The following is a 113105-nucleotide window of genomic DNA, read 5'->3' on the forward strand; positions in this document are numbered from 1 at the left end:
GGTCTGGCAGCGTCAGGCAAGGCCCCATTCCGCGGCCAGAAGTTCTGGGCGGCGGCGGTGCGCCCGGCTGTGGGTGATGCTGGTGATGCGGTTCCTCGGCTTATGGAGCCTTTCGCATGCCCCCTGGATTCCGTCGCAGGCCATGAGGCAGAATGCGAAGGACCGGCTTGTGCTGCTCTTTCGCTGAAGGCGACTACCTCCATTGGCGCGAAAGTGCCCGTCCCAGACGGACCGCTGCTTGTTCCAGTTTTGGTTCATCGACGTCTCCGTAGGCCAGGCGCAAGTGGCGGTCTGCATCGGTGCCGGGGCCGGACGGAAAGAATGAGCCGCGCTGGTATTCGACACCCTCGGTGCTCGCATCCGCAGCCAGTTGGTCTGCATCAATGGCCGCATCGGCAAGCTTGGGCCAGAGGAACAGTCCGCCTTCGGGAAGCACTATCTCGAATGCTCCGGGTGCTTCGCGGTGCAGGGCAGTAACCAATGTTTCTGCACGGTTGCGGTACAGGGCACGTGCCTTGTTCAGCGTGGCGTCGAAGATTCCGGGGTCGGACGTGACGAGCTCGCCGATGATTGCCTGGACCAGGGTGGAGCTGTGCGAGTCCTGGCGGCTGCGAAGCGCCACGAGGTCGCGGGCCAAGTGCTCGGGAGTCACGGTCCATCCAAGCCGCAGTCCTGGACCGAGTGTCTTGGTGAAGGTGTTGATGTGCAGGACGTGGTCCGAGTTATTGAACTCCGCCACGCTTTCCTGCTCTCCGGCAAAACGCAGCTCGCGGTAGGGATTGTCCGCCAGGATCACGAAGCCGTAGTGCTCCGCGAGCCGCACGAGTTCCGCGCGGGATTCACCTGGCAGGGTGCCCTGCGAGGGGTTGTGGAAATCCGGCACTGTGTAGAGGGCGGATGGACGGGCGCCGCCCCGCAACAGGTCACTGAGCTGGTCGACGTCCAGCCCGCGTGGACCGACGGACACTGGGAGGGTCTTGGCGTCCGAGAGCTGCAAGCCGCGCAGGAACAGCGGGAAGATCGGGTTATCCACGGCCACCAGGTCGCCTCGTTCCACCACGGCCTGGATGGCCAGGGAAAGGCCGTGGAAGCCGCCGTTGGTGATCAGGATGCGGTCAACGGACACCCCTTCACGTTCCGCGATCCATTCGCGTAGTGGTGAGATGCCCTCTGTCCGCGAATACTGCAGGGCCGGAACTCCGGGTGTGGCGAGCACGCGGGCCGTTGCTTCCGCGATCTCCGCGGTGGGGAGGACGCCCGGGTCCGGGATCCCGCCCAGGAGTTCGATTGCGTCCGGACGCTTATCGCGCAGGGTCGCATCACCGAAACCCTTGGGCGCTGTGAAGGCCTCGATCAGGGCAGGCCTGCGGGTAGTTGTCAGATTCACGGTCATGCTGATGCCCTCGCTAGTTGTTTGGTTCCGGATACAGGCGCGGCCAACGGGATCGCGTCCAAGAGTGACTGTGTATAGGGATGCTGCGGTCGCAGGAAGATGTCCTCTACAGCGCCGTGCTCCACGACCTGGCCGCGCCGCAGCACGGAGACTGTGTCGGCCACCTGCCGTACCAATGCGAGGTCGTGGGAAACAAAGAGATACGTCAGGCCAAGCTCGCGCTGCAGCTTGGACAGCAGTTCCAGGATTCCCGCTTGGACGCTCACGTCGAGTGCGGATGTCGGTTCGTCCAAAACCACGACGTCGGGACGCACCACGAGCGCGCGTGCGATGGCGACCCGCTGCCGCTGGCCGCCGGAGAGATTCGCAGGCCGGCGTGACGCCACGGATTCGGGAAGGCCCACGGCTTCCAAAGCGTCCCGGACACGTTCTGCGCGTTCCACGTTCGTCCCCACGCCAAATTGGTCCAGCGGTTCCCGGATAATCCTGCTGACCTTCCAGGTGGGATCCAGGGACGTGAACGGGTTTTGGTACACGAGCTGGAGGTGGCGGCGGATCTCGCGGACTTCGGCCCGCGACCGGCCCGACGTCGATTCGCCGGCTACTGCAATCTCCCCGCCGTCCGCCTGTTCAAGACCGAGCAGCAGCCGCACAGCCGTTGTCTTTCCCGATCCTGATTCCCCAACCAGGGCGTGGGTGCGTCCGCGTTGCACGGAGAAAGAGACACCGTCAACGGCAAGAACTTCCTTGCCTCCGGCGGTGAAGCGCTTGGTGACCTCGCGCACGTCAATTTGTGCAGGCGGAACGGAAGGTGAGCCGGCAACGCCAGGCCGGGAGCCGCCGTCGGGCGCTGCATCAGCGGTGACCCGCTGGTTGCGGTACCTGTCCGGGTGCAAGGCTGGGACGTCTGCTTGGAGATTCCTTGCGTACTCGGTCTTGGGTGTCGCGAAGATTTCGCGGGACGTGCCGCTTTCCTGCACCGCTCCATCCTTCAGGACCACCAGGGAATCAGCGCGCTCGGCGGCGATCGCGAGGTCGTGCGTGATGAGGAGCAGGCTGATGTCCAGCTCGCTGCGCAGTTCCGTCAGCATGTCCAGGATCAGCTTCTGCACTGTGACATCCAGGGCTGAGGTGGGTTCGTCAGCCACGATGAGAGACGGCCGCGGCAGCACCGTCAGGGCAATGAGAACGCGCTGCAGCATCCCGCCGGAAAGCTGGTGAGGATAGGAGTCGTATACCCGGGCAGGATCCGGCAGGCCCACCTGCTTCAGCACCCGAAGGATTTTTTGGCGCCGTACCGCGGGCTCGGTTTCGCCGAGCAACGCGGCTGCTTCGTGCGCTTGTGCGCCAATGGTACGGACCGGATTGAGCGCCGAAGCCGGGTCCTGCGGGATAAACCCGAGTTCCCGGCCCCTGTACTGCCGGAACTGCTTCTCCGGCAGGGACAGGAGATCTTTGCCGTTCAGCTCCACCGTGCCGGTGGCAGACGAACCGTGGGGAAGCAACCGGAGGATGGCTTTCGCGATGGTCGACTTGCCCGAACCGGACTCGCCGATCAGCGCGAGGCTCTCGCCCTTGGCGAGTGAAAACGACACATCATGGACGACGGCGGCACGGTCATACGCGATCGACACATTTTGCACTGTTAGTAGGGAGCTCATGTCACTTCGCCTTTCGCAGCCAGCGGCTGATGCGGTTGACGGATAAGACAGTAATGACGATGACCAACGCCGGCGCGTACACGAGCCACGGCGCGGTGACGTAAGTCTTGCCGGAGGCCACCAGCAAACCCCAGTCCGAGGCGGGGGGTGGATCGCCGTAGCCGAGGAAAGCCAGTGACGCGATGATCAGGATGGACGTGCCGAACTGGAGCACTGCCAGGACCAGCACGGAGCGGTAGGCGTTGGGCAGGATGTGTCCCAGCAGGGCGTGGAGGCGGTTGCCGCCTTCCAGATAGGAGGCTTCGACGTACGTGGCCCCGCGGACGCGCATCACCTCCGCACGCATCAGCCTGGCGAAAACCGCGACGGCGGATACACCGGTTGCGATGGCCGCGTTGATGGTCTGGAAACCCAGGGAACTGACGATGACCACGGCCAGGAGGAAGCCCGGAATGGCAAGAAGCACGTCGACGAAGCGGCCAAGGACGGAGTCGGTCCAGCCGCCGCGGAACCCGGTGGCGAGGCCGATGATGCCGCCCACCACCAGGCCGATCAGGACCGCGACCAAGGCGCTCGTTACCGAGGAGGCGGTCCCGGAGACCACGCGGGCGTACTGGTCCCGGCCAAGGTAGTCTGTCCCGAACCAGTGTTCTGTGCTGGGTGCGGCCAGTTTGCTCGCGGTGTCGCCGGCAATCGGACTGTAGTGCGTGAAGATACCCGGTAAGAGGGACCACAGGATGACGAGGAGAACCACGGCAAAGGACAGGATCACTGTGACCGGCGGAAGGCCGTCCGTCAGTTTGCGCTTCGTGGGTTCTGCCTGGTTCAACTGGGGGTTGCTGAGGAGGGCGGTCATGCGCTTACCTTCTCCCGGAGTTTGACGCGCGGATCCAGCAGCGGCGAGGCGAGGTCTGCCAGGAGGTTGAAGACCACGAACACCACGGCCGAAAGGGATACGACTGCTTGAAGAACGGGCTGGTCCTCACCCGTCACGGCCTTTTGCACCACGGTTCCGATCCCGTCGCGGCCAAAGATGGTTTCCGTGATGACCGAGCCGCCAAGGAGTTCGCCCACGATCAGTGCCACCATCGCCACAGACGGAAGGGCCGACGGCTTCACCAGGTGCTTGGCGAAAAGCTTGGCTTCCGTCAGTCCACGGGAACGGGCCACGACGGCATACTCCTGCCGGGATTCGTGGTCCAGACTGGCAATCGACACTTCGGCCAGCGGAGCCGAGACGGGGATTGCCAAGGTGATGGCGGCGAAGAGTGTGGCCACGGGACTGTTCGGATCCGTGGTGGTAAACGAATGGAGCCGGAAAGCGAAGAGCTCGATCAGGACCAGGCCGATCACGAAGTTCGGCACGGACAGGAAGAACGACGGGATGGAGCGGACAATCGCAGCCCATTTTGCGGGAAGGTACTGGGCGCCGTACGCGATGGCTAGGGCGAAGACGATCGCGATGACCAGTGCACTCGACGCCAGTGTGAGGGTGGAGGGCAGGGCATCCGCGACGATCTGGCTCACCGGGAGGTTGGACTGCAGCGAAAACCCTAGTTCACCCGTCAGGAACCGGCTGAGTGACAGGAGGAGCTGGACGATCACCGGTTGATCGAGTCCATAGAAGGCCACGATCCGCTGGATGTCCTCCTCGCTGAGGCCGTGCTGCGGGTCCCGGAGTGTGTTGGTGATCGCGTCACCGGGAAGCACGCTGATGATCAGGAACGTCAGGACGTAGGCGAGGAGGACAACGAGGACCGCCTGACCCACACGTGTGAGGGCAAAGCGCTTGTAATCGCCGGTCACTGTGAAATCCAAGCGGTGTAAAAGTTCGCGTAGGCCAGGCCGTTGTACTGGACATCCTTGAGCTTCGGGCTGATCAGGTACAGGCGCTGGACCAGCTGATTAAGGGGAACAAAATAGGCCTGGTCCAAGACGTACTTCTGCAGTTCGTCGGCAACCTTCTCACGGGAAGCCCTGTCCGAGGCGGTGGCGATCGCCGTCGAAAGGTCGTTCAGCTTCTGGTCGCTGGTGCCAACGCTGAACCAGTCCTCGCCCTTGTTCTGGCTCGTCAGGACACCAGCGACCGTTCCAACATCGACGAAGCTGCGCGAGGTCTGGAACAGCGGCGGCTTGCTGGCCTGGATTGCTGCATAGCCGGCTACGTCCACCACTTTGAGGTTGACCTTGATGCCTACCTTCTTCAGCTGCTGGGCGATGAGTTCATCCTCGGCCTTGGTGGAGGGGACGTAAGGGTTGGGCGTGAGCGTGAACTCGAGGGTCTTGCCGTCCTTGGCGCGGTACCCATCGGAACCCTTGGTCCAGCCGGCCTCGTCCAGCACCTTGTTGGCCTTCCCGGGGTCGAACTTGAAAGAGTCGCTGAAGTCGCCGGCTTCGGGGACGTTGCCCTGGATGAATGTGGTGGCGGCGTTCCAGTCGTCCGTGTAGACCGTCTTTCGGATCTCTTCGCGGTCGATGCCGTGCTGGATGGCTTGGCGGACGGCGAGTTCGTTGGTGGGGAAGGCCGTGGTGTTCACCTGGAATCCGTCGACGAAACCAAGATAGCGGGGCGTGCCGACGGTGAAGCCCTGGGCCTTGAGGGATTCAATTTCCTGCGGCTCTACGTTGAAGGCGACATCCGCCTGGCCGGAAACCACAGTGGAAGTGCGGACCGAGGTGTCCTTGATGACCTTGTAGGTAAGGGTGTCCAGACGTGCCGGGCCGGTGTGGCCGAGTGCCGCCGGGCCCCAGTTGTAGTCTTTGCGCTTCTCGAGCACGTAGCTGTCGCCCTGCTTCCACGACTTGACCACGAACGGACCGCTGCCGATTTCCTGGCTGAGGTCCGCCTGGGCTTCGACCGGCAAAGCCAGGGTCTTGGGGGAGAGGAGAATGCAGCCGTGGTAGGCCAGTGTGGCAATGAAGCCGAGGGCCGGGGAGGAGAAGCTGACCTTGACTGTTTTCGGATCGGTGGCTTCGGCGGATACGAAGTTGGTGGAGGGGAACAGGCCGACCTTGCTGATGCCGCGGGCAGAGTCACCCTTTGCCCAGGCGTTCAGGTTGGCAACCACGGCTGCCGCGTCCAGCGGGGTCCCATCGGAGAAGGTCACACCTTCCTTCAGGTGCAGGACAAAGTCCTTGGCACCGTTAAGTTCCTCCCACTTCTCGGCAACCCATGGGCTGAGCTCACCCCTCTCATTGACGTAGACCAGCTTGTCCGTGATCTGGCCCCAAAGGTTGCCCTCGTAGCTGGAGATTGCGGTCTTGCTGGGGACCCAGCCGGTGTCGTAGCCCTGGATCAGGAAGGTGATGTTGCCGCCCTCCACCGGTGTTCCGCCGTTCGCGGCGGTGCTGGCCGCAGGGCCGCCGCAGGCAGTGATCAGGGCAGAGGTGGACAGGGCGCCCAGACCCGCGAGGAAGGCGCGCCTGCGGAATTCAGGGGTGTTGAACGAGTTCATGGAGTGCTCCTGGATGCGTTTGGGGGACTGCGTGGGGTTGTTTTGGGGTTTCCTGGCCGGTCCTAGATGGCCTTGCCCGGATTAAGCAGCTGTTGGGGGTCGATCGCTGCTTTGATGGCGTGTTGGAGTTCGCGGCTTCGCGGGGACAGTTCAAGCGCGGCCCATTCCTTCTTGATGGTGCCCACGCCGTGTTCACCGGTGACGGTTCCGCCAAGCGAAAGCGCCACCTTGACGAGTTCAGTGGATGCTTCCAGCAGGGCGGCTGGTGGGTTGAGGCCGTCGTCGGGCGTTTTGTCCAAGGTGATGAGTGGGTGAAGGTTCCCGTCGCCGGCGTGGGACACCGCAGAAATGTCGACTCCGAACCGGGCTTCGAGCGCTGGAAAAGCGGCGTAGACCTTGCCTAGTTGGGACTTTGGCACGGCGATGTCCTCGCCGATGTACCACTTTTCCGACGGGAGTCCTCGGCCGCTGCGCCGCAGTTCCCAAAGCCGCACAGCGTCGTCGTCCGCTTCCACAGTGACCCGTCCGGCCACGGCGGCCAGGGCGGTTGCGAGGTCTGCGGCTTGGTCGTCGATGCCGTAACCGTCCAGCTCGATCAGGATCAACGCGGCGCCGCGGTCACGAAGGGTGGTGCCGGAGTGCGCGTCGATGTTTTGAAGGCTCGGGGTATCGAAGAACTCGATCGCGGCCGGGCGTACCTGTGAAAGTGTGATTGCGGCGAGACCTGCCGTTCCCTCTTCGGTGCTGTCGAAGAAGGCGCTCACAGTCTTGCGCGCCACAGGGATGGGTCGCAGCCTCACCGTTGCGCTTACGACGACGCCCAGGATGCCCTCGGAACCGACAAACAGCGAGGTCAGGTCCAGGCCGGTGACGCCCTTGATGGAGCGGTGACCGACAGTGATGAGACTTCCGTCGGCGAGTACGACGTCGAGTGACAGGACCGATTCACGGGTCACCCCGTACTTGGCGCACCGAAGTCCGCCGGCGTTGGTGGCAATATTGCCGCCGATTGAGGAAATGTCGAAACTAGCGGGATCCGGTGCATAGAAAAGGTTGTAGGGTTCGAGGTGTTTGTTGAGTTCTGCGTTGATAACGCCCGGTTCAACTACGGCTACTTCATCCAGTGGGGAAACTTCGATAATGCGATTGAGTTTTTCCGTGGAAATGACCACTTGGTGTGGCGTAGCAGTTGCACCCCCCGAGAGACCGCTGCCGGCACCGCGGGGGACCACCGTGATGCCGAGTTCCGCGGCGAGCTTCACGGCCTGCTGCACGTCGGCTGCTGTCGCAGGAAGCACGACGGCGGGACCTTCCGTTTGCGCTGTAGAGGCGGTTTTGGCGGTGGCGGCGTCGTGGCTGTAGCGGGTTGTCTGCGGGCCAGGTTTGATGACCTCGATATTTTGCAGCTGCCCAAGGTAGGCGTGGATGGTTGATGCCTCGGTTTGCTGGATTGTCATGCCGGTTTCTTTCTGTCCGGGTGCATGACAAGACAGAGGTTCCCTGCAGCGAAGCACCCAAAGGCTTTGATGATTATCCCGGCCTGCTAAATGGCTGGGTCATTAGAAATTACCTGCCTTCGGAATTCGGATGCGAGTTCCGTGAAACTTCGATAAACAGTTCTCAACAGGGCGACGCGGTGATTCCATTTTCGTTATATCGCGACGATTTAGGACGCCATGTTTCCTTGTGGGTGCACGCAAAACGTCATGTGACGGGGCCCAAGCCGACTGGATCGCTGTGCGCTTATGAGCGTGCTTTACAAGGGGGGCTATCGCGTTAGGAAGATCGACACATGACGCTCGCAGTCATCGTTGTAGACGGACGCGGTGTGGACCTCGGGCGGTGAACAGAGGCTGGAAGGGCCATACATGAACAAGCTGCCTGTTATGGCCTTCTCCTTCTTGCGGTCCATTGCGATCTTCTAGGTAACGCCGACAATGGAGACTCTGTCAGCCTCGACAGGGCGTAACTTGCTCAAAAGTAGGAGTGTGCACATTGTCCACACTCTCCGCTTCTGATTCGGTGATTCTTCCGTCGGACTGGCTCGAATTCCGCATATTTTCGCCGGTTCCCAGTGTTTGCAATGGCTGGAATGTAGTTCGAGTCCCACCTCGGGCACGACGTATTCCCTCGTCAGGGGCGATTTTGCTTTGACGTGTTGACAAAGCTTGCGGTCGCGTCATCTGACGGGTTGGGTCGCGGGCTGTGTGGGGCGGCGGGTTCAAGTCCCTGGCTGGTGGGCCTTCCGCCTGCTGTGGTGCGGTTAGATGCTTCCTCGTTTCGGTTCTGTGTGGTGGGCGTGGTTGTCCAACACCTATTCATGGTCCGAGGTAGCGGGTACAACATGACGTAGCCGCCGTTGGTACGGCAATTTTATTGAAGGGCTCCTTGCAACCGCCGCCGGAGCCGTATGCGCTCGATTTGTCCTGCCAAATTGGGTGTGGACAGTGTCCACACTTACGTCTGCTTTATGAGAGTCCCTGCTGGCTAGGAGCACGGAAGGGCATGTCGGATCAAGGGCGCCATGTGCCGCCCTGACTGCGGCGGGGAACGGCCCAGTGAAGAGCAGAAGGATAAAGGCGAAGCAGGCTTGGCTGCAGGTCGCACAAAATTGTGGGGGAGCGGGCCACTACGACGCCCAGGAACGGGCGCGGCCTTCTGACACACCGAGTGCTTGGACCAAGCGCCGGGGATTGGGCCTACGGTCGTCCCGGCTCGAGAGACTCCGCGCTGCAGTTTGCAGTAATCGGGACCCGACGGGGTCAACGTTGCGCTAAGACAGAAGTGGCAGGGTTCGATCCAAGAGCTTTTCCAAGACAACGTGGGAAATGAACGACCACACCTCATTCAAGCCCTGCCTGACGTGCGGCCTTACGTCAACTTAGGGTCTAACTCCATCTTGGAGCCGGCCCTAGCGGGGAAGGGGAAAGCCCTCGACCGGAGTCGGTCGAGGGCCTTCCTCACGTCCAGACTTGTGGAGGAAATGGAGGTCTACGGCTTGGAATTATGCGCCTGCATCCCGCTGTGTGGAGTCTCGACGAGCAGGTGCTCACCTTTCAGCACTTCGGGGTCTGCGGGAGCGACGGTGGCACGTCCGCCCCGGCTGCCGGTCTCGGGGAGTGTGAAGTAAACGACGAGGCAGAGGGCGACGATGGCGATCATGTATACCGCGACGAACATGGGCTGTCCGGCGCCGACGAACGCGGCGGCGATCAGTGGTGCGGTGCCGCCAAAGACGGCGATGACGATCTGGTGTGCGAAGCCGATTCCGGAGACCCGGACAGAGGCCGGGAACAGCTCGGCCTGGATTGTCGGGTAACTGATCCGTCGTTGGCATTTAGTTGACGTTTCCGGCGAAGCTGATGGCAGAGGCATTCAGGCCGGCTTCCATCGTGTGGACCATCGTGCCCCTGCCTTTCCCTCCGGCGGCGTCCGGTGCCCTGGCCTAGTGCGAGGTGAATGCATTTCAAGCTGCTGCGCGCGGACGCAAAGGGCGTTAGCGGGGGAGGAGTCCCGCGAATTCATGGTTTTGGAAGACCAAGGGATCTTTGGCGCTCCCGGTGTTGAGGCCCAGGACCCTGGCCAGGACAAAGGCGTGGTCCCCGATGGGCGTGACGTTCTCGATTTGGCATTCCAAGGCCGCGACTGCGCCTGCGACCAGAGGGGCACCGTATGCTCCTTGGATCCAGAAGCTGTCATCGAAGCGGTCCGCGTCCTTTTTACCCAGCTTGCGGCAGAACTGCGCCTGTGTTGATGCAAGAGCGCTGATGCCCAGCACGGTGGCCTTGTTGAGTTGTGGCCAGCTGGAAGACTCGTGGCCGATGAAGAAGCCGACCAGGCACGGGTCCAGGGAGATAAAGACGAACGATCCGACGATCATGGCGGCACGGTCACCGGTGAGTTCAGACTGTCCGGCGACGACGGCGACGCTGGTGGGCACCATGGACATGGTGTCCCGCACGTGGGTGGGATCGAGAGTGCCGGGCCGTTCGGTAACGATAGTCATGGCTGCCTCCTTCGGTTACCGGTGTTGCTGGATGTAGTAGAGCTGCTCGGCGTCAATCCACACTTCGTATCCGTCGAGTTTGTCGATGAGGATGCGTGAGTCGACGCCTTCGGGTGCGAGCCACAGCATTCGGGAGTCGGGGGTGGCATCTTCGATGCGTGCGGTTCTGACGTATGTGCCGTTTCGGCGGATTTCCACTGTTGCTGTTGTCGGGAGATGGAACCAGTCATCGAGCCGGTAGGACTGTGGCGGGTGGGGGGTGAAGGTTCTGCGTTCGATCGGGAAGGACCCGGCCGCAGCATGGGCTGTTGGTGCGTTCATCACGGTTCCTTAGGTGGCGGCGGGCAGGGTGGGGTCAGGTGCCACCGACCGCCGGGGAGCTGGCCGGTGGCACCTGAGAGGGGTTGGCGGGTCGAGCAGGCTTGCTGTGGTTCAGGCGACGGGTTGCGTGTCCGCGACCGGGACGGATGCCTGGTCCTTTTTAGCCGTGGTGAGGAGCCCCGCGGTGTATTCGGAGAGCCACCCAAGGCAGGCGCCGACGATCAAGGCCAGACAGGTGCCGGCCGCGTCGAAGGTGGCGCCAAAGTAGGCGGCGCATCCGGCAAACGCTCCGGGGATGAAGCCCAGGAGGCTCCAGCGGGCCTGGACGCACATGGCGAACGCTGCGATGGCGACGGAGATGCCGAGCGCGCCGGGGATGGGGAGGTTCGCCGCTCCCCAGACGATGATGGCGCCCCAGAGGACTCCGGAGAGGTTGGCAGGGATCGTTTTGAGGAGTCCGGCGCGTTTTCCGCCGGCTGCGAAGAAGCATGCCCAGGAGAGGAATCCGACCCAGGTTATAAGGCCCAGGGGTGTGCTGAATTGGGTCCAGAGCCCGGCGAAGATGCCGGCGGTGATTCCGATGATGACAAGGGGCTTCATGGGTAGTTCCTTAGGGTCAAAATGGCGTCATTGTCTTTTTGAAAAGGAAAGCTGAGGGAGTGTGCATGTGCAGGCTTCGCTGAAGTGCGCAGAACGCGGAGCGGGTGTTAGCACTTTCGGGTGCGGGTGAATCTGGCGGTACGGCCCCGGCAAGGACGCCGGGGCCGTACTACGTGGGGAGTGTTTTAGAGGTGGGTCAGGGCAAGGTCGGCGGGGTCCGCGTTGTCGGGAGTCGCAGGCGTGGGTTCCACCGGTGCGCGGTGGAACTCGCCGTTTTTCATCACTGCGGTGATCTTGTTGATGTCCTGCAGGATGGTGATGTCTGCGAGCGGGTTGCCGTCGACGAGGATCATGTCGGCGTAGAAGCCGGGCAGGACCTTGCCGAGTTCGTTGGGCTTTTCGAAGAGTTCCCCGCCGAGGGCGGTGGCGGCGATGATGGCTTCCATTTCGGTGTAGCCGAAGAGCTTCACGAAGTGGTCCAGGTCCCGGGCGTAGGTGCCGCGGGGTGTCCAGGCGAAGCCGTAGTCTCCGCCGGGCAGCACGCGGATGCCGCGGCGGCGCATCTCCTGCATTGCCTTGACGGCGATGTCGAGTTCGCGGGCGTAGCCTGCCTGTTCGGCTGCCTCGTGGGAGTAGCCGAAGGCTTCGGCGTCCTGGAGGGTTGCGACCAGCCAGTTGATGGCCGGGGCGACGAAGACGCGGTCTTTGGCGGCCTCGAGGAGGTCCATGCCTTCGTCATCGATGTAGGAGGCGTGGTAGATCATGTCGACGCCGGTTTTCAGGGAGATGAGGACGGAGTCGCGGCTGCGGGCGTGGGTGCATACGCGCACGTGCCGGCGGTGTGCTTCGTCGACGGCGACCTGGAGTTCTTCTTCGGTGATGTAGGTGTCGGTGGCTGCCTTGGTGCCGGTGATTTCCTCACCGGAGATGCTGAGTTTGATCTGGTCCACGCCGAGCCCGATGGTTTCCCGGACCACTTTGCGCATTTCCTCGACGCCGTCGGCGATCTGGGTGATGCCGGGCACGAGGTCCCCTGCGGTGGTGGCGATTTCCTGGCCGTTGGCCAGGTAGCGGGGGCCGGGGATCCGGCCGGCGTTGATGGCGTCGCGCACGACGACGTCGAGGCGCTTTTTGGCGCTGGCCGCCCCGAAGCACATGGTGTACCCGTAGTCGATGTAGTACTTGGCTGACTCGACGGTGTGCAGCAGGTGTTCCTCGACGTTCATCGTTTCCAGGCTGTTGAGGTCGCCGTCGTTCCAGGTGAAGTGGGTGTGCGCGTCGCACAGTCCCGACATCAGGGTCTGGCCGCGGCCATCGATGACCCGGGAGCCCTCCCGGGGCAGGTTGCCCGCGCCGGGACGGACGTCGGTGATGCGCTCATCGACGACGAGCACTTCCCCTAGGAAGGGCTGGGCGCCGGTGCTGTCCAGGATGTTGACGTTGGTGAAGAGGGTTTTCGACATGACTTCGTTGTCCTTATCTTGAGGTGGAACGGTGGAGGTGTTCTTAGGGGGCTTTGCGGATCTGCATGGTGATGGTCTGCTGGCGGCGTGACTGACAGCCGGGACTGGCGCTGCTGCAGGCACACGTCTTCTTCGTCTCCGGTTTGAGTGTGGAGCCGGTGAGGAAGTCCAGGACGGCGGCGGTGACGAAGTCCGGCGCCTCCGGCACGGTCCAGTGGCCGGTGCCCGGGGCGACCAGGAGTTCGGCCTGGCCCAGCTCCCCTGCGATGGCCTCGTTCGATTCCGGGGTGCTGACTTTGTCTTCGCTGCCGGTCAGCAGCAGCACCTTGGACTGGATCCTGGCCAGGTCCGGGTTGGTAGCAGCCGCGAGGGCTTCGCAGGCCTGCGCGTAGGCTTCCGGGTCCTGGCCCAGGAGCAGTTCGCGGACGAAGGGGCGCACCAACGGGTTCCCGATCGCTGCATGATCGGCCGTGGCGGCGGTCGCGACGGTGTCGGCCACCGCGGCCATGCCCTTTTCGCGGACGAGGGCCGCCCGTGCCCGGGTGGCTTCCTTGGCGGCCTGGGCCTGTTCGCGGACCGGGCCGAGCAGGACGATTTCCCGGACCAGGTCAGGACGTGTTGAGGCCAGCTGCTGGACGATGAGGGTTCCCATCGAGTGGGCAACAAGGTGGGCGCGGCCTGTCGTGGTCTGGGATTCGATGACCAGGGCCAATTCGGCGGCCAGGGATTCCAGGCTAAGTTCCCCCACCCGGGGCGAGCGGCCGTGTCCGGCGAAGTCGTAGCGGGTGACGCGGAAGCGTTCGGCAAGTGAGGCGACGAGGGGTTCGTAGAAGCTGGTGGTGCCGCCCAGTCCGTGGACCAGGACAACATCCTCTCCGGTGCCTGTGGTTTCGACGAAGAGGTGTTGGGTTCCGACGGCTGTCAGTCCTGCGGGGATGGTCGCGGTGCTCATCGGCCTTCTCCGATCCGGTTCCGCAGGGTGCCGAGCTTGCTGATGGTGATCTCGACGACGTCTCCGCTGGTCAGGAAGCGCGGCGGGGTGAAGCCGATGCCGACGCCGACCGGGGTGCCGGTTGCGATGATGTCGCCGGGCTGGAGGGTGATGCCGGCGCTGATTGTTTCGATGATGGTGGGGATGTCGAAGATCAGGTCCGCTGTCGTGGCCTTCTGGCGGGTTTCGCCGTTGACGGTGCAGAGCAGGTCCAGGGGCCCGTCGCCGACTTCATTGCGGGTTACGGCCCAGGGCCCCATGGGGCAGTGGGTGTCGAGGCTCTTGCCCAGGAACCACTGCTTGTGGTCTTTCTGCAGGTCACGGGCGGTAACGTCGTTGATGATCGTGTAACCCCAGACGTGGTCCAGCGCATCCGCCTTGCTGATGCCCCGGCCGCCCGCGCCGATGATGACACCGAGCTCGGCTTCGTAGTCCAGTTCGGAGGTGACGCCGGTGTGCGGGTCAACCTCCGCGCCGGTGCCGATGACCGTGGAGGGTGCCTTGGTGAACACCACCGGGTATTCCGGCTGGGGTGTGGCGCTTGCGGTTGCGTCGTAGCCGGAGTTGGCGAATTCCTTGGCGTGTTCGACGTAGTTGCGGCCCACGCAGAAGATGTTGCGGCGGGGGAGCGGGATGGGGGCCAGCAGCTCGACGTCGGTCGCGGGGACTGCTTCCCCGGTCACGGCGGCGAGCTGGGCAGCTGCGCTGTCCCAGTTGTCGATGAGTGAGAGCAGGTCCTGCCCGCCCGGTACTGCAGTCACCGTGGTGGCGTCGGTGTTGAGGACGCCGGTCTGCTGGGTGCCGTTGTGGCGGAACGTAACGAGTTTCAAAGTGATTCCCCTTCGAATCGATTATCGATAATTGATGAGCTGACTCTACACGACCGTGACTGGCATCACAAGCGATTATCGATAATTGCTTTTGGAGGAGGTGCGGGCCCTTCCGGGGGGAGGAAGGGCCTATTCCTGGGGGAGGATGGAGTACTCGTGCTGGTGTTCGGTGACGAGCTTGGTGCAGAGGTCCGGTGTGCCGCTTTCGAAGGCTTCCAGGATCGGGACGTGGGCTTCGGCCGCTGCGTGCAGGTCGACGTGGCCGCGCACGACGGTGGCCATGGTGCGGGCCTCGACATACAGGGAATCCCAGATCTCCAGCATCAGCCGGTTCCCGGTCGCAACCACAACAGCCCGGTGGAAGTCGGTACTGTACTTGGCGATGCCGTGGGCGTCATTCGTCGCCGCGGCTTCGCGCATACCCGCCAACGCATTGCGCAGGGGCGAAGGGTCGGCGTGCAGTGCCGGATATGCGGCGGCGGCGGCGGTTCCCTCGAGCGCGAGGCGGACGAAGTAGACTTCGGCGAGGTCATCCTGGGAGGCGGACCGGACGAAGGTTCCGCGGCGGGGGATGTTTTCGACCAGCCGTGTGGAGGACAGCTCCCGCAGGGCCTCGCGGACCGGCGCTTGGCTGACGCCGAATTCTTTGGCGAGCTGGAGCTCCACGAGGCGCATACCGGGAGGGTAGGTGCCGTCAACGACCCTGTCCACGATGGTGCGCTTGACCTTTTCCGAGAGGCTCTCGTTCTCAAATGCTGCTGATACCGCCATTTCCCCAGTCTTTCATGATGCTCTCGTGGCGCCCGTCCGTTCAGGCCGTTTCGGGGCATGTTCTGGATCTCGCGGTGCGGGCTTGGGGTCCCTGAAGGCCAGGCTGGGGACAATGGCCAGCGCTGCCAGGGCCGCGGCGAGGAGAAACGCGCCGGCATATCCGGAACCGGGGCCGTTGGTGCTGTTCAAGGCATTGAGGGCAGCAGCGGCGGCGGCCACGCCGACCGCCATGCCGATCTGCCGGGCCATGTTCACGATTGTCGAACCGTCGGCCAGCTCCGGACCGTGCAGTCCGGTGACGGTAGCCGTCTGCAGCGGGACGATGGTTGTGCCGAAACCCGCACCCGCAACCAGAATCGCGGCTGCCGACAGCCACCCCGGCGTTGTCTGGCCCGCCAGTGACAGTGCCCCCGCTCCCGCTGCCATGAGACCCAATCCTGCAGCCAGCGGCGCACGCGGGCCCGTGCGCCGGGTAAGGCGCGTGGTGACCGGGGTGGCCAGCAGGATGCCGACGGCATGCAGGGCTGTCATGAATCCGCTGTCCAGCGGGGACATCCCGCTGTGGCCCTGGAGATACAGCGGGAGCAGGAACAGTAGCGCCCCATAGGACAGGGCGGTCAGGAGGAAGGCGAGGTTGCTGCTCCAGATCTCCCGCTTGACGAGCAGCCGGACATTGAGCAGGGGATCTTCGCGGCGGAGCTGCCGCACGGCGAATCCGGCCAGGAGCAGCACTGCGGTGGCGATGGCGATCAGGGGAAGAGCGGCGGGGTATCCGTTTTCGGCTTCGGTAAGACCCAGCACCAAAAGCACAAGGCCTGCCGAGACAAGTACAAGGCCAACGCCGTCGAACCGGGCACCGGGGGTGGCCGGCCGTTGCGCCGGCAAACGCAGGCCGGTCAGAATGGCGGCGAGGGCGATGGGCACGTTAAGCCAGAAGACCCACCGCCAGCCGATGTCCTGCACAAACCACCCACCGATCAGCGGGCCCAGGACCGGGGCGAGGGCCGCCGGCACCGAAATGAGCGCGGAGGCCTTCGCCCGCTGGTCGGCGGGGAACGCGGCGAAAAGCATGGCCATGCCGATCGGGAGGATCAACCCTCCGCCGAGACCCTGTAGAGCCCGGAACGCGATGAGGACCGGCAGGGACCATGCCAAGGCAGTGAGGGCCGAGGCCATCCCGAAGATTCCCAGCGCGATCAGGAATGCCCGGCCCTGGCCCAGACTGCGGCTGATCCAGCCACTCATCGGCAGTGACACCGCGATCGCCAAAAGATAGGAGGTGATCACCCACTGGACCGGCCCAGGGCCGGCGTCGAACTCCTCCTGAAGGGTAGGCACCGCGATATTGACCACGGTGGTATCCAGCAGGTCCATGACGACAGCCAGGGTCACGGCCACGGCCGTCAGCCGGGAAATGCTTCTTTCAGGCATTAGCTTGGCGTTCCTTTCGGATCGGGATCCGCATTGTCGGACGTTGATCCGCCGCAGGCGTCCGATCGATGTGTGGTCAGTTATTCGGGATCGGATTTTGTGGTCTGCACAGTGCCGTGCGGGTGTTCCGGTGGTGAATACATCGAGTAGAGCTTAGGGGGGACAGCGCCGACGGCTGTGACGTTGTGCCAGGTTCCGGCCGGAACAAAGATCGCATCGCCGTCCCGAGCGTCCCATTCATGGATCAGGTTCCCGGCTGCCGGACCCATCTGGACCTTGCCCTGTCCGCTCTCCACCCGCAGGAACTGGTCCACGTCCTGGTGCACTTCCAGTCCGATGTCGTCCCCCGGGGCAATGGCCATGACGGTGACCTGCAGCCGGCCGCCCGTCCAGATTGTCCTTCGGTAGTCATCGTTGGCCTCCGTAGCACTCTCGATGTCCAGGACATAAGGCGCGGGACCATGGTCGGTGAGCGTGGGATCGATTTCTTCTTCAGTCACAAATCAATTATCCATTATCGATAATGTAGTATCTAGGTTGGTAAGGCTCATCTAAGGGAGGTAAGCAACAAATGACAGTGACAGCGGGGGAGTCCACCGTGAAGGATCCGGACTCCTCTTCCGGCGGCCCCCTGGTTGCCACGCCCTTGCGCGTCCGCGTCCGCGACCACATCGCGGCCAGGATCGTGGATGGGACCTACGTCCCGGGCCAGCGCCTGACAGAACTGGAGATAGCCCGGAGCCTGGGCACCAGCCAGACACCTGCGCGGGAGGCGCTGCGGGACCTTGCGGGCATGGGCTTTGTAGAGTCCGAACCCAATAAGGGCTGCCGCGTTCGGGAACTGGACAGCGAGGACCTGCGACAGGCCCACCCCGTCCGGGCCGCCCTCGAGGAAATCGCCGGACATTCCGCTGCACGTCATCTGAAGGGCAAGACAACGGACTTGGCCAGCGCGCTGGACGGAATGCGGGCCGCGCAGGAAAACGGCGATCTCATCGCGCTGTGCTTCCACAGCACACGCTTCCATCGCCACATCGTTGAAAGCGCCGGCAACGATGCACTCACCCGGGCCTGGAACGCCCTGGGAATCGAAATGCTCACCCTCGTAGGCGCTGCCCACGACCAGGTGGGCTTCCCCAACTCGGTGGAAGAACACGCCGCAATCATGGCAGCCCTCGAAGCGGGTCAAGCCGCCGCGGCGGCCCGCCTCTTGAAAAGCCATGCCTGCTCATACGTCACCAGGGATCCGGGTTCCACCGGCGCCCTGTGCACCACCCCGTAACTGACCAATTTGCCTTCACGGCCCGAACCCAAAGGAACATCGGCATGAGCACCTCGCAGACAGTACTGATTATCGGCGGAACCTCCGGCATAGGTCGCGACACCGCGAAACTGCTGGCATCACGCGGTGACGCGGTCATCGTTGCCGGACGCACGCAATCCCGCGCGCAGGCCACGGCCCGGGACATTGGCGGCGGCGCCGTCGGCCTCGAGATTGACCTCACTGACATGGACAGCATCCGGGCAGCCGCTGCGGCAACAGGCCCTATCGACCACCTGGTCCTCTCCGCCGCCGCCCTGGCCTATGCCCCTTTCCGGGAACTTGCCATCGACGACGCCCGGAACGTCTTCGAAGCAAAATTCTGGGGTTACTACCGCGCCGTCCAGGTCTTCGGGCCGTTGCTGCCGCCGGACACCGGCAGCATCACTTTCTTCTCCGGCGTCGCCGCTGACCGCCCCGCGCCCGGCACGGTCGCCGTGACAGCAGTGAATGCCGCCGTCGAAGGCCTCACCCGTTCTCTCGCCGTCGAACTAGCTCCCGTCCGGGTTAACGCCGTCAGCCCGGGCATGACCGACACCGAGGGCTGGTCCCACCTCCCCGACGACCAAAAAGCAGCAGCTTTTGAACAGCAGGCCAAATCCTTGCCGACCGGCCGCATCGGACGTCCTGAGGATCTCGCCTCTACAGTCCTGCACCTGATCGATAACGGCTTCACGACCGGAACAATCCACCACGTTGACGGCGGAGCCCGCCTTGTCTGAGCAGCACCTCAGGGATCCGGACCAGCCCCGCCGGAAGGGCAGCGTGCTTGTTGCCGGGGCCGGGGGAGTGATCGGACGGCATGCCGCCGATGAGTATGCACGTCAGGGCTGGCAGGTTCGCGGCATCAGCCGGCGCCCCGTCCAGGGCGCCGGCTGGGACCACTTGTCGGTAGATCTCAGCGATCCCGCAGCCTCCGCGTCAGGTCTGGCTGAGGCCGAAGACACAACGCATCTGGTCTTCGGCGCTTACGCCGAGCGCCCGACGTCCCGGGAGCTTTCAGAGGCCAACGTCGGATTGCTGCGCAATACCCTTGACGGCCTTTACAGCGCCGGTGCCCCACTGCGTCACGTCACCCTGTATATGGGCGGAAAGGCCTACGGGGCGCATCCGGGTTACTTCAACACACCGGCCAAGGAGCGGGACCCGCGCCTCGTGCAGCCGAACTTTTACTACGACCAGGAGGACCTGCTGCGTCAAACCGCAGCGGAGCGCGGCTTTGACCTGACCATCCTGCGTCCCGAAGGGGTAGTCGGTTACGCTGTCGGCAACCCAATGAACCTGCTGATGGTGATCGCCGTCTACGCCAGCATCTGTCGTGAACTGGGCCAGCCGCTACGGTTTCCCGGCACGATTGCCGCCTTTGACGCCCTCTATCAGGTCACCGATGCAGGGCTGCTTGCCCGGGCCACAGTATGGGCGGGCTCGGATCCACAGGCCGCCGGCGAAGTCTTCAACATCACCAACGGTGACCAGTTCCGTTGGCGCCAGCTGTGGCCGGCCTTCGCCCGTCACCTCGGCATGGATTACGCCGAACCCCAGCCGGTGCCCCTGGCTGACGCGATGCCTCAGCTCAAAAACGTCTGGGAGCGGCTGGTGGCCCGGCACTCGTTGGTCCCGACTCCGTATGAAGACCTGGTCGGATGGGAATTCGGCGACTTCCTGCTGCGGTCCGGGTTCGACAACGTCTCCTCCACCATTAAGGCCCGCCAGGCCGGCTTCACCGACTGCCTCGACAGCGAAGACCGGTTCCTGGAACTCTTCCGTGAACTTGAGGCCGATCGGATCATTCCGCCCGTTGTGCTAAGCAGCCAGTCATCTGAAAGGTACGTGCCCTGATGGGCAATGCGCGGGAATGGTCCTGGGCCGCCAGACTGACCGTTCTTGCGGTCGCCGCAGCTACAGCGGTCAGCGTTATTTACCTGCCACAGGCCATGCTGACGGTGCTGGCGGCTGGTTTTGGCGTGGCCCCGGCAGCGGCCGGTGTCATCGCGACCAGCGTTCAGGCCGGTTACGCCATCGGCATCTTCCTGCTGGTTCCCCTCGCTGACCGCGTTCAGCCCCGGCGGCAGGTCACGATTCAGTCGGTTCTCCTTGCCGCGGCCCTTGCGGTAACGGCGGTGCTGCCCGAGATTGTGGGCGTCACCTTGGGATTCCTGGCAGTGGGCCTGGTGGCAAACATTGCCCAGATCCTCATCCCGGCCGCGAGCCGGTTAGCCCCCAAAGGGAAGGAGGGCGCTGCCTTGGCAACAGTGGCCGGCGCCCTGCTGATCGGCATTTTTGGCGGCCGGATCATCGCAAGCCTGCTCGTCCAGACCATCGGATGGCGGTGGGTCGTCCTGTCTTTCGCCGTCCTGGTCCTGGCCGTGCTGCCGTTCCTGCGCACTGCCCTGGCCACAGAGCTCGAGCTGCACGCCGCCGGCGGCAAGTACCGGCACCTGCTGGCCTCGACCCTTCAGCTGAGCCGGCGGAGCCCTGAACTGATCCAGTCTGCGCTGATGCAGTTCTTCGTGTTCGCCACCTTCAACTCCCTGTGGACGGTCACGGTGCTGCACCTCACCGGACCTGGCTTCGGCTGGAGCGTCCTCTCGGCCGGCCTTTTCGGGGCCGTCGGACTTGCCGCCGGAATTGCTACCCCATTCAGCGGTCGCTTCGTTGACCGTTTCGGGCCCCTTCCGGTCGGTCTCGTGTTCTTGCTGGTCCTGCTCCTGGGCGTGCTGTCGGTGATCATAGATCCCTCGTCGGCCGTCCTGTTTGGTGCGAGCATGTTCGTCATCACCTGGGCCAACCAGACAATCCTCTCCGCTAACCAGGCCCGGACCCTGGCGGCGAACCCGGTCCAATCAGCCCAGGCCAACACGGTCTTCATGTTCGCAGTGTTCCTGGGCGGCTCAGCCGGAGCCTTCACGGGCACGGTCGCCTTCAGCGCCGGAGGGATGCCCCTCGTCGGCGTGCAGGCTGGCGCCTTCGTTCTCATAGCCCTCGTTATCTGGTTCGCGTCCGCAACGCACCAGAAACGCACCACACCAAACCCTGGCAAGAAAGGGATCACAGCATGACCACCGTAGGAAACATCCAGCTGAATACCGGAGCGAGCATCCCACCGGTCGGATACGGATGCTGGCAGACCGCCCGCGCCGATATTGCCGCCGCCGCGCGCGCCGGATACCGCGCCTTTGACACCGCAACCTTCTACGCGAACGAACAGGCCGTAGGTCAGGGCATCCGCGACGCAGGGCTAACCCCCGAAGACGTCTTCCTCACCACCAAGGTATGGCGCGCCGACATGGGCTACGCTCAAACCCTGAAAGCGTTCGACACCTCACGCCGCCTGCTCGATGCCGACGTCATCGACCTCTATCTCATCCACTGGCCCCAGCCCGACTCCCGACTGGTCGCCGAAACCTGGCGGGCCATGGAAAAGCTCCTGGAACGCGGAACCGCCCGCTCCATCGGTGTTTCAAACTTCGAAGCCGCCGATCTTGACCTCCTGGCCCAGCACTCGGACGTCACCCCTGCGGTAAACCAGATCGAACTAAACCCTCTACGGCAGCGCAAGAGCCTGGTTGCGGAAAATACCGCACGCGGCATCGTCACGACAGCCTGGTCACCGCTGGGTCAGGGCGGTCCCGTCCTGCAAAACAAGACACTGCTTCATCTGGCCGAAGACCATGACGTCAGCGTCGCCCAGATCGTCCTTCGCTGGATGCTCCAAAAGCGGATCGTGACAATCCCGCGTTCAACCAATCCCGCACGCATCGTCCAGAACCTCGACCTGAACGGCTTCACCCTAAGCACGGCCGAGATGGAAGCCATCGACGCGCTCTCCGACTGACAGAACCACTACTAAAGGACCTTGAAAATGACGACTATTGGACATTCGGATCTCAGCATCTTCCCGCTCGCCCTGGGAGGAAACACTTTCGGTTGGACCTCTGACCAACAGACTTCCCACAGTGTTCTGGACGCTTTCACCACACAGGGCGGCAACTTCATCGACACAGCAGACAGCTACTCGGCCTGGGCCGAGGGCAACATCGGAGGGGAATCCGAGAGCATCATTGGAGACTGGATGGCACGGCGCTCCAACAGGTCTCAGGTCATCATCGGAACGAAAGTCAGCCAGCACCCCGATTTTCCCGGCCTGTCCCGGAAAAACATCGTGGCAGCCTCCGAAGCATCCCTGCGACGCCTCGGCACCGACTACATCGACCTCTACTATGCGCACTTCGATGACGAGACCACTCCTCTGGAGGAGACCGTCGGAGCCTTCGGTGATCTCGTCATCGCCGGAAAAGTCCGTCACGTCGGCCTCTCCAACTACAGCGCGGAGCGGATCAGGGAATGGATCAGGATCGCGGACGACAACGGCTATGCCCGTCCCATGGCCCTGCAGCCGCACTACAACCTGGTACACAGAACCGGCTTCGAGGGCGAACTCGCTTCACTGGCTGCCACCAACGGGCTCGGGGTCATCCCCTACTGGTCCCTCGCCAGCGGATTCCTCACCGGCAAATACCGGACCCGTGAAGACCTCGTAGGCACACCCCGAGAAAAGATGGCAGGCAGTTACTTCAGTACCGAAGGCTTGCGGGTCATCTCCGTCCTCGACGACATCGCACAGGAGAGAGGCACCACCATTGCGACAGCAGCTCTCGCATGGCTTCTCACCCGACCCAATATCGCCGCCCCAATCGCCAGCGCCCGCACCGCGGAACAGTTGCCCGACCTCATGGCAGCAGCCTCCCTGACCCTCACGGAACTGGAAATCCACCGCCTCGACGAGATGTCCTCCCTCATTCCGGCCTGATAAACAAAAGGGAGCGTTTCGCGGCCTGGTCGTGGCCCCGCCCGGCGGCTAGACGCAGCGGGGCAGTTTGGACTGGGAGAGCTTGAGGAGAAACCGTCACGATATCGGCCGGAAGTAGCCCTATGCCGAGCACTCCCTGTCTGATTTCAAAGGCTGATAATGGAGATTCCGTAAAGGCCGCTTAGCGCCTCGATGGTCCGTTCGCCCTGTGCCCGACGGCGCGGACTCACTCCGCGGCGGCGACCCCGAGGTCCGCGGCGTGGCCGCTGATGGTGCGGGCGAGGTCGATGTCGCGGCTGGTGATCCCGCCGACGTCGTGGCTTGAGAGCGTGACGCGGACCTCGGGGTAGGTGAGCGTGAGGTCGGGGTGGTGGTTGGCCTGCTCGGCGGAGGCGCCGATGCGGTTTACGAGCTCCAGGCCAGTGGAGAACTTCCGGGTCCTGAAGGTGGCGGCGAGGGCCTCGCCGGTCACGTGCCAGCCGGTGAGCCCGGCCTCGGCGAGTTCGGCGGCGGACAGCTTCCGTTGGGGATCAGTCATGGTGCCATCATGGCTCGGGATGGCCGCCTGGGCTACCCCTGAGGCACCACTTCGCCAAGGGTGATGGCAGGCGCCGGCGACTGAGGGTAAAACGTCGGCACTGCCCGGGGACCACCTGTCACGCGCTGGTAAGCGAGAGAAAAGCCCAGGGGCGTCCTTCTCCGAGCCATCCCCAGGTCAAATTCGAAGGCCGATATCGGCCGTTCGATAAAGCCGACAGGACCCTTCGGATTTAGGCGCCCGGCCGACTGAAAGATTCGGGCAGCGAACTTCATCCCGGTGCTCCCGCCCCTTGAGCTCGGGACTTGAATCGAAGGCGCGTGCCGCCTGCTGAGGTGTCAGTACCGTTTTGGTACCATGGTGACATGGCTATGAATCTCCGTGTCCCTGAAGACCTCGATCGGCGGCTGGAGAAGTTGGCCGCCGAGGAACACACGTCCAAGTCCGCGCTTCTGTTGCAGGGGGCAGAACTGGTTCTGCAGCGCCATGCGCGGCGGCGTGAGATCAGCGCTGGGCTTGATTTTGTTGTGAGTCATGACGCGGAGTTGCTGAAGCGCCTTGAGGACGCGTGACGGCGTACCTGGACATTGAGGATGCACTTCAGGTAGTTGATCGGTACGGGTTCCATATCTGTGATGTCGGGTTGTTGGCCTCGGCGTTGGCCAGGCCGGCTACGACTGTCATGGGTGCGGATGCTTATCCGGAACTGGCGGTGAAGGCGGCCGCGTTGTTGGAGTCGGTCGCGTGGTTCCATCCACTCATTGATGGGAACAAACGGACGGCGTGGACGCTCATGGTGTTGTTGCTCTGGGTCAACGGTTACCGGCATGCCTTCACCACGGAGGAGGGCTTCGACCTCGTCGTCGGAGTCGCCGCGGGCACCATCGACTTGCTGGACTCCGCCGCCGAAATTTCCAGGCATCTAGTGCCCCGGTAGTCCTTCACCCCCCGAAAATGGCGTGTGGACAATGTTCACACTTTTCGTCTCGTACTGCCTCTTACAGCTGCCGGACTTCTTCGAATTCCGCATGTTCTCGCGGGAGCCTAGGGTTCTCAAGGCCCGGAATACGGTTCGAGTCCCACCTCGGGCACAGTGTTTTCCCAGGTCAAGTGCCTATTGGCCCCAGTAGTGTTGACGAAGCTTAACATTTTCCCGCTTCGGGTGTCCGCCCGACATTGATAAGTAGCATCCGGCCGCCCCGTGTAGGGCTGCATGCTGCCGCCGACTCTGCAACGTGCCGTAGCTTTCTGGCTGCCGGTCCGATGTGTGGTGCATGACTAGGCCTTTTCTGGAGGCGATAGAGGTCGCTGGCACAAGCGCCGTGTTGCGACACGCTTTCAGGCACCTCAAGCCCAGGCCGTCGTCGCGTTTGAGCTGCATTCGGTTCCGGGTGCACTGGAGCGTCGCGTCGGCGACACGCAGAAGACCGGCACGGAGAATGAAGCGCCCGTTGAAGCCTGCGCCCCAAGAGTCTCGAAACCGCGGGAATTGGTACACACGGGCGCGAGGCGCGGCAAGTATCCCGCAACTTTGTTTGTTGGGCAGTTGCGCTCCCGCGGGGTGTCGGATTTCAACGTTTCCGCCAAGAGGTGACTCTGTGCGGCGGCATCGCAGCCTTTAGTGTGCCCCTCGCTCAAGATCTGATAGTTCAGATTCCAGTTGCTGGGTCAGGGTCCGAAGGCGGCGGATGTGCTCTTGGGAGACGCCTCCGGGCTGGGTTGTAACTTGTGCGTCGACATCGAAAACCGTGTTGGGGCTGTGCCAGACGTTGAACCACTCGAGGCCATGGCCGAGAGCGTCGCGGGTAACGCCTTGAAGCAGCAGCAGCGGTTCGCGCGTGTTGATGTTGAGCTTCCCGGCCACGTCGGTATCCGCTGAGACTGCCTGTACTTGGCGGGGTCCGCCGGCGGGGTGGTAGCCGTGGTCCCGCATCAGGCTCAACAGAGACGCATCTTCCAGCAGTTCGACGGTGAAGTGCGGGAAGAAGTCGCGAGGGACCCAGGTCCGCATGAATGCCACGGGAAGGTCGTCGAGGTAGCGGACCCGTTCGATTTTCCAGGTGTTGGTGGTGTTGAGGGCCTCGATGCCGGCCAGGGGAGGCTCGGCCGGTTCCACGGTGAGGACGTGGGTGCGCAGGCGCTGGCCGTGTGCTGCGGCCTGTTCGTCCAGGCCACCCGCGCGCTGGACATGCCGGCGGAGGACTGGTGTAGCGGCTACGACGCTGCCGCGGCCGCGCTGGCGGCGAATCAGGCCCAGGTCAGCGAGGCCGGACAACGCCTGGCGTACCACGCTGCGGGAGACGCCGAACTGTCTTTGCAGTTCCTCTTCGGTGGGTAGCGAAGAGCCTGGGGAAAGTCCCATGTCCACGATTTGCCGGTGCAGGATGTCCCGGATTTGGGCGTGGAGAGGGCCCCCGCCTTCCCGGTTCAGAGGGCTGCTGCGTCCCGCCTGCTCCGCCGCTGACTCTGTTGATTCCACGCTCACATTGGCTCCTCTGTCGCTGTGCACATCTTAGCCCTCACGTTGGTTGCGCGGCGGCGGTTCAGTGTGGTGGGGCGGCCTTGACGTGATCCGCACCACCTATTATTGTACGTATCAAAGGTACGTACAACTTTGTTCCCGAATCACAGAAGATGCCGTGAAGCGAAGTCCCGAGTCACCTGCTTGAGCCGGCATCGGCGCGTGAGCGAAGTGAAAGTACCTGCAGGTGACAGTCGGATACGTAAGTTTCAAAACCCCACATTGGAGAGTTCCATGCGTGACCCGCGCTCGGTGCGTTGCACCTACTATCTAGAATCTGAAATTGACCCGGAAAAGGCCGCCGCCATCATGGCCGGCGAACAGTCGAGCGGCACCTTCCTGCCCGTGCCGGGCGAATCCGCCCGGATCCGGGAACGGCACGCCGCACGGATATCGGATGTCCAGGAACTCGGCTTTTGCCGCCCCTCCCTGCCATCACGGGCGAACCCGGAAAAGGTCCGCGCAGCACTGGTCACCGTTGATTTCCCCATGGAGAACGTCGGCACCGACCTGGCAACGCTGCAGACAGCCATCGCAGGCAATCTCTTCGAACTCGGCGACCTATACGCCTGCCGCCTTCAGGACATCCAGCTGCCGGAGGACTTCATCGCCGCCCACCCCGGCCCCGCCTTCGGTATCGAGGGGACCCGCAAACTCATCAGCGACGTCCAGGGCGTCCTGGTCGGCACCATCGTCAAGCCCAACGTCGGGCTTTCCGAAGAGGAATTCCGACTGGTTGTCCGGGACCTGGCCATGGCGTCCATCGACCTGATCAAGGACGATGAACTCATGACTGACCCGGCCTATCTGCCGCTGGAACGCAGGGTCGCAGTCGCCACCGAAGAGATCCGGGCCGCCGAGCAGGTCACCGGCCACTCAACCATGTACGCCTTCAACATCACCGGTGACCTCGCAGGCCTGCAAAAACGCCACGACCTGGTCGTCGAGGCCGGCGGCCGCTGCGTAATGCTGAACATCCCTGTCATGGGGCTGCCCGCCCTGGCAATGCTGCGCAGCTTCGCCGAGGTTCCCATCCACGGCCACCGGGCCGGTCTCGCGGCCTCCATGAGGTCCAAGGCCCTCGGCATGGATTACCAGGTCTGGCAGCAAATGGCCCGCCTGGCCGGCGCCGACCACCTGCACGCCAGCGGACTGGGCAGCAAGTTCTACGAACTCGACGAAGAAGTGGCCTCTAACATCCGCAGCCTGCTCGCCCCTCTCGGACAGACCATCGCACCGCTGCCCGTGTTGTCGTCCGGGCAGAACGTCACCACCCCGGGGCCCACATTCGAAGCAGTAGGATCCACCGACCTGATGATGCTTGCCGGAGGCGGGGTCGCTGCCCACCCGGACGGACCAGGAGCCGGGGTCCAGAGCCTTCGCCAGGCCTGGGAAGCAGCCGTAGACGGAGTGCCGCTGCAGAGCGCAGCGGACACGCTCGCCCACACGGGGGACGAGGCTCTCCTGCACGCAGTCCAGACATTTGCGAAAGGTGCCTGAGATGCCCGCTTTCGGTTTCGTCGCCGACGACCTCACCGGAGCCGCCGATGTCCTCGCCCAAGCCCACCGTTATGGGCTCGAAGCCGCGCTGGTCATCGGGGACGCCCCACTGCCCACGGACACCGACGTCGTCGGGTTCGCCGGGCCGGCCCGTTCCCTGTCCGGCACAGCCTTCGACAACCTTGTCACCCGCGACCTTGCAGGCATCGCCACGCTGAACCTGGAGGTACTGCTCTACAAGGTCTGCTCCACCTTCGACAGCTCCACCACCATCGGGAGCATCGGCCGCGGTATCCAACTGCTCCACGAGCAGTTCCCGCTGCACGGACCAATCCCGGTAGTGCCAGCCCAACCCGCTTTCGGCCGATACACCGCTTTCAGCAACCACTACGCAACCTACGCCGGCCAGATCTACCGTCTGGACCGTCACCCGGTCATGTCCCGCCACCCTTCCACGCCCATGTCCGAAGCGGACCTGCGTCAGGTCCTGGCCGAACAGCTCGGCGGCGACAAGGTACCGGGGGCCATCCATCTGCCGGCTTATGACGACGGAACCTTCAAGGACGCCTGGGCGGACCGGCGGCGGGAACCCGGGGCGCAGGCCTTCGTGGTCGACGCCGTCGACGAACACCACATGGACGCCGTCGCAGAAGCGCTCACCCGCGAGGAACACGGTCACGGTCCCTCGATCGTGGTCGGATCCGGTGGCATCATGGCCGCGCTGGCCCGGTCCATCTCGGAGCAGGCCGCACGCAACCCCGGCCCGCAGAAGCCCTCGGGACCGGTACTGGCCGTCAGCGCCTCAGCCTCCAGCACCACAGCGGAGCAGATCAACGACGCCATCTCCCATGGCTGGGAGGACGTCCCGGTCCCTGCCGAGCTGCTGCAGCGCGATGACAGCACGCTGGTGGCAACCCTCGACGAACAGGTCTCCGCTGCACTCCGGGCAGGCAGGAACGTCGTCGTCCACACCACGAGGGGCGCGGCGGATCCCCGCTACGAAGCCGGTAAACCGGTGGACGCCGGCTACGTCGGCACCTTGATCGGCGGCCTTGCCGCCCGCATGGCCGATGCCGGACTCACCCGGGACATCGCCGTCTGTGGCGGCGATACCTCCAGCCACGCCCTCATCGCCATGGGCGTCCGCCAACTGCGGGTCTCCGACCAGTTCGTCACCGCCGGCCCCATCCTTCGCGCCGATGGTGCCTCCGCCGTCGGCGGATGCCGGCTGTTGCTCAAAGGCGGACAGGTCGGACCCACCGACATCCTGCGCGGCTTCGCCGGCCAGCTCCCCAGCTAACACCCCAAACTTTTCTTCCACGCATCAAGAACCAACGAAAGGCGGCCCCCATGCGGGCAGTAGTCAAAAACGCAGCCGAACGAGGCGTCACTTACGTCACCGACGCCGGCGACCCCAAGGCAACAGAAGGTTCCGTCGTCATCGAAGTCGGCGCGGCCTCCCTGTGCGGCACCGACCGCGAACTCTACGAATGGACCCCCTCAGCCCAGGCCTTTAACCTCAACCTCCCGGTCATCCTCGGCCACGAAGGCGCAGGAACCATCGTCGAGGTCGGCCCCGGCGTCACCGGCCTAAACGTCGGTGACCAGGTCGCCCTCGAAAGCCACCTGACCTGCGGGCAGTGCTTCCCCTGCCGCACCGGCGACGCCCATACCTGCGAACGCACCGGCATCCTCGGCATGCACATCGACGGTGTCTTCGCCGAATACGCCGCCGTCCCGCAGGACATCTGCGTCAAGCTCCCCACCGGCCTGTCCCTCGAATCCGGGGCCCTGCTCGAAGCCGCCGGCGTCGCCGTCCACGCCATCCAGCGCGCCAACTACTCCGTCGCAGGCCGGGCAGTGCTCGTCAGCGGCGCAGGCCCGGTCGGACTCGTCGTCGTGAACCTGGCACTGCTCATGGGCGCCTCCCACGTCATCGCCGTCGACCCCAACCCCTACCGCCGGGCCCAGGCCGAAAAGCTCGGAGCGACTGCCCTGCACCCGAACGACGGCATCGTGGACCGTTGCCGCGAACTGACCGGCCGCCGCGGCGGCTTCGACGTCGCCTTTGAATGCTCAGGAGCCCCCGGCACCCTGGCAACACTGTTCGAGGCCGTCCGCCGCGAAGCCACCGTCATCACCGTCGGACACCCCAGCCGGCCCGCAGAAGTCGACATCGCCGCCTACATCAACAAAAAAGGCATCACCCTGCGCGGCATCTTCGGACGCCGCCTCTGGGAGACCTGGGAACAAAGCCTGCTGCTCCTCGATTCCGGGAAGCTGGACCTGGACTGGCTCATCACCCACCGCAAGAAGCTCAGCGACATCGACGAAGCCGTCGAACTGCTCACCGGCGATGCCTGCAAAGTCCTGCTCATCCCGGGCCTGGGCTAAACACACCCCCCAACCGCGCACCCGCCCCGGAACGCGCGGACCCAAGCACCCCCAGCCATTCATAGGAGAAATCAATGTCGATTCCCATCAAGAAAGCTCTGGATAAGGTCCCCGGCGGGATGATGCTGGTGCCCCTCGGCATCGGTGCCGTCATTCATACCCTGGCCCCGGACGCAGGTAAGTTCTTTGGCTCCTTCACAGGGGCCTTCTTCACCGGCCTGGCTCCGCTGCTGGCCGTGTTCTTCGTTTGCCTCGGCGCCACACTCGAGGTCAAATCCACGCCCTACATCCTCAAAAAGGGCGGAGTGCTCCTCGGCTCAAAAATCCTCTTCGCGATCCTCATCGGCGTCATCGCCGGCCGTTTCCTCGGCGAGGCCCCCATCGACTCCGGAATTCTCGCCGGCCTGTCCACCCTCGCACTCGTCGCTGCCCTGAACGACACCAACGGCGGGCTCTACATCTCCCTCATGGGCCAGTTCGGCCGCAAACGCGACGCCGGCGCCTACTCCATCCTGTCCCTGGAATCCGGCCCATTCCTGACCATGGTCACCCTGGGCATCGCCGGCCTGTCCGCATTCCCCTGGCAGGCACTCGTCGGCGCCATCCTCCCGCTGGCACTGGGCATGCTCCTCGGGAACCTCGATAAAAACATGCGGCATCTCCTGGCCCCGCTGGTACCGGCCATGGTGCCGTTCCTGGGACTAGCCCTCGGCCTGACCATCAACCTCAACGCCGTCGTAGAAGCGGGTCTGCTCGGCATCGCCCTCGGCCTGTTCGTGGTCTTCGTCGGCGGAGCAGTGCTGCTCCTCGCCGACAAACTCACCGGCGGCGACGGCGTAGCCGGCCTCGCGGCAGCAACCACAGCCGGCAACGCAGCGCTTGTCCCTGCCATCATCGCCACAGCCAACCCCGTCTACGCCCCGGCCGCTGACCACGCCACCGTCCTCGTCGCAGCATCAGTCGTCGTCTCCGCTGTGCTCTGCCCGATCGTGACCTCAGCATGGGCAAAGCGGCTTCAGAAAAAGGCCCGTCTCCAGGACAGCGAAGTCAACGCCCCCGAGCAGGAGCCCCCAGCCCCGAAGCATGTAGGGAGTACCCCAGAACTGACCTAGCAGTACTAAAGGAAATGGACGGGGCGTGCACAATGCACGCCCCGTTTCCCTATATCCGTACTCGCCAAGGAACGCTGCCGGCCAATGTGGCAGCCAGGTCCTGAAGCGTCCGAACCGAAGCACCGCGACATGCTGGAAGCAACTTACGAAAGGAGCAACGATGATTGCCGAACTACAAATGGCCGATCTGCCAACGGTCACAGCCGGAGCCCACCCCCTGAGCTATCACAACTGGATACACCTCAACCCCGGCGACAGAATCATCGTCAAAAGGAGTGGATTCGCACCCGAACACGGCATTGTAGACGAAATCAGTGAGGATGCCAGCTACTTCTGGGTCTGGATCGACGGCCACAGCCGAATCCTGATCTTCCACGGCGACGGATCAGCCATACACAAACAGCTTGGCTAGCCTTCCACCTCCCGCAGTGAAGATTCCGTCAGCCCCAGCACGTCACTATCACCCCGATTTGGAGGTGTGGAGACTGTCCACACTTACGGCCGCGGATCGACTCGTACTGCCTGCGGATGGGCCCGTATTCCCTAAGTTTGCTTGACAGCAGCAGGTCTTCGGGCCTATTTGCTCGGGGCTGCTGCGATAACAGTGATCAGGATGGCAAAGGACGACGGCGGGAATCCCGCCGTCGTCCTTTGTTTGGTTTTCAGGCTCTATAAGCCCATTGTGCGAGCAGCCGCCCGTCGTCGTACTTTTGGACGGCCAGTCCTGGGCCGTGGTAGCTCATTCCGGCAAGAGGGTTGTGGTGGTCATAGGTGAAGGCGATCAACGGCCCGTGCGATGTGACTTCCTGCAGGTGAAACCGGGTTTGTCCCGCCCCCTTGCGGGCCAGGGCGCTGACTTCCTTGAGGCCTCGGTATGTCCTGTCGAGTTCGACGATGGTGTATTGAACGTCGTCGTGGAAAGTGGAAATCAGGGGTTCCGGGTTCCCGTTGTTGTAGGCCGCCATCACGGTCCGGACTGTCTCGGAAAGGGTGCTCACTACTGGACACCTGCTTTCCCTTGAGGTGCCGGTTCCAGGGCGGTGTCACGCCCTTCGTCGATGTGTTCCGGGTTCGTCCGGGTGCTGGGGATGGCAAGGGCAGCCAGTGCCCCGGCTACCGCCACGCCTGCGATGAACAGGAGGGGAACGATGACATTGCCGGTCCAGTCCTGGCCGAGCCCCATGACGTAGGGGCCAAGGAAGGACCCTATGGATCCCACGGTGTTGATCAGCGCGATGCCTGCGGCGGCCGCCGTCATGCCCTTGAGCTGGAGGTTGGTGACTGCCCAGATGATGGGGCCGGTTGCGGTGAAGAGCGCACTGGCAAGTGAGATGCCGATAAGGGTGGGGGCCAGCTGGTCGCCGGTGGCCACGCTGGCGACGAGTCCCAGTGCGGCCAGTACCATGCCCGTGACCAGTACCCGCCGGTGTGCCTGGCTGCGGTCGCAGTAGATGCCAAGGGCGATGGTCGCCACGACAGCGACTGCGAACGGGACCGAGGACAGGTACCCGATCGTCATGACATCGGTCACTCCGGTGTTTTTGATGATGGTGGGTATCCAGAACACGACGGCGTAGATGCCAATGTAGTTGGCTGCCAGGATAAAGCCGAGAAGCCAAATCCTTTTGTTGGTGACGGCCTTCTTGAACTGTTTTGAGGCCTTTTCACGTGCGCCGGCGGGGCCGAGGCTTGCCGCGATGGCAACCTTTTCCTCCGTGGTAAGCCAGGCGGCGTCCTTCGGCGTGCTGGTGACGGAAAAGAAGAAGATAATGCCAAGGAGGGCGGCCGGGATGCCCTGGATTATGAAGAGCCACTGCCAGCCTGCCATACCGGCGAGTCCCCCCAGGCTGGACATGACCCAGCCGGACAGGGGGCCGACGAACATGCTGCCGATGGGTCCTGCGATGACCAGCAGTGCCAGGGCCTGGGCGACGCGTTTTCGTGGGAACCACTGGGACAGGAAGTAGACCATGCCTGGGTAAAAGCCCGCTTCTGCGATGCCTAGGAAGATCCGGGCAGTGTAGAACTGTTCAGTGTTTTGGACGAAGCCGGTAGCGATGGTGACGACGCCCCAGGTGACCATGATGCGGGCGATCCATACTTTTGCGCCGACCCGTTCGAGGATCATGTTGCTGGGCACTTCAAAGAAGATATAGGCGAGGAAGAAGATGCCCGCGCCGAGGCCGTAGGCTGCCGCCGAGAGCCCGATGTCGGCACTCATCTCCAGTTTGGCGAAGCCGATATTGACCCGGTCGATGATGGCCACGGCGTAGCAGATGGAGGCCAGGGGCAGGATTCGCCAGGCAAGCTTTTTGTAGAGGGTCGTCGGCAGGTCCCCCGTGCCTTCAGAGGCGTTGTTGTGGGTGTACGTCATTGTACGGACTCTTTCACTCGTCGGTGGTGGTGGTGTTGGTTGGGTGCAGGGCGGGAAATTCCCACCAGGTGTCGGGCTGCCACTTTGCCGTTTCCCATGCCTGCCGTTGTTGCTGCCGGGGGTCCGGGACCACTGTTGTGGTGGTGTCCAGCAACATTGTCCACCGTTCTGTTTGCCGGTATTCCGGCCAGAAGGGCAGATCGGCGCTTTCGGGTTTTCCGTGGTGGATGAAGCTTGTCCACGCCTGCCGGATTCCTGATGCCAGAGTCTGTAATGCCGGATCTGCCCCTTCGAGTCCAATGTCCCACACGAAGGGAACATCGGCTCCATGGAACCCCCACTTCTCCTTTGGGTAGCCGGGGCTGGGGGCATCGAAGCGGTAGCGCCAGCAGGACGCATTGTCGGACTGGCTGTCGAGAAGCCGAATGGTGGGGATGCCGTACCGTTCGTCCGCCAGGACAGCGCAGTGAAGTTGGCGCTCGTCCGCCCCCGGGAATGTGCGTCGGTAGGTGTCCAGCACTTGCTCCCCTTCGTCGCCAAAGATTTCACGGAGAACGCGTGGTGACTGTTCCGATGCACTCGGGTCGGCGAGGTCGTAGCTCCCGGCCTCGTTGGCTGTCACGCCGGCCATGATGTTGATCCCCTTGGCAAGGCCCTTGGCGAAGGCGTGGACGGGGGCTTCGGGGAGGACTTTCCCATCAACGGTTGGGCGCCAGACCCAGGTTGCCCGGACCCCGGCGGCAATCTCCTGCTGCGCGGCGAGGATGACGTCAACGGGCATTGTCAGGAGCTCTGCTGCGTTCGCCGGGCTAAGGCCCAGGGTGCGAAGCAGCCCGGCGGTGACCTGTTCAGCGGTGTCCGGGGTGTTGAGATGCTCACCGCCACTTTGGATAATTCCGCGCTGGAACAGACCTTCGGCCATTGGTGAGGCCATCAGATTAGCCACACTTTTGGCCCCGGCGGAAACGCCGGCGATGGTGATGCGCGAAGGATCGCCCCCGAATGCGGCCACGTTGTCCCGGACCCATTTCAGCGCAGCGATCTGGTCCAGCAACCCTGCGTTTGCCGACGAGACGTACTGCTCTCCAAGGAGGTGGTCCAGCTTCAGGAAGCCGAGGGCCCCCAGCCGGTAGTTGACGGTGACCACGATGATGCCTTCGAGGGCTAGGGCCGTCCCGTCGCCGATGAAGTTGGCTCCTGATCCCCAGGTGTATCCGCCGCCGTGGAACCAGACCAGAACCGGGCAGGGCGAGTCCGTCGGTTGGGCCTGTGCGGTGATGTTGAGGAAGAGGCAGTCCTCACCCATGGGCGAGTCATCGTCCGACGGTGTTGCTCCGCCAGGCGGGACGAGCTCGGTGGCGAGCACTTGCGGGGCGCGCGTGGGAAACCGGTCCACATCCAGGATGCCCTCCCAATGCTCTGGTGGCTGGGGAGCCAGCCACCGCAGGGGCCCCGTCGGGGGAGAGGCGTACCGGATCCCGCGCCAGCTGATGGTGCCGTCCTTGATGACGCCGCGTACTGCCCCCTGACGCGTAGTTGCCACAGTCTCTGTCATTGCTTTTTCCTTCGGTCGGTGTTGATTTCGTCAACAATCGTGTGCTGCGTCACGTGTTTCCGGCAACGCTTTCGAGATAAGTGGAAGAATCAGCCAAAAGTGTGGCGGGAAGTCTAGAATCGGAGGTGACGACGACGTCGTGACAGGGAGCGGGACATGGATGTGCTGGACGAGCTCGACCAACGGATTGTCGGCGCCCTGCAGGTTGACGGGCGCGCTTCATGGTCGAAAGTGGCCGCGGCATTGGGCGAGGCTGAACGGACGGTGGCGCGGAGGGGCTCCGAGCTCCTACGGGACGGGCGGGTGCGGATACGCGCGTTGCCCAATCCGAGCCGCTTCAGGCATCTGGAACAGTTTGTGCTGAAGGTTGCCTGCAATCCCGGCGCGGCCGGCATCGCCGCTGCCGCCCTCGCGCGGCGGCCGGAGACCTTGTACACCTACATCCTCACCGGTTCCGCGGATTGCGCGGCGGAGCTTTCCAGCCCTGCTTCCAAGTTTGCAGAACTGTTGATCCGGGACATAGGGAGCATCCCGGGCGTTAGATCGGCCGCCACGTATCCCGTCCTCAGCTATCCCAGAACGATGCACCAGTGGAATCCCGGCGTCCTGACGCCGGAAGAAATTGAGGTGATGGGCGGAACCCGCTACTCGGAGGCACCGACCGCCCTGGAACACGTGGAGCAACTGGGCAAAGAGGACCGGCAACTTCTCAGGGCACTGGAACGCGATGGCCGCGCCAGTTACGAGGAACTGGCGCGCATCACGGGACTCTCGGTGCAGACGACCCAGCGCAGGGTGGAGCGGATGCGGCGCGAGGGGACACTGTTCATCCGTGCAGTCTTCGAGCCTGCGCTGCTCGGATTGCCGGTAGAGGTGCTGCTGTGGGTCAAAGTGCCGTTTCCGGAACTGGACCGCGTGGAAGCGGAAATGCTTCCTTCCCCGTCAGTCCGGTACGCCGCGGTCCTCGCCGGTGACTTCCAGCTTGTTGTCGATGCCGTCTTTCCCAGCCGCGCCGCACTTTCCACATACCTGAAAGGCTCAGAATGGGCCGCCCGGGCCCAGGCCATCGAGCCGGCCGTGGTGGTAGACGCCCTAAAACGCAGCGGAACAATGGCACTGTCGTTCGGCGAAGACCTCGGCGGGTACAGCTCCTGACGCGTGGGTCGCCCTCGCGGTGTCTTTGAAAAGCGCGCGCCGGATGTTCACGGCTCGCTTTTCACTGGCTTATTGCGTTGTTCCTGCCGCTACTGGGGGACCTTCGCCAGCGTTTCCTGCTCTGCGGCGATGGTGGTGTTGTCGCCGTGGCCGGTGCGGACCACCGTCTGAGCCGGGAGCGTCAGCAGGCGTTCGCGGATGGAGGTCAGGATGGTGGGGTAGTCGCTGTAGGACCGGCCGGTGGCACCCGGGCCGCCGTTGAACAGCGTGTCCCCGGTGAACACTGTCCCTTCGCTTTCGAGGTAGAAGCAGGTGGATCCCGGGGAGTGGCCGGGCGTGTGGATCGCCTTCAGCGTTGCCCCGCCCACCTCGAACACGTCCCCGTCGGAGTGGTAGCGGTCCGGCTTGGCGTCAGGGTAGACCTGCTCCCACAGCACCAGGTCCTCCTGGTTCAGGAGGACCGGAGCGCCCAGGGCGTCTGCGACCTCCCGGGCGGCACCGATGTGGTCGTTGTGCGCGTGGGTCAGCAGGATGGCCTTGACCTTGCGGCTGCGGACCTGGTTGATGATCGCGGCGGCGTCGTGGGGAGCGTCGATGATGACGCATTCCTCGTCGTTGCCCACGATCCAGACGTTGTTGTCCACATCCCAGGTGCCGCCGTCGAGCGAGAACGTGCCCGAGGTGACCAGGTTCTCAATGGTGACGGCCATCAGATCTGCACCGGGCTGACTTCAACTACGGAACGCAGGACCTTGCCTTCGTGCATTTTGCCGAAGGCTTCCTCCACCTGGTCGATGGTGATGCGTTCGGAGACGAACGCGTCCAGGTCCAGGTTGCCCTGCTTGTAGTGCGAGACGAGCATGGGGAAGTCCCGGGAGGGCAGGCAGTCGCCGTACCAGGAGGACTTCAGCGATCCGCCGCGGCCAAAGACATCCAGCAGCGGCAGTTCCAGCGTCATCTCCGGCGTCGGCACGCCCACCAGGACCACGCGGCCGGCAAGGTCGCGGGCGTAGAACGCCTGCTTGTACGTTTCGGGACGGCCGACGGCGTCAATCACCACGTCGGCGCCGTTGCCTCCGGTGAGGGCGCGGATGGCCTCCACCGCGTCCTCCTGCTTGGAGTTCACGCCATGGGTGGCGCCGAGGGACTTGGCCATCCCGATCTTGTTGTCGTCGATGTCAACGGCGATGATCGTCGTCGCACCCGCCAACTTCGCGCCGGCGATCGCGGCGATGCCCACGCCGCCGCAGCCGATCACTGCCACGGACTCGCCGCGCTTGACCTCGCCGGTGTTGATCGCGGCACCGATGCCGGCCATGATGCCGCAGCCCAGCAGGCCCACCGCCGCGGCGTCGACGTCGGGGTCCACCTTGGTGCACTGCCCCGCGGCCACCAGCGTCTTTTCAGCGAAGGCACCGATGCCCAGGGCGGGAGAGAGGACCGTGCCGTCCTCAAGGGTCATTTTCTGGGTGGCGTTGTGGGTGTTGAAGCAGTACTGCGGCTGGCCCTTGGCGCACGCCCGGCACTCGCCGCACACGGCGCGCCAGTTCAGGATGACGCGGTCGCCGGGGGCCACCGAGGTGACGTCCGGGCCGACGGCGCTGACAACGCCGGTGGCCTCGTGGCCCAGCAGGTACGGGAAATCATCGCCGATGCCGCCCTGTTTGTAGTGCAGGTCGGTGTGGCAGACGCCGCAGGTCAGGATGTCCACCAGGGCCTCGCCCGGGCCCGGGTCCGGCACCAGGATGGTCTCCAGCGACACCGGGGCGTTCTTTTCCTTAACCACTACTGCTTGGACTGTATGGGCCATGAGGCTGTGTTCCTTCGTTTGTGTTCTTGCTGTTGAACCGGCGGATCAGATGTTTCTGGTGCCGAGATGCCAGATTCTGTGGGTCCCGACGCTGAGGAGTTGGCGGTCACCACTGGAGAGTCTGCGGACCCAGATCACGCCGATGTCTGCTGCTGTTTCTTCTACTTGGAGCCCGTCCTGGTAGAAGAGGTCTTCTGAAACGGCGACCCTGTCGCCGGCCTGGAGAATGGACCAGTCCTCTACTTCAACTGCATGGGTGTGGCGGTTCATGGAATCCTCCGCAATATCGCTTGGCACTACCGGTAGCTGTATCAAGCAGGTGGCCCTCAGCCTTGGCCTTCCGCGGTGGGGGCACCGCTCGCGGCGGTGCCCCCACCGGTCAGTGGTGTTTCAGCCGTTGATGACCTGGGGCACGCCGAGGTGTTTGAGTCCTTCGACGCCGAATTCGAGCCCGTAGCCGGATTGTTTTGCGCCGCCGAAAGGGATACGTGGGTCGACGGCGCCGTGTTTGTTGATCCATACGGTGCCTGCCTGGATGCGCGTTGCGACGTCACGTGCCGTTGCCGGGTCTGAGGACCAGACGGAGGCGCCGAGGCCGACGTCGAGGGCGTTGGCTTTCTCGATTGCTTCGTCGATGGTGCTGTAGCGGATGATGGGCAGGGCGGGGCCGAATTGTTCTTCGGCGACGAGCGGGTTGTCGTTGTCGATGTCGGCCACGAGGGTGGTGGGGTAGAAGTAGCCGGGCTGGTCAGTGTCCGGGTTTCCGCCGAGGAGGACGCGGGCACCGGAGGCTTTGGCGGCCTCCACGAGGTTCGCGACGATCTCGTACTGTGCCTTGTTCTGCAGCGGTCCCAGGACGTTGTTTTCGTCCAGGCCGTTACCCATTGGCATGGCCTTGGCCACGTTGGTGAGTTCGTCGCAGACGGCGTCGTAGATGTCGTCGTGGACGTAGAGGCGTTTCAGGGCAGCGCAGGTTTGGCCGGTGTTGATGAAGGCACCCCAGAACAGACCTTCGGCGATGGCCTTCGGGTCGGCGTCGGGCAGGACGATGCCGGCGTCGTTTCCTCCCAGTTCCAGGGTGAGCCGCTTGACGGTGTCCGCGGAGGATTTGATGATCGCTTTGCCCGTTGCGGTGGAGCCGGTGAACATGATCTTCCCGATGGCGGGGTGGGAGGCGAGGGCTTCGCCGACGTCGCGGCCGCCGGAGACCACGGTGAGGAGCCCTTCAGGCAGGGCTTCGTTGATGGTTTCGACGAGGGCAAGCACGCTGAGCGGGGTGTATTCGGAGGGTTTGACCACTACGGCGTTGCCCATTCTCAGTGCGGGGGCGACCTGCCAGACGGTGATCATCATGGGCCAGTTCCATGGTCCGATGGCCCCGACGACGCCGATGGGCCGGTAGTGCAGTTCGGCACGGGTTTCACCGTCATCGACCAGGGTTTCTGCTTCGAGCGGTGTCCCGGCGGCGGCGCGGAGCCAGGCGGCGCAGGCGCCGACTTCGAAGCGGGCGTTGGGGCCGTTCAGCGGTTTGCCTTGCTCGCGGGAGAGCAGCTGGGCGAGTTCTTCCGCGCGGTCTTCGATGGCGTCGGCGGCCTTCATCAGTGCGGCGGACCGTGCCTCGTGACCGAGTGTGGCCCACGCCGGTTGGGCGTCAACGGCCACGTCGATGGCGCGCTGCAGGTCCGCGACTGTGTGGACGGGCGCTTCGCCGACGGGTTCACCGGTGGCGGGATTGAAGATGGTCCGGGCAGCAACGGAGCCCTCGGTCAGGACGGGTGTGGTGTTCATGGCATTCTCCTCATTGAGTGGTTAGTTGTTGTTCCGGGTGAATCCGGATGGTCACCGTTGGTTTTGATCAGTTGGGCTATTGAGGGTTGCCAGTGACAGGCGGAGTTGCTCGATCATGTGTTGGGCGTCCTTGAGTTCGAAGACGAGCGGTGGCCTCATTTTGAGGACGTTTTCGTGGCGACCGATCTTTCCGATGAGAACGCCGCGGGAACGCATCTCTTCCGTGAGTGCCTTGGTGGCGGCAGGGTCCGGCGTCGCATCGTCGGGATTGACGATCTCCAGGCCAAAGAAGAGGCCCCGGCCGCGTACGCTCTTGATCCTGGGGTTGCCCTTGGCGAGGGCTGCGAGTTCGTCAGCGATGAACTTGCCGAGTTGGTGCGCATTTTCAACAAGCCCGTTCTCTTCCATGACCTGCAGCACAGCAAGACCGGCTGCGGACGAGACGGGGTTTCCAGCAAATGTGTTGAAGTAGGTGTTGTTTTCCCCGAATTCCTCCATCAGTGCGTGTGTGGTGATGACGCCGCCTACGGGGTGGCCGTTGCCCATCGGCTTGCCAAGTGTCACCAGATCAGGGGTGGTGCCGAAAGCCTGGTGGCCCCACATGTGGTTGCCGGTCCGTCCGAAACCTGACTGGACCTCGTCCGCGATGATCAGTCCGCCGGCGGCCCGGACCCGGTCGGTGACTGCCTCGATGTAGCCGTCGGGGGTCTGCAGGAGTCCTTCGGTTGAGAACAGCGGGTCATACAGGATGGCTGAGACTCCGTAGCCTTCGGCCTGGAGCGAGGAGATGGCTGCGTCGACGTCGCGCAGCGCTTCCTGGAGGAGGCGCTTTCGTTTAGCCGGTGTCAGCCCTGCTGCGTCCGGAATACGAAGGGGGCGTACGTGGGCGCCGAGGGGTTCTTTGACCTGGAGGCCGGTGGTCAGTTCGGCGAGGGTGGTTGTGTTGCCGTGGTAGCTGTGGTCCGAGATAAGGATGCCGGTGTTGCCGGTGTGTTGCCGTGCGATTCGCAGGGCCAGCTCGTTTGCTTCGGATCCGCTGTTGGTGAAAAATGCCCGCTCCAAGGGGGAATCGAAGAGCGCCAGCAGCTTTTCGGCGTACTCAACGACGCGGGAGTTGAGGTACCTCGTGTGGAGGTTGACGGTCTGAAGCTGGGCTGTGATTGCTTCGCGGACGACAGGGTTGGAGTGTCCGACGTGGGGAACGTTGTTGTAGACATCAAGGTAGGTCTTGCCGGTGGCGTCGTGGACCCACACGCCTTCGCCGGCCACGATTTCCAGGGGAGTGGCATAGAACAGCGGGGAGTGGCGCCCGATGGTGCGTTCGCGGCGGTCAATGAGGCTTTCCTGAAGGCGCGCGTCGGGCGCCGGTTCTGTGGCTGTTTCGAGTGTCATTGCTGTCCTTGGCCGTTGGTGCGGATTTGAGTCCGGAACATGAGTCGGTGGGTGTTGCCGGGGTCGGACGGTCGATGGCCGGCCCTGGCAACCGGTTAGAGGGCGTTGGCGCCGGCAGTAGCGACCAGGTGGTCGTTTTCCACGGTGCTGCCGCTGACACCGATGGCGCCGATGGTGACCCCGTCTTTGGTCAGTGGGATGCCTCCGGGAAAGGAGATCAGGCCGCCATTGGATACTTCGATGTTGAACAGCGGTCCGCCGGGCTGCGAGATGGAGCCGATGTCTCCGGTGGGCATGTCGAAGTAACGGGCCGTGCGTGCCTTTTTGATGGCGATGTCGATACTGCCGAGCCACGCACCGTCCATGCGGGTGAAGGCCTTGAGGTTTCCGCCGGCGTCTACCACGGCAATGTTCATCAGGGTTTCCGAGGACAGGGCTGCCTCTCGTGCTGCTTCAACTATCTTGTGTGCTTCTTGCTGCGTGATGTCGTTCATCTGTTGCTCCGAAATCTTTTCCTGTTTAAGGGCGTAGTTGTATTGACTGGCGTAGAGCCAGCCCTGGTTAGGTGCTAACGCGCGCGGGGGTTTTGTTAGACGAGAGCTGCCGGTTTTGCGGCTGCCTTTATTAAGTCGGGGAAGTCAGGGGCTGTTATTTCAGTGATCAACCCTTCCCAACAGGTACGCAGTTCCCCTGCGTAGTCGGCGTCGTCGTTGGGTGCGGCGTTGCCCATTGCGGTGATCCACAGTCCGCTGTTGGACCAATGAGCCACCGCCATGAAGAGCCTGGCGCGGGCCATTTTTACTGGGTCAGTGTTGCCGAAGTAGGCTTCGAAGAGTGCCTGTGCCTTGTCTTTCCCGAATCCGTTTTGCGCTGCAATAAATCCGATCTCGTAGCACGGGTCCGAGTTGCCGGCGAGGTCCCAGTCGATAATGTTGTAGGTCATTAAGGAGGTGTCCTTGATGATGTTTGCATCCCAAATGTCCAGATGGCAGGGAACAAACTGGGAAGGATCCAGGGCCAGGACGGTCTCCAGACGGTCCATCAGGGCCTGGATGGCTGACGTTCCGGGCGGCAGCTCGATACCTTGTCTTCTGGCGGCCTCCATCCTTTGTCGGGCCAGGTTGAAGGGGTTGATGTCGTTGAGGAAGCGGCGGCCGGAGTGATGAAGCCGGTGAAGGGCAGGGACGAGTCGGGTGACGGAGTCATCGTCGTCGCTTAGCCTCGGGTGGCCTCCCGGAACAAAGTCGAGGGCCAGCGCCAAGGGTTCGTTTGAGACTGTTATGACGGGCGCGCCTACGCCGATCTCGGCGGCAATTCTCGTGTTTTCCAGAACCACGTGGGCAGCGGGCAGAACTCCTACCGTTTCCCAGTAGTTGTTCCAGAGCTTGACGACGCAGCGACGGGAACCGTCCTCGACGAGGTAGTTCTTATGGGCCTGGCCGCCGGAGAGGGAATGTGCGGTGACGTGACAGCCACCCCAGTCGGGGTTCGTCGAAAGCACCGCCTTAATGCTGGTGATTTCGGTATCAGGGACGATGGTCATTAGGATTGGATGTCCTTCGATGTTCGAATGCAGGTGCACTGTGTTGGGGTCGGAGGGGGTCCTGGCTGCACTGTTCGCACTGTTTAACGAGCTCCCACAAGCTCTGTAACGGTGCGGTCAGGACGTCTGCCGGTGTCACGGTTTATGCCTTTGCTGTGGCGAAGCGTGAAGGCAGGAACAGGTTTGTTTCGGGACGGGAAATGCCGTCGACATGATCAGCCAGCATTTCACCAACAACCGCTGCATAGCGGAACCCTCGGCCCATGTCTCCGGTGCCGATGACGACATTGGACGACTCCGGGTGTCCACCGATAACCCAATGGCCGTCCTCCACCTCAGACCACATGCATACGGTGGTAGATACCGGGTTGGTGTCGATGTCCGGGAGCCTGGCGCTGAGGACTTCCTGGATCCGTTCGAGGTCTCCGGGCCTGAGGTCCTGGCTGAGGTCCTCGGGATCGATCCAGTTTCCCTTCCCGGGGACAGAGAACTTCCATTCACCGTTAGGCTCGGAGCAACCGTAAGCCGGTGCCTCGTCCGATCCCGGGGGCTTGGCGAAGTAGATGGCCGGCTTCGGTGGCCCGTCCTGGCGGAAATTGGCCAGCACCTGACGGTCCACCTTGTAGGGCAGATCCAGTTGCATCAAATGGTTGGCGCGGGCACCCACGGTGACGACGACCTTGTCGGCTGAATAGTTACCCTGATCGGTGCTCACGACGATGCCCGAAGCGCTCTCATCCCAGCCTTGAACCGCTTCTCCCGTGCGCAGGGTTGCGCCGAGCCGGCGAGCCTCCGACTGCAGGGCCTTGATGGCGGGGTGAACGAGGGCAACGGTGCCGTTTGGCTCCCATACGGCGACTTCGTCGTCATCAATGGTGGCCCAAGGGAACCGCTTCCGTGCTGTCGAAGCGTCAAGGGCGTGGTACTCAAAATCGGACGCGCCTAGGGAGGCCACCGTTTTGTCGAACCACATTGATCCGGGTTCGCCGACGAACACAGTTCCCGAACGTTCCAACAGACGGGTCCCGGTTTTCGCGGCCAACTCGTCCCACAACTCAAAGGTCCGCTTTGTGAAGGTGGTGTACTGGGCTCCTGCACTGCTGGATTGCCGGGCCAGCCGTGTGGCGCCTCCGTGCGAGCCGTGCATGTGTGGCGGTGCGAACTTATCCAGGCCGAGCACGGACTTGCCGCGGGCTGCCAAGTGCCACGCCGCCGATGAGCCCCAGGGGCCCAGTCCAATTACGATGACGTCGTAGTGTTGTGTTGACACAAATTCCTCCGTTAGTGGTTTTCGAACCCTTGGCGGGTCAGACAGTGGCTCGTACTAGAAGTCCGTCCATGAGTAGCCGGATAGCCGTGACGGCCGGCTCGGCGTCCTCCGGCTTACGTGCAGCAGCAGCCCCGGCAGCGCGGATTGCCCCGGTGATGGTTGCGGCCAAGGCTTCGGTGGGCGCGTCCTCAGGCAAAGTGCCTCTGTCTTTGGCATCCTTCAGATCGCGCGCGATGAGCTCTTCGAAAGAGCGGGAAGTCGAGCCCATGACGTCCGAGAGGGCCGACACCAGGTCCGGTCCCATCACCCCGTAGAACCTGCCTTTGGGCTCCTTTGTCGCCTCCACCAGCGCGGTGGCCAACGCCGTGATTCTTGCGGCGGGGTCCGTGAGGGGATCTCGCAGGCTGATGCCGCGTACGTACACTGCGTCGGCGATCCGCATATACACCTCGCGAACAATTTCGTCCCTTCCGCCGGGGAAGTGAGCATAAATGGTCCCCCTTGAAATACCCGCCTGCTGGCTAAGAACCTCGAGCGCGGTAGAGGCGTACCCCTCCGAACTCAGCAGCTCAGCTGCGGTGTCCAGGATGTCGCCGCGGGTTCTCATACGGTTTCGTTCCCGAAGGGAGAGGGGCTTGTTGGAGGCGCTCATTTCTGGTCCTTCGTGTGGGGTGCTGGGGATCTGCTTCACATGATTGCACATCGGATCCTAAAAGTGAACAGTCTGTGCAAACTTTGAAGAGGGGGTCCGCGGCCGCTCTGGAGCGGTTGAAAAGATTGAACACTATGCCTAAGTTTTGAACTAGTCACGCAACAAATATTTAACTTGTTCTATTGCAGTACGAAACATTCAGTGTTTACCTTTTATGTATGAAACAGGTCACACCAGGCTTGGCTGGCCCTAACTCCCTTGAGGGCGTCCGGAACTTCCGAAGCCTCGGGGGACTGCCAGCGCACGGAGGATCCCGTGTGGCTGAAGGCCTGGTGTACCGGAGTGGACACTTCGGATACTCGACAGCCCCGGATCGTCAAAGGCTGGCGGCGGCACGCCTGCACTTCATGGATCTGCGAAGTCCTTGGGAATCCGAAACCGAAGACCGTTGCGTGCCTGCGCTAACGGCTGTACAAACGCCACTACAGGCTAAAGACAGCAGGGACGCGTGGCTGTGGTCTGCGGTTCGCGAAGGTCGCGTGAGCGAGCTTGGCAGGGCCCTTACGGCAGTGCGGGCTGAAGAGGCAATGCACCGGCTCTATGCCCGTGACATAGCAGGCAACCCACCGGTATTTGCCAATTTCCTTCAGTCATTGGCTCGAGTTGAGCTGCCTGTCGTCGTCCACTGCTCGGCTGGGAAGGACAGAACCGGATGGGCAATAGCCATCCTTTTGACCATCCTGGGGGTACCTGAAACCGCGATCCTCGAAGACTACGTTCAGAGTTCATTACCGGAGAACCAATACCTCATCAGAGACTCAGCGGGCAGCGTCACCAGCATCGACAAGCACCTGCGAACAGTCATCACACCCTTGCTGGAAGCGCGGCAAGGGTACCTCGAAGCCGCATGGCACAGCGTGGAGCACGCCTGGGGATCACGTCACTCCTACTTGGAAGACGGACTCGGCATCACTCCGGCGCTCACAAACAAACTCAAGGCACGGCTCCTCGTCTGAGGAAGCCCGAACACGGCTACGGCCATTATCTGCCCGAAAGAGAAAATTCATGATTGATAATGTCAGCGAGTTGCCGGCAACGACGCCGTCCAGCACACCTGTCCAACCGCAAGCAGGCCATCTCCGCTCAAATAAACTCGGTGTCTTCGCCATCGCCTTCTTCGTCATCGCAGCGGCGGCCCCCATGGCGGCTGTCGTCGGCACCGGTCCCGTGGTCTTTGCTGCGGTTGGACCTGCAGCCCCATTGATCTACGCGATCGCCGCACTGCTCATCGCACTCTTCGCCGTCGGATACCTACGCATGAGCAGGCATGTCACCAACGCCGGCGGCTTCGTCGCCTACATCGCCAAAGGCCTCGGTACACCCTGGGCCACCGCAGGAGCTGGTCTGGCGCTGCTGATGTACCTCAGCCTGCAGGTCGGGCTGTGGTCACAGTTCGGCGTCTTCGCCGGGCAGTTGCTGGAGAGCATCACGGGACTCTCCGTACCCCCGCTCGTCTGGATCGTCGCGTTGCTCGTCATCACCACGGCACTCACCATGCGGGGCGTCGACACGAGCATCCGACTCTTGGCCGTCCTCATCATCGGCGAAACCCTCGTTGTTGCTGCTCTGGTTATTGTGCTCGTTGCCAGCAAGGGGCCGGGAGTCTTCACATTCTCCGGCTTCACCGCTGAGAACCTCTTCAGCCCGGGCCTGGGCATTGCATTGCTGTTCGCCTTCCTGTGCTTCACCAGCTTCGAAGCAACCGTGGTGTTCTCGGAAGAAGCAATCAACCCCCGCAAGACCATCCCGCGGGCACTCTACGCCGTGATCGCCTTTGTCGGAATTTTTTACACGCTCTCCATCTGGGTTATCGGAGGGGCCATCGGGGTGGACAACATCCAACAGGCGGCAACGGATGACCCTGCAGGATTCATCTTCAACCTCGCCTCGGAAAGCGGAGGGAGCGTCTTGAGCATGGCCATGCAGGTCCTCGTCGTGACCAGCTACCTCGCCATGCTGCTGGGCCTGATGAACATGTTCGCCCGCTACCTTTTCGCCCTCAGCCGTGCCGGAGTACTGCCGGCCAGGCTGGCCACCGTTTCCAAGGAGGGGAGTCCCGCCACCGCAGCCCTGTCCAACGGCGTGGCCGTCGGCATCGTCGTGGTTACCTTCCTCGTCCTCGGCGCAGACCCACTGACCGTCGTGTTCGCCTGGTTCAGCGCCCTGGCAACGGCAGCCTTTATCACCATCCTCATCGTGGCGTCCGTATCCATAGTCGTGTTCTTCGTCCGGACCAAGGACAACACCAGTATCTGGGCGACGAAGATCGCACCTACCCTCTCCACCGTGATCCTCTCCTATATCGGCTACGTGACGATCGAGAACTACGACTCCCTCATCGGGCCTGACAACGCCGCAGCAAAGTGGCTGCTCGTCCTCATTCCTGCCGCGATGCTTGGCGGCCTGGTATTCGGCAGGAGCAAGCGCGACATCGACTACGCCAAAGAAGTTATCTGAAACGGTTAGCGTGCTGCCGCCTCCGCGGGCGGCAGCACGGTAATTCGTTTCCTCCAGGACCACAACGTCTTCACGAGGTGGCCCAGTGGTATGCCCGCATCGTCTTTGAAGTCTGACGATCAGTCCTCCACGAGTAAGCGAAAGCACACACCTTCGAAACAGAACCGGGAGATCAGAATGACCCCCAAATCAGTTGCAGTTATTACCGGCGGAGGAACCGGAATAGGAGCCGCCACTGCCGCAACACTCCGGGGCCAAGGGTGGGAAGTTGTCGTCTGCGGACGCCGCCCAGAAGCTGTAAGCCGAGTCGCTGACATGACCGGAGCCCGCGCTGTCGTCGCGGATGTTGCTTCCGCTTCCGACATGGAACGGCTGGTCGCCGATACCGTGGAGCAATTCGGCGCTATTAACGGCCTCGTACTGAATGCCGGAATTGTCCGCGCCGGCAGTGCCGGCGAGCTGTCCGATGAAGACTGGAACGCCATGGTCAGCACCAACCTCACCGGGCCCTTCCTACTAGTCCGTGCCGCCTTGCCGCACCTGATCAAAGCCAGCGGCTCGATCGTAGGGGTGGCCTCAGCAGCAGCGCTTCGCGCGACGGCTGGAATCGCGGGCTACGACGCCACGAAGGCCGGCCTTGCCATGTTGATGCAATCCATCGCGGTCGATTACGGACCGCTCGGGGTGCGCGCCAACGCGGTATGTCCTGGCTGGACCCGGACGGAAATGGCGGATATGGAGATGGGCGAATTTGCTGAACACAGCGGCATCGATCGCGAGGAAGCCTACAGCCTTGCCACTGCGTTCGTCCCCAGTCGGCGCCCGGCCGCGTCCTCCGAGGTCGCCGATGTCATTGCCTGGCTGCTCTCCGATCAGGCCTCGTACGTTAATGCAGCCACGATCCCGGTGGATGGGGGATTGATCGCGGTCGAACCCGGAGCCATCGCCTTCGACCCCCGTGTCAGTATCGGCACCGCTGCCGTAGACGGACCCACCCCGGCGATGCAGGCAATTCCTGACTAAGCGCTACAGTCCGTCTTTCAGGTGTTACTTGAAAAAGGAGTGTGGACATTGTCCACACTCTTCCCTTCGGATCCGATGATACTGCCGACGGAAGTGATGGACGAAGGCTGTGAAAACCTCGCCCGGTACCTGAACGCCCCGCTCGTCAGCAATGAATCACGTTAATCAGAGCCGGAATCCGCGGCCCCGCCGCGACTGCGGGCACCGCGGGATCAGTGAAAGAGCCATTCCAACCCTGCCGTCGCGCTCTTCCAGCCACTGCCCGGCGTGTAGTGAGCGAGGACTGAACCGCCCCCAAACCCGGCTTCCCTGTCCGAGACCTGCCGCAGGGCCGCCCGGATGCATTCCAAGCCCTGTACCGCTCCGCTCGCCCTGACGATGGCGTCAGAGATACCCGTCCCTTCCACCGTGAACCAGCCCACGCTTCCATTCGTCGCGTATTCGAGGACAAACGGCGCGATTGAGTGCACGGCGTCCGCCGGCAGGTGCGTAGAAGGGCCTACGGCCGGTTCGTTGAGCATCCCTGTCCTTTTTGCTTCTTACAGGTAAAGCAGCCCCTGACAATGCGGTCCGTCGCCATATCGCGCACTATGTCGGCCGGAATCAGCGGCCGCGTCGTCAGTTCCATGATGCGGGTATGGGCTGGCAGGCATGGGCCTTGGGGAGGGCCCGGGCCTGCCAGCCCCGCCTCTGCATCCGCGGGGATCGGATACGACGCGACAGCCAAAACGCCGTGCAAAGAGTCTGTCAAGCCGGCGAACCTCTTGCATTCAAGGTTCCCGTTGAACGGGATAATTAGAGCCGACGGGAGCTGAGAAGGATTTCAGGGCTTGGGCGGCTCAGCTCTGGGGGACGCTTCAAGGCCGCGGAGATCGCAAAGGAGGCTGAGCGCAGCACTGCTACGGTCAGCGGGATTTGGGCGTCTTCTTCGGGGATTACCGCGGTCAGCGCGGCAGGAAGTCCGGCATCGTCGTTCCCGAGGACAGGAACCGAAACTGCGACCGTCCCTTCCCTGATGATTCCTGGACGCGTGAAATATCCTGCGGTGCGGGCCTGGGCCAACACAACCCTCAGGTTCTCACTCTCACCGGGCGTCGAGGCGAGGACCGACTCCTGGTAGTCGGGGGGCTGATGGGCGAGGAGAACCAGGCCCGATGGCGTGCTCGTCAGCGGCAGGCGCGCCACCTTCTGGGTGAGGTTGGTAGCCGTCGAACCGCGTGATACCCGCTCCAGGTACAGCGTCTCATCGTTATCCAGCACCGCGAGGGTGATCTGCGCTTTGAGTACTGCGTGCACCGACTCCATCAGGGGGACGGCAGCGTTGCGTAAACGCACGAACGCCTCGGCCGGTCCCGGTGCACCGTGTTGCCGGATGAGGCGCCCGGCACGAAGGAGTCCGTCGGGGGTCCGTTCCAGAAAACCGTGGGCCAGCAGATCAACCACAAGCCGCTGGGCCGTGGACAACGGAAGGCCGGTCCGCTGCGCCACGGAGGTCAGATTCAGGAATTCGTGGTCATGGTCAAACGCGGCAACGATGCGCGCAAGCCGGGCGACCACCGACTCACCGCTCGGCGAATTAGCCATACGAGCTCAACCCTCCAATGACGACAGCAACGGAGGGCAGCCGGCGCCGTTCCTAGTCCGTATCCACGACAAAAAATCGTGCTTAGCAGCCATGGCCCCAGTATGCCCCGCCACTACCGGCGGCACGAAGGCCCCAGGAAAAACTGTCCGGCATCCTGACATGCCCGGTCCTTCGCGAGACGGGTTGGATATCAGATGAGGCAGCACCGGATGGCGCCCATTAGGAAACTAGCCTTGCGGGTACTACTTTTGCTTCTGGCCAAGCGCACGTTTCCCCCAATGTGTGGTGCAGCTAAGAAGGATCCTCGCGGATCGAGTCAAGGACGCGGGGGTCTTTCGCTACCGGCGCCTGGGGAGTCGCCCGCGCACGGCGTGCAGTTCTACTGCTGTCGGCGCGTCTCTGCTATTAGGCGGGAACTTGCGTGCAGGTGAATCCATGACTCGACGTTGAGGACTTCAGGTATTGACCGGATCTGGTCAACGGTGCGGAGCGCTGCGTTTGCGTCCGTTCCGTGAACGGTGGCGATAACGTCGTGCTGGCCGATGCTGGAGGCAAGGAAAGTGAAGCCCGGGATGGCCTCGAGTGCTTTGGCTAGTTCCAAAGCTGTTCCTTTAATGCGCAGGCCAAGCCCCATGCGGGTCACTCGTTCTTGGGAGGATGGTCGCCGGGTAAGTCCAATTTTGACGATTCCGGTGTCGAGGAGGCGCAGGATGCGGGTTCTTGCGGTTCCTGCCGACGCTCACTATCAGTCGGGCGGGTAGGTCGGTTTCAAGGTTAGATCGAGGTGTACGTGATTCCGGTCAGCTTCTCCGAGACGGTCCAGAGGCGGCGCGCCAGCTCGGGGTCGCGGGACTTGCGGCTCGACGTGGCCACCTCGGGGTTGCCGCGCCGCTTAGTCCGTTGGGGCCGTAGTACTGTCCGCCTGCGGCGTGGAGATCGGTCGCTGCGCGGAGAGTGGGCAGGGCGCCCATGGCGGCGGGCTGCGACATAAGACGCATGACGAAGAACTCCGACACCGGGTTGAGGTGTTGGCCGAGGTTCGTGCTCGACCCGCCGGGGTGGGCGGCGAGGGCGGTCGTGGACTTGTGTGCCGCGGCGAGGCGGCGCTGGAGCTCGTAGGTGAACAGGAGGTTGGCCAGCTTGGACTGACCGTACGCCGCGACGCGGTTGTAGTTGCGTTCCAAGTTGAGGTTGTCGAAGTGGATGTCGGCGCGGTTGCGGTGGCCGAGGCTGCTGACGGTGACCACGCGAGAGCCGGGGACGGGGAGCAGGGTGTCCAGGAGCAGGCCGGTAAGGGCGAAGTGTCCGAGGTGGTTGGTTCCCAGGTGCAGTTCGAAGCCGTCGACTGTGCGGCCCTCGGGGGTGTACATCACGCCGGCGTTGTTGATGAGCAGGTCGATGCGCGGGTGGGCCTCTTTCAGCTCTGCGGCAGCGGTTCGCACGGATTCCAGCGATCCGAGGTCCAGTTCCTGCACCTCCAGGCTGGCGCCGGGCGTGGCGGCGGCAATACGGTCGGCTGCCGCCTTGCCCTTGGCGATGTCGCGGGCGGTAAGCACCACGTGAGCTCCGGCGGCGGCCAGCGCGGATGCTGTTTCAAAGCCGAGGCCTGTGTTCGCCCCGGTGACCACGGCGGTCCGTCCGGTCTGGGGCGGGATGTCTGCGACGGTCCATTTCGACATGAGATTCTCCTTGGTATCATCTAAACGGAGTGATTACTCCGCTTAGATCACCATACGGAACGCACGCCCCGTTTACAATGGCGTGAGAGAGAAGGTGCACGTGTCGGAACAACGCATGTCTTTGCGGGCGGACGCCGCCCGCAATCGCGAGACCGTTCTCGAAACTGCATACCGGAGCTTCGCTGCGGAAGGGTTGACGGTGCCCATCGACGAAATCGCGCGTCGTGCAGGTGTGGGGGCGGGAACGGTATATCGGCACTTCCCGACGAAGAACGCGCTGATCGCGGCAGTGATTGGCCACCGTCTGGCTCAGATCGAGGCTGCCGGGCGCGACATGCTGGCGAAGGACTCGGGGCATGCGTTGACCAGCTTTGTGCGCGCCATCGTGCTGGAGTGGGGTGCGGTGGACCAAGCGATCTCGCAGGCCATCGCAGGCGAGGGCATCCTCATCGACGCGTCCGACTTTGAAACCCGATTTATGGTTCTCCTCGCAGAACTTCTCGATGCCGCCAAGACGGCTGGATCAGTTCGTGCCGACCTGACGGATCGTGAAGCAAAGGCGGTCATCGTCGCGTGCCAGGCAGTGCAGAGTCATGTTCCCGACGTCGCTGAGCGTGTGACGGAGATTGTCCTCGACGGGATCCGCCCCCAGGATGAGCTCGTGCGCCCTTGATCGTCTGACCCGCGTCGTCGGATCGCATCCGGATGCTCACGTTGATGAACGCAGCCGCTCGCGATCTGCTTATCGGCAACGTTCCGACCCAAATACCTGGGGGAGCCGCCGGATCTCGCCGAGGCGGCTGCTTCCTCGCTCTGGAAGCAGCTGGCTACATCGTCGGCATAGTTTTCGATGTCGACGCGGAATCTCCGTCGGTTCATCGCTTCCCCGACCGCATGGGCAAAGAGCGGAGGGCGCCACCCGGCTGGGGTCGCCGACCTATCGTCTACCGGGAGTCAGTGCTTTTCGCGGCGCGGGCATCTTGGCAACCCGGGTCCTCAGCCATGCCTGGAGTGCCCGCGCAACAATTCTCCTCCCCGGTGATGAGGTGGCCAGGCTCCTCCTGAGGATCGATGACTCCCACTGGTACGCCATCGAAGCATCCGGACGGCACATCGGGGTTGTGGCCCAGATCGGACCGCTTCAGCAGGTGGTGGCTACAGCGGAAATCGACCCAGATCTTGGGCCAATTCACCAGGAGATCGCCTGCAATGACTCACCCTTGGCGGGCCAACCGGGCAAGAATACAAGGCCGGACGAAGTCAGTTTGGGCTTTCGTAAGCACGGCCAGCTGAGGACACTCGCCAGGATGGATGGCCGGTATCTTTCCACCGAGGTCGCGGGCGGGTTCACTGGCCGCGTTATCGGGCTGGCGGCAACCAGTGGCATGGTTCTTCGTGCCGGCGTGCTGTGCCGATGATCGGCTCCGCCGGGACGTGGTCGTCACAGAGAACTAGCGACACTGACCAAAGACAGAACGAAACCTATCGGCAAACTCCACAAGGTATGCGTCAGGTGGTTTCTGCCCTGACGGTGTTGGTGATGCTGCCGATTCGTTCCACGCTCACGGTGATGGTGTCACCGTCTTTGAGGAACAGTTGGGGGTCACGGCGGTATCCGACTCCGGCTGGTGTGCCGGTGAGGATCACGTCCCCGGGTTCCAGGGTGGTGAATTCGGAGATGGTGGCGATGAGTGTGGGGATGCTGAAAATCAGGTGGGAGAGGTCCGATTTTTGGACGACCTCCCCGTTCAGGGTGGTGCTGATGCCGGCCTTGCTGATGTCGGTTTCTGCCGGGGTGACGATGTGCGGGCCGAGCGGGGTGGTGTTGTCCCAGATCTTGCCCTGCAGCCATTGATGGGACTTGTTCTGGAAGTCGCGCATGGTGACGTCGTTGGAGACGCAGTAGCCAAGGATGTGGTCCATGGCGTTCTGTTCGGTGATGCGGCGGCCTGTCTTGCCGATGATGACGGCGAGTTCGCCCTCGAAGTCGACTTGGGTGGATTCGGGGGGAAGGATGATGTTGTCGGCGGGTCCTATGAGGGTGGATGTGTACTTGGGGAAGAGGACGGGAAAGGTGGCCGTGCTGGTGTCGTCGGCATGGTCTTTGTAGTTCAGGCCCACGCAGAGGATCTTGCCGGCCCTTGGTGACGCCGCGCGCAGGGTGACTTCGGATAGGGGAACCCGGGATTCCCTCAGGCGGGCGGCACTGGCAAGGAGATCGGCGGTTGTTTCCGGTCCGATGCCGGTGAGCCCGGCCAGCGGGATGAGGTGTTCGCCGTGAACTTCGCCAAGGTAGTTGTGACCCTTGTACCGGTAATTTGCGTAAGCCATTCGTTCTCTCTTCAGATCTTGGTTGCTGATTACGGCGGTGGGCGGACGTGCCGGACGGTAGCAGTTGTTCATCAGCGGCATCCGTGCCGCTTCGGTCCCCTTGGGCGCAGGCCCTAACCTGCCGGCTGCACTCCGAAGGCGACGGCGAGCTTCATGATCTTTTCGGCGCGGCCCAGGCGGGGCAGGTCGGAGCCGTCACGGATCACGCGGCCGTTGGCTTCGAAGTCGTTCATGAAGTCGGTGGCCCAGGCGACGTCCGACGGCGTGGGGCTGATGACCTCGTTGATCACCGGGGTCTGGTCGATGGCCAGGCAAAGCTTGCCGGTCATGCCCATCATCACGGTGATGCCGGTCTGCTCGCGCAGGATGGGATGGTTGGTGCCGACGGTGGGGCCGTCGATGGGGCCGGGCAGGTTGCCGACGCGGCTGGCGACGACGAGCTTGGCGCGCGGGTAGGCCATGGCCTCGGGGGTGGCGGCCATGCCCGTGTCGCGGCGGAAGTCACCGGAGCCGAAGGCCAGGCGGAACGCGCCCTGGGCCTTGGCGATGTGGTTGGCTTCCTCGATGCCGAGCGCGGATTCCACCAGCGGGATCACGGGCGTCTTGCCGTCCATGCGGTGGTAGCTCTCGGTCACCTGGTCCGCGGATTCGGTCTTGGCGAGCATAACGCCGAGCAGGCCGGGGGTGCCGCGGAGACCGGCGAGGTCGTCGGCCCAGAACGGGCTGGTGGCGTCGTTGATCCGGACCCAGGCCTTGCCACCGGCCGTCAGCCAGTCGATGACGTTGTTCCGGGCCTGGTCCTTCTGCGACGGGTCCACCGCGTCCTCAATATCCAGGATGATCGAGTCGGCACGGGAGACGGCCGACTGGTCGAAAAGCTCCGGCTTCATGGCATTGACCAGCAGCCAGGAACGGGCGATCTCTGCGGGGATATTGCGTTCCGGAATGAAGCCCGGAAGCACATTGCCTGGCACCGGGGTGGAGTAGGAGGTGTCTTCGGTGCTTTGGGGCATGTAGGTGGGCTGCGTCATGGGTCTCCGTGCTAGGCCAAGTGCGGGGATGGTGCTGTCGATGTCAACCGGTGGCAGAGCCCGTCTTCGGCTTCTTCCGGGTGGGCCCACACTTCGATCCCGTGTGCGGCTTCGTACATGGTGGGGTGGGGGGGTGTCGCCTGCGATCAAGAGCGCTGGGGAGTCTGCCATGGCGGCATCCACGGTTCCGGTGCGGATGATGTGGCCGTGCTGGCGGATCTTGACGGTCTCTCCGATGAGCCGGCGCCAGTGGAGGTGCTGGCGGAGCATGATCCGCTCTCCGAAGGCGGGTGTGCGCCCGTTGCTGGGGCCAGTCGAGGGGGTCATGATGTCGTCAGGGCCGATGCCACTGCTTTGCCCAGTTCCTCTGTGGTGGCATTGCCGCCCATGTCCGGTGTGAGTGCCTGATGTCCGTTGGCGAGCACGGTTTCCATGGCGGTGGTGATGGCGGCGGCGGCTTTGGGTTCTCCCAGGTGGTCCAGCATCATGGCGGCGCACCAGATCTGGCCGATGGGGTTGGCGATGCCTTTGCCGGCGATGTCCGGGGCGGAGCCGTGGACGGGTTCGAAGAGGCTGGGGAATTTGCGTTCGGGGTTGATGTTTCCGCTGGGTGCGATGCCGATGGTTCCGGTGCAGGCCGGTCCGAGGTCGGAGAGGATGTCGCCGAAGAGGTTGCTGGCGACGACGACGTCGAACCAGTCGGGGTGCATGACGAAGTTCGCGGCCAGGATGTCGATGTGGTACTTGTCGACCTCCAGATCGACGAAGCCCTTGGCCATGGCTTCCACGCGTTCGTCCCAGTAGGGCATGGTGATGGAGATGCCGTTGCTCTTTGTGGCGGAGGTCAGGTGCTTCTTGGGCCGGCTCTGGGCGAGGTCGAAGGCGTACTTGAGGATGCGGTCCACGCCGGTGCGGGTCATGACGGTTTCCTGGACCACTGTTTCCCGGTCGGTGCCTTCGAAGATTTTCCCGCCGATACTGGAGTATTCGCCTTCGGTGTTTTCGCGCACGACGTAGAAGTCGACGTCGCCCGGGGCCCGCCCGGTGAGGGGGCTGGGCACCCCGGGAAGGAGCTTGACCGGGCGGAGGCTGACGTACTGGTCGAAATGGCGTCGGAACTGCAGGAGGCTTCCCCACAGCGAGACGTGGTCGGGGACCACGTCGGGCCAGCCGACGGCGCCGAAGAAGATGGAGTCGAACTGGTTTAGTTCCTCGAACCACCCGTCGGGCAGCATTTTCCCGTGCCGGGTGTAGTAGTCAGCCGAGGCGCAATCGAAGTGCTCGTATTTGAGGTTGAGGTCGAAGGCTGAGGCTGCGGCGTCCAGGACGCGCAGTCCTTCGGGTACGACTTCGGTGCCGATTCCGTCGCCGGGAATGACTGCGATGCGGTGGGGTTTCGACATCCGGGAACCTTCTTCGTCTTTGTCGGGTGTTTGGGGTTAGCGGTCGACCGGGTGGGCCGGTTCGCGGTTTTCGAGGACGTCGATGACGGCGTGTGCGGCTGCCAGGCCGGCCCGTGCCCGTGCCTCGATCGTTTGTCCGGCGAGGTGGGAGGTGATGAGCACATTCTCCAGGCCGCGTAGGGGGCTGTCGTCGGGTAGGGGTTCGCTCTCGAGTACGTCCAGTGCGGCGCCGGCGATAGTGCTGTCGGAGAGTGCTTTGGCCAAGGCTTGTTCGTCCACGAGGGAGCCGCGGGCGGTGTTGATAAGGACTGCGGTGGGTTTCATTGTTTGCAGCCGGGGCGCGTCGATGAGTTTGCCGGAGCTTTGGCTTCCGGGGGTGTGCAGGGAGAGGTAGTCGGCGTTGGCGATGACGGTGTCGAGATCCGTGTAGTGGAACGTGGTGTTTGCTGGGTCTGGGTGGGCGGTGGTGACCAGGACGTTCATGCCGAGAGCTGCGCCAAGGCTTGCTGTGGCGCGTCCGCTGGGCCCATAGCCGACTATTCCCAGGGTGGAACCTCGGAGCTCATGGCCGGCTTCCCGGGGCCAGCCGCCTTGGCGGACGGCGGTGGTGACCTCCAGGAGGCGGCGTGCGGACATGATGATCAGTCCGATGGCCAGTTCGGCGACCGAGTGGTGGTTTGTTCCGGGGGCGTTGCAGACCCTGATTCCTTGTGCGGCCGCGGCCTCGACGTCGATGGAGTCGTATCCCACGCCGCTGCGGGCGATGACTTTCAGGGATGCGGCGGCGGAGAGCATGTCGGCGGTGACCGGTTCGCTGGCGAGGATGGCTCCGGAGATGCCGTCGAACAGTGAGCGGCGTTCCTCCAGTGTCCGTGAGCCTCTGGACGGTGCGTAGACGGGTTCCAGGCCATGGTCGCGGAGGAGGTCGTAGACGGTATCTCCGGCGTGCAGGTAGTCGGTAGTGATGAGTATGCGCCGGGCCATGGTGTGGTGTTCCTCGTCGGTATAGCGGTGGGTTGGTGCTGGGTGAAGTGCACAATGGCCAGGGCCGCCGCCCCGGGGAGAGAAGCGGCTCTGACAGGGTTTAGTGGGCGTCGACCCTCTCGCTCTCGACGTGGTCGGCCGTCCTTGCCGGGAGTTCGTTTTTCTTCGACCCGATGCGTGTATCACGTTGCGGGCCTGTGCCAGGTCGAAGTCTTTCTCCCATTTGCCGACGACGACTGTTGCCAGCACGTTGCCGATGACGTTGATGAAGACGCGGCCTTCGTTCAGGAGGCGGTCAACACCGACGATGAGGGCGAGGGCCGCGGTGGGGATGGCGCTGACGGCTCCGAGGGAGCCGGCGAGCACGATGAAGGCTCCGCCGGCGACGCCGGCTGTTCCCTTGCTGGAAATCATCATGATGCCGACCATGGCCAGTTGCTGTTCCCAGGAGAGGTTGATCCCGACGGCCTGAGCCAGGAAGACGGATGCCATGGTGAGGTAGATCGCGGATCCGTCGAGGTTGAAGGAGAACGCGGATGGGATGACGATGCCGACGGTCGGCTTGCCGACGCCCATGTTTTCGAGCTTCTTCATGACCTGCGGGAGCACGGCCTCGCTGGAGCATGTTGCTAGGGCGATCAGGAGCTCGTCTTTGAAGTAGCGCATGACGGTGAAGATGTTCAGGCCGCAGGTCCGGGCGATGATGCCGAGGACGACGAGGACGTAAACGATGCAGGTGGCGGTGAAGAGCAGGATGAGGAAGCCGAGCTGCTGAAGGCTGGTGGCCCCGTACTTGGCCACGGTGGCGGCAAGGGCGCCGAAGGTGCCGATGGGTGCCAGGCGCATGAGCCAGCCAACGATCCGGAAAATAACGGTGGATAGGGCGCGGATGCCGCCGGTGAGCAGGACGCCGGATTCGCCCGAGAGGTTCAGTGCTGCGCCGAAGACGATGGAGACCAGGAGGGCGGCCGGGATGGCACTGCTGGTGAGGGCGCCGAAGAAGGATGCCGGGATGAGGCTGTTGACGAACTCGATCCCGTCAAAGCTCTTGCCGGCGCCCGGGATCTTGTCGGCGTTCAGCTTGGAGACGTCGATGTTCATGCCTTCGCCGGGGTGGAAGACGTTCGCCACGACCAAGCCGATGAGCATCGAAATCAGGGAAAGGACGATGAAGTAGCCGAGGGCCTTGATGCCGATTCGTCCTGCCTTGCGGAGGCTGTCCATTGACGCAACGCCGAGGGTCACGACGCAGAAGACGACCGGGATGATGATCATCTTGACCAGTGCGATGAACCAGTCGCTCAGCGGGGTCAGCTGCGAGCCGACTTGCGGGATGAAGATACCGACGAGGATGCCGAGGACTCCACCCAGGAGCACCTGGAACCAGAGTTCGCGGATCAGGCGCCCGAACCGAGAGAGCTGTTTGGGTGGGTGTGGGGAATGCTGGTGGTGCTGCATGGTGTGGGAAGACATCTTGGGTGCTCCTTTGCACGTCAGACAGAGAAGTTGGGGGTGGTTGCCTGGTCCCGGGCAGTTCTGCTGCCCGGGACAAGACAGGTGTGGGTGGTTTACTCGTGCAGGCCGCGCAGGACCTTGTAGAACTCGGCCTTGCCTTCCAGCCCAATGCCGGGCAAATCGCCGGGGGCTACGCGGCTGTTGACGACGACTGCGTCGTCGGTGAAGCCGCCGGTGGGCTGGAATTCGCCGGGGTAGGACTCGTTGCCGCCGAGCTTGAGGGCGGCTGCGATGTGCAGGGAGAACTGGTGTCCGCCGTGCGGGATGCAGCGGCGGGAGGACCAGCCGTGCTGGGCAAGCATGTCCTGGATCCGGCGGTATTCGGTGAGGCCGTAGCTCAGGGCCGGGTCGACCTGGATGAAGTCGCGGTCCGGGCGCATGCCGCCGTAGCGGACCAGGTTCCGTGCGTCCTGGAGGGAGAACAGGTTCTCGCCGGTCGCGATCGGGTTCTTGTAGTGCTCGGAAAGGGTGGCGTTGAGGGCGTAGTCCAGCGGGTCGCCGACTTCTTCGTACCAGAACAGTCCGTACTTGTCGATGGCTTTTCCATATTCCAGGGCGGTGTCCAGGTCGAATTTGCCGTTGACGTCCACCATGAGGCGGGAAGCGTCGCCGTCGAGGACGTCGATGACGGCTTCGATGCGGCGGAGGTCCTCCGCCAGGTCGGCGCCGCCGATCTTCATCTTGACAATGTTGTAGCCCTGGGCGAGGAAGCCGCGCATTTCGTTCTGCAGGTCTTCCAGCGTCTTGCCGGGGGCGTAGTAGCCGCCGGCGGCATAAACGAAGACGTCCTTGTCCGGATTGCCGTCACCGTAGTGGTCCGAAATCCAGCGGTACAAGGGGACACCGGCGATCTTTGCGGCGAGGTCGTGCAGCGCCATGTCGGCCACACCCACGGCGACCGACCGTTCGCCGTGGCCACCGGGCTTTTCGTTGGACATCATGATGTCCCACGCCTTCTCCGGTGACAGTTCGCCGTTCTCATCCATGAGGTCCTCGGCAGGAGCATCCAGCAGGCGCGGCAGGATGCGGTCCTGCAAGATGCCCGTAGCGTTGTAGCGGCCGTTGGAGTTGAAGCCGTAGCCAACCAGGGGCTTGCCATCGACGAACACGTCGCTGACCAGGGCGATGATCGTGCAGTCCATCTTGGTGAAGTCAATGAACGCGTTCCGGATGGAGGAACTGATGGGGATAGTGCCTACGTGGGCGGAAACGATTTTCATCTTTGAATCTCTCTCGGTCGGATCTTATTTCTTATAAGATCGATGTTCGGGTGGATGCCATCTGGCCGAGCATCTGGTGTTGGTTACTAGCGAATATCTTATAAGACGATGAATCGAGGTTAGCTGGCCGTGAGCCGGAGCACAAGCGCGTGGCGAAATTTCTTATAAGATGTTGGTTGGAGGGCTACACTTGGAGGGGTGGGGGCAACTCTCCCGCAGATTTGGAGCGGCAGATGAGTACCAACGTCTTTTCGAGCAAGGGCAGCCTGGCGTACAGCGAACTACGCCAGATGATCCTGTCCGGCGCCTTAGCCCCCGGCTCGCGTATTTCCCAATACGAGTTGGCCGAGAACATGCAGATGAGCATCACCCCCTTGCGTGAAGCCATCCGCCGGCTCTCGAGCGAGGGCCTGATCACGATGGACACCCACCGCGACTCGAAGGTTGCCGACATGAGCGCCGCCGAAGCCCGCGAGCTGCTGGAAGTCCGCCTCTCGCTGGAGCCGTCCGCAACGGAACTGGCCGCCTACCGCCGGACCGACGCTGATGTCGCCATCATCCGGGCGGCCGCCGAAAAACTGCTCCCTGTCACACGCGTGTGGGGAGAGGACGCCATCATTGCTCATCGCGACTTCCACCGTGCCGTCTACACTGCTTCTCACAACGCGACCCTGATTAAGCTCCTGGATGACCTCTGGGACAAGTCCGACCGCTACCGGCGCATCGGCCTGGAGCTGCCTTCCGCTGACGAGCCCCGCACCATCGACCTGAACCAGCACCACCGAATCCTTGAACTCGTCACCGCGGGAGACGGGCCCGGAGCGGCGGAACTCGCTCGTACCCACATCGCCAACAGCCTCACAGCATCGGTGACCGGTGCCCTGCAGGAGCGGGAGAACGAATCCTCATCCGACCTTGAGAGAACCGCCTAAATCTCCGCCGGCTTTTGGTACGAGCTTCCACATTTGCAGCGTCATCTGGGGTGACATTCAGTACCGTGAAAACGCCGCCACATAGCGCCGCAAGTCGCACGCAGTAGTGGTCTCCGAATCGCTTTGGGGAAACACGCAACAACTCGCGCGCGCGATCGCAGCCGGAATCGGCGAAGGCGCCGACGTGGTCGACGCAGGCTCAGCACCGGGCGCACTGGACTCCAACCTGGATCTCTTGGTGGTAGGTGGTCGAACCGACGCTTTCTCCATGTCAACCGGGGCGACACGCGAGTCAGCGAAGCAATAGGCTGCAGAGCACATCCCAGCAGGCGGCATTTGGGAGTGGATCGAAGCGCACGCCTCGCCTGGTCGCCCTGTTCCTGTACTGACGTTCGATACGCGAGTCGTTGGCCCTCGGTTGCCCGGGTCTGCCGCGAAGAAGGCGATGAAACGCCTTGTCTCGCTTGGATTCCGACCCATCGTGAAGCCCGCGACCTTCGGCGTGCACGGTTATGCATGCCCGGTCGCCGACGGTGAGCTCGAACGCGCCAACGTTGGGGACGGAGCTCGCGGGCCTCGCGTCCCGTAGCTGAGCTTACGGGCCGAGGCGTGCCATCGGGCCGCCTATGGCACGCACAGATGCGAAGCTGAGCGTGTCCGCTAGTCTTTCGATATGGATACCGGCCCGTACCGCTCAGAGGCGGCGGTTGAACGACGCGGAACGTCGCTTTTCATGGCGTCCTTTGGTATTGCCCTGCTCGTCACTCTGGCCAGCCTGCTCGGGCTGCTTGCTTCTTGGCCGTATCAGAAGGAAACCGAGAACTGGCTCCTGCAGGCCCGAGGGCAAGACCTCGGCAATCTTCTGGCGGTTGTCGTTCTCGTCTGGAGTGCGACCAGGATACGCACAGGCTCAATGGGAGCGACGCAACTCTGGGTCGGTACCTTGTTCTATCTGCTGTATGCCTACATCGTGTATGCCTTTGCCGTGCACTTCGGTCGCCTGTTTCTTGTGTACGTCGCTATTCTCGGCTCTGTCTTCTACACCTTGATCGCTGGGCTCTCTACTAGGGTGCGCCCGGCGGCATACCCTCACGGCGCCGCACGGGCATTCGCTGCGTGGGTCCTGATCGGCACCGGCGCACTCTTTGCCCTGCTGTGGCTGAGCGAATTAGCTCCAGCAACCATTTCAGGGCAGCCACCGCCCAGCCTGGAAGTAGCCGGGCTTATCGTGAACCCGGTCCATGTCATTGACTTGTCTCTGGTCCTGCCGGGCATGGTCATCATCGGAGTGCTCGCGCTGCGCGGGAACCCGACGGGGTTGTTCTTGACAGTGCCCGCGTTAGTTTTTTCCGTGCTGATGGGATTGAGCATCATCGCCGCCATGGCGTTGATCGTCAGGAGCGGGGATACGAGCGCATTTGTTCCCATGGCGATGGTTTGTCTTGTTGTCGGCGCCAGCCTCGCAGCCGCCATCGCCTATTGGCGTCAGATTCCAGTTCATAGGTCTTAACCGAGGTCGTAACGTGAGGTGGGTAACATCCTCCTAACGCTACGACCAGACGAGGCACGGAGATTCATCGGAGGGACCAGACCGAGAACGACGATGCGCGCAGTCCTCACCGCGCATTCAACCGGGGAACCGGTGGTCTTGGTATCGCGGCTCCGGCGAGCCTGGTCTCCACACGACGGTTTCGCTATGGCCTCTCCTAACCCCACCCCGACCTCTGCAGTCCCCCCGAGGGTGCGTCGGAGCAGGGAAATTGTCCTCTCCACCTCTCTTGAACTGGTGGACGCTGAAGGCCTGGATGCCTTGACGATGCGACGGCTGGGCCAGGAACCCGGGCGGGACCCGATGAGCCTCCACCGCTACGCCGCCAACCGCACCGCCCTGCAGGATGGTGTCGCTGAAACAGTCCTCAATGAATTGGCGATCTTTGCCGATGACCCGGACTGGCAGGCACAGCTGCGCAAATCGCCCACGACCTGCGGCTTCTGCCCTGCGGCATCCCAACGTCGTCCCGCTGCTGGTCACCCGGCCACTGTCCACACCGTTGGGTCTGCACCCACTGGGCACCATCCGGCCCCTCGAACAGATCCTGGCACTGCTCATAGACGCCGGTTTTACCCCCGCCGACGCCCTCCACGTCTACCGGACGTACTAGGGATTCCTCTACGGGCACATTCGGAACGAACTGCAGGAATACGTTGCGGACCCGAACGAAAACGAAGCCATCCTCCGCCTCGGATTCCACCGGCTGCCGGCAAAAGACTTCCCACACCTGCGCGCCCTGGGACCCGTCCTCGCTGAGTATGACGGCGACCTTGAGCTGGACCAGGGACTGAGCATCCTCCTCCCCGGCCTCGCCACGCAACTTTCCGGCTCCAGTCCAAGGGTCGCCGACCAAAATACACAGCTACGGTTCCGACGAACAAAGCATGTTTCCAGAGCTCACAGGATTGGGCGTCCGTTGGCGCGGCGGGCTGGGAGGGCCGGGGCGCACCGCCGCAGAGCTCCCAACCCGAGTGCTACAGGAGACGGCCTTTGTCTTCCACTAGCGATATGTCCTAGGAGGCGTGTAGTTACCGGTTGCCGGGTTTTGCATGGCGTTGGAGGCGAGCAGTTGAACGATGGCTTGCAGTTCCTTGCGGAGATTGCCGCCATCCGCTGCCGAATGAGTCAATACTGTGCGGTCCACTTCACGGGCCTCGCTGATCACCCGGGCGCCGAGGTCGGTGATGGAGACGACCTGGCTTCTGCGGTCGGAAGGGCTGGGCTGTCGGCGGATGTAGGCCCATGCCTCCAGGCGGGTCAAGGTCTTGCCCATTGTCTGGTTCTGGACACGGACCCTTTGGGCAATTTTCGCCTGGCTCATGGGCTCCTCGGCTCTGGATAGTACATCGAGGGCTATCACTCCGGCGTGGGTGAGCCCGGCATGGGCCAGTTTCTCGTTCCATGAATGTTCGACGAGCCTGGCCGCGGTTGATAGGAGGCGGCCGGTAGGCCAGGAATTCATGTCGGGCATGAGCGGAGTATAGACCTTCGGCCTGCACGGGGCCTGGACGTGGTGTTCAGGGTGAAGTGGAAGCCTGGGGTGCGGAGCCTGCGAAGGCACCATTCCCTAATCGGTTTGGAGATGCGGGGGAGCAGAAGCGACTCTCAGGAAGTCGTCTAGCCGAGTGCGGCGATTCAAAGGCAATGCCATAGGTCGTGTCGCTGCAGCAGCTCGGCGGAGGCCCCCCTTTGCGGCTAGGCGCCCGCTCTTCGACAGCCATGAAGGCCACTGTGAGGGACCGAAGTATTGAAGCGGTCCTTCGGGGCCACGAGCAGCGGATTAGTCCTCGCGCTGCTCGAACTCCGCATCAAGCTCGTAGTGGCGGAACTCGGTCTCCGGGTGAGACTCACCATCGGTCACGATTTCGTGGTCGATTTGGCGTTGGACCTGGCTGTCGAGAACCTGCAGTTTCTCGTCTTTTAGTGTTTCCAGATCCTCGGGAAACGGGTCGGCAGGGGTGATGCGCAGATTGCTTGACATTGGTGTCCCTTTCACTAGCGGCACTCCATTTCATCGGACACCCGCAACGAGAGTATTTTAGTCGAGCCCGTCAGGTCCACGCGCCTGAGTTGGCAGAAGCCTTAGTCAGACCAAGCTTGGTTGGCTGGCGAGGATGTAGTCCAGAGCGGCCGGACCGGTCATTCGAAGTCCCGGCCGTATGCACCGGTCGTCGTTGGCGCGTCGTTCGTGGATGCCCTGCTGGAACATCGCCGCCCAAAACGATTCGCAGGGGCCGGGGATTTGTGCTTGCAGTGCGCACCAGCTCAGGTACACGCCGTAGAACTGGTCTTCCGTGAGTATGTGGTCATCGGCCGCATCGGCGGCAATGCATTCCTGAACAAAACGGGCGTAGTCCGGGGTTTCCATTTCTAATGGCTCCTGTTCCTTCAACGGAATGGTGGATAAAGGGGCTGCAGCATCTTGGAACCGCCAAGAGAACGGAGAACAATGTCCGCGGATAACGAAACGTCAGGGGGCGATCGGGACCTCACCTCCGTGGTCTCGGATGAGGGAAGCAGCCATGCGTTTGGCGAAGACCGCTGACTCCCGGTCTCCCTCGACCGCTGAAATAATCGAACCCTTTGTCAGGATGTGGCAAGAGCGGGCGAAAATGTCGGGTTGTTCAAGGCCGGCCTCCACGGCCAGGGCCCGTATGAACACCCGGACCTGCGCTAAATACTCGATGGATGCAATTCCCAGTGGGTGGGCGGGGCCCATTTCCAGCATGGTGCTGACGAAGGCGCAGGCCTGGAAGTCATCCTGGCGGAACCACCCATCCAGGACATCAAAAATAGCCAATATCCGGCCAGCGGGGTTCGCGGTCCGCCTTCCGGTGTCGGCGATGATCGCCTCAACGGTCAGGTCCTGGTGGCAGCGCTCCAGGTAGGCAAGGACCAGTTCATCCTTTGACGTGAAGTGCGTGTAGAACGTGGCTTTGGCGACCCCGGCCCTTGAGATCAACTCATTGATGCCGACATCGCGGATGCCCCGGTGTAGGAACAGCTCGTAAGCGGCGTCCAGGATGCGTTCCCTGGCGCTACCAGAGGCCACCCGCGGGGGAGCAGAGGCGAGATCATCGACGGCGGTCGGTAAGTCATATGTGTGGACCATCACCAGCAGACACTACACGAAAACCAGACAGACAAGTCAGTACGCCCGAAGCTGAAGCCGGGCCCCGGCTCCCATGAACAAGCCGGTGCCGATCGCACCGCCGATGACGGTCACCTGGGTCCGGCGGGGCTTGGGGTCTTGTGGTAGCCCTGTTCCTCGCTGGAAAAGTCGGGGACGGCACTGGCGACGTCGCCGGTGAGTTCCCGCTCATTTTCCATTCGGGGCCAACGCGATAATGAGGCTGGCTGCCGGGCCGTGCAAGGAAAGCGACAGCTTAGTCTCGAGGCCAAGTCTTCCCTTTTCCGGCGTCTACGTCCGGTTTGAGCGTACCCAAGGAACATCAAGGTCCTAATTCACTGGGATTCGGGAGGGCAATGTGATGGGCACTAGATAGGGAGTAGAGGTGTCGGGCTGCCTGTCCAAGCTCTTCACCACGCTTTCCAGCTCCACCGGATGGGGAGACGCAAGCGTGCAACTGCAGAGCAGGGCCAGCTGGCTGGCCCTAAGTCCGGCGCCAAGGACCCCTGCTGATCGTATTGGCTCTGCTTCGTTGGCTGCTGCGTGGGCTTGTCGGGTTTGGCCTCACTTTGAGATAGCCGAAAGGCATATCCTGGGTCGCTGCCGGCCGGCCACAGAGTTCGGACCTATTTCAGGGGCGAGGGGTGTTTGATCCCCATCGGCTCGGCGGTGCCCGCGGTGACTGGGGCCGGTTTCCCTGAGTATGGGGACGGTGGGTGGATGCCCTGGTAGCTGTGCCGCCTGCCCATTCAGACGGCAGCCATTTCTGCAGTGTTTGATAAGGACTCGAGTGCAGTTCGACGCTTCCACTGCGTTTATGGAGATGTGATCCGACGCCGCCACCGAAGGTGTTGGCGCTGTAGGAGACGACCTCCCGAAGCGGGACTCCCAAGGGGTAGGGTGTGCCGTAGCCGACGAAGGAGCCATGATGAGCTACAAATATCGAACTGTTCGGGTTCGCGGTACGGAGCTGGTCGGAACAATTGCCAGGAAGCACGGGGGTGCGGCTGAAATCTACGAAACTTCCAAAGACTTGAGCACATCAGTAGTTCCGGTGTTCTTCGAGGCAACGGGCGAGATCCGTTTCTTCGACAGGTCAGTACTGGAGGACGTTGTGGCGCCATCCACATAGCTCTCCGGATACCGGGCCGGCCATGCCGGGCTGGCGTGTGGGACACATTTCAGGGGCAAATGGGGGCGTGGACAACGTCCACACTTCCACCGTCGAAGTGGGTCGCACACCGGTTGGACTGTTTAGGATTCCACATGTTTTCCGGAGTTTCCGGTGTTTTCCAGGGTTTGAATGTAGTTCGTGTCCCACCTAGGGCACAGCATATCCCCTCGTCAGAGGGGTTTTTGCTTTTAACGCGGTGACAAAGATTGTGGTGGCGTCACTCACACGGGGTTGGTTCGCCGGCTGTGGCCTGGCCGTCGCGTGGCCTATTCAGGTGTGTGGGTGGCGGGGTCAAGTCCCTGGCTGGTGGGTTTTCCGCCTGCTGTCACAGGGTCCTTGCAGTGCCTCGTTTCCGTTCCTTCGGGTTAGCTCGGTGGCACGCACCTGTCGACGGCACGGGGCTGTGGGTGCGACATGACGCACCTCCGTGACTCGGAACGGACTTGGGAGGCCGCTATTGTTACCCGGGGGAGTTGCGGTGAGTGTTGGTCCGGCCGAATGAGGTGTGAAAAGTCCACACTTATGTCTTCCTTATTGGAGTGCCTGTAGGCCCCGGTCAATTGTCAGGGTTGGGCATATGAAATTCTGCCACCCTTGTCAGAAAAGAAAGGCCAGACGGCATTACGGGCGGAACACGAAGACCTCTTAGTCGTTGGCGGTGTGTAACGGCCACCAAGACTAAGAGGTCTTCACGTATTCACGACGTAACGAATGTTGCGCCCCGTACAGCCAGTTCGCGATCAGCTCAGGGGCGGATTACCCGTCACATCTGCATTCCAGGCTAACCAGCGAGGCCGTGGGTAGCTGTAGCTGTGCCCGCGGACACGGTCGCGGCCGTGAGGACGGCCGTCTCCCGCTCACTCTGCTGCACCTCGTCGAGTTCCTTGAGCGTGTACTTTTTGGTCTCCTTCGCGGTGAGGGCTGAGATCCCTGCCAGGACCATGAACCCGAGCGCGACCATGGACGGGCCGACCCAATCTTTCAGATCGGGGCCAGCGAGTGCTGTCGAGAGTACGGGGCCGATGACGCCCGAAATGGCGAAGCCGATCTGGGTGCCAAGGGCGAGCCCGGAGACGCGCAGCCGGCCGGGGAACATCTCGGCGAAGAACGCGGGCCAGGACGCATTAACCATTGAGTAGAAGAGGGAGTAGTTGACGATGCCAAACAGGAAGATCAGCGACCAGTTGCCGGTCGTGATTGACCAGAGGTAGGGCACCATCGTGATTCCTACGCCGCCCGTTGCGATGAGGAACATCGTTTTGCGGCCGATCTTGTCCACAAGGAATCCTGCCAGGGGCGTGATTCCGAGGGCGATCACTGCCGAGACTGTGGTCGTCAGGAGCATGGTCGGCTTATCCAGCTTGTATCCGGCGGTCCCGAACGCCACCGAGAAGGTCTGCATCATGTAGCTTGTGCCCGCGATGAGCGCACAGAATACGATCCGCAGCACCGCGCGCCAGTGGAAGCGCAAAAGGTGCCTGAGGGGGGCGACGTTCACCTTGGCGGTCTGGACCTTTACGAACTCAGGCGGCTCCTGGATGTGGCGGCGGATCAGGTATGCAGCGACGACTACGACGGCAGAGGCCCAGAATGGAAGCCGCCAACCCCAACTCAGCAACTGCTCCGAGGGCATGGCTGCGATCGGGATGAAGACCAGCAGTGTGAGCAGCGTGCCGGAGGAGGATCCCAACGTGGTGAAGCTCGCAAGGAAGCCGCGTCGGCCCTCGGAAGCATGCTCCAGGCTCATGGTGATGGCACTGGGCTGCTCGCCGGAAAGGCACAGTCCTTGGATGACGCGGATCAGCACGAGCAGGATCGGAGCAAGAGGACCGATTTGGGCGTACGTGGGCAGGCACCCGATCAGGAAGGTACAGCCGCCGATGCCGAACAGCGTGATCATCATGACGAACTTGCGGCCGCGGCGGTCGCCCAGCGGCCCCAGGATGAGAGAGCCGAGCGGGCGTACCGCGTAGCCGACCGCGAAGGTGACCATGGCGAGCAGCACGCTGATGCCCTGGGGGAGCTCGGGCGAGAAGAAGAGGACGTTCAGAATCAACGCGGACGAGGTGCCGTACACGGCGAAGTCGTAGTACTCCAGCGTCGTGCCGATCCAGGCCGCGACCGCGGCCCTGACCGGGGTCTTCTTCGGAAGTAAGGTTTCAGTCATTTCGTCTCCGTGGGTGATTGGGTGAACACCGGCTGCCGCTACACCTGGGCTCTGGGAAAGAGATTTCGAGTGGAATATCCGGTTGGTCCTGCTGTGAGCTCTCTCGCAAGTCGTGTTTACGGCTTTGCGGACCGGCCCCAGACATCAAGTTAACGTTTGCGGTGTGGGTCACACAAAGTCCGCTTTTATGTACCTACATAGCGATTCGTTATGGCATAGAGGCGAAGAACGGGAGGCCTTGGACAACAGGAAGCTCGACGTGGTTCCCTAACGAAGAGGGTTTGACGAGGGGCGACTATTTCCACGACGCTGCACCGCTTCCTCCACCAATTCGGACATCCACGCTCGGTGTCCCCGGTGAAGGGCCATCCCCGGGGGTAGTCCCTGGACGGACGGGACTGAGCCGGCGATGTCGATGGTGATGCGGCCATTGCCAAGCGGGGCGTTGGAGATGTGCAGGTCCCCGAAGGATTCGGGGAGGACGGGATCGAGCCACACGCCGCCGGCAGACACGACCGGGTCGTAGCGCATCAGGCTGGACACGATCTGGATGGGTGCGGTGGCTGCCCATGCCTGAGGCGAGCAGGCGGTGGGGTAGGGAACGGGAGTGGCGAGGTGGTCCCGGCTGAAGCCGCAGAACAGTTCCGGGAGGCGGCCGTCGGAGAACTCTGTCGCGTCCATCATCCCGGTGGCGATTTTCTGCGCTTCGGCGACGAAGCCGTACCGGAGGAGCCCCGCCGTGATGATGGCGTTGTCGTGGGGCCAAACGGACCCGTTGTGGTAGCTGGCCGGGTTGTAGGCGCCCATGTTGCTGGCCAGGGTGCGTACGCCCCAGCCGCTGAACATTTCCGGTGACATCAGGTGCGCGGCGACTTGCGGTGCTTTGTCTTCGTCGATCAGACCTTGAAGCAGGCAGTGCCCCATGTTCGAGGCACAGGCATCAACCTGCCGTTTCCTGCCGTCTAGCGCGATGGCGTAGTACCCTCGCTCCGGGATCCAGAATTGCTCGTTGAACTGCTTCTTCAGCCGGGCAGCGCGATCGGTGAGGTCGTTGCCCAATGCCATGTCACCGGCCTCGTAGGCCAGCCATGCCCGTGACAGGTAGGCGACGTAGACGTAGGCCTGTACCTCGCAGAGCGCGATTGGTGGCTCGGCCAGGCTGCCGTCGGCAAAGTTGATGCCGTCCCAGGAGTCTTTCCAGCCTTGATTGACCAGCCCCTGATCGTTGAGCCGTTGGTACTCGACGAAGCCGTCGCCGTCCTTGTCGCCGTAGTTCACGATCCAGTCCAGTGCGCGGTCGGCGTGGGGCAGCAGGGCCTTGATGGTGTCCGCGGCGAATCCCCAACGACTGACCGCACCGAGCACCATCAGGAACAGGGGAGTGGCGTCCACGCTGCCGTAGTAGTTCGACTTGCCGCCCAGGGACAGGCCGCTGGAGACGTCGAGCCGTACCTCGTGGAGGATCTTGCCGGGTTCCTCTTCCGTCATGGGGTCCACCACGGTGCCTTGGCGATCGGCGAGGGTCTGGAGTGTGCCCAGGGCCAGCGAAGGGTCTACCGGCAAAGCCATCACCGAGGCCCACAAGGAGTCCCTTCCAAACAGGGTCATGAACCAGGGCGCCCCGGCGGCGACGACGACGCGCTCCGGATGGTCGGGGTCCTCGATCCGCAGAGCGCCCAGGTCGTCATAACTGCGGCGCAGGGTCCGTTCCACGGAGCGGTTGGCTACCTGCAGTTCGGGGATTTTCGCAACCCACTCCCGCCGGCGGCGGTCTCGGGGGGACAGGCTATCCCCCTCGGAATGGGCGAAAGCCGGTGCGTGGGCTCCATCGTTGGTGGGCAGAACGGTCAGGACTGTGCTCCATTGCCCATGAGCGGGTACTGACACCCGATACTGGACGGTGTTACCGGAAATGTCGGCACCAGGTACGTGGATGGCGGTGCCTTTGCGGACGTCCTGCCAACTGGCCCGAATGGTGAGCATCCCGTCGTCGGCTTCCCGTGTTTGCTCCCACTGTCGCCGGATACGTGCCTCCTTCACCTCGAAGAGGTCCGCGTAGTCGGCCCCCGTTTCCAGAACGATGAGGCACTCAGCCGGCTCCTGGGAGTAGTTCTGGACGGTGAGCTGCTCCTGGAGGCCGGCCCCGACTTCCGCAGCCGTTCCACGATAAGTGGGCTGTCCGCGTAGCCGTCGGACCGGGGGATCCTTGCAACAAATGCGGCACGGAACGGCTCCTTTGTCTCCGCTGTGAGTGGTTCAAGCGCCTGTCCATTCACGGTGAGTCGCCAGGCAGAAAGGATCCTGACGTCGGCCACGAAGAGGCCGTGCGGACGGTCGGCCTGAATATCCCCGTTGGACGACGAAATACAGAAGGATGAGCCCTCGACCAACGTCACAGAGCCAGCCCCTAGTGGACCGGCCGCCGTATCCGCATTCCACCCCGCCATTCTGGCCTCCTCCGCGACCACCGAAGCGCCGCACAAGCAGACACCGTGCTCGCCGCGGCCTCTTCGAAATGACGCTACGCTTGGTTGCCAGTCGCCGCCAGAGCGGAGGCGTGAAGTAAGCCGGAACTCGTCTACGCCGGCGTTCGCCAGGGACAACGGGGTGAAGGACGGCGGGCAGCGGATCAGCCGGGACGATCCTTGCGGCTAGGCCACGCGCAAGCCCACGCCCCTGGTCACTTTGCGGATCTCGTCGGACTTCAGGCCGCTTGCCCCGGCAAGTTGGTAGTCGTCAAGCAGTCGGGATTTCCTGGCCAGGGCCAGTACCTGCGTGCGTTGTTCCTCTGCGGCACTCCGGGTGCCCTCGGCTGCCGCCAACTCCGCGGCCAATCCTGCAATGAGGTCCAGATGGCGGTTTCGGGTTTGGCCCGACGGGTACAGCTCGCCGCGTGCCAGCGCGGCAGACCGGATACTGGCGGCAGGCAGGCCCGCGGCCTTTGCGACGGCGGCAACCTTCACGCCGTCGCACACGGCCTGGGCAACGCAGTCACCCAGCTCGGCGGTGAGGGCACGCACCCGGCTGGACCGGAGCGCGATAGTCGTCCGCAGTTGGGCCAGCATGGCCAGCGCTTGTTGGGCGCGGGCAGTAGCGGGGTCCGGCTTCGGCACGCCCCGGTACCGGTAGGCGGCCACGCCGGCACCGCCCGTCCCGGTGCCGGCCGTACGCGCAAGTATCCGTTCCTGAATCTCTCTACTGGGCACCTTTGCTCCTTGTCTTTCGTTGGTGGTGTTTCCATGTCAACGCGGCTTCCCAGCAGCAGGGGCACCTTTCCCGCGGTTTGTCCCGGCGGTCTGGAAGGAACGTGCCGGGGGCCGGCGCTGTGCCTTCCTCAGGTCTCTCCACCCTGCAGGTTACGCCGCGGGCAAGCCCGCCAGGCAATACCGAAAGTGCATGGAGCAATACGCGAAAGTTCTGGCCTGCCCCGTCATAAGGGCTGCTTATCTGTCCACGCACTTTAGGTCTTATCCAAGAGCATGGTTCCTTCCCTAGGCTCGAATGAACCACCCTCATCCGTACCGGAAGCCTGGAAGAGAACATGCCTGAATTCGTGCCCGCATCCCGCGTTACCCGTATCAAATCCTCACCCAGCGTTGCCGCGGCGGCACGCGTGCGGGAGCTCAAGGCCGAGGGCCGCCGGATCCTGGACCTGACGGTCGGCGAGCCGGATTTTGATACACCGCAGCACATCAAGGACGCTGCCATCGCAGCCATCGGCCGGGGTGAAACCAAATACACGTCGGTGACTGGGACGCCCGAATTGCAAAAGGCCATCCTGCAGACGCTGCAGCGCAAAACCGGCCAGCAGTACACGCCGGGTGAGATCACCATCGGCGGCGGCGGGAAGCAGGTCATCTTCACCGCATTCATGGCCACCCTGGACCAAGGCGACGAGGTTGTCATCCCCGCACCCTACTGGGTCTCCTACCCGGACATGGTGCTCGCCAACGAAGGCACCCCTGTGATCGTTTCCTGCGGCGAGGATACTGGCTTCAAGCTCACCCCCACGGCCCTGGCAGGGGAACTGACGGAGCGCACCAAGTGGGTCATCCTCAATACCCCCTCCAACCCCACAGGAGCGGTGTACTCCCGTGAGGAACTGGCCGGACTGGCCGCCGTCCTCAAGGACCATCCGGCCGTCTACGTCCTCACGGATGAAATCTACGACGAGATCCACTTCGGCGAAGAGCACATCACCAGCTTGGTGGCCGTTGCCCCTGAGCTCAAGGACCGTGTGCTGGTTACGAATGGCGTCTCCAAGGCCTATGCCATGACGGGCTGGCGCTTGGGCTATGCCGGTGGGCCGGGGCCCCTGGTGGCTGCCATCAACAAGCTGCAGTCCCAGATGTCCTCCTGCCCGTCTTCCATCAGCCAGGCAGCTGCTGCCGCGGCACTTACCGGAGACCAGGCATTCGTCCACGAAAGCGTGGACGTGTACCGCGAACGGCGCGATGCGGCAATCAGCGGGCTGAACGCCGTCAAGGGCCTGCAATGCGCGACGCCGGATGGCGCCTTTTACGCCTACGTCAACTGTGCCGGGGTCATCGGCAAGACGACCCCCGATGGCAAGCAGATCACCAACGACGAGGACTTCACGCTGTACCTGCTGGAAGCAGCCTCTGTTGCCGTTATCCAGGGTTCGGCCTACGGGCTAAGCCCCTACTTCCGGATCTCCTACGCCACCGGGCTGTCGGTGATCGAGGAATCCATTGCCGCCATCGAAAAGGCCGTCACGGCGCTGGCCTGACCCAACCTTCCCCTTGCCTACTCTTTCCAACAACAGGAGCTCCCCATGATCCACGTCAAAACGAAATTCGACCGGCCCTCGGAGGACGCCATTCAGCGCCTTTCCAAGTTTTCCTCCGCCACAGTGCATGAAGCACAGGGCCGCAAGGGCGCCCTGAGCTCCAGGATTAAGCCCATCGACCGCAGCATGTCCTTTTGCGGACCCGCCGTCACCGTGGTCTGTGCACCCCGGGACAACCTGATGCTCCAGGTGGCCATCCACTATGCGCAGAAGGGCGATGTTGTCCTGGTGTCCGCCGGTGAGTACGAAGAGGCGGGGACTTTCGGCGATGTGCTGGGCAACGCCATGAAGGCGAAGGGCCTGGCCGGTATGGTCACGGACTCCGGCGTCCGCGACACCAAGGACCTGATCGAACTTGGATTGCCGGTGTTCTCCGGCAGTATCTGCATCAAGGGGACGGTCAAGGAAACCATTGGGCCCATCAACCATCCACTGGTGTTTGGTGATGAGATTGTCTACCCGGGCGATGTCCTCCTGGGTGACGCCGACGGTGTGGTGGTGGTCCGCAAGGATGAGATCGAGCAAGTCATCAAGCTGTCGCAGGCACGCGTTGACGCGGAGGACGACCTCATTCGCCGCTACAAGGAAGGGGGGACCACCATCGAGTTGTGCAAACTGACGGATGTGCTGAAGGCGAAGGGCCTGCTGGTCGAGGATGCTGAACTGCAACCTGCGATGTAGCTCCTGCGTTGCTGCGTAACTGCCGTCATGACTCCTTCGTTGTGACGACAGTTACGCAGCAACTCTCTGTTAAAACCAAGAGGCCCGGGTTCCTTTCGGAACTCCGGGCTTTGCCTCGTGCTGCCCCCGTGCGGCCGGGTACTGGCTTAATTCATACCGGGCAGGAGGTAGGCGGGCGGACCCACCTGAGAGTCGTCCAGGTACCACATGGTGGAGCCGTTTTTGCCCGGCGGCATCATGCTGCCCTCAAACACGAATACCGGCTCCGCGGACGGGCCGTCCTCCGGCCGCCAGAAGCCGTTGGTGGGGCAGTGTGAACCGGTGCTTGCTTTGAGCTGGATTCTTCTTTCCGCTGTTTTCCGGTATCGCAGGCTGGTGATCTTTTTCATGGTGGGCTCCGGGAATTTATTGCCGAGGTGAACGCTGTTTCAGCGGACCTTTATGGCTTTTATCCTAGAACTTCGGTTAAGCCTTGAATAAGACAAAACAAAAGTGCCCTGATAAGCCGCCCTTATGATGCCCTCCGGTCACTGACCGGGAATGGGCGGGTATTTGCTGCGGAGCATTTCCTGGAGCATTTCCTTCAGTACCAGCAGGACCGCTGAACCGGCTTCGGACAGGGGCTCATGGTCCGGGGTGCACAGTGCGATTTTGCACTGCAGTGCGGGTTCGACGATCCGCAGGACCCGGAAGTCCTCCTCGTGGAACAGGGCATCCGCGGCCGACTTTGGCAGGATGGTTGCCCCGAGGTCCGTGCGCAGCAGTCGGGTGAGGGACGGGACCGATTCCACTTCACCCACCAGCTTCAGCTCCAGGCCCTTGCCTTCGATGCCTTTCTGAACCACCTGCCGCAGCGTGTGGATTTGTTCGGGCAGGAAGAGCCCAACCGTGGCCACCTCTTCGAGCGTGATGCTGTCGGCGTCCCCAGCTACCGGAAGCTCCCGCCGGGAGTTAACAATCAGGTACAGGTCCTCGACGATGAGGGTGGTGAACTGCACCCCGCGGATCGGTCCGGGTTCATAGATGAGGGCCATGTCCAGCCTGCCGTTCTTGATGGCCTCGCTGAGCACACCACCGTAGATCTCGGTCAGGTGCAGCACGATGTCCGGGTAGCGCCGGCCCACCTCGCTGATGATCCGCGGGGTAAGGCTGGACGCCATGCTGTACGGCGCAATGGCAATGGAGACGCGGCCCGAGGGGGCAGCGCCGGAGGCTGCAACGTCGATTCTGGCCTGCTCTACCAGCCGCAGGATGGTCTGCGCGTGCCGGTACAGGGTGTGGCCGGCCGCCGTGGGCTCCACGCCCTGCTTGCTCCGGATCAGGAGCCGCTGTTTCAGCTCCGTTTCCAGGGCAGACACCTGCTGGCTCAGCGCGGGCTGGGCCACGTGGAGGGCGGCGGCCGCCTTGGTGATGCTTCCTGAGTCGACGATCTTGACGAAGTACGCCAGCTTCCGGGTGTCCATAGCGCTCCTCTTTTCCGGCGGGGACGGCACAGCATGCGGGGTCATACGTTGGCGCTATGGCGGGACAGGCATTACGTCTTTGTGTGATCCTAGTCTCGGGCATAGGTTAATTGCAGATGACTTTCCAATGACCAAGACATTCTATCCCCGCCAAGCCATCGCCGATTTTGATGACTGCATATGTTTCTTGCATAGGCGGGGAAAGCATTTATTAGCAGCACCGTTTTGCAGTTACCAAATAAAAGTCGTATACATCTTTTGGGAACGGCGGCCAATAGCGCCGGTGAAGGTCATAGCTGTTCCCTATAGGGAGATACCGCATTCGTCTTTGTGTAGCTCAAATTCCGATGCCACACTTATTTACACCCGCAGTACCCGGCAGAGAAAGGCCCGTAATGCCCACAGTCGATCTCGTAGCGGATCTTGGTGAAGGTTTTGGAGCCTACTCGATCGGTGACGACAAAGCCCTGCTGGAGATCGTGTCCAGCGCCAACATCGCCTGCGGCTTCCACGCAGGGGACCCCGACATCATGGACGCCACGGTGGCCGAATGTATCCGAAGGGGAGTCGGCATCGGCGCCCATCCGAGCTTCCCGGACCTCCGTGGCTTCGGCCGCCGGGCCATGGACCTCACCGCTGACGAGGTCCGCACCGACGTCATCTACCAGCTGGGAGCCCTGTCAGCGTTTGCCGCCTACCACGGCGGTTCCGTCTCCCACCTTGCCCCGCATGGCCGCCTGGGCAACCTGGTGGCGACACGCGCCGATTATGCAGGAGCCGTAGCGGATGCCGCCGTGCGCGTGGATCCCGCCCTGATCATCCTGGCGCAGGATGGTGAACTCGCCACCGCCGCCGCGGAGCGCGGCCTGCGGGTGGCCATCGTCGGCATCGCGGACCGCGCCTACCAGGATGACGGCACACTGGTGCCGCGCAGCCAGCCCGGCGCCGTGATCCATGACCCCGCCGTCATCGTCGAGCGCACCGTGCGGATGGTACGTGAGGGACTGATCGAGACTGCCTCTGGCAGGGACATCGCCATCCAGGCAGACACGGTGCTGCTGCATGGTGACAACCCTGGGGCCGTCGAACTGGCCCGCCTGATCCGCAGCGAACTGATTGCCGCGGGCGTCACCATCGCCCCGTTGGCAGAGGTGCTCGCCGCAAAGCAGAAGGTGTCCTGACGATGGCCGCAACGACAACGCCGACAGCCCTGGATATTTTCGAATCCGGAGACGCCGCCCTGCGGCTGGTGGCACGGTCCGGTGATGCGGAAGCGAACTGGGCCACGGTGCACTCCCTGGCTGGCTGGCTGGCCACGGCCGGCGTCGACGGCATTTACGGCGCCGTTCCCACCTACGACTCGGTCCTGGTGGAATTCGACCCCTACGTCACCTCAGCCCGGCAGGTCCGGGCGTTCGTCCTCCTGGGAATGCGCCAGCTGGACTTCACCGGCCCCACAGTGCGGGAACCGCGCCGCTTCGAGGTTCCCGTGGTGTACGGCGGGGACTACGGGCCCGACCTGGAATGCGTCGCGGAACACCAGGGCCTGGACGTTGAGGACGTCATCGCCAGGCATACGGCCAAAACCTACGTCATCCGCTGCCTGGGCGCGCCGGCAGGATCTCCCATGATGGACGGACCCGACTTCCCAGTCCCCGTGCCCAGGCTCAAGGACCCACGGCTGTCCGTTCCCGCAGGTGCGGTGTCAGTTGCCGGACGCCAGGCAGTGATCGCGCCCGCCGTGGCTCCGGGTGGCTGGTGCGTCATCGGACAGACCCCTTTAACAGTCCTGGACGCGGCACGCGAACCCCTGGTGCCCTATGTTCCGGGTGACGAACTGCGCTTCTATCGAATCCCTGCAGGGGACTTCGGAAACTTCACGGGGAAGTTCCTGGAGGCCCGGCCATGACCGGCTCGCTGATTATCCTGCAGCCTGGCCACTCCGTGGTCACCGACCTCGGCCGGACGAAAGGCCCGGCGTTCGGGCTGCCGGTTAACGGGGCCCTGGACCAATTCTCGGCCAAGGCCGCGAACATCCTTGCCGGCAACGAAGACAACGACCCGCTACTGGAACTCACCGCGCTGGACTTCCGGATGCGCGCCACCACCGACCTGCTGATCGCCGTCACCGGAGCGCCCCTGGACCTCACCGTGGGCGGCCGCGAATGCCCGCAATGGGAGCCGGTGTCCGTCCGGGCCGGCGAAGTCGTGGCCGTTCGGGGAATCCGGACGGGACTGCGCGCCTACATCGCCGTCCACGGATCCTTCACGGTCCCCAGCCTGCTGGGCAGCTGTGCCCCTGACACTGTGGTGGGCTTCGGGTTGAAGCTCGTGGAGGGCTTCCGCCTGGAAACCCGGAAGACCACAGCGCCCATCACCCAGCCGCACTTTGGCCTGCCGCTGTTCCGGCTGGGCCTCACCAAACCCGCCTTCACCACCAATCCGGTCATCGATGTCACGGACGGGCCGGACGTGGCGGAATTTGGTGACACGGCGGACCTGCTGTTCACCACGCAGTACACCGTGAGCCCCCGCAGCAACCACATTGGGCTGCGGCTCGGTGGTGCCCTTCCTGAGCGTCAGCTCACGTCCGAAGTGCTCTCCCGCGGTGTTCCGGTCGGGGCCATCGAGATCCCGTCCCGCGAGGAACTGCTGGTGCTGCACCGGGGACGCGGCGTGACGGCGGGCTACCCGGTCCTGGCCGTGGTCACGAGCCGCTCACTGGACGTCCTGGCGCAAGCCAGACCTGGACACACCGTCACCTTCAGAAAGACATCCGTTGCTGAGGCAACAGCCATGCACCGCGCCGCCTGCCTTGAACTGGACAGGCTCCGGAACGCTATCAACACAGTCTTCGGACTCCTCGGCATCGGCGCCGGCCAGCGCTGGCATGAACTCAGCCCAGCGTCAGGAGCCTGAACATCATGAACGCTTTTTCCACCGCCAAGGACCGCGCCCACAAACCGCTGCGCGATCCCTAACCCCTGCCAACCGGGGCTCCTGCGTCCAACCCCTTGCCGGACACAAGAGCCCGCCCGAATTCCACCACTTTGGAGTACCAATGCCTTTTTCCGACTACACCACCGCCCTCGTCACCGGAGCTTCCACCGGCATGGGCGCCGCCATCGCCGAACGGCTGGCCAAGCGCGGCCTTACCGTCCATGCGGTGGCCCGCAACGAGGAACGCCTCACCGAGCTTGCCGACCGCACCGGAGCAGTCCCGCATGTGGTGGACCTGACCGACACCGCCGCCCTGACCGCCGTCGTCAATGACCTGAAAGTGGACGTCCTGGTGAACTGCGCCGGCGTCTCCAGGCCGGGCAACATCCTGGATTCCTCCGAGCAGGACATCGACGAACTCATCGACGTCAACCTCCGCGGGCTCCTGCAGCTCACCCGGCTGGTCCTGCCCGGCATGGTGGAACGGGACCTCGGCCACGTGGTCAACATCAGCTCCATCGCGGGCATCTACAACTTCTACGGCCACACCGTTTACCACGCCACCAAGGCCGCAGTGCACCAAATTTCCCGGCAGCTCCGCAACGACACCGTGGGCAAGCGGATCCGCGTCACCGAAATCTGCCCCGGCCGCGTGGAAACCGAGATCTTTGGCCGCAACATGGGCGGCAGCCCCGAGGCCATGGAAGAAGCCTGGCAAACGTACTACGAGGGCTACGAGTCGCTGACCACCGACGACATCGTCAACGCCCTGGACTACGCCATCGAAACCCCGCGCCACGTCAACGTGGGCATGCTGGAACTCATGCCCACCTTCCAGGTCCCCGGCGGCCTCACCTTCGACCGTCGCGGGGACTCCGACTAAAGCCGCCCGCGACGCCCAAACCCGGGAACTACCTTTCCACCGCCCAACCGATAGGCCCTCAAGATGCAGTTAGTACGAACCGTTAGTTTCCCCGAACCCCAGCTCCTGGCTGACCTCTCGCCACTCCCCGAAGGCCTGCGGGGCGTGGTGTGGGACATGAAGGACGAAACGGGGGAGGAGCTGGGTGACATCGACGGCGTCATCCTGCCCTACATCGACGCGGGGGCAGTGATGGGTTCCCTGGCCAAGGTTCCGAACCTTAAGTTCGTGCAGACCCAGTCAACAGGGTACGACGGCGTCCGCGAGGCTGCGGGACCGGGCGCCGCAGTGGCAAACGCCTCAGGCGTCCACGCAGCTGCCACGGCCGAGCTGGCCGTGGGGCTCATCCTGGCCAAGCTGCGCGGCATTGACCAGGCCGTCAAGGACCAGCAGATTGAAAGCTGGAAGCCGCAGCGCCGCCAGTCCCTGGCCGACCGGAAGGTCCTGCTGCTGGGCATCGGGGGCATCGGCAAGGAACTTGCCCGCCGTCTCGAGCCCTTCGAAGTCACCGTGACCCGGGTGGGAAGCTCAGCCCGGACGGACGCGGACGGACAGGTCCACGGCCCGGACGAACTGGTGGAGCTCGCCGCCGGCCACGACATCCTGGTCTCGGTCCTCCCGCTGAACGACAAGACCCACCACCTGGTGGGCCGGGACGTCCTGGCCGCCCTGCCAAACGGCGCCCTCGTGGTGAATGTGGGCCGCGGCGCCGTGGTGGACACGGACGCCCTGACCCGGGAAGTGGCGTCCGGCCGCCTGCAGTGCGCCATCGACGTCGTCGATCCCGAACCGCTGCCCGCCGGCCACCCGCTGTGGTCGGCGGAAAACGCCCTCATCACCCCTCACATTGGCGGTAATGCCTCAGCCTTCGAACCACGGATCCTCAAACTCCTGAAGCGCCAGCTCGAGGCCCTCGCCGCCGGCGAAACCCCCGCCAACCTCGTCCAGCAGGGGCCGTTCGCATGAGCGCGTTGTTTGACCTGACGGGCCGCGTTGCCCTGGTGACGGGTTCGAGCAGGGGTATCGGTTCGGCGCTTGCGCGGGCGTTGGCCGACGCCGGAGCAACAGTGGTGCTGAACGGCATCAGCGAGGAGCGGCTCAAGGCTGCCGCGGCGGCAATGGCGGCTGATTTTCCGCCAGGCCGGATCCACAGCATTGCCTTCGACGTGACCGACGACGGCGCCGCCGCCCGCAGCATCCGCTGGATCGAAGAGAACGTGGGTCCGTTGGAGATTCTGGTGAACAATGCCGGGATCCAGCACCGGGTGCCCATGCTGGATCTGGACGTGGCCGACTGGGAACGGGTGCTCTCCACGGACCTGACCAGCGCATTCCTGGTGGGCCGGGAGGCTGCCAGGCACATGATCGCCCGTGGCAGGGGCAAGATCATCAACATCTGTTCGGTGCAGGCTGACCTGGCCCGGCCTACTATTGCCCCGTACATCGCCGCGAAAGGCGGCCTGCGCAATCTCACCCGCGCCATGACCGCCGAGTGGGCCGCCTCGGGGTTGCAGATCAACGCCGTCGCTCCCGGTTACATCCACACTGAAATGACGCAGAACCTGGTGGATGATGAGGAGTTCAACTCGTGGATCCTGGGCAGGACACCCGCGCACCGCTGGGGCACCGTGGAGGACCTCGCCGGTCCCGTGGTGTGGCTGGCCTCGGACGGGTCCAACTTCGTGAACGGGCAGACCATCTTCATCGATGGCGGAATGACGGTGGTGGTCTGATGGCTTCAATCACCGAGGAACTCCCGGCAACCGGCCCGGCCCTGGTGGCCCATGCGGCCGGCGACCTGCGCATCGACGAGGTCCCGCTGCCCCAACCCGCCCCGGATGAGGCGGTAGTGGAGGTCCGGTACGGCGGCATCTGCGGCTCGGACCTGCACTACTGGCTGCACGGCGCGGCCGGGGAGTCCATCCTGAAGGCCCCGCTCGTCCTGGGCCACGAAATCTCCGGGACCGTGGTCCGGGCCGCGGCCAACGGTACCGGCCCGGAGGCCGGGACCGCAGTCGCCGTCCACCCCGCCACCCCGGGCCCAGGCGCGGCAAAATACCCGGCGGACCGGCCGAACCTGTCCCCTGGCTGCACGTACCTGGGCAGCGCGGCCCGCTACCCGCACACGGACGGGGCGTTCAGCCGGTACGTGACGCTGCCGGTACGGATGCTCCGTGCGCTGCCCAAGGGCGTGGACCTGCGCACCGCGGCACTTATCGAGCCCGCGTCCGTGGCCTGGCACGCAGTGTCGCGCGCCGGTGACGTCAAGGGCAAGACCGCGCTGGTCATCGGCTCCGGCCCCATCGGCGCCCTCACCGTCGCAGTCCTCAAACGCGCCGGCGCCGCCCGGATCACCGCCGTCGACCTCCATCCCAAGCCGCTGGAGATCGCCAAAGCCGTCGGCGCGGATGACGTGATCAACGCCGCGGACACCGAAGCCATCGCCGCCGTGGAGGCCGACGTCGTGATCGAATCCTCCGGCAACCACCACGGGCTGGCCTCGGCCATCCGCGGCGCGGTGCGCGGCGGCACCGTAGTCATGGTCGGCCTGCTGCCTACTGGTGCCCAGCCGGTGCCCATCTCGCTGGCGATCACCCGCGAACTGCAGCTGCTCGGCTCGTTCCGCTTCAACGATGAGATCGACGACGTGATCACGGCCCTCGCCGACAGGTCCCTGCACATCGAGCCCGTCATCACTCACGAATACCCCCTCGCGGAGGCGTTGTACGCCTTCGAAATCGCCAAAGATTCCACAACCTCCGGCAAAGTCCTCCTCAGCTTCGGGGAACCAGGGGGAGACCAGTGAGCGGGAAGCTGGCGCCACTGGTAGTGATGGGCGTTTCCGGGTGCGGCAAGTCCACAGTCGGGGCTTGGCTGGGCCAACAACTGGGGATGCCGTTCTATGACGGGGACGACTTCCACCCCGCAGCCAACAAGCAGAAGATGGCCGCTGGGGTTCCGCTGACGGACACGGACCGGGAGCCATGGCTGGGCCGCGTGGGGGAGTTGCTTGCAGGGAAGGACGCCAGCGGCGCGGGAGTCCCGCCGATTGTGGCCTGTTCGGCACTGAAGCGCCGGTACAGGGACTTGTTGCGCAGCTACGCCCCGGATGTTGTCTTCATCCATTTGGTTGGCACTCCCGACACTATCGGCGCCAGGATGGACGCCCGTTCCCATGAGTTCATGCCGCGCACGCTGCTGGACTCCCAGTTCGCCGCGCTGGAGGAGCTGGAAGCGGACGAGGCCCATGTGCTGGGCGACATTACCCAGCCCTTGGACGTCCTGGTGGAGTCGCTCGAGCTGAAGCTGAAGTCTGCGGATGCGGTCACGGTTGGGCCAAAGGCGACGCTTCCGGGAGCCGCCCAAACTGCCTGAAATCGGAGAGGGTTCCCTCCCCGGCTCAGGCCGCTGGGATCTGCGCCTCACTCCGCGCCGCTACCCCCCTCTCGAGCCTCTCTCCCACCTGTATGGCCGTGCCGAATGGGCCAAAAGCTGCGGCCGGGAGGGTATCCCCGGGTGCCCCAGGACCAGATTTGGCGAACACTACGCACGGCACGGCCATCATTGCGGTGCCTAGCCTTTGGGATCTTTCTGCCCGACTTATGGTGTCCATGTGCTGGGCAGCCTCCTGGAGATGGAAGTAAGTTTGCTGGCCGGCTCACACTCTTCTTTCGGGTCGTCCGAGAACCGTACAGTCCAGGCTGCTTCGAGTGCTGTGACCCTGGGTCAGATCGAAGCCCTTCGCTGGCACCTTGAGCACGCTGGTTATGTCTTCGTGGAAACCGGGTCCACTTCTACTAACCGTGTGCTGGCAACTGAACAGGGCGTGGTCACCAAGGGGCATGTCGCCGGAATCTCTCTGTTCAGGCGTGTGGAGCAGCAGAAGATCTGAGGCCGCTGAACCGTAATAGAGGTGCTTCGGCCGTGAGGCCAGCCCTACCGGAGGGGCTGTCCAGGGGTTGTCCCCCTTAATCACATTTGCAGAGACCCATAGCGGGCGTTCCGTCAGACTGAGCAGCCTACCGTGAGAGCTAAAGAAAAGAGTGTGGACAATGTCCACACTCTGGGCTGCGGACCAAGTCTTACCGCCCTCGAACCGCTCCGGTTTCCGTATGTTTTCGGGGGTTCCCAGTGCTTGCAAGGCTCGTTTAGCGTGACCCATCTGGAGGACCAGCCGAGCCAGTAGGAGCTGCGGATCCATTCCTCACGAACAGGCACTTTACCGTGGGTCAATCCGCCCTCCAGATGCAGCCGGTACAGTTCCGCGTCAGTTCCGACAGCCAGGCCTGTGTCGGGAAACAGGACCCAGCCGAAGACCGGAGTGCGGTACCTCCGGTGGCCACTGTAGGTCTCCAGGGGCAGGGGATGGATGCCGCGGGCCTGGGCGGTCTGGACGAACTCAATCAGCCCGCGCCTGTATGCCTGTTGCCGTTCCGCCTCATCGGGGTCGTGCGCCAGGGCACGGTGGCGCTCCATGGTCTGTCCGGGTCCTCGGGAAGTCCCATGCCCGAATAGTTCCACAACCGGTGCCGCCTGTGTACCGGTAAATGCCCCTTGTATCCGCCTGGATGGCATGGGCCACAGGTTAGGCTCGCTTGTTCCAGGAAGGGGTCGGCTACCTCCTGCGGTCAAGGAACCAGGAGGCGTCCATGTCCGGTGCGGGCTGGTGTCGGAGCCTTTTGACCAGGGCGATGAACGGCAGCAGCAGCAATTGCAGAACCCCGCCAGAGATCAGCAGTGCGACGAGCAAAACGATGACCGGCAGGTAGAGGAGGAACACCCCGCCCATTGCGGCAATGTAGCCGGCCGTGTAGCTGAGGATGGTCCCGGTATCCATGCTTGCTTCCTAATGCTGGTGCGGACGGGGGATTCTCTGGGGCCTAAGTCGGCGGCGCGGCACCGGGTTGTGCCCTGTTACGGGCGGGACCCGTCGCCATGGCTTGTGTGGCCGATAGCTGGTGAGCCCCGGGGACGGGGGAGCCGTGGCGACCGCTGAAGACCCTTTCCTGCGGCGGCGCAGCGTCAGGAGAACAATCAGGGTCAGGCCGATCCACACGAAGGCAACAATGAAGATCAGCGCCACCATCTGGGCCGGGCTCATGACGGGACTGTCTGAAGAAGCGCGTGATGCACGAGCGGAAGATTGGATGCTGGGTTATGGTCAGCGTTGGTCATGGTGCCCCGGCTCTGGGTGGCTACCGTTGGGCTGACTGCATAACTCGGTAGGTCAAGTGTCCGCCCATCGCGCCGGGGCGGCAAGGGCACCAGGCCTGGACACCGCCCCGTTACCAAACTGCGGCTTTAGTGACGGACTGGGGACTCCGCGGGCCCAGCATGCGATCATCAGCCGCGCAGTGGCGGCGCCGCCTGCGCGGGTCCAAGGGCCAACCGGACCAGTGGAATGACGGGAAGCAGGAACAGGCCCAGGCCCGAGATCGGGTAGATGGCGTTGAACATGAAAATAATCAAGCCCAGCACCAGCAGTCCCAGGAAATTCAGCAGCTGGATGGGCTTTGGCTGTGGCCTTCCGCCATGCCGCGACGGCTGCGTCCCAAGACGGAGATTGTTCGAATTCCTGCGACGCGCCGGGGGCATGTTCGTCCATCCATTGTTTCAGGTCCAGCCCTGCAGCGATCTGCGCGAGATAGTCGTATTCTCCGTAGAGCCGCTCGAGGCTGTCGGCCTTCCTGAGCTCGGTGTCGCGTACCTCGTGTGCGGTCCGTTCGGCACCTTCAGCCGCCAGCACCTCGCCAAGGATGCCCTGCCACGGGAGCTGCAGCGATGGATCGACAGCCGGGTGGTCGTCGTCGTCACCTTCGCTGACGTAGGCAAAGTTGCCGGCGCGGCCACGGGTCATGCTCACGTACAGCAGCTCGCGGGTGAGCCGGTCCTGAGTGATGACCGTGTGGCCGGTGTCCACCGTAACGCCCTGGGAACGGTGTGCCGTTGTGGCATAGCCCAGCTCGACCGATGACTCCAGATACGCTCCGGGGAGTATGACACTCGCGCCGGTGTCCCGCCGTCGAGCCAGCAGCGCGCGGTCGCGACGAATAATCTGTTGGACGTCGAACAGCGTGCCATTGCTCACGAAATTACCGTCAGTGTCGACTAGCTTTCGGTTATTTCCGCGGGCGATGACCGTGTCACCGGAACCGGCTCGTAGGCCATCGCTGAGAAGCAATGTGTGCTCGGGATCCACTTCACCCTGGGCAACCCGGTCCGCCTGCGCCCGTTCCTTGAGCAAGCCGACCGTTTCATTGTCGGCGCCGATGAGGATGGACGACTTTCCTGCCCGAGTATCTGCCTGCCACGCGAGGTACGCCTTGTCAGCCATATCCAGGTAGCTACCGTGCCGGACCCGCCCATGTCGGGCGTAATCGGCAATGGCTGAGTACCCTTCTCACCGACAGCAGCCAGGCGAAAGCCGCCGTATACGCCTACGACTCCTGGGGACTGACCACCACCAGCACCGAAACCCAAGCCGGTACCATCCCGTGGCAATAGGCCGGCGGATGCAACGACACCACCGGCAACCGCATCAAATTCGGTGCCCGCTGCTACAACCCCTACCGCGGACGCTTCACCCAACCCAACCCCTCCGGACAAGAACAAACCGCTACTCTTACGCTGCCTGCAACCCAATCAACAGCACCGACCCAACAGGTCTCGTCACGCAGGAACGTATTCGGCAGCGGATGTAACGGGGTTCAACTTGTTCGTCGCTGTTGCGGCAGCAGCGGCAGCGACGGTGGTTACTGGAGGAGCAGCCCTTGCCACAGTGGGCGTTGCAATCGGAACCTATGGAACCGGCGTCTTTTGAGGAATCGGAGCGGCAGCAGCACGCAGGAACTAAAGAAGAGTTATTGGAGATAGGAATCAGCATGACTGATCTAGGTTCCGCGCAGATGCGCTGAGTGCTGGGGCTGGTTCTAGCTATAAGTGAAGTTCCGGCGGCCTTGTTTTCGGTTGCGTGGATCTTCTGCCGGCGTGGGGTTTGGGCTGACAAAGCCGGGCGGGTTCGCTGGTGTAGGCGGCAAAGAGCAGTGACGTGGCGGTGGTATCGGACGTGAGGTAATGCGCGACCGTCCGAGCATAATTTGGGGTAGCGAGGGGCCCATAGCGACTGGAACCGGCCGGCACCGCACGCAATGGGATATCGACTCACGAGGCGTGGGGATACGGGAATGCCGTGTGCACCGGCAATAAGGGACGCAGGGGAGACCCTATTCCGGGCGGTTGGCTGCAGGGGAAGCGCGGTGTACCGGCGGCTCAGTTGCTGGTAACGGAGTAGCCAGCGGAGGTGACTGCCTCACGGACAACGGCAATGTTGGCTTGAGCGTTGACAACCAGACGCGAACGGCCGCCGCGGACGAGCTCAACAGATGCCGGTGCCACACCTTCGAGTGGCGAGACCGCCTTCTCCACAGTCTGGACACAGTTCCGCAATTTAGGCCTTCAGACGCCCCGCGGCCTGTCACGATTGGGTGTCGAGGTAGTCCAGTATCGCGTGCGCAGTTTCTTTCGGGGCGCTCATGTGGGGGCAGTGCCCGGTGGCCTGAAGCTGCACCAGGGTGCTGTGTTCCAGGTTCTTGTGCAGGTAGGCGCCCACTTCGGGCGGGGCAAGGCGATCGTTGGAGCATTGCAGAATGAGGCAGTTGGTGTGCAGTTTTCCAAGTTCAGGCCGGGTGTCGGAGAAGAAAGTTACTTCGGCGAAGTGCCGTGCGATGGCCGGAGTTGTCCGGCAGAAGCTGGCCCGCAGGTCCTCCGCTAATTCCGGCTCTTGTGGGTTGCCCATGACGATGGGGGCTAGAGCCGCGGCCCAGGCGAAAAGATCGCTGTCCAAAGATGCCAGCAGGCCCTCGATGTCTTCCCGCGAGAAACCGCCGACATAGCCGTCGTACGGGTCGTTGGTATGACGGGGTGATGGAGCAAGCAGGATCAGGTGCGAAAACCTTGTTGGTTCCTGCGCTGCGGCGACCACGGCGATCATCGTGCTGACACTATGTCCGACCAGGATGACGTCCTCAAGGTCGAGGGCGGCGCAAATTTCCAGCAGATCCGTCGCATACCCGTTCAGGGACCCGTACTTCTCCCAGTCATAGGCGCTGATGTCGGAGTGTCCTGCGCCAACATGGTCAAAAAGCACCAGCCGGTAGTAATTCATGAAGTAGGGGAGCAGCTTCTGCCACATGGTCTGATCGCAGCCGAAGCCGTGGGCAAACATCAATACAGGCCCGTCCTCCCGGCCCAATAAGGTGACGTTGTTTCGTGCGATTACCGCAGCATCTGCTTTGACCACATTCTCACTGACCCTCACGTAGGGTGGCGTTCCTTCCCAGACTATCCACGGGAAATAGAGAAATCCTAGGCTCCAGCCACTATGACCTCCAAGGGCCGCCTGCTGAGAGCGTGACTTCGGCCCCTACAAGCGTCGCTGGCCGCGCCAAGGTCCCATTTATTGCGCGGCTCTTCACCAGGCCCTCGCCAAGGCGGACCACGAGTCGAAGGGATTACCGTGCATAAGTGCCGTCCTGCGCCAGCCGGCTATGAGCTCCTCCATCTGACGACGGTGGGCAACGTGCTGGTGCCGGACCTGAGGCTAGTGTGCTGCTGACTTCTTCAGCTCCTGCAGGATTTCCAGTTGGATGCGGTTGATGGATATCAGGAGTTCAATCTCTTCTTTGGCCTCGGTGTTGGTGTCGTAATCGTGTTGGGCCATGGCCGCGGCGATCGCGTCCTGTCGTTTCGCGGCGATGAGCAGAATTGCGCCTTGGAGACCTGCCAGCATGGAAAGCAGAAGGTTCAGGAGAATATATGGGTAGGGGTCCCACGCGTTCGCGGCGAGCGCCCAGGTATTAATGGCGGCCCAGACGAGCATGAAGCCGATGAAGCCCGAAACGAAGGGCCAGCTCCCCATCCCATTGCGCATGATGTCAGCAGCGCGTTGTCCCCTGCTTAGGGTGGCTTTGTGTTTGTCGTGCCAGGTTTTCTGTTGGTGGCTCATGACTCAGCGTAGACCTGGACAGGGAGTGCTGCGGCCCGACCTGATCTTAAGAGGGAGCTGCCAGGACGGCCTTCATGCGTCGGCGGTGGTGGCGGAACAAGAATTCAGTGGCGACGCAGCCCAGGAACGCGATTGCAGCAGGAGCTGCAAGGTGTTCCCCGGCAAATGGGGTGAGGTCGAAGAATTCTTGGATAGGGGGCACCGTCACAATGATCGTAAGCGCAACGTACATAGCACCAATGATCAACACACGCCACACATTCAGAGGCCGGGATAGGACCACCAGCACCCACAGGGCAATCAATGTCAGCACAACCACGGACATGGTCCGAACCGTGGTGCCGGTACCGTAACCGCCTGCCAGGGACAAGGCATTGATGCTTAAGACGGCCAGGCAGATGATGAGGCCTGCCGGTATGGCAAAGGACAGTGAGCGCTTCAGGAATCCGGCCTGGTAGCGGGTGGCATTGGGCATCAGGGCGAGGAAGAAAGCCGGGATCCCGATGGTGATTCCGTCCGTTGCCGAGAGCTGCCGCGGCAGGAATGGAAACCCCCAGAGCAGAGCCCCGAAGGTAACGGAGAGAAGGACCGCATAGGCGGTTTTGGTGAGGAACAGCATCGAAACCCGTTCGATATTGGCGATGACCCTCCTGCCTTCCGCGACAACATTCGGAAGCCTGTCGAACCGGCCATCAAGCAAAACCAGCCGTGAAACTGCCTTGGTCGCAGCTGCGGCTGAATCCATGGCGATTCCCAAGTCGGATTCCTTTAGCGCCAGCGCGTCATTAACGCCGTCACCGGTCATGGCGACGACGTGTCCCCGTCTTTGCAGCGCCTGGACCATTTCCTTTTTCTGGGCTGGAGTGACCCGGCCGAAAACGGTTTGGCGCTCCATGATATCGGCCAGTTCTTCCGGGTCTTGCGGCAGTTGACGGGCGTCGAATCCACCGTCGGATACCACGCCGACTTCGCGTGCAACCGCGGCGACCGTTCGGGGATCGTCTCCGGAAATGATCTTGACTTTGACGCCTTGGTCCGAGAAGTACGACAGGGTCTGCGCTGCATCCGGGCGGACTTTCTCCCGAAAGGTCAGGAGAACAACGTGAGCAGGAACGGGCGGAAGCGCTGCTTCGTCCCCGTCCAACCCGGAAGCTGCCACGCCTGAATGGGCCAGGACCAGCGTCCTTAAGCCAGTGGCGGCGAGCACGGATGCGGCGCCAAGTGCACGATCTGCGGCGGCGGTACCCGCGGCAAGGACAATTTCCGGTGCTCCCAACAACCAAGTCCCGGCGACAGAGGTGCCGGAGGGGAAGCTGACCGCACTCCATTTCCTGGCGGAGGAAAAGGGGACGGAGGAGAGAGGGAGCAGGGTGCCGTCATCCCGGAAGCCCGCTTGGAGGCACCGGGCGGTTGCGTTGCCGTTCGGATCTGCCCCGAACCAGCCGAGTACTCGCTCCCAGCCCGGCGGTGGGGGTTCGCCGAAATCGTGAGCCGAATCAAAAACGATCCCGCCCGCGGTGAGGGTGCCGGTCTTATCCAGGCACAGCACGTCCACCCGGGCCAGCCCCTCCACCGCGGCCAGCTCCTGGATGAGCACCTTTTGGCGCGCCAACCTGACCGCACCCACGGCGAAAGCAACACTCGTCATAAGCACCAGGCCCAAAGGAATCATGGCGATAACGCTCGCCACGGCGCCGATGGAGGCAGTTTGCCAGCTTCCGGTCGCGATGGCCTGCTGCCAACCGCCCTGGCCCTGCATCTGACCGTTGATAACGATGGCCATAATGGGCACCAATGCGAATGTGATCCATCGCAGGATCCGGTTCAAAGCCTGACGGATTTCAGATTGGACCAGCGAGAAGCGCTTGGCTTCAGCAGTCAGCCTGCTCGCGTAGGACTGCGCGCCTACCCGGATAACGCGGGCCCTGCCCTGTCCGGTAACGATGCTGGAACCGGAGAGAACTTCAGTGCCGACGCCCTTTTGCACCGCGTCGGATTCACCCGTCAAAAGTGACTCATCCACTTCCAGACCGGTTTCGTCAATCACCACAGCGTCCGCAGGGGCCTGGTCTCCCGCGCAGAGTACCAGGATGTCGTCGAGTACGACGCTCTCGACGCCAATCTCCTGAACAACCCCGCCCCGGATCACCCGGGCCCGCGGGGACGTCAGGACGGCGAGGTTATCGAGCGACTTCTTGGCCTTGTATTCCTGCACCACTCCGATCAGGGCGTTGCTGACGGCCGCGAATCCAAACAGTGCATCCCGCCATTGGCCAAGCAGCATGAGCAACAGGAAGCTGGCGGCGACGATCGCATTGAAAAGAGTCAGGACGTTGGAGCGGATAATGTCCCAGGCGCTTCGGCTGGAAGGATTGGTGACAAGGTTGGTCAAGTGCCCGTCGATGCGCAGGGCAACCTCGTCGGCCGAAAGTCCCTCAGCCTGGGGCTTGGCCGCCTGCCGGAAGACAGTACGGTCCTGTTTGGTCATTCCGCCCTTCCCGCCTGACGAACAATGGACAGCAATCGGGATTATGCCCGAACCGCGTTTAACGTGCACCGACGCCCAAGACGGTGGCCGGAAGGCCCGCCGGGTGGAGAGAACCGGATGTTCACTCACGACGCCCGGGATACCGAGTCTAGCCCCTGAAGCGCAGGCCGGACCCGGCTGACATCTTCCGAGGTGCTCTCAGTGGAGCCGGGCGCCAAGCTGCACCCGCGCAGGCCCTGAGCTCTCACCCTGACGGCGCGGGGCCTCCAAACGACGCGGTGGCGTCCCAGGCATCATCGGCGCCGGTACCAGAATCTTCACCGCCCTCGCTGACCTTGGCAGCAGGGCGGTCTGCACTGTTGTTGAGGCAGGCAACGCCGATGACCAGCACCGAAGCCTGCCCGTGCTGCCGAACTGGAGACTGTCCGCGTGGCCGGGCCGGCTGTTGGGTCCAGGACGCGCCGTCGAAGGACTCCGGACCGCCTCGACATGTTTGTCTTCGACGATGCTCCGGTAGGCGCCGAATTGGCGGTTCACTCATGTGGCATAGGACTTGATATTCGCGCCCCGGGGCGCTGGACACGTTGATTCTCGAAAGGACATTGCCCGGGGCTCGGACGCAGTCCGTCGAAACCGCTGACTGCGTAACGGATCCGATAGGGAACTGTAACTCGTCGTTAATCAGCGCCTGAGGTTCACGATTCCAAGGCCATTGGCTAGACCAATTCATCGCTTTGCTCTAGACCAGCATGCGCGTACTACTGCTTAATAGCGAACGGGCCATCCTTCACGGCTACTGGCTGGAGGTAGTTACGGCTGCTGGACGGAGCCGAATGGCAGCCGGGGATGGGGAGACTTGTTTCCTTTCCCGACGATCGGTCGAGGCTGTCTCTCATTCTGCGGCAGAGCGTTTAGCGATACCAGGCGACGATGCATCCAAGGTTGGAAGCGAGTGTCCCAGTTCCCGGCCCGGTGCTGGCGGCAGCGGCCGAGTAGTAGGTAACACCAGCATGGGCATCCAGCCATTCCCTGCCCGAAACTTAGTGTCTTTCAGGCTCTTCACGGACTGAATGGTTTCCCTGGTTTGTGCCCGCATCACGGTGGTGGGCATCCGCTTGACAGTCCCCCGGACTGGCTGCTGGGGCCGTCTGGTCGCGCCTACTGATCAGGACCTGCGCGGAGGCCTGAAGAATTACAGGCTCCACAAGGTCATTGCCGCGTCCGTGCCTCTCCCTCCTCATTCGCGAGACTACGCTCTCCACGGTGTCTTCATCACATACCATGCACCCAGGTCCGGTGACGTCAGCCTCTGAACCACCCAGACTTTTCAGGTACAGCATGAATTGTTCAGAGCTGGACTGGTTGGAGTTCATGCACTCTCCCTGAGGGTAGTTGCGCGGCATGTGCCGGCACACCCCACACTAGGCGCGGGCAACCACGTTGCACATGAAGTTCTCCAAGAAGATCGTTCCTGGAACTTTATTTCGTCCGCAGGTACTCTGGCGCAGCCGAGGGGCTCCCAAGGGCGCATAGTTGGACGATGGCAACTTTTGATAGCCGGAGTTTTTACACCCGTGGTGACTCCTTCAGCGTTGGGGATTCACGAGAACACGTCGAGCGGGCGCTCTTGGACTTTGGGGCCACGGATGTTCTTTTCAATCAACGCGGGCGCCTCAGCGCCATCGCGTTCAGGGCCTGCGGAAGACAGTTCCGCATCCTCATCTCTTTACCGCAGCCTCATGGAATTCCCGCTGTACAAGGTGACGTCTCGGCGGTCCCTGGCCGGGAAGTTACAACAAAAGCCCTAGAACTCGTCGCGCGAAGGTTTTGGCACGCTTTCGCCTTGTCGACAGACGCCAAACTCGCAGCGGTGGCCGCCGGTGTTGCTACGCTCGAATCAGAATTTCTCGCCCATGTGGTTCTCCCGGGGAACCATACCGTGATCGAGGAACTGGAACCAGCCATCGCGTCTGCCTACCAGTCCGGACAGGGTCCCTTAATCGGCAATGCTGCTGCGCGGGGCCCCGATCAGATGTACTGATCAGGGGATGATGACACTAATGGCTTCGTGGTTTTCGAGCACGCAGCGCGCCCGGGGTAGTAGTCCCAGCTCTTTCGCCGGTCCGGGGTCATCACAGCGGGCGCGCTACACGCGAAGGCGGACAACCGGCCGTCCAAGGCGGGCTACAGGGTGACGTAGCCTTCAGGCGGGCCGTGGGGAGTGCGGGTAGTCCGGTTCCCGTTGCTGGAACTGCAGCACCTCCTGGTTCAGGATCACGCCGTCGCGGATTTCGATCGCGCGGCTGATGGTTTCGTTTCCTGCCCAGGCAGTGGGACCGGAGATCACGGTTTCCAGGAAGGGCAGCAGGGCTTCGCTGATTTCCCAACTGGAGGACTTCCAGAGGCAGGAGGGGCGGTGGCCCACCGCGTAGGAATTGATGTGGTTACCCACGGTGAACATTGGCTCACATCCACGATCAGGCTGCCGGGCCGGAAAGCGTCCAGGTCCTCGGTCCGAAGGTAGGTCAAGGGTGCGTTGGGGTTTTGCAAGGTGCAGTTGACCACCATGTCGCTTTCGGCCAAGAACGGAGCCAACAGGACCCGCCCGCGTTCGGTGATGACCTCGCTGAGGAACGGCGCTTTGGGGTCGTGATCGAACTGGACAATCCGCACCGAATGGATGGGCGAACCCACGGCCGCCACCCCGCGGTTGGTCAGGACTTGGACGTCATGAATGCCGTGGGCGTTGAGGGCGGTGATGGCACCCCGTGCGGTCGCGCCGAAGCCTATGACGACGGCGCTGAGTCTCGGGCCGTAGTCTCCGGTGGAGCCGGTCAGGGCCAGGGAGTGAAGCACGGAGCAGTAGCCGGCCAGTTCGTTGTTTTTGTGGAACACGTGCAGCCCGAATCCGCCGTCGCTGGCCCAGTGGTTCATCGCCTCGAAGGCGATCAGCGTGAGCTTCTTATCGATTGCCATCTGGGTGATGAAATGTAGGGGAGCTCCTGCCGAAACAGCGACTCGCCGACGTCGAGAAGCGCCCTTAGATGCTTGCCGCCTGACGGTCTGCGGAGACCCTTGTGAGGAAGTCCTCGACTACGGCCGCGAACTCGTCAGGCCGTTCGATCTGCGGCATGTGTCCGGTCTTGGCGAAGACGTGCGACTCGGCGCGGGGCAGCGCCGCGGCGGCCGCTTCAAGGTGGCTGAACGGCAGGATGTGGTCGTGGTCGCCCCACACCACCAGCGCCGGAACGTCGGACTTGGCGAGCGCTCCGATCAGAGCGGTGCGCCACTCGGCCCGGACACCGGAGACCGTTCCCAGGTCGCGGGCGACGTCGAGCAGCGTCCGGCGGTGCGCCTCCCGCTGCGACAGGGCGAGCGCGTGGCCGATGCGGTCGTCCGTGACCAGCGCTTTGTCGTAGAAGAGCGACTGGACGGTCCGGCGTGATGCTTTCTCGTCGGGCCGCAGGAGCAGGGCCGCGAGCGGGCGGACCGAAAGGAGGCGAAGGACCAGTGCCACTTCCTTGCCGAATCCGGCGCTGTTGGCCAGCACGAGCGCGGAGACGCGGTCCGGATGGTCGGCGGCCAGCTTCATGGCCACGGCACCGCCGAGTGAGTTGCCCATCACGGGCAGCGGCCCGGAAACCCCGACGGCGTCCAGGAAGGCCGGCAGGATCCCGGCCAGCTTCGCGAGCGTCGTCGTGCCGGGGAGCCGTTCGGAGTACGCGAAGCCGGGAAGGTCGACGCTGTAGACCGTGTGGCGGTCCGAGAGCCGCTCGTGCTGTTCGTTCCAGTCCTCGAGGCTCTGGCCGATGCCGTGGAGCAGGAGGACCGGATCCCCGCTGCCGGTCCTCCGGTAGCGCAGGCGTGTCCCCGCGACGGTGACATGGCCCGTTCCCGGCAGCGCGAGGGCATCCCTGGCCGGGGTCGCGGGTTGCCGGACGGTTTCCCGCACCGGCTGCCCGCGCCGGCCGAACCGGACGTGGTCGGTCAGCCTGCCCGCCCGGAGCAGGGCGAAGTCGCGGAAGTAGTTCTGGTGCAGCCGCCACGGCGAACCTGCGCCCTGCCGGGGCAATTGGTCGGCGCCGCGGAAAATGTAGCCGGCCTTCAGGTCGATCAGTGAGGACAGCGTGCCGTTGGCGACGTCGGCGGGTGCCACGGGTACCACCCACTGGAGGTTCCTGCGGTCGAGCTGCTTGACCAGCCTGCAGATATAGCCGGCGACCAGGTCCGCCTTCAGAGTCCAGGACGCGTTGGTGTAGCCGATGGTGAGGGCGAAATTCGGGACGCCCTCCAGCATCATGCCCTTGTAGGTGAGGGTTCTGCCGACATCCACGGGCTCGCCGTCGACGGAGAGCTTCATGCCGCCGATCACCAGCAAGTTCAGTCCCGTCGCCGTGACAATGACGTCGGCGGGCAGCGATGTGCCGGAGACCAGGTCAATCCCGTCCGGGGTGATCCGGGAGATCGTGTCGGTCACGATCCCGGCAGTGCCGGCACTGATCGCCCTGTACAGGTCCCCGTTGGGGATCGCACAGACCCGCTGGTCCCACGGCTGGTACGACGGGGCCAGGTGCGTGTCCACCGGGAAGCCCGCCGGCAGTTTGGCTGTTGCCGACTTGCGCAGGATCGCCTTCATCGTCTCGGGCCGCCGTCGGCTGAGCTGGTAGGTGAACATGGAGAAGAGAATGTTCTTGAAGCGTACGACGTCGTACGCCAGTTGCGCGGGCAGCTTGCCCCGGAGGCGGTCGGCCAGGTGGTCCCGCGCGGGCACGGGGGCGATGTAGGTGGGGGAGCGCTGCAGCATCGTCACCTTGGCCGCCGACTTTGCCATGGACGGCACCAGCGTCACGGCCGTGGCGCCGCTGCCGATGACCACCACCTGCTTTCCCTCATAGTCGAGGTCGGCCGGCCAGTGCTGCGGGTGGACGATCGTTCCGGCAAAGGTGTCGGCCCCGTCGATGGCCGGGGTGAAGCCCTCGTCATAGCGGTAGTAGCCGGAACAGACGGACAGGAACGAGCAGGTGAAGGTGACCGGCTCGGGGGTGGAGGCGGTGTCGCCGGACCGGAACTCGCCTCCGGAGGTGTGGACCGCCGTCACGGTCCACAGTGCGGTTTCGCTTGACCATGCGGCGGACATGACCCGGGTGTTTAGCCGGATACGCGGCGCCAGGCCCTCGTCGGCGACCGTTGCCTCGATGTACTCGCGGATGGACTCGCCGTCCGCGATCGCCTTGGCGCCGGCCCAGGGCCGGAAGGAGTAGCCGAGCGTGTACATGTCGCTGTCGGACCGGATCCCGGGGTACCGGAACAGGTCCCAGGTCCCCCCGACGGCGTTCCGCGACTCCAGTACGGTGAAGGTTTTTCCGGGTACCTCGCGCTTCAGCCGGCTGGCGAAACCCACGCCGCTCAGCCCGGCGCCGACAATCAACACATCCACGTGCTCGCTCATGCCGCCAAGTTATCGACTTAATGTTGAGATAGTCAACACAGTGTTGAGAGCCGCGGCTAGGATGGGCGCATGGCTCAAAGAGGAAGACGCAGTGCGAGGGTTTCGGGTGATGAGCGGCAGGACGCAATCCTGGTCACCGCGGAGGCACTCCTGGCCAGCCGTGCCTTTGACGACGTCTCCATCGAGGATCTGGCCCGGGGTGCCGGCATTTCGCGCCCCACGTTCTACTTCTACTTCCCCTCGAAAGATGCCGTGCTGCTGGCCCTGCTGGACCGGGTCATCACCGAGGTTGAGCACCGGGTGGGGCACCTGCCGCGCGATTTCGAGAGCGACCCCGCGGGTGCGTGGACCCGTTCCATCGGAATGTTCGTTGAGGTGTTTGTCTCGCACCGCGCTGTGTCGACCGCCGCCATCGGGGCGGGCCCCCGCAACGACGAGGTGCGCAGGCTGTGGTCCAAATCGATGCAGTCCTGGGTCGACTTCTCAAGCGACGTCATCCGTGCCGAGCAGGCCCGCGGGGCCGCGCCGGCGGGCATCGACGCGCACGACCTCGCGGTGAGCCTGAACCTGATGAACGAACGGGTCATTACCGCTGTCCTCAACCGGGAGAGTCCCGCCATCGCGGAGACCGCCGCCCTGGACGTTCTGTCAACCATCTGGATCCGCAGTATTTACGGGTCCGACAACCCCGGCAGCCGCTAGGCCCGCGCCGAAAGGAAACGATAATGCCCTCCATCAAGACGCTCACCGTGCTCGGCACCGGAGTGCTCGGCTCCCAGATCGCCTTCCAGGCCGCATTCCACGGTTTCGCGGTCACCGCCTACGACGTCGACGAGGACGCGCTTGCCAAGGCGCGGGACCGTTTCACCCGCCTCGCCGGCATCTACCGGGCACAGGCAGCCGGCACCTCCGAGGGCAAGACCGAAGCAGCCCTGGCAAACCTCCGCCTCACCGCAGACCTCGGGGACGCCGTCGTCGACGCGGACCTCGTGATCGAAGCCGTTCCCGAACTGCTGGAACTCAAACGCGACGCCTACCGCAAGCTCGCGGAGCTGGCGCCGGCCAAGTCCATCTTCGCGACTAACTCGTCCACCCTGCTGCCCAGTGACTTGAAAGACTTCACCGGACGCCCGGACCGTTTCCTCGCGCTCCATTACGCCAACAACATCTGGGCGCAGAACATCGCTGAGGTCATGGGCACCGCGGAGACGGACCCGGCGGTGTTCGCCGCTGTCGTCGACTTTGCCCGGAACAGCGGACTGGAACCCATCGAGATCAAGAAGGAGAAGGCCGGCTACGTCCTGAACTCGCTGCTGGTTCCGCTGCTGAACGCGGCCGCCGGCCTGCTGCTGCAGGGCGTCGCCGACCCGCACACCATTGACAAGACCTGGCGCATCGCCACGGGGGCCCCGAGCGGACCGTTCCAGATCTACGACGTCGTCGGCCTCACCACGGCGTACAACATCGCCTCGGCCTCGCCGGATGCCGGTTCCCAGGCGTTCGCCCAGTACCTGAAGGAGCACTACATCGACCAGGGCAAGCTGGGCGTCGCCTCGGGGGAGGGCTTCTACAAGTACTGAGCCGCGGACCTTAAGTGTTCATTTCGTTCGGCCTTGTTCGATTCTGGCGTAGTAGCCGCGCTGACATCCGATGCGCGGATACTTCCTCCCCACGTGGCTCGTGGGCCTGGCATAGAGAGGCCCACGAGCAGTCAACTCGAGTTATTCCTGTGTCAACCCCGAAACGTCGGGCTGGGGGCTACTGCTGAAGGGTCGGCCGGACGACGAGCTCATTGATGTCGACATTTGCTGGCTGCGCGACGGCAAAGGCGATAACGTCGGCCGCAGCTGTAGCGGGAATCCCGAACTGTTCGGCTGCGGCGTGGGCAGCCGCTCGGACTTCGGGATTGCCGCCCCGGTCCGTTAGTTCAGTCAGCGTGAAGCCGGGCGAAACCACGGTTACGCGCACGTCGGTGTTCTCCTGGCGGAGCCCTTCGGAGAAGGCCCGGACGGCGTATTTTGTAGCGCAGTAGATTGCTGCGGTCGGGTCAACGCGCAGGCCAGCGACTGAGGCGACATTGATGATGTGGCCTGCCCGCCGGGACCGCATGCCGGGTAAAGCACTTGCCACACCGTGAAGTACGCCGCGCAGATTCACATCGATCATGGAGTTCCACTCTTCGATGCGCAGATCATGCACGGGGGACAACGGCATCACACCCGCGTTGTTCACGAGTACGTCGACTGGACCAAAGCGCTCTTCGGCGGCTTTCACGAAATTCTTGAAGTCGGCATGGTCTGTTACGTCGAGCCGGCGGTATTCTGCCTGGCCTCCATCGCGCTGGATGTCAGCCACGAGGGTCCGCAGTGAATCCTCACGCCGCGCGCCGAGGAATACCCTGTGGCCCTGGGCCGCCAGCGCGCGTGAAGTGGCTGCCCCGATGCCACTGCTGGCACCTGTGACGATGATGTTCTTTTGGTTTTCATGGTTCATGTTTTGATACTCATTCACTTGAGGATGCGGGAAAGGACAGGTCTGCCTGGGTGTGCCGCACCTTGTCAGTACTTTCCAATGGTTTGATGGCTGCTTACGGCAAGAATCAGCCTGCCCGTGACGGTCCGTGCTTCCATTTGTGCGTGCGCTTCGGCAGCTTCTTCCAACGGGAGCACGCTCACCGGGAGGGTCAGCTGACCGCTTGCGATGAGAGGCAGGACAGTTCGTCCGGCGGCTGCCCCGCGTTCGGGATTTTCGGAGAGCGCCAGCCCGGCGCTGAAGCCCAGGATGCCGATGTTGCTGCGCCAGATCCTGTTGGTGTCGACCATGGTGTCCCCGTCCTGTGCGGCGCTGCCGACGACAAGCATGCGTGCATGCTGTGCCATGACGTCCAGTGTGGTGAGGCGCTGCTCTCCTCCTACGGGGTCGATAACGAGATCGAACGCTTCGTCGTGGAGGGCGTCGGGAAATTCGTCGGAGACAATGACACGGTCCAGCCCGAGAGACATAGCAGCTTCAGCTTTGTCCCTGGTGCGGACGGTACCAACTACCCGGCTGGCTCCGAGCATTCGGGCGACGGCGGGAAACGCGGAGGCGAGGCCGCCAATGACGCCGTGGACCAGCACGCGGGATCCGGCACGGATGTTGCCCAGCTCGGTCAGTGCCATATAGGCGGTCGCGGCGTTGCCAAGTCCCGCGACGACCTGGACCGGATCAGCGCCGGATCCTTCGAGTGAGACGACCAGCGCGGCCGGGGCGGCTACGACTTCTGCGTATCCTCCGCTGTTCGGAAGGGTCACCGTTGCGACGTGCTCACCGATCGAGAGACCGGTAACCCCTTCCCCGAGGGCGCGGACCGTCCCGGTGACTTCGAGTCCCGGTACATAGGTGGGCTTGGGGACGTAGTCGAGGTCGGCGAATGTTCCTCGGCGGATGATGGCATCGATGAGGCCGACGGCTGCGTACTGGACGTCAATCGTTATTTCCCCCGCGGCCGGCTCGGGAGTGGGAAGGTGGACTTCCTGGATGACTTCGGGGCCGCCGTAGGCCGTGGTCGACATGCTTTTCATTGTGGTTGTCCTATCGGTGTTGGTTCTCGCCGGCATTGCTTAGACGTGCTCTGGCACGGTGCGTAACGACAGCTGGTTCCTGTAGTCCTGCGCCAGGTCCTGCAGCTGTTCGTCCGTCAGGTCACGTACGCCGTGAAGGATGAAGGGGCTCAGCCATTGCATTCCGAGCCGGCGGGCTGTGGCCTGCAGGGGGATGAGGATGTCGTTGTAGTCCCACCCGTGGAAGCCTTCCGGGGAGTAAGCCTCCCCGGCGCCGCCGGTGCTGGTGGCGACCCGGAGTGTTTTGCCTGCAAGTGCTCCGGGTGCTCCGGTGCCGTAGGCCCAGCCGCGGACAAGCACTTCGTCGAGCCAGGTTTTGAGGAATGCCGGAGGGGCGTACCAGTGGGTTGGGTATTGCAGGACGATGTTCTCGGCCGCTTCCACCGCGGCCCTCTCGGCAGCGAGGTCGATGTGGCCGTCGGGGTAGAGGCGTCTCAGGTCGTGCACAGTAAGACCCGGTGCATCCTCGAGCGCGGTTGCCAGAGCCCTGTTGATACGGGAAGTGGAAAGGTCGGGATGGTCCAGAAGGACCAGCGTCTTGTGATGTACAGCTGTCATGGTCGGGGTTCCATTTCATTGGCGGGGAAGCCGCAGCAGAGTGTGGACAGCGGTCGGTTCCACACCCTGCTGTCGGGTGCCAGGGCTGGGTTACTTGTTCAGGAAGCGGAGCAGGATTTCGTTGATCTCGCCACTGTGCGTCCAGAGCATGCCGTGCGGGGCGCCTTCGATCTCCACGTACTCAGCGGAGGGAACACACTTGGTGAACTGTCGGCCTGTTGCGCCTATTGGGAGGATGCGGTCCTCCGTTCCGTGGACAATCAGGGCCGGGACGGTGATCTTCCCGACGTCGGCACGGAAGTCCGTTAGCCACGAGTCGACGACAGCGAACGAGGCGTACCAGGAGGAGCGGGCCGCAACGTTCCATGCGCTGCGCAGGGCTTCCTCGCTGAGACGACTTCCAAGGAAGGTGTCGGTGTTGAAGAAATCCTCATAGAAACGGGCGAACCAGGCGTAGCGGTCTTCGGTGGCGGCGTTGCGGATGCCGTCGAACACTGAGGAAGGAACGCCGGTGGCGTTGTCCTCGGTTTGCAGGAGGAATGGTTCGAGGGAAGCAAGGAACGCTGCCTTGGCTATCCGTGCCTCGCCGTAAGTGCGGATGTACCGTCCCACTTCGCCGGTGCCCATCGAGAAGCCAACCAGGACGACCTTCTGCAGGTCCAAGGTTTCGAGGACGGTGTTGAGGTCTGCGGCGAAGGTGTCGTAGTCGTAGCCGGTGGTCGGTTTGCTTGACTTGCCGAAGCCCCGGCGGTCGTAGGTGATGACGCGGTAGCCGGCCTTCAGGAGGGCTGCGCTTTGTTTCTCCCATGACCCGCCATCCAGCGGGTAGCCATGGATCAGGACAACCGGCTGCCCCGTGCCGTGGTCCTCATAGTAAAGCTCGACGTCCGTGCTGTTTTCCATACCGACTTTGATGAAAGCCATAATTCTGTTTCTTTTCTTGAGGGGAGAACGAACGGTGGTTCTCCAGCTGTCTGCACATCGAATTGAGAGATGTGGCTGGTAAGGGCTGGCTGTCCGGTTCGACGAGGGCGCATTACCCAAGCAGATGCGTCACTGAACCTTCAGGCCGGTTACTTGTCCCGAACGGGTGCTTTTTCGGCCAGTTCGGTCCGGGTCAGCGGATGGCCATCGATGGACTCGTAGAGGCCCTTGGAACGTGCGAGGCCGTCCATCAGGCTGGCTGGTCCCCGGAAGGGAAGACCGCCGATGTGCCAACCGTCAGTGTGCAGTTCTTCGATGAGGACCCAGACGACCTCGCGGAAAGCTTCGGACCCTTCGAACTGCACCATTACGTCGGTCAGTGCTGCCGCCATACGGTGCTTTTCGTCTTCGGTGAATACCCCGTCGACGAGCTTGACGTTTACGAAGGGCATGGCCTTCTCCTTTTGTTGTGGGTGCTCCGGTTTGCCCCGGTACGTCAAGCATCGTTCCTGGAAGGAATCAGCGGACCCGCTGATTCCGTCAGGAAACCCACAATTAGCGTCAGGCTGTAGAAGTTACGTGGGGAGGTGTGCGGTGCCGTCGTGGCGCGGCGTGAGGCGCTCAAGATATAGGGAGGGACTCATTCCGACTTTTTGCGTGAAAACGCGCCTCAATGTCTCTGCACTTCCGAATCCGGTTGCGGCTGCCGTTGTGGCAACAGTAGCTCCGCGTTGGAGCATTGCCTGCGCGGCTTCGATGCGTACCTTTTCGACATACCGTGCTGGACTGGTCCGGGTTGCCTCTTGGAACCTGCGGGTAAGGCTGCTGGCGCTGAGATTTGTCATGGCGGCCATGGCGTCGATCGAGTAGTCGGCGGCTGGCTCAGCTGTGATGCGGTCCAGCAGTTCCCTTAGGACGTGGTCCCGGGAAGTGCTCGCACCGACGGCCACGGAGCGCTGTGATTGGCCGCCGGGCCGTTGGTTGAATATGACCATTTGCCGAACGACGGCGCGGGCTACGTCCGGACCATAGTCGTCCTCAACCATGAACAACGCCAGATCCACGCCGGAACTGATGCCAGCGGAAGTGATGATCGGATCATCCTGTACAAACAACGCATCGGGGACCACGTTAACCAGGGGAAATGACTTTCTGAACCGCTCGACCTGGGTCCAGTGCGTTGTCGCGTTCCGGTAGTTCAACAAACCCGCGTGCGCCAGGAGAAAAGCACCAGTGCAAACGGATGCAATCCTTTTGGCATCGTTCGTCAGTTGGGCAACGGCGTCGACCAGTTCCTGCTCGAAAGGCTTGGCCACCATGCCGTAGGCCCCAGGAACGAGCACTGTGTCCAGGGCACCTGCCCGCGCGGCGGTGGTTTCCACCATCAGATAGTGGCCGTTTGCAGCCCGTTTGGCTTGGCCGTCCGCTGAAACCATAACCGTCTTATAGTCGGCGCCAAAGGCATTGGCATGATGGAACACGTCAGCTGGCCCGGCGACGTCCATCATCGTGACGTTGTCGTGAACCAGGAACCCGATGGTTCTGCCACGTTCACTCACTTCTCACCGCAGTTCTCGCATCCGGCGCTGCACACGCCTACAAACACTCGTTTGGGCGCCTTTCCCATCATGAATGCTGAACCCATAAGTTCGCAACGGCTCGACCAGAAGCTAGAAAGCAGGATTAACCCCCTGGCCGCGGCTTGTGCCCAGGTGAGCCTGCAGCAGCCCACCGGGACAGGAGGATGGAGGTGCCTTCTCCGGGTTGCGCAGTGCCTGGTCAACGACTCTCTGGCCCAGGCACTGCTCGATCATCAGCCGGGGATACGTCGCTTGGACCTCGGAACGGTGCTTATCCGCGCGAGGCAGCAGGGTGTCGTCCCCGAAGTCGGCCCGAACGCCAAGGCGGAGGTACCTTGCCACCGGTCCCCGGCGTTCAGCGATCTGAGGTGAGGTGTGTAGCGCAATCGCTTCCCAGACCGAGTCAACCCGGGTGGCTTCCCATCCGTGGGTGGTCAGGAACGCCGCGGCCGCGTCCGCGCCTTCGACTTCAAACCGCTGCGGGCCGTCATACTCATCAGCGGTCCCGGCATCGTGGAAGAGGGAAGCGATCCGCAGAGCTGCCACATCAACAGCGCAGCCCTCACCGACAGCGATGGCTCGGGCGTACTCGAACACCCGCGCGCTGTGGTTGAAGATGGGCGGCTGCAAGAGCTGAACCAACAAATCCTCGGCAGCAGCAAGTACGGCGTCCTCGGTATCCGGGGGAGTGGACCCTCTTGTGCCTGAGTTCGTCATGTATCTTCCTTTTCGTTGCTGCGGGGTCGGCGTGTCACTCATCATCATGGACTACCCAAACCAAACAGTCTGAAGATCGTCGGACACTTCGCCTAGCGGGGTAATTCTTAGCGTAAAGGAGTCCTCGCCTTGCGCCGCCAAGGACCGCGGAGAGGCTCCGCCACCTGTCCAGGGCGAGCGTACATTGGGAAGGTGGCGCCAAATCAGGCTTTCAGCCAATACCTGCAGCCCCGTCGGGGGCTTGTTAGCCCGGAAGACGTTGGTCTCGGCTTTGGCCGGTGTCGGGTCCCGGATTTTCGGCGTGAAGAGGTCGCAGGACTGGCGGGAATCAGCGTCGATTATTGTGTGTGGCTCGAGCAGTGAAAAGACCACCACCCGTCACCGCAGATCCTCGATGCCCTTGCCCGGGCCCTTCGCCTGGATCCACCCTCGACCCTGCATCTACACCGCTTGGCGCACCCCGGCTTCGTGCAGGACCGCTTCATGAACGTCCCCGCTGCCAATCCATTGGCAGTCGCCCTGTCACCCAGGAACAAAGTGGGGACCAACGTGCTCCGAGACGCGTTTCTGGGCCCTGCCGAGCGGGAGCTTTACGAAGACTGAAAACAGGTCATCGCGGTGACCATCGCAGGCTTGTGGGCCTCGGTGGGTGAGCGGGTCAAGGACCCCGCGCTTGAGGCGCTGGTCTCTGACCTGTCAAAGAGCAGTCCCTACCTCCTGCCATTGTGGGGCCGCCACGATGTGCGCCCGAAAGTGGCAGGGAAACCTCTTCTGCACCATCCACTGGTGGGAGACATGGGGCTCTTCCACGAAAAACTCGCAGTTACCTGCACCGACGGGCACCTTCTGGTCGTTCATCCGGGACATCGCGGAGCTAACAGGCCTGGACCTGGACCAGCTCATCGCGGTCGACAGAATGCCCATCGCCCGGACGTTGGGGGCTGCGCCCGTGGGCTCCACCTGGCCGGAACTGGGAGTCTTCGGGGACCTCGATCTGGACTTTGACCTGAGGAGCCAGGGCAGCCCCCGACAGCGCAGGCGGAAGCGTGCAGTTGGGGTGTTCACAGCCACGGCGGCAGGGGCATGTCCAACCGGGTCAGGAGCCTGTTGAGCGTGTCTTCGACGAAGGTGTCCAGTGGTTCAGCGACGTCTTCTTCTGCCATTATTGCCCGCACTTCCTGCGGGGAGATGTCCTTGCCCAGGACCAAGGCGGCCCACCCCGAGAAGTTCTCGGATTCGTCAGCCAGGTCCACGGGGTCATGGTCGTTTGGGTCGTCGAAATAGTCACGGGGCTGGAAACCCAGAAAGAAGCGTCCGGTGGCTGAGCCTGAGGGCTGGTATTCGATGGTGGCAATGTCACTGTCGTAAACGGAGACCCGCAGTTCCCAGTCGTTGCCACCGTCGCTGTTCATCCATTGGCCTGACCTATAGGCGGATGATTCAAAGTTGCCCACTGGTTCCCCTTGTCACCGGAGTGGTCTTCTGGCTCTCCATTCGGCTGTTGACGCCCCGTCGCTGCCTGCCCTGCTGCCGCTCGGGGATGCGCTCATTCAACTGCTGCTCCTTGGCTGCATCCTCAAGGTTGCCACAATAAGTGCCGATGATGGACGAAATCCCTTCCGCCGCATCCAATGGTCTTCCTGGAGTGTCCCTAACGACACGCCCGGGGTTCCTCCCCGGACGAGCCAGGTCAAGGGGGACCTTTATGGGCACAATCCCTGTCGCAGCCGAGGAAGCACCAAGCGCGACAGCATCCAATAACCTGGTGCCTGTTCCAGCTCCACCATAGTCACGGCTGGAAAGCCCAAGCATCGTCCAACAGGCTTCGTTTTCCGCTTGTCGGCAACACCAAGTGCAGCAGGTGATCCGCGATCCCGCCGCCTTGCAAGTGCTCGGTCTTCCTGGGTTCCGTAGTCCTCGCTGACCGTGGCGGTGACTGTGCTGGTCTCCGTCCCGAGAACCCTGTCAAAAAGCCCCAAAGGCCCTTCCCAGGCTCTTCCGGTGGGCCTAGCCTGTCCCCACCACCATCCACAGGAGGCATCAATGCGGACAGCAAAACCACTGACGGAATCCGAGCAGGTTCATCGTCTTTCCGAGAACCTCATGACGCAGCTGGCCAAGGGCAGAGAATGGGCCACCCCTGGCGTCCAAGCAGCCCTCCAGAGAGCGGTAGCCGGACTCGATACCGGCATCGAATCTGCCTCCCCGCGGCTCCAGGCGCTGTTGCGGCGGTTGGCGGATGAACTAGCCGGCAGCGTGGAAACCATCACTCCCAGGGTCCATGAACAACTGAGGCGGGTCGGGCCACAAGCTGCTGCGCCGGCCCCGATCGAGACCAGGAAGTCCCCGTCCCGGATCTGGTGGTTGATCGCAGGATTCGCCGCCGCTGGAGCCGGGGCAGCCGTGTGGCGGTCCATGAAGGCTTCCAAGCCCGAATCATCACCATGGGTCAACACCGAGGAACTGAAAGCCAACCGCACTGATCCCAACGTCGATGCAGACCTGGCTTCCGGCCGGATGTAGAAGCATGTTCCGGGGGAGCCGGCAAAACGATCCGGGCGCTGTCACGGCACCCAGCCACCTAACAGCAGACCCGCAGCTTCACAGAATCATCAGCGATCCCAGGGGTCCTGACGCGGTTACCTCCAGCCTGTCCAATGAGGAACTGGCGCAGGTGCTGGATGCTCTTTACCGAAGCCTTGATACTCCTGCGCCTGAGCCGGGGACTGTCTATTGGTACGAAGCGTGCCTTGAGGAGAGTCTGCGCAGGCATGGGCGGGAACGGACGCGATCGGATGAGGAGTCATCGCGCACATGAAACGCCCCCGGAAGGAGAAGTTCACTTCCGGGGGCACTGTTCACACTGCCAGGGCAGGCGGGTAAGCCTGCTTTAGGCTGTTGGCGTCGGTCGTCGTCGATGCCGTTTGTGTCGATGTGTTCCTTGCGGACTTCTTCGCTGACGGTTTCCTCGTCGCGGACCACGTCCTTGTCCGGCCGAACGCGCTCGACGGGGACGGTTTCTCCTTTGAAAACGGGAAAGGCGCGCCCCGTTCGCTGAGCACGCCCTTCACTCGAGTGACGCGATTCCCTACCGTGTACAAGCCACGGCTGAACGGCGCTAACGGAGATTCTGTCAACCTGCCGATTCGGGGAACTGACAGAAAACTCCTGCCAGACGGGCACACACGCTCTCATGGCATCGCTAAAACTGCGAAATCCCGCTAAGGCCCCTGATCAATGATTCTGACCTGCGCAGGCTACGTGGCCCTGGCTTGACGAAGGTACTTATTGATCGTTTCACGGCTGATGCCGTAGTCGCGGCCCAGGACGGCCCGGAACAGGGTTCTCAGCGCGATTCATGAGTTCGGCTGCCCGTTCGGGGGTCAGGGCCATCTTCCGCCAATTCTGGGCTCCCTGCTGCTTCGACTGGCCAATCTTTCTCGCTGCCGTTCCCTGATCAGGGAACGTTCGAACTGGGCGAAGGTGCCCATGACGGAGAGCAGGTTGGCCACGGGGGAGTCCTCGCCGGCGAAGACCAGGCTTTCCTTCACGAACTCGGCCCGTACACCTCTGGGCGTGAGGCCTTGGAACGAGAGCTCTGCAGGGCAGGTCGCTGGTTTGTGGCAATTGATCCATAGATCGTCGGCGCAGTCGTGGCTTCGCTACAAAATGACCGTCGAGAGGGCTCTGTAGCCTTCTTCGGAGGACCCGACCACCATTCACAGGAGGAACCATGAGCCACCAGACGACCTCGACGTCGGCACCGCGCCGCCCCGCCGAGAACAACCCCCGCACGCCGCGTCCATTGTGGGATGCGCAGTCGCTGGCGCTTATCTCCGTGTTCGCAGCGTTGATCGCGGCCTCGGCGATCATCCCCGGCATTCCCGTGGGCGGCTTCGGGGTGCCGATCACGCTGCAGACCCTCGCCATCATGGTGACGGGCCTCGTCCTTGGCGGATCACGTGCCGCCGCAGCGGTAGCGCTCTACCTGCTCCTTGCGTTCGCCGGGCTGCCGATCTTCTCGGGCGGCCGGGCTGGCCTGGCCGTCCTCGCCGGCGGATCCGCCGGATACATCGTGGGGTTCCTCCTCGCCGCCCTGCTCGTTGGCATAGCCGCCGAGCAAATCATCCGGCGCCTCCCCGCCAAACGGCGCGGCCTTTGGCTCTTCCTCGCCGCGGTCGTGGTCACCGTGGTCGCATCGCACCTGCTCGGCGTACTCGGCATGATGGTCAACCTCAAGCTGTCATGGCAGGCTGCCTTCGCCAGTGACCTCATCTTCTACCCGGGCGACATCCTGAAGGACGCACTGGCATCCGCTGCCGCGGTAGCCGTCCACAGGGCCTTCCCCGACATCCTCGTGCGCCGAGTGAAGTAAGCGAGGCCTGAGCATGGCTATGAGGATCTTCGGGAAGACCGTAGACGACCAAACCCGCTGCATTCACTATCACACTGACGTAGATGTGATAGCCATAAAGTTCAAGTGCTGTCTTCGGTACTATCCCTGCCATCTCTGTCACGAGGAGGAGGCAGACCACCCGACCCAAACATGGCCAAGGAACGAGTGGGCAGAGCCAGCAGTGCTGTGCGGTGTATGCAAAGGCGAGATGTCCATAAACGCTTATCTGGCGACCACATCGTGCCCCAACTGTGCCGCTCGACTGAACGAGCGGTGTGCCGCCCACAGGCATTTTTACTTCCAGAGCTGAACGGAACCGCTTTCAGCAGCTCTACGGGACGGCGTCCACGAGTCGCTAATCCCCTTCTGCTCGTTCTGATTAATAGCCGATAATGAAGATTTTGTCAGCCACTAGTCTGCGTATTGCATCGGATGAATCAATCGCGGGCGGCTGACTCACTGCCCCGCTGGCCGTACTTAACCCAGCTCTGACCAGCGGAAACGCAGCACCGAACGTCGTCGTAACGGCGTCAAACCGTGTGTGGCGGCGGAACGATCAGGCGTTGCGCGGCCACCGCGACACGCCGTTGACCTGCGCAAACACAGATGGCGTCTCATCAGATGCATCATGGAATCACTGGATGAAACCGGATTCTCGGGAGGATTTGATGCAGGTTGATGGCTCCGGACGGGTCCGCCTGGTCGAGTCGGTGCCGGTCCTCCGGCCCGACGAGCAGGTGCTCCAGAAGATGCTCGAGGGCTGGCGGAACCAGCAGCTGTCACGCAACCTGCAGTTCGCGACCATCGACCAACGGCTCCGGATGGTCGAGCGCTTCATCAGCCACGTCAACGAAGACCCGTGGAACTGGACGCCCGCGCTTGTCGAGGAGTTCTCGGCGGACCTACGCACCCAGAAGCACGTTGCCCACTCGACGCTGCGCGGCTACCACTCCGCGTTGCGTGCCTTCACTAGCTACATCAGCAATCCCGACTACGGGTTCGACGTCGTGTGCGAGCGGTTCTTTGGCACCCACCCGGCGCAGGTGTTCTTCGACTGGAACACCGCTCCCCACGTCCAGGAGTACGACGGACGCCCGAAGAAACGTCCGTACACCCGTGATGAGATCAGTCAACTCTTCGACCACGCCGACGACGAGGTTGAACGGATCGGCAAGTCGGGCCGCAAGGGCTGGCAGGCCGCCTACCGGGACGCGGTCATGATGAAGATCGCGTACGGCTACGGGCTCCGGTTCAACGAGTTGAGGCACCTGCAAACGGTCGACTTCGCCCGCAACCCACACGCCCGAGAGTTCGGCGCGTTCGGCGTCTGCAAGGTCCGCTACGGCAAGGCAAAGCGGTCCTCGCCGCACAAGCCGCGCAGCGTTCTCACTGTCTGGCGGTGGACGCCCGGCATCATCGAGGACTGGCTCGCCAACGGCCGCGGTGATCCGGGCACCCTGGATCTCTTCCCCAGCGAACGCGGCGGACTGGTCGTCGAATCGACTCTGATCCGACGGGTCCGGCGCTACTGCGAGGAGTTGGGATTCTCCGATGGGCTCGATCTCCACTCGTTCCGTCGTTCGTACGCCACTCACCTGCTCGAAGCTGGATGGGACCCGCGGTTCGTGCAGGACCAGATGGGCCATGAGCACGGGGCGACAACCGGCATCTATCACTTCGTGTCCGACGAGTTCAGGCGCTCCACGCTCAGGAGCGCCTTGGACCGTACGGTGAAGGAAGCCATGGCCCGCAAGACCGAGGACGGAACATCATGAAGCGCAAGGTCGACTACACGTGGCGCCTGGCCGAGCTGATGGCCGCCCGAGGCCTGCACAACACCACGGATCTCATTCCCCTGCTGGCCGAGCGCGACATCAATCTGTCTCGACCGCAGGTGTACCGGCTGGTGAACCAGCGGCCGGAGCGCGTCTCCCTGATGTTGATCGCGGCGCTGTGCGACATCTTCGAGTGCGAGTCGACGGACCTGTTCACGACGACGGCGACGGATGTACGCGTGCGCAAGACGGGCACCGCTTCCCCGCCGAACGTTGTCTCGCTCGACCGCAGCGTGCGGCCGCGGCGCGCAAACATCCTCGACGAGTAGCGCCAGGAGCATCGATGGATCCGAAGCCGGCGGGCCTCTCCCCTCGCTCGACCGTCCAGGGTCGTCCGCGCGCGACGAGCACTCGCGACGATCCGTGTGCTCGCTGCGGCCGGAACATCCCCAGGCTCGCAGCCAACTGGCCAGAAGGCCGACTCTGCAACATCTGCTACTACGACGCCGTGCACACCCGCGGAACCTGCCCAGAGTGCCTCCAGGATCGGCTCCTGCCGGGCCTGCGCGCCACCGATCGCCAGCCGATCTGCTCGACATGCGCTGAGATCCCCGTCGACTTCCACTGCGAGCGCTGCGACGTCGAAGCAGCGCGACATCGCGGACGGCTCTGCGTCCGCTGCGCACTCCGCGACGACCTCCACGCGCTGCTCGGCGGCGCGCCAAGCGATCCCGCACTCCTCGGCCTTGTCGATGCTCTCTGCGCGTCAGACAGGCCCGAGTCCATCCTCGTTTGGAAGCGGTCGGCCAAGGTCCAGGAACTGCTTCGCGGGCTCGGTAACGGCGCCATCGCCGCGTCGCACGAGGGTCTCGACTCCGTGCCCGGCAAGCCCGCCGAGCATCTCCGGGCACTGATGCAGCACCACGGTCTACTCCCCCCTCGCGACCCCTACCTGCCGCGCTTCGAGCAATGGATCGACGCCAAGCTCGACGGACTCCCCGACGAGGTACGGCAGCCAGTTCAGCACTTCGCCACGTGGCACCACCTGCGGCGCATCCGCGCCAAGACCGGGGCTGGCGCACCCACTCGCGGGCCAATTCACTCCGCGAAGCAGGAGATCACCGAAACGGTGAAGTTCCTCGTGTGGCTCCACGAGACGTATCAGCGCACCGCGGCCACCTGCACTCAGCAGGACGTCGACGAGTGGCTCGCGGCCGGACCGACGACGCGCAGTGCGATCAGGACGTTCTTCGTGGTCGCGAAGCAGGCGCGTCTCAACACGGCGGTGACTGTTCAGCACCGATCCGCGAAGAGCAGCCCATCTCTCAGTCAGGACCAACGGCTCGCCTGGATCCACGAGCTCCTCACGGGCACCAGCGAGTCACTCCCCTACCGCGTCGCCGGGATGCTCCTGTTGCTCTACGCCCAGCCGCTGGTCAAGGTCGTCACCTTCCCGACCAGCATCGTCGACGACGCCGACTCTGGGATGAGCATCGTTCTCGGCACGCATCCGACCGATGTTCCCGAGCCGTTCGCCTCGCTCATCAGGGAGCACCTTGCCGCACGGCCGAACCTACGCACCGGCGCCGGATCCGACAGCCCGTGGCTGTTCCCGAGCACGCTTGCCGGCCGCCACCTACACCCCAACACTGTCATGGACCGCCTCCGCGACGTGGGCATCAACCTCCTCGGTGCCCGCAACCGTGCCATCGGTGAGCTCGTCCTTGAATGCCCGCCCTCCCTGGTGGCAGAGGCGCTCGGTTACAGCGCCCAGGTCGCGTTCCTCCACGCCGACAAGGCGGGCGAGCCGTGGGCCCGGTACGCCGGCCGATCCATCAAGGCCACTTGACCGTTGGCACACGCCGCTCTTTGCCGCCGTCACCCGGAATGCGAGGATCCTCGTCGTGTCTAGCGAATCGCCCGACCACTGGGTCTATGTCGTCACGGACATCGAGGTCGACGGACCGTGGCCAGGGCCGAACTCGATGCGATCGTTCGCGTCCGTCGCCATCACCCTCGACGGCACGGAGCACGGGCGCTTCGAAGCCGTTCTCGAAGAACTGCCCGGAGCCGCACCGAACCAGCAGACCCTCGCGTGGTTCCAGTCGATTCCCGACGTGTGGGAGGCCGCCACGACCGATCCGGAACCAGCGCCCGATGTGATGGCCAGATACGCGAGTTGGGTGAAATCACTGCCCGGCCAGAAGTGCTTCGCTGCCTCGCCCTTGGCCTTCGACGGCCTGTGGATCGACTTCTACCTTCGCCGGTTCACTCGCTACGGCATCATCCAGGGCCCATACGAGGACGACCGTGTCTTCGATGGCACTGGCCTCTGCCTTCGGAGCTACGCAGCAGCCGTGACCGGTCGCCCTGCGTCGGAGATCTCGCCAGCGAGCTTGCCGACCGAGTGGTTCGGCGACGTACCGCACACGCACCGCGCGATCGACGATGCTCTCGGATACGCCAACCTCCTCGTCACCCTGGGACGGATGGCGCAGTCGGGAGAGCGCGATGCCTGAAGACACGCGAGTCGCAGTTCGGATCGTCCTCCTGGACCAGTCCAGCCGCGTGCTCCTCTTCGAAGGCCGGGACCTCTCCGACACCGGTGACACGGTCCGATTCTGGTTCACGGCCGGCGGCGGAGTGGACACGGGCGAGTCGCTCGCGGAAGCCGCGGAGCGCGAGTTGCTCGAGGAGACCGGCCAGGCAGGACTGACTCTGATCGGGCCCTTCCATCGCCGGGAATTCGACTTTCTAAACCACGGTCAGCCACAGCATCAGATCGAGCACTTCTTCGCCGCAAGGACGAACAACAGCGCGCTGAGCGCCCACGGATGGACCGAGCTGGAACAGCGAGCCGTGACCACGTGGCGATGGTGGTCGACCGACGACCTCA

At 63.2% G+C, this 113105-nt stretch carries 107 protein-coding genes and 6 pseudogenes (1 of these 113 only partly in view); 45 read left to right on the top strand and 68 right to left on the bottom strand.

Going from position 1 to position 113105, the window contains the following annotated elements:
* Window positions 1-193 precede the first annotated feature (193 nt).
* The 16 genes from VIK36_RS09835 to VIK36_RS09910 all read right to left on the bottom strand — a co-directional run bounded on the left by VIK36_RS09835 (window position 194) and on the right by VIK36_RS09910 (window position 17407).
* Window positions 194-1393 (bottom strand): PLP-dependent aminotransferase family protein, encoded by a 1200-nt coding sequence (locus tag VIK36_RS09835; RefSeq protein ID WP_255175346.1) that lies wholly within the window; start codon window positions 1391-1393, stop codon window positions 194-196.
* On the bottom strand, window positions 1390-3054 hold the full coding sequence (locus VIK36_RS09840) for an ABC transporter ATP-binding protein (RefSeq protein ID WP_324645008.1): 1665 nt from the start codon (window positions 3052-3054) through the stop codon (window positions 1390-1392). Before VIK36_RS09840 ends, VIK36_RS09835 begins: the two co-directional genes overlap by 4 nt.
* A gap of 1 nt (window position 3055) precedes the next feature.
* Entirely contained in the window at window positions 3056-3910 is an 855-nt protein-coding gene (locus VIK36_RS09845; protein ID WP_255175348.1) for an ABC transporter permease, read from the bottom strand.
* A complete protein-coding gene (locus VIK36_RS09850) occupies window positions 3907-4860 on the bottom strand; it encodes an ABC transporter permease (protein ID WP_255175349.1) in 954 nt (317 codons plus the stop codon). The genes VIK36_RS09845 and VIK36_RS09850 overlap by 4 nt, the downstream gene beginning before the upstream one ends.
* Complete coding sequence (locus VIK36_RS09855; RefSeq protein ID WP_324645009.1) at window positions 4857-6509, bottom strand: ABC transporter substrate-binding protein; 1653 nt, start codon at window positions 6507-6509, stop codon at window positions 4857-4859. Before VIK36_RS09855 ends, VIK36_RS09850 begins: the two co-directional genes overlap by 4 nt.
* 62 nt (window positions 6510-6571) lie before the next feature.
* Window positions 6572-7966 carry an FAD-binding oxidoreductase gene (locus VIK36_RS09860; RefSeq protein ID WP_255175352.1) on the bottom strand — a complete coding sequence of 465 codons (1395 nt, stop codon included), beginning with the start codon at window positions 7964-7966 and terminating at the stop codon, window positions 6572-6574.
* A 1534-nt stretch (window positions 7967-9500) separates the two neighbouring features.
* The gene (locus tag VIK36_RS09865) at window positions 9501-9884 is read right to left on the bottom strand and encodes an MFS transporter (protein WP_324645011.1); all 384 of its coding nucleotides are present in this window, start codon (window positions 9882-9884) and stop codon (window positions 9501-9503) included.
* 121 nt (window positions 9885-10005) lie between these two features.
* Window positions 10006-10515 (bottom strand): flavin reductase family protein, encoded by a 510-nt coding sequence (locus VIK36_RS09870; RefSeq protein WP_324645012.1) that lies wholly within the window; start codon window positions 10513-10515, stop codon window positions 10006-10008.
* Window positions 10516-10530: 15 nt separating this feature from the next.
* Entirely contained in the window at window positions 10531-10836 is a 306-nt protein-coding gene (locus VIK36_RS09875; protein ID WP_018770794.1) for a hypothetical protein, read from the bottom strand.
* Window positions 10837-10947: 111 nt separating this feature from the next.
* Entirely contained in the window at window positions 10948-11436 is a 489-nt protein-coding gene (locus tag VIK36_RS09880) for a DUF1097 domain-containing protein (RefSeq protein WP_324645013.1), read from the bottom strand.
* A gap of 185 nt (window positions 11437-11621) precedes the next feature.
* Window positions 11622-12899, bottom strand: coding sequence for an amidohydrolase family protein (locus VIK36_RS09885; protein WP_324645014.1), 1278 nt, complete (start codon window positions 12897-12899; stop codon window positions 11622-11624).
* Window positions 12900-12942: 43 nt separating this feature from the next.
* Window positions 12943-13851, bottom strand: a complete 909-nt coding sequence (locus VIK36_RS09890; protein ID WP_324645015.1) for an alpha/beta hydrolase — start codon at window positions 13849-13851, stop codon at window positions 12943-12945.
* Window positions 13848-14720 (bottom strand): fumarylacetoacetate hydrolase family protein, encoded by an 873-nt coding sequence (locus VIK36_RS09895; RefSeq protein ID WP_324645016.1) that lies wholly within the window; start codon window positions 14718-14720, stop codon window positions 13848-13850. The genes VIK36_RS09890 and VIK36_RS09895 overlap by 4 nt, the downstream gene beginning before the upstream one ends.
* A gap of 129 nt (window positions 14721-14849) precedes the next feature.
* Complete coding sequence (locus VIK36_RS09900) at window positions 14850-15491, bottom strand: GntR family transcriptional regulator (protein WP_324645018.1); 642 nt, start codon at window positions 15489-15491, stop codon at window positions 14850-14852.
* Window positions 15492-15503: 12 nt separating this feature from the next.
* Window positions 15504-16922: a DHA2 family efflux MFS transporter permease subunit gene (locus VIK36_RS09905; RefSeq protein WP_324645019.1), complete on the bottom strand. Its 1419-nt coding sequence runs from the start codon at window positions 16920-16922 to the stop codon at window positions 15504-15506.
* Window positions 16923-17002: 80 nt separating this feature from the next.
* Window positions 17003-17407, bottom strand: a complete 405-nt coding sequence (locus VIK36_RS09910; protein ID WP_420716271.1) for a cupin domain-containing protein — start codon at window positions 17405-17407, stop codon at window positions 17003-17005.
* Between the two features lie 86 nt (window positions 17408-17493).
* Here VIK36_RS09910 and VIK36_RS09915 point away from each other — a divergent pair, with 86 nt between their 5' ends.
* Genes VIK36_RS09915 through VIK36_RS09940 form a run of 6 tightly spaced genes read left to right on the top strand, consistent with a single transcriptional unit; the run spans window position 17494 to window position 23053 of the window.
* Window positions 17494-18204: a GntR family transcriptional regulator gene (locus VIK36_RS09915; protein ID WP_324645022.1), complete on the top strand. Its 711-nt coding sequence runs from the start codon at window positions 17494-17496 to the stop codon at window positions 18202-18204.
* Between the two features lie 44 nt (window positions 18205-18248).
* Window positions 18249-18965: an SDR family oxidoreductase gene (locus VIK36_RS09920; protein ID WP_324645023.1), complete on the top strand. Its 717-nt coding sequence runs from the start codon at window positions 18249-18251 to the stop codon at window positions 18963-18965.
* Entirely contained in the window at window positions 18958-20082 is a 1125-nt protein-coding gene (locus VIK36_RS09925) for an SDR family oxidoreductase (protein ID WP_324645025.1), read from the top strand. Before VIK36_RS09920 ends, VIK36_RS09925 begins: the two co-directional genes overlap by 8 nt.
* Window positions 20082-21302, top strand: a complete 1221-nt coding sequence (locus tag VIK36_RS09930; RefSeq protein WP_324645027.1) for an MFS transporter — start codon at window positions 20082-20084, stop codon at window positions 21300-21302. Before VIK36_RS09925 ends, VIK36_RS09930 begins: the two co-directional genes overlap by 1 nt.
* A complete protein-coding gene (locus tag VIK36_RS09935; RefSeq protein WP_324645029.1) occupies window positions 21299-22078 on the top strand; it encodes an aldo/keto reductase in 780 nt (259 codons plus the stop codon). Before VIK36_RS09930 ends, VIK36_RS09935 begins: the two co-directional genes overlap by 4 nt.
* 27 nt (window positions 22079-22105) lie before the next feature.
* Complete coding sequence (locus VIK36_RS09940) at window positions 22106-23053, top strand: aldo/keto reductase (RefSeq protein ID WP_324645030.1); 948 nt, start codon at window positions 22106-22108, stop codon at window positions 23051-23053.
* 226 nt (window positions 23054-23279) lie between these two features.
* On the opposite strand, the gene VIK36_RS09945 is transcribed toward VIK36_RS09940, so the two are convergent.
* Complete coding sequence (locus tag VIK36_RS09945; protein WP_141181462.1) at window positions 23280-23591, bottom strand: 4a-hydroxytetrahydrobiopterin dehydratase; 312 nt, start codon at window positions 23589-23591, stop codon at window positions 23280-23282.
* 365 nt (window positions 23592-23956) lie between these two features.
* Between VIK36_RS09945 and VIK36_RS09950 the strand changes: the two genes are divergently transcribed.
* Both VIK36_RS09950 and VIK36_RS09955 read left to right on the top strand, forming a co-directional pair.
* Window positions 23957-24163, top strand: a complete 207-nt coding sequence (locus VIK36_RS09950) for a ribbon-helix-helix protein, CopG family (protein ID WP_246857432.1) — start codon at window positions 23957-23959, stop codon at window positions 24161-24163.
* Window positions 24160-24528 carry a type II toxin-antitoxin system death-on-curing family toxin gene (locus VIK36_RS09955; RefSeq protein ID WP_324645033.1) on the top strand — a complete coding sequence of 123 codons (369 nt, stop codon included), beginning with the start codon at window positions 24160-24162 and terminating at the stop codon, window positions 24526-24528. Before VIK36_RS09950 ends, VIK36_RS09955 begins: the two co-directional genes overlap by 4 nt.
* A 681-nt stretch (window positions 24529-25209) precedes the next feature.
* Here the strand turns inward: VIK36_RS09955 and VIK36_RS09960 are convergent.
* Window positions 25210-26076, bottom strand: coding sequence for a GntR family transcriptional regulator (locus VIK36_RS09960; protein ID WP_324645035.1), 867 nt, complete (start codon window positions 26074-26076; stop codon window positions 25210-25212).
* Window positions 26077-26346: 270 nt separating this feature from the next.
* On the opposite strand from VIK36_RS09960, the gene VIK36_RS09965 reads away from it, so the two are divergent.
* The 5 genes from VIK36_RS09965 to VIK36_RS09985 all read left to right on the top strand — a co-directional run bounded on the left by VIK36_RS09965 (window position 26347) and on the right by VIK36_RS09985 (window position 31530).
* Window positions 26347-27612, top strand: a complete 1266-nt coding sequence (locus tag VIK36_RS09965) for a RuBisCO large subunit C-terminal-like domain-containing protein (protein ID WP_324645036.1) — start codon at window positions 26347-26349, stop codon at window positions 27610-27612.
* 1 nt (window position 27613) lies between these two features.
* Window positions 27614-28912, top strand: a complete 1299-nt coding sequence (locus VIK36_RS09970; RefSeq protein WP_324645037.1) for a four-carbon acid sugar kinase family protein — start codon at window positions 27614-27616, stop codon at window positions 28910-28912.
* Between the two features lie 50 nt (window positions 28913-28962).
* A complete protein-coding gene (locus VIK36_RS09975; protein ID WP_324645038.1) occupies window positions 28963-30006 on the top strand; it encodes a zinc-dependent alcohol dehydrogenase in 1044 nt (347 codons plus the stop codon).
* A gap of 74 nt (window positions 30007-30080) precedes the next feature.
* Window positions 30081-31118 (top strand): 2-keto-3-deoxygluconate permease, encoded by a 1038-nt coding sequence (locus VIK36_RS09980; RefSeq protein ID WP_324645039.1) that lies wholly within the window; start codon window positions 30081-30083, stop codon window positions 31116-31118.
* A 160-nt stretch (window positions 31119-31278) separates the two neighbouring features.
* Window positions 31279-31530, top strand: coding sequence for a hypothetical protein (locus VIK36_RS09985; protein WP_324645040.1), 252 nt, complete (start codon window positions 31279-31281; stop codon window positions 31528-31530).
* 250 nt (window positions 31531-31780) lie between these two features.
* On the opposite strand, the gene VIK36_RS09990 is transcribed toward VIK36_RS09985, so the two are convergent.
* Genes VIK36_RS09990 through VIK36_RS10000 form a run of 3 tightly spaced genes read right to left on the bottom strand, consistent with a single transcriptional unit; the run spans window position 31781 to window position 35047 of the window.
* Window positions 31781-32116 (bottom strand): nuclear transport factor 2 family protein, encoded by a 336-nt coding sequence (locus tag VIK36_RS09990; RefSeq protein ID WP_324645041.1) that lies wholly within the window; start codon window positions 32114-32116, stop codon window positions 31781-31783.
* The gene (locus VIK36_RS09995; RefSeq protein WP_324645042.1) at window positions 32116-33492 is read right to left on the bottom strand and encodes an MFS transporter; all 1377 of its coding nucleotides are present in this window, start codon (window positions 33490-33492) and stop codon (window positions 32116-32118) included. Before VIK36_RS09995 ends, VIK36_RS09990 begins: the two co-directional genes overlap by 1 nt.
* A gap of 13 nt (window positions 33493-33505) precedes the next feature.
* Complete coding sequence (locus tag VIK36_RS10000; protein WP_324645043.1) at window positions 33506-35047, bottom strand: carboxylesterase/lipase family protein; 1542 nt, start codon at window positions 35045-35047, stop codon at window positions 33506-33508.
* A gap of 156 nt (window positions 35048-35203) precedes the next feature.
* On the opposite strand from VIK36_RS10000, the gene VIK36_RS10005 reads away from it, so the two are divergent.
* The gene (locus tag VIK36_RS10005; RefSeq protein WP_324645044.1) at window positions 35204-36202 is read left to right on the top strand and encodes an Lrp/AsnC family transcriptional regulator; all 999 of its coding nucleotides are present in this window, start codon (window positions 35204-35206) and stop codon (window positions 36200-36202) included.
* 89 nt (window positions 36203-36291) lie between these two features.
* Here the strand turns inward: VIK36_RS10005 and VIK36_RS10010 are convergent, their stop codons facing one another.
* The 9 genes from VIK36_RS10010 to VIK36_RS10050 form a co-directional block, all read right to left on the bottom strand.
* Window positions 36292-36912 carry an MBL fold metallo-hydrolase gene (locus VIK36_RS10010; RefSeq protein WP_324645045.1) on the bottom strand — a complete coding sequence of 207 codons (621 nt, stop codon included), beginning with the start codon at window positions 36910-36912 and terminating at the stop codon, window positions 36292-36294.
* Window positions 36912-38012, bottom strand: a complete 1101-nt coding sequence (locus tag VIK36_RS10015; protein ID WP_324645046.1) for an S-(hydroxymethyl)mycothiol dehydrogenase — start codon at window positions 38010-38012, stop codon at window positions 36912-36914. Before VIK36_RS10015 ends, VIK36_RS10010 begins: the two co-directional genes overlap by 1 nt.
* Before the next feature lie 45 nt (window positions 38013-38057).
* The gene (locus VIK36_RS10020; RefSeq protein ID WP_324645047.1) at window positions 38058-38309 is read right to left on the bottom strand and encodes a hypothetical protein; all 252 of its coding nucleotides are present in this window, start codon (window positions 38307-38309) and stop codon (window positions 38058-38060) included.
* Between the two features lie 93 nt (window positions 38310-38402).
* On the bottom strand, window positions 38403-39800 hold the full coding sequence (locus VIK36_RS10025; RefSeq protein WP_324645048.1) for an aldehyde dehydrogenase family protein: 1398 nt from the start codon (window positions 39798-39800) through the stop codon (window positions 38403-38405).
* A 51-nt stretch (window positions 39801-39851) separates the two neighbouring features.
* Complete coding sequence (locus tag VIK36_RS10030) at window positions 39852-41192, bottom strand: aspartate aminotransferase family protein (RefSeq protein ID WP_324645049.1); 1341 nt, start codon at window positions 41190-41192, stop codon at window positions 39852-39854.
* A gap of 95 nt (window positions 41193-41287) precedes the next feature.
* Window positions 41288-41686, bottom strand: coding sequence for a GlcG/HbpS family heme-binding protein (locus VIK36_RS10035; protein ID WP_255175390.1), 399 nt, complete (start codon window positions 41684-41686; stop codon window positions 41288-41290).
* Between the two features lie 95 nt (window positions 41687-41781).
* The gene (locus tag VIK36_RS10040; protein ID WP_255175391.1) at window positions 41782-42735 is read right to left on the bottom strand and encodes a phosphotransferase; all 954 of its coding nucleotides are present in this window, start codon (window positions 42733-42735) and stop codon (window positions 41782-41784) included.
* A 142-nt stretch (window positions 42736-42877) separates the two neighbouring features.
* Complete coding sequence (solA, locus tag VIK36_RS10045) at window positions 42878-44005, bottom strand: N-methyl-L-tryptophan oxidase (protein ID WP_255175392.1); 1128 nt, start codon at window positions 44003-44005, stop codon at window positions 42878-42880.
* Window positions 44006-44042: 37 nt separating this feature from the next.
* Window positions 44043-44657, bottom strand: coding sequence for a TetR/AcrR family transcriptional regulator (locus VIK36_RS10050; protein WP_324645050.1), 615 nt, complete (start codon window positions 44655-44657; stop codon window positions 44043-44045).
* 218 nt (window positions 44658-44875) lie between these two features.
* Between VIK36_RS10050 and VIK36_RS10055 the strand changes: the two genes are divergently transcribed.
* The 3 genes from VIK36_RS10055 (at window position 44876) to VIK36_RS10065 (ending at window position 48197) form a co-directional block, all read left to right on the top strand.
* Entirely contained in the window at window positions 44876-45673 is a 798-nt protein-coding gene (locus VIK36_RS10055) for a tyrosine-protein phosphatase (RefSeq protein WP_324645051.1), read from the top strand.
* Between the two features lie 49 nt (window positions 45674-45722).
* On the top strand, window positions 45723-47174 hold the full coding sequence (locus VIK36_RS10060; protein ID WP_324645052.1) for an APC family permease: 1452 nt from the start codon (window positions 45723-45725) through the stop codon (window positions 47172-47174).
* Between the two features lie 177 nt (window positions 47175-47351).
* Window positions 47352-48197 (top strand): SDR family NAD(P)-dependent oxidoreductase, encoded by an 846-nt coding sequence (locus tag VIK36_RS10065; protein WP_142073308.1) that lies wholly within the window; start codon window positions 47352-47354, stop codon window positions 48195-48197.
* A gap of 212 nt (window positions 48198-48409) precedes the next feature.
* Here the strand turns inward: VIK36_RS10065 and VIK36_RS10070 are convergent, their stop codons facing one another.
* From VIK36_RS10070 to VIK36_RS10085, 4 genes are all read right to left on the bottom strand, one after another.
* Entirely contained in the window at window positions 48410-48718 is a 309-nt protein-coding gene (locus VIK36_RS10070) for a hypothetical protein (RefSeq protein ID WP_324645053.1), read from the bottom strand.
* A 274-nt stretch (window positions 48719-48992) separates the two neighbouring features.
* On the bottom strand, window positions 48993-49781 hold the full coding sequence (locus VIK36_RS10075) for an IclR family transcriptional regulator (RefSeq protein ID WP_324645054.1): 789 nt from the start codon (window positions 49779-49781) through the stop codon (window positions 48993-48995).
* A gap of 380 nt (window positions 49782-50161) precedes the next feature.
* Window positions 50162-50383: an Lrp/AsnC ligand binding domain-containing protein gene (locus VIK36_RS10080; protein WP_324645055.1), complete on the bottom strand. Its 222-nt coding sequence runs from the start codon at window positions 50381-50383 to the stop codon at window positions 50162-50164.
* Between the two features lie 199 nt (window positions 50384-50582).
* Complete coding sequence (locus VIK36_RS10085; protein WP_324645056.1) at window positions 50583-51461, bottom strand: oxidoreductase; 879 nt, start codon at window positions 51459-51461, stop codon at window positions 50583-50585.
* 82 nt (window positions 51462-51543) lie between these two features.
* Between VIK36_RS10085 and VIK36_RS10090 the strand changes: the two genes are divergently transcribed.
* Both VIK36_RS10090 and VIK36_RS10095 read left to right on the top strand, forming a co-directional pair.
* Window positions 51544-52134, top strand: a complete 591-nt coding sequence (locus VIK36_RS10090) for a helix-turn-helix domain-containing protein (protein ID WP_324645057.1) — start codon at window positions 51544-51546, stop codon at window positions 52132-52134.
* A 307-nt stretch (window positions 52135-52441) separates the two neighbouring features.
* Window positions 52442-52879 (top strand): hypothetical protein, encoded by a 438-nt coding sequence (locus VIK36_RS10095; protein WP_324645059.1) that lies wholly within the window; start codon window positions 52442-52444, stop codon window positions 52877-52879.
* A gap of 91 nt (window positions 52880-52970) precedes the next feature.
* Here VIK36_RS10095 and VIK36_RS10100 read toward each other — a convergent pair whose 3' ends face one another.
* The 5 genes from VIK36_RS10100 to VIK36_RS10120 all read right to left on the bottom strand — a co-directional run bounded on the left by VIK36_RS10100 (window position 52971) and on the right by VIK36_RS10120 (window position 59945).
* Window positions 52971-53792 (bottom strand): fumarylacetoacetate hydrolase family protein, encoded by an 822-nt coding sequence (locus VIK36_RS10100; protein ID WP_324645061.1) that lies wholly within the window; start codon window positions 53790-53792, stop codon window positions 52971-52973.
* A 113-nt stretch (window positions 53793-53905) separates the two neighbouring features.
* On the bottom strand, window positions 53906-54823 hold the full coding sequence (locus VIK36_RS10105) for a CoA ester lyase (protein WP_324645062.1): 918 nt from the start codon (window positions 54821-54823) through the stop codon (window positions 53906-53908).
* Window positions 54824-55146: 323 nt separating this feature from the next.
* Complete coding sequence (locus VIK36_RS10110) at window positions 55147-56226, bottom strand: tartrate dehydrogenase (protein WP_324645063.1); 1080 nt, start codon at window positions 56224-56226, stop codon at window positions 55147-55149.
* A 36-nt stretch (window positions 56227-56262) separates the two neighbouring features.
* Window positions 56263-58683, bottom strand: coding sequence for a cation:dicarboxylate symporter family transporter (locus VIK36_RS10115; protein ID WP_324645064.1), 2421 nt, complete (start codon window positions 58681-58683; stop codon window positions 56263-56265).
* Window positions 58684-58778: 95 nt separating this feature from the next.
* On the bottom strand, window positions 58779-59945 hold the full coding sequence (locus VIK36_RS10120) for a mandelate racemase/muconate lactonizing enzyme family protein (protein WP_324645065.1): 1167 nt from the start codon (window positions 59943-59945) through the stop codon (window positions 58779-58781).
* A gap of 233 nt (window positions 59946-60178) precedes the next feature.
* Here VIK36_RS10120 and VIK36_RS10125 point away from each other — a divergent pair, with 233 nt between their 5' ends.
* From VIK36_RS10125 to VIK36_RS22085, 3 genes and pseudogenes are all read left to right on the top strand, one after another.
* Complete coding sequence (locus VIK36_RS10125) at window positions 60179-60877, top strand: GntR family transcriptional regulator (protein ID WP_255175405.1); 699 nt, start codon at window positions 60179-60181, stop codon at window positions 60875-60877.
* A gap of 673 nt (window positions 60878-61550) precedes the next feature.
* Complete coding sequence (locus VIK36_RS10130; RefSeq protein WP_255175406.1) at window positions 61551-62387, top strand: hypothetical protein; 837 nt, start codon at window positions 61551-61553, stop codon at window positions 62385-62387.
* Between the two features lie 186 nt (window positions 62388-62573).
* A pseudogene (locus tag VIK36_RS22085) lies at window positions 62574-63255 on the top strand (TetR/AcrR family transcriptional regulator C-terminal domain-containing protein); the annotation flags it as partial.
* Window positions 63256-63429: 174 nt separating this feature from the next.
* Here the strand turns inward: VIK36_RS22085 and VIK36_RS10135 are convergent.
* The 8 genes and pseudogenes from VIK36_RS10135 to VIK36_RS10165 all read right to left on the bottom strand — a co-directional run bounded on the left by VIK36_RS10135 (window position 63430) and on the right by VIK36_RS10165 (window position 72106).
* Window positions 63430-63900, bottom strand: a complete 471-nt coding sequence (locus VIK36_RS10135; RefSeq protein ID WP_324645066.1) for a MarR family winged helix-turn-helix transcriptional regulator — start codon at window positions 63898-63900, stop codon at window positions 63430-63432.
* A gap of 309 nt (window positions 63901-64209) precedes the next feature.
* Entirely contained in the window at window positions 64210-64410 is a 201-nt protein-coding gene (locus VIK36_RS10140) for a hypothetical protein (protein WP_110543387.1), read from the bottom strand.
* 105 nt (window positions 64411-64515) lie between these two features.
* On the bottom strand, window positions 64516-64797 hold the full coding sequence (locus VIK36_RS10145; RefSeq protein ID WP_255175407.1) for a hypothetical protein: 282 nt from the start codon (window positions 64795-64797) through the stop codon (window positions 64516-64518).
* 102 nt (window positions 64798-64899) lie between these two features.
* Complete coding sequence (locus VIK36_RS10150) at window positions 64900-65541, bottom strand: TetR/AcrR family transcriptional regulator (protein ID WP_324645262.1); 642 nt, start codon at window positions 65539-65541, stop codon at window positions 64900-64902.
* 54 nt (window positions 65542-65595) lie between these two features.
* Window positions 65596-65759, bottom strand: a pseudogene (locus tag VIK36_RS22090) (L-asparagine permease); the annotation flags it as partial.
* Between the two features lie 1755 nt (window positions 65760-67514).
* Entirely contained in the window at window positions 67515-68900 is a 1386-nt protein-coding gene (locus tag VIK36_RS10155; RefSeq protein ID WP_255175409.1) for an MFS transporter, read from the bottom strand.
* 267 nt (window positions 68901-69167) lie between these two features.
* Window positions 69168-71347 (bottom strand): annotated as a pseudogene (locus VIK36_RS10160) (glycogen debranching N-terminal domain-containing protein).
* A gap of 204 nt (window positions 71348-71551) precedes the next feature.
* Window positions 71552-72106 carry a hypothetical protein gene (locus VIK36_RS10165; protein ID WP_255175410.1) on the bottom strand — a complete coding sequence of 185 codons (555 nt, stop codon included), beginning with the start codon at window positions 72104-72106 and terminating at the stop codon, window positions 71552-71554.
* Window positions 72107-72441: 335 nt separating this feature from the next.
* On the opposite strand from VIK36_RS10165, the gene VIK36_RS10170 reads away from it, so the two are divergent.
* Entirely contained in the window at window positions 72442-73650 is a 1209-nt protein-coding gene (locus tag VIK36_RS10170) for an aspartate transaminase (protein WP_324645069.1), read from the top strand.
* Window positions 73651-73695: 45 nt separating this feature from the next.
* The gene (locus VIK36_RS10175; protein WP_255175412.1) at window positions 73696-74391 is read left to right on the top strand and encodes a 4-carboxy-4-hydroxy-2-oxoadipate aldolase/oxaloacetate decarboxylase; all 696 of its coding nucleotides are present in this window, start codon (window positions 73696-73698) and stop codon (window positions 74389-74391) included.
* A gap of 146 nt (window positions 74392-74537) precedes the next feature.
* Here VIK36_RS10175 and VIK36_RS10180 read toward each other — a convergent pair whose 3' ends face one another.
* Both VIK36_RS10180 and nac read right to left on the bottom strand, forming a co-directional pair.
* Window positions 74538-74780 (bottom strand): hypothetical protein, encoded by a 243-nt coding sequence (locus VIK36_RS10180; RefSeq protein WP_255175413.1) that lies wholly within the window; start codon window positions 74778-74780, stop codon window positions 74538-74540.
* Between the two features lie 138 nt (window positions 74781-74918).
* Entirely contained in the window at window positions 74919-75854 is a 936-nt protein-coding gene (gene nac, locus VIK36_RS10185; RefSeq protein ID WP_324645071.1) for a nitrogen assimilation transcriptional regulator NAC, read from the bottom strand.
* 395 nt (window positions 75855-76249) lie between these two features.
* On the opposite strand from nac, the gene VIK36_RS10190 reads away from it, so the two are divergent.
* The 9 genes from VIK36_RS10190 (at window position 76250) to VIK36_RS10230 (ending at window position 83608) form a co-directional block, all read left to right on the top strand.
* Entirely contained in the window at window positions 76250-77035 is a 786-nt protein-coding gene (locus tag VIK36_RS10190; protein WP_324645072.1) for a 5-oxoprolinase subunit PxpA, read from the top strand.
* 2 nt (window positions 77036-77037) lie between these two features.
* A complete protein-coding gene (locus tag VIK36_RS10195; protein WP_324645074.1) occupies window positions 77038-77763 on the top strand; it encodes a 5-oxoprolinase subunit B family protein in 726 nt (241 codons plus the stop codon).
* Complete coding sequence (locus tag VIK36_RS10200) at window positions 77760-78773, top strand: allophanate hydrolase (protein ID WP_324645075.1); 1014 nt, start codon at window positions 77760-77762, stop codon at window positions 78771-78773. Before VIK36_RS10195 ends, VIK36_RS10200 begins: the two co-directional genes overlap by 4 nt.
* Before the next feature lie 142 nt (window positions 78774-78915).
* The gene (locus VIK36_RS10205; protein WP_255175418.1) at window positions 78916-79677 is read left to right on the top strand and encodes an SDR family oxidoreductase; all 762 of its coding nucleotides are present in this window, start codon (window positions 78916-78918) and stop codon (window positions 79675-79677) included.
* Window positions 79678-79740: 63 nt separating this feature from the next.
* Window positions 79741-80682, top strand: coding sequence for a 2-hydroxyacid dehydrogenase (locus VIK36_RS10210; RefSeq protein WP_324645076.1), 942 nt, complete (start codon window positions 79741-79743; stop codon window positions 80680-80682).
* A complete protein-coding gene (locus VIK36_RS10215; protein ID WP_324645077.1) occupies window positions 80679-81449 on the top strand; it encodes an SDR family oxidoreductase in 771 nt (256 codons plus the stop codon). Before VIK36_RS10210 ends, VIK36_RS10215 begins: the two co-directional genes overlap by 4 nt.
* A complete protein-coding gene (locus VIK36_RS10220) occupies window positions 81449-82522 on the top strand; it encodes an L-idonate 5-dehydrogenase (protein WP_324645078.1) in 1074 nt (357 codons plus the stop codon). Before VIK36_RS10215 ends, VIK36_RS10220 begins: the two co-directional genes overlap by 1 nt.
* A 26-nt stretch (window positions 82523-82548) precedes the next feature.
* A complete protein-coding gene (locus tag VIK36_RS10225) occupies window positions 82549-83091 on the top strand; it encodes a gluconokinase (protein ID WP_420716272.1) in 543 nt (180 codons plus the stop codon).
* Window positions 83092-83431: 340 nt separating this feature from the next.
* Complete coding sequence (locus tag VIK36_RS10230) at window positions 83432-83608, top strand: hypothetical protein (RefSeq protein ID WP_324645081.1); 177 nt, start codon at window positions 83432-83434, stop codon at window positions 83606-83608.
* A 723-nt stretch (window positions 83609-84331) separates the two neighbouring features.
* Here VIK36_RS10230 and VIK36_RS10235 read toward each other — a convergent pair.
* The 6 genes from VIK36_RS10235 to VIK36_RS10255 form a co-directional block, all read right to left on the bottom strand.
* The gene (locus tag VIK36_RS10235) at window positions 84332-84553 is read right to left on the bottom strand and encodes a hypothetical protein (protein WP_324645083.1); all 222 of its coding nucleotides are present in this window, start codon (window positions 84551-84553) and stop codon (window positions 84332-84334) included.
* 390 nt (window positions 84554-84943) lie between these two features.
* A complete protein-coding gene (locus tag VIK36_RS10240) occupies window positions 84944-86050 on the bottom strand; it encodes a hypothetical protein (RefSeq protein ID WP_324645085.1) in 1107 nt (368 codons plus the stop codon).
* Between the two features lie 935 nt (window positions 86051-86985).
* Complete coding sequence (locus VIK36_RS22095; protein ID WP_420716262.1) at window positions 86986-87162, bottom strand: heavy-metal-associated domain-containing protein; 177 nt, start codon at window positions 87160-87162, stop codon at window positions 86986-86988.
* A gap of 28 nt (window positions 87163-87190) precedes the next feature.
* Window positions 87191-87940, bottom strand: a complete 750-nt coding sequence (locus VIK36_RS10245) for an alpha/beta fold hydrolase (RefSeq protein ID WP_420716273.1) — start codon at window positions 87938-87940, stop codon at window positions 87191-87193.
* 375 nt (window positions 87941-88315) lie between these two features.
* A complete protein-coding gene (locus VIK36_RS10250) occupies window positions 88316-88720 on the bottom strand; it encodes a DUF1003 domain-containing protein (protein ID WP_324645087.1) in 405 nt (134 codons plus the stop codon).
* A 46-nt stretch (window positions 88721-88766) separates the two neighbouring features.
* A complete protein-coding gene (locus VIK36_RS10255) occupies window positions 88767-91208 on the bottom strand; it encodes a cation-translocating P-type ATPase (RefSeq protein ID WP_324645088.1) in 2442 nt (813 codons plus the stop codon).
* A gap of 1540 nt (window positions 91209-92748) precedes the next feature.
* On the opposite strand from VIK36_RS10255, the gene VIK36_RS10260 reads away from it, so the two are divergent.
* Complete coding sequence (locus tag VIK36_RS10260) at window positions 92749-93249, top strand: hypothetical protein (RefSeq protein WP_324645089.1); 501 nt, start codon at window positions 92749-92751, stop codon at window positions 93247-93249.
* A 162-nt stretch (window positions 93250-93411) separates the two neighbouring features.
* On the opposite strand, the pseudogene VIK36_RS10265 reads toward VIK36_RS10260, so the two are convergent.
* Together VIK36_RS10265 and VIK36_RS10270 are read right to left on the bottom strand one after the other, a co-directional pair.
* Window positions 93412-94193, bottom strand: a pseudogene (locus VIK36_RS10265) (alanine dehydrogenase); the annotation flags it as partial.
* 55 nt (window positions 94194-94248) lie between these two features.
* The gene (locus tag VIK36_RS10270; protein WP_324645090.1) at window positions 94249-96657 is read right to left on the bottom strand and encodes an alpha/beta fold hydrolase; all 2409 of its coding nucleotides are present in this window, start codon (window positions 96655-96657) and stop codon (window positions 94249-94251) included.
* A 69-nt stretch (window positions 96658-96726) separates the two neighbouring features.
* Between VIK36_RS10270 and VIK36_RS10275 the strand changes: the two genes are divergently transcribed.
* Together VIK36_RS10275 and VIK36_RS10280 are read left to right on the top strand one after the other, a co-directional pair.
* Window positions 96727-97359 (top strand): TetR/AcrR family transcriptional regulator, encoded by a 633-nt coding sequence (locus VIK36_RS10275; RefSeq protein WP_324645091.1) that lies wholly within the window; start codon window positions 96727-96729, stop codon window positions 97357-97359.
* Window positions 97360-97382: 23 nt separating this feature from the next.
* A complete protein-coding gene (locus VIK36_RS10280; RefSeq protein ID WP_324645092.1) occupies window positions 97383-98237 on the top strand; it encodes a 3-hydroxyacyl-CoA dehydrogenase in 855 nt (284 codons plus the stop codon).
* Window positions 98238-98415: 178 nt separating this feature from the next.
* Here VIK36_RS10280 and VIK36_RS10285 read toward each other — a convergent pair whose 3' ends face one another.
* From VIK36_RS10285 to VIK36_RS10315, 7 genes are all read right to left on the bottom strand, one after another.
* A complete protein-coding gene (locus VIK36_RS10285) occupies window positions 98416-99168 on the bottom strand; it encodes an SDR family oxidoreductase (protein WP_324645093.1) in 753 nt (250 codons plus the stop codon).
* A gap of 47 nt (window positions 99169-99215) precedes the next feature.
* Window positions 99216-100220 carry a quinone oxidoreductase family protein gene (locus tag VIK36_RS10290; RefSeq protein ID WP_324645095.1) on the bottom strand — a complete coding sequence of 335 codons (1005 nt, stop codon included), beginning with the start codon at window positions 100218-100220 and terminating at the stop codon, window positions 99216-99218.
* A gap of 39 nt (window positions 100221-100259) precedes the next feature.
* Window positions 100260-100817: an NAD(P)H-dependent oxidoreductase gene (locus VIK36_RS10295; protein ID WP_255175437.1), complete on the bottom strand. Its 558-nt coding sequence runs from the start codon at window positions 100815-100817 to the stop codon at window positions 100260-100262.
* 90 nt (window positions 100818-100907) lie between these two features.
* Window positions 100908-101741 (bottom strand): alpha/beta hydrolase, encoded by an 834-nt coding sequence (locus VIK36_RS10300; protein WP_324645097.1) that lies wholly within the window; start codon window positions 101739-101741, stop codon window positions 100908-100910.
* Between the two features lie 149 nt (window positions 101742-101890).
* Window positions 101891-102193: a tautomerase family protein gene (locus VIK36_RS10305; protein WP_255175438.1), complete on the bottom strand. Its 303-nt coding sequence runs from the start codon at window positions 102191-102193 to the stop codon at window positions 101891-101893.
* Between the two features lie 123 nt (window positions 102194-102316).
* Complete coding sequence (locus VIK36_RS10310) at window positions 102317-103300, bottom strand: GlxA family transcriptional regulator (RefSeq protein ID WP_255175439.1); 984 nt, start codon at window positions 103298-103300, stop codon at window positions 102317-102319.
* A gap of 111 nt (window positions 103301-103411) precedes the next feature.
* Entirely contained in the window at window positions 103412-104038 is a 627-nt protein-coding gene (locus VIK36_RS10315) for an HD domain-containing protein (protein ID WP_324645098.1), read from the bottom strand.
* A gap of 483 nt (window positions 104039-104521) precedes the next feature.
* Here VIK36_RS10315 and VIK36_RS22100 point away from each other — a divergent pair.
* A pseudogene (locus tag VIK36_RS22100) lies at window positions 104522-105043 on the top strand (hypothetical protein).
* Between the two features lie 56 nt (window positions 105044-105099).
* Here VIK36_RS22100 and VIK36_RS10320 read toward each other — a convergent pair.
* Both VIK36_RS10320 and VIK36_RS10325 read right to left on the bottom strand, forming a co-directional pair.
* On the bottom strand, window positions 105100-105450 hold the full coding sequence (locus VIK36_RS10320) for a hypothetical protein (RefSeq protein ID WP_255175441.1): 351 nt from the start codon (window positions 105448-105450) through the stop codon (window positions 105100-105102).
* A gap of 28 nt (window positions 105451-105478) precedes the next feature.
* Window positions 105479-105670, bottom strand: coding sequence for a hypothetical protein (locus VIK36_RS10325; protein ID WP_255175442.1), 192 nt, complete (start codon window positions 105668-105670; stop codon window positions 105479-105481).
* Between the two features lie 411 nt (window positions 105671-106081).
* Between VIK36_RS10325 and VIK36_RS10330 the strand changes: the two genes are divergently transcribed.
* Window positions 106082-106561, top strand: coding sequence for a hypothetical protein (locus VIK36_RS10330; protein ID WP_324645100.1), 480 nt, complete (start codon window positions 106082-106084; stop codon window positions 106559-106561).
* 207 nt (window positions 106562-106768) lie between these two features.
* Here the strand turns inward: VIK36_RS10330 and VIK36_RS10335 are convergent, their stop codons facing one another.
* Both VIK36_RS10335 and VIK36_RS22105 read right to left on the bottom strand, forming a co-directional pair.
* Complete coding sequence (locus tag VIK36_RS10335; RefSeq protein ID WP_324645101.1) at window positions 106769-107233, bottom strand: DUF2382 domain-containing protein; 465 nt, start codon at window positions 107231-107233, stop codon at window positions 106769-106771.
* Window positions 107234-107295: 62 nt separating this feature from the next.
* Window positions 107296-107625, bottom strand: a pseudogene (locus tag VIK36_RS22105) (recombinase family protein); the annotation flags it as partial.
* A gap of 146 nt (window positions 107626-107771) precedes the next feature.
* Here VIK36_RS22105 and VIK36_RS10340 point away from each other — a divergent pair.
* The 7 genes from VIK36_RS10340 to VIK36_RS10370 all read left to right on the top strand — a co-directional run.
* Complete coding sequence (locus VIK36_RS10340) at window positions 107772-108413, top strand: biotin transporter BioY (protein ID WP_324645102.1); 642 nt, start codon at window positions 107772-107774, stop codon at window positions 108411-108413.
* Window positions 108414-108432: 19 nt separating this feature from the next.
* On the top strand, window positions 108433-108744 hold the full coding sequence (locus VIK36_RS10345) for a CHY zinc finger protein (protein WP_255175577.1): 312 nt from the start codon (window positions 108433-108435) through the stop codon (window positions 108742-108744).
* A gap of 331 nt (window positions 108745-109075) precedes the next feature.
* A complete protein-coding gene (locus tag VIK36_RS10350; protein ID WP_242703055.1) occupies window positions 109076-110209 on the top strand; it encodes a tyrosine-type recombinase/integrase in 1134 nt (377 codons plus the stop codon).
* A complete protein-coding gene (locus tag VIK36_RS10355; protein ID WP_071416681.1) occupies window positions 110206-110538 on the top strand; it encodes a helix-turn-helix domain-containing protein in 333 nt (110 codons plus the stop codon). The genes VIK36_RS10350 and VIK36_RS10355 overlap by 4 nt, the downstream gene beginning before the upstream one ends.
* A gap of 14 nt (window positions 110539-110552) precedes the next feature.
* Complete coding sequence (locus VIK36_RS10360) at window positions 110553-112058, top strand: recombinase XerD (RefSeq protein WP_071416680.1); 1506 nt, start codon at window positions 110553-110555, stop codon at window positions 112056-112058.
* Between the two features lie 55 nt (window positions 112059-112113).
* On the top strand, window positions 112114-112728 hold the full coding sequence (locus VIK36_RS10365; RefSeq protein WP_071416679.1) for a hypothetical protein: 615 nt from the start codon (window positions 112114-112116) through the stop codon (window positions 112726-112728).
* Window positions 112721-113105 carry the 5' portion of an NUDIX hydrolase gene (locus tag VIK36_RS10370; RefSeq protein ID WP_071416678.1) on the top strand. The gene runs 104 nt beyond the window's last position, so only the first 385 of its 489 coding nucleotides appear in the window; it begins with the start codon at window positions 112721-112723; its stop codon lies beyond the right edge, outside the window. Before VIK36_RS10365 ends, VIK36_RS10370 begins: the two co-directional genes overlap by 8 nt.

Origin of the sequence: Pseudarthrobacter sp. LT1 (genome assembly GCF_035621795.1) — a bacterium.
GTDB lineage: Bacteria > Actinomycetota > Actinomycetes > Actinomycetales > Micrococcaceae > Arthrobacter.

Bases quoted from the DNA above. Each gene is read 5' to 3' on its own strand.
- VIK36_RS09835 (WP_255175346.1), bottom strand. From the start codon at position 1,393: ATGACCGTGAATCTGACAACTACCCGCAGGCCTGCCCTGATCGAGGCC.
- VIK36_RS09840 (WP_324645008.1), bottom strand. From the start codon at position 3,054: ATGAGCTCCCTACTAACAGTGCAAAATGTGTCGATCGCGTATGACCGT.
- VIK36_RS09845 (WP_255175348.1), bottom strand. From the start codon at position 3,910: ATGACCGCCCTCCTCAGCAACCCCCAGTTGAACCAGGCAGAACCCACG.
- VIK36_RS09855 (WP_324645009.1), bottom strand. From the start codon at position 6,509: ATGAACTCGTTCAACACCCCTGAATTCCGCAGGCGCGCCTTCCTCGCG.
- VIK36_RS09860 (WP_255175352.1), bottom strand. From the start codon at position 7,966: ATGACAATCCAGCAAACCGAGGCATCAACCATCCACGCCTACCTTGGG.
- VIK36_RS09865 (WP_324645011.1), bottom strand. From the start codon at position 9,884: ATGCCTCTGCCATCAGCTTCGCCGGAAACGTCAACTAAATGCCAACGA.
- VIK36_RS09870 (WP_324645012.1), bottom strand. From the start codon at position 10,515: ATGACTATCGTTACCGAACGGCCCGGCACTCTCGATCCCACCCACGTG.
- VIK36_RS09875 (WP_018770794.1), bottom strand. From the start codon at position 10,836: ATGAACGCACCAACAGCCCATGCTGCGGCCGGGTCCTTCCCGATCGAA.
- VIK36_RS09880 (WP_324645013.1), bottom strand. From the start codon at position 11,436: ATGAAGCCCCTTGTCATCATCGGAATCACCGCCGGCATCTTCGCCGGG.
- VIK36_RS09885 (WP_324645014.1), bottom strand. From the start codon at position 12,899: ATGTCGAAAACCCTCTTCACCAACGTCAACATCCTGGACAGCACCGGC.
- VIK36_RS09890 (WP_324645015.1), bottom strand. From the start codon at position 13,851: ATGAGCACCGCGACCATCCCCGCAGGACTGACAGCCGTCGGAACCCAA.
- VIK36_RS09900 (WP_324645018.1), bottom strand. From the start codon at position 15,491: ATGGCGGTATCAGCAGCATTTGAGAACGAGAGCCTCTCGGAAAAGGTC.
- VIK36_RS09905 (WP_324645019.1), bottom strand. From the start codon at position 16,922: ATGCCTGAAAGAAGCATTTCCCGGCTGACGGCCGTGGCCGTGACCCTG.
- VIK36_RS09915 (WP_324645022.1), top strand. From the start codon at position 17,494: ATGACAGTGACAGCGGGGGAGTCCACCGTGAAGGATCCGGACTCCTCT.
- VIK36_RS09920 (WP_324645023.1), top strand. From the start codon at position 18,249: ATGAGCACCTCGCAGACAGTACTGATTATCGGCGGAACCTCCGGCATA.
- VIK36_RS09930 (WP_324645027.1), top strand. From the start codon at position 20,082: ATGGGCAATGCGCGGGAATGGTCCTGGGCCGCCAGACTGACCGTTCTT.
- VIK36_RS09935 (WP_324645029.1), top strand. From the start codon at position 21,299: ATGACCACCGTAGGAAACATCCAGCTGAATACCGGAGCGAGCATCCCA.
- VIK36_RS09940 (WP_324645030.1), top strand. From the start codon at position 22,106: ATGACGACTATTGGACATTCGGATCTCAGCATCTTCCCGCTCGCCCTG.
- VIK36_RS09945 (WP_141181462.1), bottom strand. From the start codon at position 23,591: ATGACTGATCCCCAACGGAAGCTGTCCGCCGCCGAACTCGCCGAGGCC.
- VIK36_RS09950 (WP_246857432.1), top strand. From the start codon at position 23,957: ATGGCTATGAATCTCCGTGTCCCTGAAGACCTCGATCGGCGGCTGGAG.
- VIK36_RS09965 (WP_324645036.1), top strand. From the start codon at position 26,347: ATGCGTGACCCGCGCTCGGTGCGTTGCACCTACTATCTAGAATCTGAA.
- VIK36_RS09970 (WP_324645037.1), top strand. From the start codon at position 27,614: ATGCCCGCTTTCGGTTTCGTCGCCGACGACCTCACCGGAGCCGCCGAT.
- VIK36_RS09975 (WP_324645038.1), top strand. From the start codon at position 28,963: ATGCGGGCAGTAGTCAAAAACGCAGCCGAACGAGGCGTCACTTACGTC.
- VIK36_RS09980 (WP_324645039.1), top strand. From the start codon at position 30,081: ATGTCGATTCCCATCAAGAAAGCTCTGGATAAGGTCCCCGGCGGGATG.
- VIK36_RS09985 (WP_324645040.1), top strand. From the start codon at position 31,279: ATGATTGCCGAACTACAAATGGCCGATCTGCCAACGGTCACAGCCGGA.
- VIK36_RS09995 (WP_324645042.1), bottom strand. From the start codon at position 33,492: ATGACGTACACCCACAACAACGCCTCTGAAGGCACGGGGGACCTGCCG.
- VIK36_RS10000 (WP_324645043.1), bottom strand. From the start codon at position 35,047: ATGACAGAGACTGTGGCAACTACGCGTCAGGGGGCAGTACGCGGCGTC.
- VIK36_RS10005 (WP_324645044.1), top strand. From the start codon at position 35,204: ATGGATGTGCTGGACGAGCTCGACCAACGGATTGTCGGCGCCCTGCAG.
- VIK36_RS10010 (WP_324645045.1), bottom strand. From the start codon at position 36,912: ATGGCCGTCACCATTGAGAACCTGGTCACCTCGGGCACGTTCTCGCTC.
- VIK36_RS10015 (WP_324645046.1), bottom strand. From the start codon at position 38,012: ATGGCCCATACAGTCCAAGCAGTAGTGGTTAAGGAAAAGAACGCCCCG.
- VIK36_RS10025 (WP_324645048.1), bottom strand. From the start codon at position 39,800: ATGAACACCACACCCGTCCTGACCGAGGGCTCCGTTGCTGCCCGGACC.
- VIK36_RS10030 (WP_324645049.1), bottom strand. From the start codon at position 41,192: ATGACACTCGAAACAGCCACAGAACCGGCGCCCGACGCGCGCCTTCAG.
- VIK36_RS10035 (WP_255175390.1), bottom strand. From the start codon at position 41,686: ATGAACGACATCACGCAGCAAGAAGCACACAAGATAGTTGAAGCAGCA.
- VIK36_RS10040 (WP_255175391.1), bottom strand. From the start codon at position 42,735: ATGACCATCGTCCCTGATACCGAAATCACCAGCATTAAGGCGGTGCTT.
- VIK36_RS10050 (WP_324645050.1), bottom strand. From the start codon at position 44,657: ATGAGCGCCTCCAACAAGCCCCTCTCCCTTCGGGAACGAAACCGTATG.
- VIK36_RS10055 (WP_324645051.1), top strand. From the start codon at position 44,876: ATGAAACAGGTCACACCAGGCTTGGCTGGCCCTAACTCCCTTGAGGGC.
- VIK36_RS10060 (WP_324645052.1), top strand. From the start codon at position 45,723: ATGATTGATAATGTCAGCGAGTTGCCGGCAACGACGCCGTCCAGCACA.
- VIK36_RS10065 (WP_142073308.1), top strand. From the start codon at position 47,352: ATGACCCCCAAATCAGTTGCAGTTATTACCGGCGGAGGAACCGGAATA.
- VIK36_RS10070 (WP_324645053.1), bottom strand. From the start codon at position 48,718: ATGCTCAACGAACCGGCCGTAGGCCCTTCTACGCACCTGCCGGCGGAC.
- VIK36_RS10075 (WP_324645054.1), bottom strand. From the start codon at position 49,781: ATGGCTAATTCGCCGAGCGGTGAGTCGGTGGTCGCCCGGCTTGCGCGC.
- VIK36_RS10085 (WP_324645056.1), bottom strand. From the start codon at position 51,461: ATGTCGAAATGGACCGTCGCAGACATCCCGCCCCAGACCGGACGGACC.
- VIK36_RS10100 (WP_324645061.1), bottom strand. From the start codon at position 53,792: ATGGCTTACGCAAATTACCGGTACAAGGGTCACAACTACCTTGGCGAA.
- VIK36_RS10105 (WP_324645062.1), bottom strand. From the start codon at position 54,823: ATGACGCAGCCCACCTACATGCCCCAAAGCACCGAAGACACCTCCTAC.
- VIK36_RS10110 (WP_324645063.1), bottom strand. From the start codon at position 56,226: ATGTCGAAACCCCACCGCATCGCAGTCATTCCCGGCGACGGAATCGGC.
- VIK36_RS10115 (WP_324645064.1), bottom strand. From the start codon at position 58,683: ATGTCTTCCCACACCATGCAGCACCACCAGCATTCCCCACACCCACCC.
- VIK36_RS10120 (WP_324645065.1), bottom strand. From the start codon at position 59,945: ATGAAAATCGTTTCCGCCCACGTAGGCACTATCCCCATCAGTTCCTCC.
- VIK36_RS10125 (WP_255175405.1), top strand. From the start codon at position 60,179: ATGAGTACCAACGTCTTTTCGAGCAAGGGCAGCCTGGCGTACAGCGAA.
- VIK36_RS10130 (WP_255175406.1), top strand. From the start codon at position 61,551: ATGGATACCGGCCCGTACCGCTCAGAGGCGGCGGTTGAACGACGCGGA.
- VIK36_RS10135 (WP_324645066.1), bottom strand. From the start codon at position 63,900: ATGCCCGACATGAATTCCTGGCCTACCGGCCGCCTCCTATCAACCGCG.
- VIK36_RS10140 (WP_110543387.1), bottom strand. From the start codon at position 64,410: ATGTCAAGCAATCTGCGCATCACCCCTGCCGACCCGTTTCCCGAGGAT.
- VIK36_RS10145 (WP_255175407.1), bottom strand. From the start codon at position 64,797: ATGGAAACCCCGGACTACGCCCGTTTTGTTCAGGAATGCATTGCCGCC.
- VIK36_RS10150 (WP_324645262.1), bottom strand. From the start codon at position 65,541: ATGGTCCACACATATGACTTACCGACCGCCGTCGATGATCTCGCCTCT.
- VIK36_RS10155 (WP_255175409.1), bottom strand. From the start codon at position 68,900: ATGACTGAAACCTTACTTCCGAAGAAGACCCCGGTCAGGGCCGCGGTC.
- VIK36_RS10170 (WP_324645069.1), top strand. From the start codon at position 72,442: ATGCCTGAATTCGTGCCCGCATCCCGCGTTACCCGTATCAAATCCTCA.
- VIK36_RS10175 (WP_255175412.1), top strand. From the start codon at position 73,696: ATGATCCACGTCAAAACGAAATTCGACCGGCCCTCGGAGGACGCCATT.
- VIK36_RS10180 (WP_255175413.1), bottom strand. From the start codon at position 74,780: ATGAAAAAGATCACCAGCCTGCGATACCGGAAAACAGCGGAAAGAAGA.
- nac (WP_324645071.1), bottom strand. From the start codon at position 75,854: ATGGACACCCGGAAGCTGGCGTACTTCGTCAAGATCGTCGACTCAGGA.
- VIK36_RS10190 (WP_324645072.1), top strand. From the start codon at position 76,250: ATGCCCACAGTCGATCTCGTAGCGGATCTTGGTGAAGGTTTTGGAGCC.
- VIK36_RS10195 (WP_324645074.1), top strand. From the start codon at position 77,038: ATGGCCGCAACGACAACGCCGACAGCCCTGGATATTTTCGAATCCGGA.
- VIK36_RS10200 (WP_324645075.1), top strand. From the start codon at position 77,760: ATGACCGGCTCGCTGATTATCCTGCAGCCTGGCCACTCCGTGGTCACC.
- VIK36_RS10205 (WP_255175418.1), top strand. From the start codon at position 78,916: ATGCCTTTTTCCGACTACACCACCGCCCTCGTCACCGGAGCTTCCACC.
- VIK36_RS10210 (WP_324645076.1), top strand. From the start codon at position 79,741: ATGCAGTTAGTACGAACCGTTAGTTTCCCCGAACCCCAGCTCCTGGCT.
- VIK36_RS10215 (WP_324645077.1), top strand. From the start codon at position 80,679: ATGAGCGCGTTGTTTGACCTGACGGGCCGCGTTGCCCTGGTGACGGGT.
- VIK36_RS10220 (WP_324645078.1), top strand. From the start codon at position 81,449: ATGGCTTCAATCACCGAGGAACTCCCGGCAACCGGCCCGGCCCTGGTG.
- VIK36_RS10225 (WP_420716272.1), top strand. From the start codon at position 82,549: ATGGGCGTTTCCGGGTGCGGCAAGTCCACAGTCGGGGCTTGGCTGGGC.
- VIK36_RS10235 (WP_324645083.1), bottom strand. From the start codon at position 84,553: ATGGATACCGGGACCATCCTCAGCTACACGGCCGGCTACATTGCCGCA.
- VIK36_RS10240 (WP_324645085.1), bottom strand. From the start codon at position 86,050: ATGGCTGACAAGGCGTACCTCGCGTGGCAGGCAGATACTCGGGCAGGA.
- VIK36_RS10245 (WP_420716273.1), bottom strand. From the start codon at position 87,940: ATGTTTGCCCACGGCTTCGGCTGCGATCAGACCATGTGGCAGAAGCTG.
- VIK36_RS10250 (WP_324645087.1), bottom strand. From the start codon at position 88,720: ATGAGCCACCAACAGAAAACCTGGCACGACAAACACAAAGCCACCCTA.
- VIK36_RS10255 (WP_324645088.1), bottom strand. From the start codon at position 91,208: ATGACCAAACAGGACCGTACTGTCTTCCGGCAGGCGGCCAAGCCCCAG.
- VIK36_RS10260 (WP_324645089.1), top strand. From the start codon at position 92,749: ATGGCAACTTTTGATAGCCGGAGTTTTTACACCCGTGGTGACTCCTTC.
- VIK36_RS10270 (WP_324645090.1), bottom strand. From the start codon at position 96,657: ATGAGCGAGCACGTGGATGTGTTGATTGTCGGCGCCGGGCTGAGCGGC.
- VIK36_RS10275 (WP_324645091.1), top strand. From the start codon at position 96,727: ATGGCTCAAAGAGGAAGACGCAGTGCGAGGGTTTCGGGTGATGAGCGG.
- VIK36_RS10280 (WP_324645092.1), top strand. From the start codon at position 97,383: ATGCCCTCCATCAAGACGCTCACCGTGCTCGGCACCGGAGTGCTCGGC.
- VIK36_RS10290 (WP_324645095.1), bottom strand. From the start codon at position 100,220: ATGAAAAGCATGTCGACCACGGCCTACGGCGGCCCCGAAGTCATCCAG.
- VIK36_RS10295 (WP_255175437.1), bottom strand. From the start codon at position 100,817: ATGACAGCTGTACATCACAAGACGCTGGTCCTTCTGGACCATCCCGAC.
- VIK36_RS10300 (WP_324645097.1), bottom strand. From the start codon at position 101,741: ATGGCTTTCATCAAAGTCGGTATGGAAAACAGCACGGACGTCGAGCTT.
- VIK36_RS10305 (WP_255175438.1), bottom strand. From the start codon at position 102,193: ATGCCCTTCGTAAACGTCAAGCTCGTCGACGGGGTATTCACCGAAGAC.
- VIK36_RS10315 (WP_324645098.1), bottom strand. From the start codon at position 104,038: ATGACGAACTCAGGCACAAGAGGGTCCACTCCCCCGGATACCGAGGAC.
- VIK36_RS10320 (WP_255175441.1), bottom strand. From the start codon at position 105,450: ATGAACAGCGACGGTGGCAACGACTGGGAACTGCGGGTCTCCGTTTAC.
- VIK36_RS10330 (WP_324645100.1), top strand. From the start codon at position 106,082: ATGCGGACAGCAAAACCACTGACGGAATCCGAGCAGGTTCATCGTCTT.
- VIK36_RS10335 (WP_324645101.1), bottom strand. From the start codon at position 107,233: ATGAGAGCGTGTGTGCCCGTCTGGCAGGAGTTTTCTGTCAGTTCCCCG.
- VIK36_RS10340 (WP_324645102.1), top strand. From the start codon at position 107,772: ATGAGCCACCAGACGACCTCGACGTCGGCACCGCGCCGCCCCGCCGAG.
- VIK36_RS10345 (WP_255175577.1), top strand. From the start codon at position 108,433: ATGAGGATCTTCGGGAAGACCGTAGACGACCAAACCCGCTGCATTCAC.
- VIK36_RS10350 (WP_242703055.1), top strand. From the start codon at position 109,076: ATGAAACCGGATTCTCGGGAGGATTTGATGCAGGTTGATGGCTCCGGA.
- VIK36_RS10355 (WP_071416681.1), top strand. From the start codon at position 110,206: ATGAAGCGCAAGGTCGACTACACGTGGCGCCTGGCCGAGCTGATGGCC.
- VIK36_RS10360 (WP_071416680.1), top strand. From the start codon at position 110,553: ATGGATCCGAAGCCGGCGGGCCTCTCCCCTCGCTCGACCGTCCAGGGT.